At 59.3% G+C, this 115,343-nt stretch carries 97 protein-coding genes, 2 tRNA genes and 1 pseudogene (2 of these 100 only partly in view); 71 read left to right on the top strand and 29 right to left on the bottom strand.

The genetic code is table 11. The features are described from left to right. The 6 genes in view from dacB to ACUIAI_RS05735 are tightly spaced (at most 55 nt apart) and all read left to right on the top strand, a layout consistent with a single transcriptional unit that may run on beyond the window. Positions 1 to 171, top strand: partial view of a D-alanyl-D-alanine carboxypeptidase/D-alanyl-D-alanine endopeptidase gene (gene dacB, locus ACUIAI_RS05760; RefSeq protein WP_445341834.1) — the 3' portion only. 1,335 nt of this gene lie to the left of the window's left edge; 171 of the gene's 1,506 nt are visible here — the last part of the coding sequence; its start codon lies off the left edge, out of view; it ends in the stop codon at positions 169 to 171. Further along, positions 131 to 1,300: a tRNA lysidine(34) synthetase TilS gene (gene tilS / locus ACUIAI_RS05755; protein ID WP_445341833.1), complete on the top strand. Its 1,170-nt coding sequence runs from the start codon at positions 131 to 133 to the stop codon at positions 1,298 to 1,300. The genes dacB and tilS overlap by 41 nt, the downstream gene beginning before the upstream one ends. After that, positions 1,287 to 1,889, top strand: a complete 603-nt coding sequence (hpt, locus tag ACUIAI_RS05750) for a hypoxanthine phosphoribosyltransferase (RefSeq protein WP_445341832.1) — start codon at positions 1,287 to 1,289, stop codon at positions 1,887 to 1,889. Before tilS ends, hpt begins: the two co-directional genes overlap by 14 nt. After that, complete coding sequence (gene ftsH / locus ACUIAI_RS05745) at positions 1,886 to 4,000, top strand: ATP-dependent zinc metalloprotease FtsH (protein WP_445341831.1); 2,115 nt, start codon at positions 1,886 to 1,888, stop codon at positions 3,998 to 4,000. The genes hpt and ftsH overlap by 4 nt, the downstream gene beginning before the upstream one ends. A 55-nt stretch (positions 4,001 to 4,055) precedes the next feature. Beyond that, positions 4,056 to 5,138, top strand: coding sequence for a dihydroneopterin aldolase (locus ACUIAI_RS05740; RefSeq protein WP_445341830.1), 1,083 nt, complete (start codon positions 4,056 to 4,058; stop codon positions 5,136 to 5,138). Then, a complete protein-coding gene (locus tag ACUIAI_RS05735; protein ID WP_445341829.1) occupies positions 5,135 to 5,692 on the top strand; it encodes a DUF3180 domain-containing protein in 558 nt (185 codons plus the stop codon). The genes ACUIAI_RS05740 and ACUIAI_RS05735 overlap by 4 nt, the downstream gene beginning before the upstream one ends. A gap of 108 nt (positions 5,693 to 5,800) precedes the next feature. Here ACUIAI_RS05735 and ACUIAI_RS05730 read toward each other — a convergent pair whose 3' ends face one another. Then, positions 5,801 to 6,715, bottom strand: coding sequence for an acyl-CoA thioesterase (locus ACUIAI_RS05730; RefSeq protein ID WP_445341828.1), 915 nt, complete (start codon positions 6,713 to 6,715; stop codon positions 5,801 to 5,803). Positions 6,716 to 6,754: 39 nt separating this feature from the next. After that, a complete protein-coding gene (ettA, locus tag ACUIAI_RS05725) occupies positions 6,755 to 8,431 on the bottom strand; it encodes an energy-dependent translational throttle protein EttA (protein ID WP_198177384.1) in 1,677 nt (558 codons plus the stop codon). A gap of 304 nt (positions 8,432 to 8,735) precedes the next feature. On the opposite strand from ettA, the gene ACUIAI_RS05720 reads away from it, so the two are divergent. The 3 genes from ACUIAI_RS05720 (at position 8,736) to ACUIAI_RS05710 (ending at position 11,217) form a co-directional block, all read left to right on the top strand. After that, on the top strand, positions 8,736 to 9,362 hold the full coding sequence (locus ACUIAI_RS05720) for an ECF transporter S component (RefSeq protein ID WP_445341827.1): 627 nt from the start codon (positions 8,736 to 8,738) through the stop codon (positions 9,360 to 9,362). A 79-nt stretch (positions 9,363 to 9,441) separates the two neighbouring features. Continuing rightward, on the top strand, positions 9,442 to 11,070 hold the full coding sequence (locus ACUIAI_RS05715; protein WP_445341826.1) for a peptide ABC transporter substrate-binding protein: 1,629 nt from the start codon (positions 9,442 to 9,444) through the stop codon (positions 11,068 to 11,070). Between the two features lie 70 nt (positions 11,071 to 11,140). Beyond that, a tRNA-Ile gene (locus tag ACUIAI_RS05710) sits at positions 11,141 to 11,217 on the top strand. A gap of 165 nt (positions 11,218 to 11,382) precedes the next feature. Here ACUIAI_RS05710 and ACUIAI_RS05705 read toward each other — a convergent pair. The 3 genes from ACUIAI_RS05705 to ACUIAI_RS05695 form a co-directional block, all read right to left on the bottom strand. Continuing rightward, positions 11,383 to 11,583, bottom strand: coding sequence for a hypothetical protein (locus ACUIAI_RS05705; RefSeq protein ID WP_445341825.1), 201 nt, complete (start codon positions 11,581 to 11,583; stop codon positions 11,383 to 11,385). Between the two features lie 2 nt (positions 11,584 to 11,585). Beyond that, the gene (locus ACUIAI_RS05700; protein WP_154312708.1) at positions 11,586 to 11,936 is read right to left on the bottom strand and encodes a hypothetical protein; all 351 of its coding nucleotides are present in this window, start codon (positions 11,934 to 11,936) and stop codon (positions 11,586 to 11,588) included. Between the two features lie 1,119 nt (positions 11,937 to 13,055). Next, positions 13,056 to 13,832, bottom strand: a complete 777-nt coding sequence (locus tag ACUIAI_RS05695) for a helix-turn-helix transcriptional regulator (RefSeq protein WP_445341824.1) — start codon at positions 13,830 to 13,832, stop codon at positions 13,056 to 13,058. Between the two features lie 140 nt (positions 13,833 to 13,972). On the opposite strand from ACUIAI_RS05695, the gene ACUIAI_RS05690 reads away from it, so the two are divergent. Next, entirely contained in the window at positions 13,973 to 15,184 is a 1,212-nt protein-coding gene (locus tag ACUIAI_RS05690) for a MalY/PatB family protein (RefSeq protein WP_445341823.1), read from the top strand. Between the two features lie 88 nt (positions 15,185 to 15,272). Here ACUIAI_RS05690 and ACUIAI_RS05685 read toward each other — a convergent pair whose 3' ends face one another. Further along, on the bottom strand, positions 15,273 to 16,046 hold the full coding sequence (locus ACUIAI_RS05685; protein WP_445341822.1) for a (S)-acetoin forming diacetyl reductase: 774 nt from the start codon (positions 16,044 to 16,046) through the stop codon (positions 15,273 to 15,275). A 207-nt stretch (positions 16,047 to 16,253) separates the two neighbouring features. Here ACUIAI_RS05685 and rpmE point away from each other — a divergent pair, with 207 nt between their 5' ends. From rpmE to ACUIAI_RS05640, 9 genes are all read left to right on the top strand, one after another. Next, on the top strand, positions 16,254 to 16,466 hold the full coding sequence (rpmE, locus tag ACUIAI_RS05680) for a 50S ribosomal protein L31 (protein WP_015022244.1): 213 nt from the start codon (positions 16,254 to 16,256) through the stop codon (positions 16,464 to 16,466). A gap of 103 nt (positions 16,467 to 16,569) precedes the next feature. Then, a complete protein-coding gene (gene prfA, locus ACUIAI_RS05675) occupies positions 16,570 to 17,658 on the top strand; it encodes a peptide chain release factor 1 (protein WP_101432704.1) in 1,089 nt (362 codons plus the stop codon). After that, a complete protein-coding gene (prmC, locus tag ACUIAI_RS05670; protein ID WP_445341821.1) occupies positions 17,655 to 18,614 on the top strand; it encodes a peptide chain release factor N(5)-glutamine methyltransferase in 960 nt (319 codons plus the stop codon). The genes prfA and prmC overlap by 4 nt, the downstream gene beginning before the upstream one ends. A gap of 76 nt (positions 18,615 to 18,690) precedes the next feature. Further along, a complete protein-coding gene (locus ACUIAI_RS05665; RefSeq protein ID WP_445342825.1) occupies positions 18,691 to 19,350 on the top strand; it encodes an L-threonylcarbamoyladenylate synthase in 660 nt (219 codons plus the stop codon). Further along, positions 19,347 to 20,537, top strand: coding sequence for an MraY family glycosyltransferase (locus tag ACUIAI_RS05660; RefSeq protein WP_445341820.1), 1,191 nt, complete (start codon positions 19,347 to 19,349; stop codon positions 20,535 to 20,537). The genes ACUIAI_RS05665 and ACUIAI_RS05660 overlap by 4 nt, the downstream gene beginning before the upstream one ends. Before the next feature lie 66 nt (positions 20,538 to 20,603). Next, positions 20,604 to 22,151 carry an IMP dehydrogenase gene (guaB, locus tag ACUIAI_RS05655; protein ID WP_029678705.1) on the top strand — a complete coding sequence of 516 codons (1,548 nt, stop codon included), beginning with the start codon at positions 20,604 to 20,606 and terminating at the stop codon, positions 22,149 to 22,151. A 194-nt stretch (positions 22,152 to 22,345) separates the two neighbouring features. Next, positions 22,346 to 23,047 carry an oligoribonuclease gene (gene orn / locus ACUIAI_RS05650; RefSeq protein ID WP_045935639.1) on the top strand — a complete coding sequence of 234 codons (702 nt, stop codon included), beginning with the start codon at positions 22,346 to 22,348 and terminating at the stop codon, positions 23,045 to 23,047. A gap of 40 nt (positions 23,048 to 23,087) precedes the next feature. Beyond that, on the top strand, positions 23,088 to 24,494 hold the full coding sequence (locus ACUIAI_RS05645; RefSeq protein ID WP_445341819.1) for a PIF1 family DEAD/DEAH box helicase: 1,407 nt from the start codon (positions 23,088 to 23,090) through the stop codon (positions 24,492 to 24,494). A 266-nt stretch (positions 24,495 to 24,760) separates the two neighbouring features. Continuing rightward, on the top strand, positions 24,761 to 26,071 hold the full coding sequence (locus ACUIAI_RS05640; protein WP_445341818.1) for an IS4 family transposase: 1,311 nt from the start codon (positions 24,761 to 24,763) through the stop codon (positions 26,069 to 26,071). Positions 26,072 to 26,217: 146 nt separating this feature from the next. Here ACUIAI_RS05640 and ACUIAI_RS05635 read toward each other — a convergent pair whose 3' ends face one another. From ACUIAI_RS05635 to ACUIAI_RS05620, 4 genes are all read right to left on the bottom strand, one after another. Further along, on the bottom strand, positions 26,218 to 26,619 hold the full coding sequence (locus tag ACUIAI_RS05635) for a GNAT family N-acetyltransferase (RefSeq protein ID WP_445341817.1): 402 nt from the start codon (positions 26,617 to 26,619) through the stop codon (positions 26,218 to 26,220). 253 nt (positions 26,620 to 26,872) lie between these two features. Next, the gene (locus ACUIAI_RS05630; protein ID WP_445341816.1) at positions 26,873 to 27,571 is read right to left on the bottom strand and encodes a hypothetical protein; all 699 of its coding nucleotides are present in this window, start codon (positions 27,569 to 27,571) and stop codon (positions 26,873 to 26,875) included. Between the two features lie 80 nt (positions 27,572 to 27,651). Further along, positions 27,652 to 28,989 (bottom strand): hypothetical protein, encoded by a 1,338-nt coding sequence (locus ACUIAI_RS05625; protein WP_445341815.1) that lies wholly within the window; start codon positions 28,987 to 28,989, stop codon positions 27,652 to 27,654. A gap of 164 nt (positions 28,990 to 29,153) precedes the next feature. Next, positions 29,154 to 29,939, bottom strand: coding sequence for an ABC transporter ATP-binding protein (locus tag ACUIAI_RS05620; RefSeq protein WP_445341814.1), 786 nt, complete (start codon positions 29,937 to 29,939; stop codon positions 29,154 to 29,156). 314 nt (positions 29,940 to 30,253) lie between these two features. On the opposite strand from ACUIAI_RS05620, the gene ACUIAI_RS05615 reads away from it, so the two are divergent. After that, entirely contained in the window at positions 30,254 to 32,068 is a 1,815-nt protein-coding gene (locus tag ACUIAI_RS05615; RefSeq protein ID WP_445341813.1) for a proline--tRNA ligase, read from the top strand. Between the two features lie 125 nt (positions 32,069 to 32,193). Here ACUIAI_RS05615 and ACUIAI_RS05610 read toward each other — a convergent pair whose 3' ends face one another. Beyond that, positions 32,194 to 33,048 carry an exodeoxyribonuclease III gene (locus ACUIAI_RS05610; RefSeq protein ID WP_445341812.1) on the bottom strand — a complete coding sequence of 285 codons (855 nt, stop codon included), beginning with the start codon at positions 33,046 to 33,048 and terminating at the stop codon, positions 32,194 to 32,196. A 370-nt stretch (positions 33,049 to 33,418) separates the two neighbouring features. On the opposite strand from ACUIAI_RS05610, the gene ACUIAI_RS05605 reads away from it, so the two are divergent. Beyond that, the gene (locus tag ACUIAI_RS05605) at positions 33,419 to 33,928 is read left to right on the top strand and encodes a single-stranded DNA-binding protein (RefSeq protein ID WP_445341811.1); all 510 of its coding nucleotides are present in this window, start codon (positions 33,419 to 33,421) and stop codon (positions 33,926 to 33,928) included. Positions 33,929 to 34,047: 119 nt separating this feature from the next. On the opposite strand, the gene ACUIAI_RS05600 is transcribed toward ACUIAI_RS05605, so the two are convergent. Next, positions 34,048 to 36,141, bottom strand: coding sequence for a M13 family metallopeptidase (locus tag ACUIAI_RS05600; protein WP_445341810.1), 2,094 nt, complete (start codon positions 36,139 to 36,141; stop codon positions 34,048 to 34,050). A gap of 175 nt (positions 36,142 to 36,316) precedes the next feature. Between ACUIAI_RS05600 and ACUIAI_RS05595 the strand changes: the two genes are divergently transcribed. The 3 genes from ACUIAI_RS05595 to ACUIAI_RS05585 all read left to right on the top strand — a co-directional run bounded on the left by ACUIAI_RS05595 (position 36,317) and on the right by ACUIAI_RS05585 (position 39,534). Continuing rightward, positions 36,317 to 37,030 (top strand): DUF308 domain-containing protein, encoded by a 714-nt coding sequence (locus ACUIAI_RS05595; protein ID WP_445341809.1) that lies wholly within the window; start codon positions 36,317 to 36,319, stop codon positions 37,028 to 37,030. 103 nt (positions 37,031 to 37,133) lie between these two features. Then, complete coding sequence (map, locus tag ACUIAI_RS05590) at positions 37,134 to 37,910, top strand: type I methionyl aminopeptidase (protein WP_254477202.1); 777 nt, start codon at positions 37,134 to 37,136, stop codon at positions 37,908 to 37,910. Between the two features lie 334 nt (positions 37,911 to 38,244). Then, positions 38,245 to 39,534, top strand: a complete 1,290-nt coding sequence (locus ACUIAI_RS05585; protein WP_110413243.1) for a citrate synthase — start codon at positions 38,245 to 38,247, stop codon at positions 39,532 to 39,534. A 19-nt stretch (positions 39,535 to 39,553) separates the two neighbouring features. Here the strand turns inward: ACUIAI_RS05585 and dapD are convergent, their stop codons facing one another. Continuing rightward, positions 39,554 to 40,513 (bottom strand): 2,3,4,5-tetrahydropyridine-2,6-dicarboxylate N-succinyltransferase, encoded by a 960-nt coding sequence (gene dapD, locus ACUIAI_RS05580; RefSeq protein ID WP_445341808.1) that lies wholly within the window; start codon positions 40,511 to 40,513, stop codon positions 39,554 to 39,556. 147 nt (positions 40,514 to 40,660) lie between these two features. On the opposite strand from dapD, the gene ACUIAI_RS05575 reads away from it, so the two are divergent. From ACUIAI_RS05575 to ACUIAI_RS05520, 12 genes and pseudogenes are all read left to right on the top strand, one after another. Continuing rightward, positions 40,661 to 40,792 (top strand): hypothetical protein, encoded by a 132-nt coding sequence (locus ACUIAI_RS05575; RefSeq protein ID WP_445341807.1) that lies wholly within the window; start codon positions 40,661 to 40,663, stop codon positions 40,790 to 40,792. Positions 40,793 to 40,899: 107 nt separating this feature from the next. Then, a complete protein-coding gene (gene prfB / locus ACUIAI_RS05570; RefSeq protein WP_445341806.1) occupies positions 40,900 to 42,033 on the top strand; it encodes a peptide chain release factor 2 in 1,134 nt (377 codons plus the stop codon). A gap of 97 nt (positions 42,034 to 42,130) precedes the next feature. Next, positions 42,131 to 43,162 (top strand): annotated as a pseudogene (ftsE, locus tag ACUIAI_RS05565) (cell division ATP-binding protein FtsE); the annotation flags it as partial. 791 nt (positions 43,163 to 43,953) lie between these two features. Next, the gene (ftsX, locus tag ACUIAI_RS05560; RefSeq protein ID WP_110413240.1) at positions 43,954 to 44,877 is read left to right on the top strand and encodes a permease-like cell division protein FtsX; all 924 of its coding nucleotides are present in this window, start codon (positions 43,954 to 43,956) and stop codon (positions 44,875 to 44,877) included. Between the two features lie 84 nt (positions 44,878 to 44,961). Next, on the top strand, positions 44,962 to 46,383 hold the full coding sequence (locus ACUIAI_RS05555) for a CHAP domain-containing protein (RefSeq protein WP_110413239.1): 1,422 nt from the start codon (positions 44,962 to 44,964) through the stop codon (positions 46,381 to 46,383). 92 nt (positions 46,384 to 46,475) lie between these two features. Then, positions 46,476 to 46,952: an SsrA-binding protein SmpB gene (gene smpB / locus ACUIAI_RS05550; RefSeq protein WP_445341805.1), complete on the top strand. Its 477-nt coding sequence runs from the start codon at positions 46,476 to 46,478 to the stop codon at positions 46,950 to 46,952. A 289-nt stretch (positions 46,953 to 47,241) separates the two neighbouring features. Further along, on the top strand, positions 47,242 to 48,180 hold the full coding sequence (locus tag ACUIAI_RS05545) for an ABC transporter substrate-binding protein (RefSeq protein WP_445341804.1): 939 nt from the start codon (positions 47,242 to 47,244) through the stop codon (positions 48,178 to 48,180). A gap of 107 nt (positions 48,181 to 48,287) precedes the next feature. Further along, complete coding sequence (locus ACUIAI_RS05540; protein ID WP_445341803.1) at positions 48,288 to 49,262, top strand: amino acid ABC transporter permease; 975 nt, start codon at positions 48,288 to 48,290, stop codon at positions 49,260 to 49,262. A 16-nt stretch (positions 49,263 to 49,278) separates the two neighbouring features. Next, positions 49,279 to 50,091 (top strand): amino acid ABC transporter ATP-binding protein, encoded by an 813-nt coding sequence (locus tag ACUIAI_RS05535; protein WP_445341802.1) that lies wholly within the window; start codon positions 49,279 to 49,281, stop codon positions 50,089 to 50,091. Between the two features lie 87 nt (positions 50,092 to 50,178). Then, entirely contained in the window at positions 50,179 to 52,071 is a 1,893-nt protein-coding gene (gene glmS, locus ACUIAI_RS05530) for a glutamine--fructose-6-phosphate transaminase (isomerizing) (protein ID WP_445341801.1), read from the top strand. A 9-nt stretch (positions 52,072 to 52,080) separates the two neighbouring features. Beyond that, positions 52,081 to 52,833, top strand: a complete 753-nt coding sequence (locus tag ACUIAI_RS05525; RefSeq protein WP_445341800.1) for a pseudouridine synthase — start codon at positions 52,081 to 52,083, stop codon at positions 52,831 to 52,833. A 110-nt stretch (positions 52,834 to 52,943) separates the two neighbouring features. After that, positions 52,944 to 55,046 carry a beta-galactosidase gene (locus ACUIAI_RS05520; RefSeq protein WP_445341799.1) on the top strand — a complete coding sequence of 701 codons (2,103 nt, stop codon included), beginning with the start codon at positions 52,944 to 52,946 and terminating at the stop codon, positions 55,044 to 55,046. Here the strand turns inward: ACUIAI_RS05520 and ACUIAI_RS05515 are convergent. After that, positions 55,003 to 55,800, bottom strand: a complete 798-nt coding sequence (locus ACUIAI_RS05515; RefSeq protein WP_445341798.1) for a type III pantothenate kinase — start codon at positions 55,798 to 55,800, stop codon at positions 55,003 to 55,005. The genes ACUIAI_RS05520 and ACUIAI_RS05515 overlap by 44 nt on opposite strands. A gap of 145 nt (positions 55,801 to 55,945) precedes the next feature. Here ACUIAI_RS05515 and ACUIAI_RS05510 point away from each other — a divergent pair, with 145 nt between their 5' ends. From ACUIAI_RS05510 to dnaG, 15 genes are all read left to right on the top strand, one after another. Further along, positions 55,946 to 57,592: an ABC transporter substrate-binding protein gene (locus ACUIAI_RS05510; protein ID WP_445341797.1), complete on the top strand. Its 1,647-nt coding sequence runs from the start codon at positions 55,946 to 55,948 to the stop codon at positions 57,590 to 57,592. A gap of 2 nt (positions 57,593 to 57,594) precedes the next feature. Beyond that, on the top strand, positions 57,595 to 58,575 hold the full coding sequence (locus ACUIAI_RS05505; protein WP_445342824.1) for an ABC transporter permease: 981 nt from the start codon (positions 57,595 to 57,597) through the stop codon (positions 58,573 to 58,575). Between the two features lie 74 nt (positions 58,576 to 58,649). Further along, complete coding sequence (locus tag ACUIAI_RS05500) at positions 58,650 to 59,612, top strand: ABC transporter permease (RefSeq protein ID WP_445342823.1); 963 nt, start codon at positions 58,650 to 58,652, stop codon at positions 59,610 to 59,612. Then, positions 59,612 to 60,406, top strand: coding sequence for an ABC transporter ATP-binding protein (locus ACUIAI_RS05495; RefSeq protein WP_445342822.1), 795 nt, complete (start codon positions 59,612 to 59,614; stop codon positions 60,404 to 60,406). The genes ACUIAI_RS05500 and ACUIAI_RS05495 overlap by 1 nt, the downstream gene beginning before the upstream one ends. Continuing rightward, positions 60,393 to 61,241 (top strand): ABC transporter ATP-binding protein, encoded by an 849-nt coding sequence (locus tag ACUIAI_RS05490; RefSeq protein ID WP_445341796.1) that lies wholly within the window; start codon positions 60,393 to 60,395, stop codon positions 61,239 to 61,241. The genes ACUIAI_RS05495 and ACUIAI_RS05490 overlap by 14 nt, the downstream gene beginning before the upstream one ends. Positions 61,242 to 61,488: 247 nt before the next feature. Continuing rightward, positions 61,489 to 61,854 carry a GntR family transcriptional regulator gene (locus tag ACUIAI_RS05485; protein ID WP_045935617.1) on the top strand — a complete coding sequence of 122 codons (366 nt, stop codon included), beginning with the start codon at positions 61,489 to 61,491 and terminating at the stop codon, positions 61,852 to 61,854. Further along, positions 61,851 to 62,711, top strand: a complete 861-nt coding sequence (locus ACUIAI_RS05480) for an ATP-binding cassette domain-containing protein (RefSeq protein ID WP_445341795.1) — start codon at positions 61,851 to 61,853, stop codon at positions 62,709 to 62,711. Before ACUIAI_RS05485 ends, ACUIAI_RS05480 begins: the two co-directional genes overlap by 4 nt. Continuing rightward, on the top strand, positions 62,708 to 63,670 hold the full coding sequence (locus tag ACUIAI_RS05475) for a hypothetical protein (protein ID WP_445341794.1): 963 nt from the start codon (positions 62,708 to 62,710) through the stop codon (positions 63,668 to 63,670). The genes ACUIAI_RS05480 and ACUIAI_RS05475 overlap by 4 nt, the downstream gene beginning before the upstream one ends. A 90-nt stretch (positions 63,671 to 63,760) precedes the next feature. Then, positions 63,761 to 65,779: a RecQ family ATP-dependent DNA helicase gene (locus tag ACUIAI_RS05470; RefSeq protein WP_445341793.1), complete on the top strand. Its 2,019-nt coding sequence runs from the start codon at positions 63,761 to 63,763 to the stop codon at positions 65,777 to 65,779. A 64-nt stretch (positions 65,780 to 65,843) separates the two neighbouring features. Next, positions 65,844 to 66,326 (top strand): S-ribosylhomocysteine lyase, encoded by a 483-nt coding sequence (locus tag ACUIAI_RS05465; protein ID WP_029678668.1) that lies wholly within the window; start codon positions 65,844 to 65,846, stop codon positions 66,324 to 66,326. A gap of 370 nt (positions 66,327 to 66,696) precedes the next feature. Next, positions 66,697 to 67,347, top strand: a complete 651-nt coding sequence (locus ACUIAI_RS05460; RefSeq protein ID WP_445341792.1) for an N-acetyltransferase — start codon at positions 66,697 to 66,699, stop codon at positions 67,345 to 67,347. Positions 67,348 to 67,389: 42 nt separating this feature from the next. Beyond that, positions 67,390 to 68,748 carry an alanine racemase gene (gene alr, locus ACUIAI_RS05455; RefSeq protein ID WP_445341791.1) on the top strand — a complete coding sequence of 453 codons (1,359 nt, stop codon included), beginning with the start codon at positions 67,390 to 67,392 and terminating at the stop codon, positions 68,746 to 68,748. A 70-nt stretch (positions 68,749 to 68,818) separates the two neighbouring features. Beyond that, positions 68,819 to 69,277 carry an Ohr family peroxiredoxin gene (locus tag ACUIAI_RS05450; protein ID WP_024626651.1) on the top strand — a complete coding sequence of 153 codons (459 nt, stop codon included), beginning with the start codon at positions 68,819 to 68,821 and terminating at the stop codon, positions 69,275 to 69,277. 18 nt (positions 69,278 to 69,295) lie between these two features. Next, positions 69,296 to 70,579 carry a deoxyguanosinetriphosphate triphosphohydrolase gene (locus ACUIAI_RS05445; RefSeq protein ID WP_445341790.1) on the top strand — a complete coding sequence of 428 codons (1,284 nt, stop codon included), beginning with the start codon at positions 69,296 to 69,298 and terminating at the stop codon, positions 70,577 to 70,579. A gap of 57 nt (positions 70,580 to 70,636) precedes the next feature. After that, on the top strand, positions 70,637 to 72,703 hold the full coding sequence (gene dnaG / locus ACUIAI_RS05440) for a DNA primase (RefSeq protein WP_445341789.1): 2,067 nt from the start codon (positions 70,637 to 70,639) through the stop codon (positions 72,701 to 72,703). A 93-nt stretch (positions 72,704 to 72,796) separates the two neighbouring features. On the opposite strand, the gene ACUIAI_RS05435 is transcribed toward dnaG, so the two are convergent. Beyond that, a complete protein-coding gene (locus ACUIAI_RS05435; RefSeq protein ID WP_313841097.1) occupies positions 72,797 to 73,048 on the bottom strand; it encodes a hypothetical protein in 252 nt (83 codons plus the stop codon). Between the two features lie 312 nt (positions 73,049 to 73,360). Here ACUIAI_RS05435 and ACUIAI_RS05430 point away from each other — a divergent pair, with 312 nt between their 5' ends. Together ACUIAI_RS05430 and ACUIAI_RS05425 are read left to right on the top strand one after the other, a co-directional pair. Then, a complete protein-coding gene (locus tag ACUIAI_RS05430; protein WP_110417844.1) occupies positions 73,361 to 73,585 on the top strand; it encodes a helix-turn-helix domain-containing protein in 225 nt (74 codons plus the stop codon). Between the two features lie 49 nt (positions 73,586 to 73,634). Beyond that, entirely contained in the window at positions 73,635 to 74,408 is a 774-nt protein-coding gene (locus ACUIAI_RS05425) for an HAD family hydrolase (protein WP_445341788.1), read from the top strand. A gap of 10 nt (positions 74,409 to 74,418) precedes the next feature. Here the strand turns inward: ACUIAI_RS05425 and ACUIAI_RS05420 are convergent, their stop codons facing one another. Next, a complete protein-coding gene (locus tag ACUIAI_RS05420; protein WP_121913168.1) occupies positions 74,419 to 74,751 on the bottom strand; it encodes a nucleotide pyrophosphohydrolase in 333 nt (110 codons plus the stop codon). Positions 74,752 to 75,192: 441 nt separating this feature from the next. On the opposite strand from ACUIAI_RS05420, the gene ACUIAI_RS05415 reads away from it, so the two are divergent. The 8 genes from ACUIAI_RS05415 to ACUIAI_RS05380 all read left to right on the top strand — a co-directional run bounded on the left by ACUIAI_RS05415 (position 75,193) and on the right by ACUIAI_RS05380 (position 84,662). Further along, on the top strand, positions 75,193 to 76,290 hold the full coding sequence (locus ACUIAI_RS05415; RefSeq protein ID WP_445341787.1) for a PfkB family carbohydrate kinase: 1,098 nt from the start codon (positions 75,193 to 75,195) through the stop codon (positions 76,288 to 76,290). Between the two features lie 208 nt (positions 76,291 to 76,498). Next, on the top strand, positions 76,499 to 77,473 hold the full coding sequence (locus tag ACUIAI_RS05410; protein WP_445341786.1) for a carbohydrate kinase family protein: 975 nt from the start codon (positions 76,499 to 76,501) through the stop codon (positions 77,471 to 77,473). 45 nt (positions 77,474 to 77,518) lie between these two features. After that, the gene (locus ACUIAI_RS05405) at positions 77,519 to 78,214 is read left to right on the top strand and encodes a phosphoribosylanthranilate isomerase (protein WP_445341785.1); all 696 of its coding nucleotides are present in this window, start codon (positions 77,519 to 77,521) and stop codon (positions 78,212 to 78,214) included. Positions 78,215 to 78,228: 14 nt separating this feature from the next. After that, complete coding sequence (locus ACUIAI_RS05400) at positions 78,229 to 79,374, top strand: iron-containing alcohol dehydrogenase (protein WP_445341784.1); 1,146 nt, start codon at positions 78,229 to 78,231, stop codon at positions 79,372 to 79,374. Positions 79,375 to 79,412: 38 nt separating this feature from the next. After that, the gene (uriH, locus tag ACUIAI_RS05395; protein ID WP_254477231.1) at positions 79,413 to 80,354 is read left to right on the top strand and encodes a uridine-preferring nucleoside hydrolase UriH; all 942 of its coding nucleotides are present in this window, start codon (positions 79,413 to 79,415) and stop codon (positions 80,352 to 80,354) included. Positions 80,355 to 80,357: 3 nt separating this feature from the next. Then, the gene (gene uriT / locus ACUIAI_RS05390) at positions 80,358 to 81,770 is read left to right on the top strand and encodes a uridine transporter UriT (RefSeq protein ID WP_110413214.1); all 1,413 of its coding nucleotides are present in this window, start codon (positions 80,358 to 80,360) and stop codon (positions 81,768 to 81,770) included. A 406-nt stretch (positions 81,771 to 82,176) separates the two neighbouring features. Then, positions 82,177 to 83,358: an SLC13 family permease gene (locus ACUIAI_RS05385; RefSeq protein WP_445341783.1), complete on the top strand. Its 1,182-nt coding sequence runs from the start codon at positions 82,177 to 82,179 to the stop codon at positions 83,356 to 83,358. A 101-nt stretch (positions 83,359 to 83,459) separates the two neighbouring features. After that, positions 83,460 to 84,662: an MFS transporter gene (locus ACUIAI_RS05380; RefSeq protein ID WP_445341782.1), complete on the top strand. Its 1,203-nt coding sequence runs from the start codon at positions 83,460 to 83,462 to the stop codon at positions 84,660 to 84,662. Positions 84,663 to 84,708: 46 nt separating this feature from the next. Here the strand turns inward: ACUIAI_RS05380 and ACUIAI_RS05375 are convergent, their stop codons facing one another. From ACUIAI_RS05375 to ACUIAI_RS05365, 3 genes are read right to left on the bottom strand one after another with little or no spacing between them, the layout of a single operon-like run. After that, positions 84,709 to 85,314, bottom strand: a complete 606-nt coding sequence (locus ACUIAI_RS05375; RefSeq protein WP_445341781.1) for a DNA-3-methyladenine glycosylase — start codon at positions 85,312 to 85,314, stop codon at positions 84,709 to 84,711. After that, positions 85,311 to 85,697 (bottom strand): ferredoxin, encoded by a 387-nt coding sequence (gene fdxA, locus ACUIAI_RS05370; RefSeq protein ID WP_445341780.1) that lies wholly within the window; start codon positions 85,695 to 85,697, stop codon positions 85,311 to 85,313. The genes ACUIAI_RS05375 and fdxA overlap by 4 nt, the downstream gene beginning before the upstream one ends. Beyond that, positions 85,694 to 86,446 carry a helix-turn-helix transcriptional regulator gene (locus ACUIAI_RS05365; protein WP_445341779.1) on the bottom strand — a complete coding sequence of 251 codons (753 nt, stop codon included), beginning with the start codon at positions 86,444 to 86,446 and terminating at the stop codon, positions 85,694 to 85,696. The genes fdxA and ACUIAI_RS05365 overlap by 4 nt, the downstream gene beginning before the upstream one ends. A gap of 58 nt (positions 86,447 to 86,504) precedes the next feature. Here ACUIAI_RS05365 and ACUIAI_RS05360 point away from each other — a divergent pair, with 58 nt between their 5' ends. The 3 genes from ACUIAI_RS05360 to ACUIAI_RS05350 all read left to right on the top strand — a co-directional run bounded on the left by ACUIAI_RS05360 (position 86,505) and on the right by ACUIAI_RS05350 (position 91,862). Beyond that, the gene (locus ACUIAI_RS05360; RefSeq protein WP_445341778.1) at positions 86,505 to 89,162 is read left to right on the top strand and encodes a multicopper oxidase domain-containing protein; all 2,658 of its coding nucleotides are present in this window, start codon (positions 86,505 to 86,507) and stop codon (positions 89,160 to 89,162) included. Between the two features lie 507 nt (positions 89,163 to 89,669). Continuing rightward, positions 89,670 to 91,220 carry a hypothetical protein gene (locus ACUIAI_RS05355; RefSeq protein WP_445341777.1) on the top strand — a complete coding sequence of 517 codons (1,551 nt, stop codon included), beginning with the start codon at positions 89,670 to 89,672 and terminating at the stop codon, positions 91,218 to 91,220. Positions 91,221 to 91,241: 21 nt separating this feature from the next. Further along, entirely contained in the window at positions 91,242 to 91,862 is a 621-nt protein-coding gene (locus ACUIAI_RS05350; protein WP_445341776.1) for an NUDIX hydrolase, read from the top strand. Between the two features lie 196 nt (positions 91,863 to 92,058). Here ACUIAI_RS05350 and ACUIAI_RS05345 read toward each other — a convergent pair. Then, positions 92,059 to 92,135, bottom strand: a tRNA-Arg gene (locus ACUIAI_RS05345). 44 nt (positions 92,136 to 92,179) lie between these two features. Then, positions 92,180 to 94,057 (bottom strand): 1-deoxy-D-xylulose-5-phosphate synthase, encoded by a 1,878-nt coding sequence (locus ACUIAI_RS05340; protein ID WP_445341775.1) that lies wholly within the window; start codon positions 94,055 to 94,057, stop codon positions 92,180 to 92,182. A gap of 179 nt (positions 94,058 to 94,236) precedes the next feature. On the opposite strand from ACUIAI_RS05340, the gene purE reads away from it, so the two are divergent. The 3 genes from purE to ACUIAI_RS05325 all read left to right on the top strand — a co-directional run bounded on the left by purE (position 94,237) and on the right by ACUIAI_RS05325 (position 96,406). Beyond that, complete coding sequence (gene purE, locus ACUIAI_RS05335) at positions 94,237 to 94,743, top strand: 5-(carboxyamino)imidazole ribonucleotide mutase (protein ID WP_110413205.1); 507 nt, start codon at positions 94,237 to 94,239, stop codon at positions 94,741 to 94,743. Beyond that, positions 94,727 to 95,893, top strand: coding sequence for a 5-(carboxyamino)imidazole ribonucleotide synthase (purK, locus tag ACUIAI_RS05330; protein WP_445341774.1), 1,167 nt, complete (start codon positions 94,727 to 94,729; stop codon positions 95,891 to 95,893). Before purE ends, purK begins: the two co-directional genes overlap by 17 nt. A gap of 69 nt (positions 95,894 to 95,962) precedes the next feature. After that, positions 95,963 to 96,406, top strand: coding sequence for a Fur family transcriptional regulator (locus ACUIAI_RS05325; RefSeq protein WP_445341773.1), 444 nt, complete (start codon positions 95,963 to 95,965; stop codon positions 96,404 to 96,406). Here the strand turns inward: ACUIAI_RS05325 and ACUIAI_RS05320 are convergent. Continuing rightward, complete coding sequence (locus ACUIAI_RS05320) at positions 96,378 to 98,987, bottom strand: bifunctional lysylphosphatidylglycerol flippase/synthetase MprF (protein WP_445341772.1); 2,610 nt, start codon at positions 98,985 to 98,987, stop codon at positions 96,378 to 96,380. The genes ACUIAI_RS05325 and ACUIAI_RS05320 overlap by 29 nt on opposite strands. Before the next feature lie 54 nt (positions 98,988 to 99,041). Next, positions 99,042 to 100,406 carry an alpha/beta hydrolase-fold protein gene (locus ACUIAI_RS05315; RefSeq protein ID WP_445341771.1) on the bottom strand — a complete coding sequence of 455 codons (1,365 nt, stop codon included), beginning with the start codon at positions 100,404 to 100,406 and terminating at the stop codon, positions 99,042 to 99,044. Between the two features lie 219 nt (positions 100,407 to 100,625). On the opposite strand from ACUIAI_RS05315, the gene ACUIAI_RS05310 reads away from it, so the two are divergent. Next, positions 100,626 to 101,546 (top strand): metal ABC transporter solute-binding protein, Zn/Mn family, encoded by a 921-nt coding sequence (locus tag ACUIAI_RS05310; RefSeq protein ID WP_445341770.1) that lies wholly within the window; start codon positions 100,626 to 100,628, stop codon positions 101,544 to 101,546. 126 nt (positions 101,547 to 101,672) lie between these two features. After that, positions 101,673 to 103,820, top strand: coding sequence for an LTA synthase family protein (locus ACUIAI_RS05305; RefSeq protein WP_445341769.1), 2,148 nt, complete (start codon positions 101,673 to 101,675; stop codon positions 103,818 to 103,820). On the opposite strand, the gene purD is transcribed toward ACUIAI_RS05305, so the two are convergent. The 6 genes from purD to purT all read right to left on the bottom strand — a co-directional run bounded on the left by purD (position 103,817) and on the right by purT (position 113,717). Beyond that, entirely contained in the window at positions 103,817 to 105,088 is a 1,272-nt protein-coding gene (gene purD, locus ACUIAI_RS05300; RefSeq protein WP_445341768.1) for a phosphoribosylamine--glycine ligase, read from the bottom strand. The genes ACUIAI_RS05305 and purD overlap by 4 nt on opposite strands. Before the next feature lie 18 nt (positions 105,089 to 105,106). Beyond that, positions 105,107 to 106,156: a phosphoribosylformylglycinamidine cyclo-ligase gene (gene purM, locus ACUIAI_RS05295; RefSeq protein WP_445341767.1), complete on the bottom strand. Its 1,050-nt coding sequence runs from the start codon at positions 106,154 to 106,156 to the stop codon at positions 105,107 to 105,109. Between the two features lie 38 nt (positions 106,157 to 106,194). Further along, positions 106,195 to 107,703, bottom strand: coding sequence for an amidophosphoribosyltransferase (gene purF, locus ACUIAI_RS05290; RefSeq protein ID WP_445341766.1), 1,509 nt, complete (start codon positions 107,701 to 107,703; stop codon positions 106,195 to 106,197). Positions 107,704 to 107,720: 17 nt separating this feature from the next. Next, complete coding sequence (locus ACUIAI_RS05285; protein WP_445341765.1) at positions 107,721 to 111,500, bottom strand: phosphoribosylformylglycinamidine synthase; 3,780 nt, start codon at positions 111,498 to 111,500, stop codon at positions 107,721 to 107,723. A gap of 79 nt (positions 111,501 to 111,579) precedes the next feature. After that, positions 111,580 to 112,332, bottom strand: a complete 753-nt coding sequence (gene purC / locus ACUIAI_RS05280) for a phosphoribosylaminoimidazolesuccinocarboxamide synthase (protein WP_445341764.1) — start codon at positions 112,330 to 112,332, stop codon at positions 111,580 to 111,582. Between the two features lie 77 nt (positions 112,333 to 112,409). Next, positions 112,410 to 113,717, bottom strand: a complete 1,308-nt coding sequence (gene purT / locus ACUIAI_RS05275; protein ID WP_445341763.1) for a formate-dependent phosphoribosylglycinamide formyltransferase — start codon at positions 113,715 to 113,717, stop codon at positions 112,410 to 112,412. A 135-nt stretch (positions 113,718 to 113,852) separates the two neighbouring features. Here purT and ACUIAI_RS05270 point away from each other — a divergent pair, with 135 nt between their 5' ends. Further along, positions 113,853 to 114,905, top strand: coding sequence for a methionine ABC transporter ATP-binding protein (locus ACUIAI_RS05270; RefSeq protein ID WP_445341762.1), 1,053 nt, complete (start codon positions 113,853 to 113,855; stop codon positions 114,903 to 114,905). Further along, positions 114,902 to 115,343: the 5' portion of a methionine ABC transporter permease gene (locus tag ACUIAI_RS05265; protein WP_445341761.1), read on the top strand. The gene runs 239 nt beyond the window's last position; the window shows 442 of its 681 coding nt (coding positions 1-442); its start codon is at positions 114,902 to 114,904; its stop codon lies off the right edge, out of view. The genes ACUIAI_RS05270 and ACUIAI_RS05265 overlap by 4 nt, the downstream gene beginning before the upstream one ends.

The following is a 115,343-nucleotide window of genomic DNA, read 5'->3' as shown; positions in this document are numbered from 1 at the left end:
CTGATCCGGGTCAAGACCGGTACCTTGGACCATGTGACTTCATTGGCAGGCAATGTGATTCGACGCTCAGGCGGTGTTCTTGTCTTTGCCGTAGTCGTCAACGATCCCGAGGATGTGGCTGCTGCCCGGCATGCTGTGGACACCCTGGTCGGATCCCTGGATCGGCTCTGAGCAGGAAGCGGCCTGGATCATGGTCTATTCAGCGGAGATGAAAAAGGCGGTGGGGCTCCTGCGTTCAGCCCTGGACCAGGAGGGCCTGGGCCTGCAGGATAGGCGGTTCACCCATCACGGGGTTCACCGGCCCGATTCGGATGCCCCATTGATCCTGGTGGCCTGCTCTGGAGGCCGTGATTCGCTGGCTCTGGCCTGCGTGGCCCACCTGGTGGCCGATATGACCGGGCTGCGGTGTGGGGCACTGCTGATCGATCATGGTCTGGTGCCTGATTCGGATCGTATCGCCGAACGTGCGGCTGTAACCTGCCGGGAGCTGGGAATGGATCCTGTCCGCGTCACCAGAGTGAAGGTACCCGTCACTTCGGCCGGCCCTGAGGCCGATGCCCGTGCGGCCCGCTACCAGGCCCTCTCCGAGCAGGCCCTCGGGTTGGGTGCCAGGGCCGTTCTCCTGGCGCACACCCGTGACGATCAGGCCGAGACGGTGCTGATCGGCCTGATCCGCTCCCAGGGGCTGGAGGCCATCACCGGCATGGCCCGGCGTGTGGAACGTGGAGGAATGTGCTATCTGCGTCCATTCCTGGACCTGGACCGGAAGGATACCACGGCCATCTGCCGCCAACAGGGGATCGGTTGGTGGGACGACCCCACCAACGGCGATGATCAGCCGGCTGGTTCCAAGCTTCCCGAGACGCTGCCGCTGCGCTCGCGAATCCGTCATGACCTGCTGCCCGCCTTGAATCGCTTCGCAGGCCGGGACATGGTCCGCCGACTGGCCCTGGGCGCGGATATGGCCCGTCTGGATCAGGATTACCTGGATTCCCAGGTGGATGGGTTGTTCCAGCGACTGGTGGCCTGCCCTGACACGGATCAAAAGGCCGAAGGGGTGCTGGCCTGCTTGGATGCCCACGGATTGGCCGACTGTCACCCGGCTCTGCGCACCCGCCTGCTGGCCCAGGTGCTGACCAAGCTGGGTATTCGGTTCACGGCCGTGCAGGTCCGGGCTCTGGACGATTTGGTCTGCCGATGGCACGGCCAGCAAGGGCCCCGTTTTCCCAGCTCCCATACAGCAATCCGTAAGGGTCAAGTCATTCTCATATGCAATGATGGAGACCATGCGCATCGCTGATATTCAATCCCATATCGACCATGAACTGGTGTCCAAGGAACGGATAGAGGAGCTTATCAATCGGACGGCTGAGCAGATCAGCCTGGATTACCGGGGCAAGAATCCGATCATGCTGGCCGTTCTCAAGGGGGCTTTCAACACGCTTGCCGCCCTCTCACAGGCCGTCACCATACCGGTTCAGATCGAGTTCATGAGCATTTCCAGCTATCCGGCCGGCAAAACCAGCGTTTCCAAGGGGGACCTGGACATCAGGATGGATCTGGATTGCGATGTGCGCGGACGGCATATTCTGATTGTTGAGGATATTATCGATTCCGGCTACACCTTGCACTGGCTGGTCGAGCATCTCAAGGAGCGAGGAGCCGCATCGGTGGAGATCTTCACCCTGCTGGACAAGACCTCGCGACACGAGGTCGAGGTGGATGTCAAGTATCCAGGGTTCGCCATACCCGACGAATTCGTTGTGGGCTTCGGGTTGGATTACGACGAGCAGTACCGTAATCTCGACTCGATAGCCGTACTCAGGTCCGAGGAATACATGGACCCGACCCAGGAACAGGATCATCAGGATCAGGGGGAGCAGTCATGAGCTACTCGCAGGGACCGCAGCAGGGTCCGCCCAATGGGGGCAGGGACAACGGGGACAAGGGCAACAACCCCTTCAACTTCAACCTTGGCAACAACGGCTCCGGCCCCAACGGGGGCAACCGCTCATTCTGGCGTTCCCCTTGGCTCTGGGGGATTCTGGCCGTGGTCATCATCCTGGCCATCTTCGGCTTCTTCAGCAGCCAGAACGGCGCTCAGACCATCAATACCCAGGATGGCCTGGAGCTGCTGAACGACCGCAGCAGCATGGTCAAGAAGGCCGAGATTACCGAGAAGATGCAGGTCGTCGAGCTCAAGCTCAATAGCGACTTCGTCAAGGATGTACCCGGCTTCCGCGGCAACCGCACCTCCAAGAACTTCGGCAAGGATGTGCAGTTCTACTACGTGGAGGCCCAGGGGGAGCAGGTTGTCAAGGCCGTCGAAAAGGCCAAGCCCTCCGAGGGGTACAACTCGGTGGTGCCGCAGACCAGCATGATGAGCTACCTGATCTCCTCCATCCTGCCCATGCTGATCATTCTGGGGGTCTTCTGGTTCCTGCTCTCGCGCATGTCTTCGGCGGCCGGCGGCGGCATGTTCGGCATGGGGGGCAAAAAGAACTCCGCCAAGCTCAGCGACGGACAGACCCCCAAGACCAAGTTCTCGGACGTGGCCGGCGAGGAGGCCGCAGTCCAGGAGGTGGAGGAGATCAAGGAGTTCCTCAAGGATCCCTCCAAGTACAAGGCCCTGGGCGCCCGCATACCCCGTGGCGTCCTGCTCTATGGTCCCCCCGGAACGGGCAAGACCCTGCTGGCCCGGGCCATCGCCGGTGAGGCCAGCGTGCCCTTCTACTCCATGGCAGGATCAGACTTCGTCGAGATGTTTGTCGGTCTGGGCGCCTCCCGGGTGCGTGACCTGTTCGACGAGGCCAAGAAGAATGCGCCGGCCATCATCTTCATCGACGAGATCGATGCAGTGGGCGGCAAGCGCGGCTCCGGCATGAGCGGCGGCCACGATGAGCGCGAGCAGACCCTGAACCAGCTGCTGGTCGAGATGGACGGATTCGACAACGACACCAACCTGATCATCATTGCAGCCACCAACCGCCCGGACATCCTGGACCCGGCCCTGCTCAGGCCCGGCCGGTTCGACCGGCAGGTGGCCGTGGAGGCCCCGGACCTGGAGGGCCGCGAGGCCATCCTCAAGGTCCACGCCAAGGGCAAGCCCTTCGTGCCGGATGTGGATCTGCACACTGTGGCCGTGCGTACGCCTGGCTTCACCGGCGCCGACCTGGCCAATGTGCTCAACGAGGCGGCTCTGTTGACCGCTCGCTCGGATGCCCAGCTGATCGACAACCGGGCCATCGACGAGGCCATCGACCGTGTGCTGAGCGGACCTCGGCGGCGGACCAAGGGCATGGCCCTGGCCGAGATGCGCAACACCGCCTACCACGAGGGCGGCCACGCCATGGTTGCTGCGGCCCTGCACCACACCGACCCGGTCACCAAGGTGACCATTCTGCCGCGTGGGCGGGCCCTGGGCTACACCGCGGTCATGCCCACCACAGACCGCTACTCGCAGTCCCGCAACGAACTGCTGGACCAGATGGCCTACGCCATGGGCGGTCGCGTGGCGGAAGAGGTGGTCTTCCACGACCCGACCACCGGCGCCTCCAACGACATCGAGAAGGCCACCAACATCGCACGGCAGATGGTCCTGCAGTATGGATTCTCATCCAAGCTGGGGGCCATCAAGTGGGCTGATGAGAACGACCAGGATGCCGGACTCGATGCCCTGAAGCCCCACAACTATTCGGAGAAGACCGCCGAGGCCATCGATGAGGAAGTCCACAATCTCATCGAGACGGCCCACCAGGAGGCCTGGCGGATCATCACCGAAAACCGTGACGTGCTGGACGAGCTCGTTCGGCAGCTGCTGGTCAAGGAGACCCTGAACAAGGACGAGCTGGCTGCGGTCTTCGCTGGTCTGCGCAAGGCTCCCGAGCGCCAGCTCTGGCTGTCTGCGCCGGATCGGCCGGACTCCGAGCAGCCCCCGGTGGAGATCCCCGAGGAGCTCAGGCGCAGCGTGAACGGGTCGTCCACAGAGGACCAGCGCTGAATTCCGGATTGGCCCGGTGAAGTGAATGGTCCAAGGCGAGGGAGGAGCGTACATCATGGATTCCATCCGTTTGAGTTCCATCAAGGTCGCACCCCTGCACGCCCAGCAGAAGCCTGGGTTGGGCTACCAGGTCGATGCCGTCCTTTACCTGGATTTGAGTGAGGCAGGCAGGCTCAACGACGGCACCCAGACCGTGGACTATGTGCAGATTGTCCGTCGGATCGTCAACCTGATCCGGAACGAGCCGGCTGATGAGATTCTGGAATCCCTGACCGCCAAGGTGGCTGATGCCATCCTGCTCTCCCACCAGATCCGCCGCACACGGGTCACGGTCACCCGTCTGGGTGCTGACCAGGGAACTGGGGTCGATTTTCAGGTGGGCGTCACCCTTGAGCGTGCAGCCGACGATCAGGTGGAAGGCAACCCTGCCAGCATGGAATCCGGGCGGGTTAGCGGCGGCGGGAATGCATCTTTAGGACATCCCTCCTTCCTGCTGTCTGGTCAGGCTGATTCTGGCCATGCGGCACAGGCCCGGCTGCGTCACCCCCTGACCTCCTCCACGCAGAGCGGCCTGTCCTCGGATCCGGATAGTGATAACGAAGCGTCCACTCAGCCGTCTGTTGGAGGAGCCAAGCCACAGGGCCTTCTGATGCGTGATGTGATTGCGCTGGAAGGAGCATCGGGAACCGACCGGTTGACCATGCTCCGTGCTCTTGCAGCCCTGGACGGAATTCCCGGCAGTCAGCTGGTCGGCATCTCGCCCCTATATGCCTACCGGGATGATCAGGGGGATCAGCGTCTATCGGCTGTGGTTATTCTGCAGACGCCGCTGAATCTTGGTGAGCTGCGGTCGGCCCTGGACATGGTGGCCGCTCCTATCAGACAGATGGGCGGGCTGGATGCCGATGTGGTTGAGGTGGAGACCTCGGACGGTTCGGTTCTGTCTTCCCGGGACCGCCCCCCTCTGCTGACCGCCGATGCTCCATCGCGCATTCTGATTCCCTGGGCTTATTTGGAGCCTGAACACTGCCTGCCTGGGGCTGGCGGATCCTGTCTGGCCAGCCTGGCCAACCGTGCTCCTGACCGTGACCGTATCAGCCTGGTCTCGGAGGACTGGATTCTGGACGGTCTGTCATGAGGGCCCGCCGCACCCCGCTCGCGCACTATCTGGTCGCCCTGGTCCTGGGCCTGATGGGAGGCGCCGGCATCTCGGAACTGGGCATGTCCACCAGGACGGACCTGATGGGGGTTCCCTGGCTGGTCAGCGTATTGCTCTTCCTGCTGGGGGTGGCCATCCTGATCATGGCCTTCCAGGTGCATCGCTACGCCAAGGGGGACCGCAAGCAGATGGATTTGCGCTTCGCGGTCAACGTGCTGATCATGAGCAAGGCCCTTGGCATTGCCTGTGCCGCCCTGTTGGGCTGGTACGGCAGTCAGGCCCTGATCAGCATGGGCCATGCAGGCGCGCCCTATTACACACGGGTCATGCAGGAGTGCCTGGTCGCCTCCCTGGTCTGTCTGCTCGATGTGGTGGCCGGGGCCGTGGGGGAGTGGCTCTGCCAGTTGCCCCCGGATGACGGGCCTGAGAACCCCGACCGTCGCAAGAAGTCCTCGCGAAGACCGATGGCCGATGCGGCCAATACCGCCGATAGGGCGCAGATAAAGGCCGATTCAAGCAAAAAGCACAGCTGAACAGCGTTCAAGGCCCTAACTGGGGACGTTTCTGAAGATAGCCGGCCTGCTGTCGACCAAGCTATTGATCCCTTGCTGGGGAAGAATATGCGATGATGTAGTGGACGTTCAGTCCCTGGGCACCCTGATCATGGCCTCCTGAACCATGTAGGCGGCCAGGTCACCCTGGCGGTTGTAGACCTTGGCCATACACAGGCTGCGGCCGTGGTCGGCTACAGGGGACTCCTGGATGAAGCAGTGCCAGTCGCAGGGGTCCAGATCCTGATACCACCACATGGCATGGTCGATGGACGCGAAGGAGATCCCTGGGGTGGTCATGCTCAGTCCGGCACGGCGCAGGGCGGGCTCCATCATGATCTGATCGCATTCCATGGCCAACAGGGCCCGGCGCATCAGCGGGTCCAGTTCGGCTCTCCCCTGGGTACGGCTCCAAACGGCCTGACGACTCCTGCTGTCATCCTTGGAATCCCCATGTTCTGCATCATCTGCATCGTCCAGCAGTACCGTGCCGCCGACATGACGCATATCGAAGGGACTCTGATGGGCGTAGTAGTCAGCGAAGGGGGACTTGTCGGCATAGGGTTCCATCAGCTCCCGGGAGCCAGGCAGATCCTCCGGATCGGGCAGCCCCGTCGGCATGGGGTCGGCATAGCGGACGCCCTCCTGGCCGACCTGCTGATAGGAGAGCAGGGCGTTCAGGATGGTCCGTTCCCCCTGGTGCAGATCAACCCGTCGGGAGGAGAAGGAACGCCCGTCACGGATGGTCTCCACATCCGCCTGAACGTCCTGATCAAGCAGTCCAGTGCGCAGGTAATAGGCGTGCATCGAGTGGGGTAGTCGGCCTTCGGGCACGGTCCGCCCGCCGGCCATGATGGCCTGGCCCAACATCTGGCCCCCGTAGAGGCGGCCGGTGGGGAAGTCCAGCGATTTGCCCAGGAAACGGGAACGGCCATCGGCAGACTGCTGCTCCTGCAGGTTCAGCCCGGCGATGGCCTGGGCCAGTGATTCATCCTCGACGCTCATGCTTCTCCTTGGCCCTCGATCCCTTGTGATCTACTTTGTTCAGCGGGTCAGCTTGCGATGGATGCGGTGGGGCCTGGAGGCCTCCTCGCCCAGACGCTTGACCTTGTTCTCCTGGTAGGCCTGGAAGTTGCCTTCGAACCAGTACCAGGAGGCCGGATTTTCGTCCGTGCCCTCCCAGGCCAGAATGTGGGTGGCGATACGGTCCAGGAACCAGCGGTCGTGGGAGATGACCACAGCGCAGCCGGGGAAGGCCAGAAGGGCATTCTCCAGACTTTCCAGGGTCTCCACGTCCAGATCGTTGGTGGGCTCGTCCAAGAGGAGGAGGTTGCCGCCCTGCTTGAGGGTGAGTGCCAGGTTCAGCCTGTTGCGCTCGCCTCCGGAAAGGACGCCGGCCGGCTTCTGCTGATCCGAGCCCTTGAAGCCGAAGGATGCCACGTAGGCGCGGGTGGGCACCTCGACGCCGCCGACCTCGATGAAGTCCAGCCCTCCGGAGACCACCTCCCAGAGGTTCTTATCGGGGTCGATGCCCTCGCGGTTCTGATCCACGTAGGAGATCTTGACCGTGTCACCGACCTCCAGGGTGCCCGAGGTCAGCGGCTCCAGGCCCACAATGGTTTTGAAGAGCGTGGACTTGCCCACACCATTGGGTCCGATGACACCCACAATGCCGTTTCGAGGCAGGGTGAAGCTCAGGTCGTCGATCAGGACGCGGTCGCCGAAGGCCTTGTGGATGTGCTCGGCCTCCAGCACCTTGGAGCCCAGGCGGGGTCCCGGCGGAATCTGGATCTCGGAAAAGTCCAGCTTCTTGTTGTTCCGAGCCTCGTTCTCCATCTGTTCGTAGCGCTCCAGGCGGGCCTTGTTCTTGGCCTGCCGGGCCTTGGGGGAGGAGCGGACCCATTCCAGTTCGTTGTTGAGACGCTTGGCCAGCTTGGCATCCTTCTGGCCCTGGACCTCAAGACGCTTGGCCTTGGTCTCCAGGTATGTGGAGTAGTTGCCCTGGTAGGGGTAGAGGTGGCCACGGTCCACCTCGCAGATCCATTCGGCCACGTTGTCCAGGAAGTACCGGTCGTGGGTCACGGCCAGGACCGCACCCTTGTAGGTGTGCAGGTACTGCTCCAGCCAGAGGATGGACTCGGCGTCCAGGTGGTTGGTGGGCTCGTCCAGGAGCAGCAGGTCGGGTGCCTCCAGCAGTAGACGGCATAGGGCCACCCGGCGGCGCTCGCCTCCCGAGATGACCGAGACCGGGGTGTCCGGATCGGGGCACTGCAGGGCATCCATGGCCTGGTCAAGCTGGGAGTCAAGGTCCCAGCCATTGGCGGCATCGATCTGCTCCTGAAGCTGGCCCATCTCGGTCATCAGGGCATCGTAATCGGCATTGGGATCGGCCATCTGCTCGCCGATTTGGTTGAAGCGGTCGACCTTGCTCATGATGTCGCCGAAGGCCATGCGGATGTTCTCGCCCACGGTCTTGTCCTCGTCCAGCGGCGGCTCCTGCTGGAGGATGCCTACCGTATAGCCGGGGGTGAGCTGTGCCTCGCCGTTGCTGACCGTGTCCAGGCCGGCCATGATCCGTAGCAGGGTGGACTTGCCCATGCCGTTGGGGCCCACCACGCCGATCTTGGCACCGGGCAGGAAACTCAGGGTCACATCGTCCAGGATGACGCGGTCGCCGAAGGACTTGCGCGCCTTGATCATCTGATAAATGAATTCGGCCAAGAAGCTACCTCACAGAACCATAGAAAGACAGTGCAAACTGCATTCATCGTAGTGGGAACTTCTGACTTATGCGCCGGGCTGATAAGCAAGGTCAGTCAGGCGGATGGCCGCCCATAAACAAGACCTATGACCAGACCCTGGTCCTGCCGCCTTGGTCGGGGTAGCCTTGAGTCGGCGTTCCCGCCCGGCATGCGCAGGTCAAGGAACGCCGGACGGGCCTTTGCCGGCTTGGGCGGGTTCCTTCCTATCGCTGTGCGCATGAGGAACGGACCGTCTGTTCTATGGCGGTCGTAAGGGAGTATCAATGACGGTGAAACAGCAACAGGGTCGGATTTCCGCTTCTCATCGGTTGCGCTGGAGGCCGCTTGACATTGCGGTCGGCGCCGGCCTGGGCGCGGTGTCGGGGTTGATCTACTGGTTGGCCAGCCTGCTCGCCTCGTGGATATTCCCGCTGATGACGGCCTTGCTTCCGGGGATGGCGGCCCTTTTGCATGGGGTCTTCTACTTTCCCTGTACCCTGTCCCTGTTGATACTGCGCAAGCCCGGTGCGGCCGTCTACGTCGGCATCATCAGCGTCCTGGTCGAGATTCTGCCTGGCAACGCCTATAACGTGCCGATGATTATGGTGGAGGCCATCGTCGAGGCCCTCTGCGCGGAACTGGCCTTCGGAATATTCCGCTACCGCCGCTGGACCCTGGGAACGACCGTTCTGGGGGGTATCCTGATAGCCTTGGTCTATAACGCTTTTCTCCTGGCCTTCTACTATCAGGGGGTCTCCCTCCTCAGCCCGAGGGGGATCATCGGCACCATCTGCGAGCTGATCAGTGGAGTGGTCCTGGCTGGACTGGTCAGCTGGTTCCTCTTCCGGGCCATCGGCAGCACCGGTGCCCTGGATCGGCTGGCATCCGGGCAGGATGTCAGGCAGGTCTGAATATCGGCATCCTCGCCCAATCGACTGATTGACTATATCTTTCGTGACAAGGCCCATACCGGGCAGGAAGGGTCCTATCATGACCAAGCTTCGTTCCTACATCGCAGCAGTGGTGCTTCCGCTCGTCCTGGCAGCGGGCGCCTGCGGCACTTCCCAGGCTTCCCAAGAAGACCGGATCGATCCACAGGCCGCCATCAGCGTCAACAATGCCGAGCCTACGGCTCCCCTGATTCCCTCCAGCACCAACGACACCGCAGGCTGGAAGGTGGTGACCCAGCTCTTCGATGGTTTGGTCACCTTCGATGCCAAGGGCGGGATGACCCTGCTTCAGGCCGACTCTATTACTCCCAATGAGGATGCCAGCCGGTACACGATTGTCCTCAAACCGGGGCTCACCTTCAGCGATGGGGAGAAGATCACAGCCAAGACCTATGCGGATTCCTGGTCCTTCGCGGCGAATGCGGCCAATGGACAGCTGGGGGCCTCGGCGTTTTCGACCATCGCCGGGTACGAGCAGGTGCAGGATGAGCATGGCGACCCCAAGGCTCCTCTGTCTGGTCTCCGGGTGGTTGACGACCTGACCCTGGAGGTGACCATGGACAAGCCGGATTCCTCCTTCCCCTACAAGGTGGGAGATGTGGCCTTCCTGCCGCTGCCGGCATCCGCCTACAAGGACATCAAGGCCTTCGGCAAGAAGCCGGTCGGGAACGGGCCATACCGCTTCAAATCATGGGTGCCCAATCAGGGGATCAAGCTGGAGAAGGATCCTGCATACAAGGGACCTCGCAAGGCTCGGAACGGAAGCCTGGAGTTCAGGGACTACCAGAGCCTCGATGCCGCCTATGCCGATATCCAAGCCGGTCACCTGGATGTGCTCGATACGGTTCCGGTCTCCCGCCTGAAAACCTTCCACACCGATTCGGGCCTGCAGCCTTTGATTAAGCCGGGTCCGGCCTTCCGCTCCCTGACCATCCCGCAAGGCCTGCAGCATTTCCAAGGGCAGGAAGGCGCCCTTCGCCGGGCGGCCCTGTCATATGCCCTGGATCGTGCGAAAATAGCAGACAAGGTCTTCGCTGGTTCGGTTACGCCTGCCACTGATTTCCTTGCCCCGACCATCGGGGGGCATGCCTCCGACATCAAAGGCCGGGAGGTGCTGGACCATGATCCGGACCAGGCCCGCAAACTCTGGAAGAAGGCTGACGCCATCGCACCCTGGGAGGGCACGCTTCGCATCGCTTACAGCGCCGACGGGACCGACAAGGACTGGGTTGATGCGGTTCTGCATGAGTACGCCCAGGTCCTGGGCATCAGGACGGCACCTAATATCTTCCCGACGGGCAAGGAATTCAATACGGCGGTTCATAACCGTCAGGTCGACAGTATTTTCAATTCGGGCATCACCTCGGACTATCCCCATCCCGAAGGCTACCTGGTTCAGGGATATGCCTCCAGCCAGGCCGATGGCAAGGGGCTGAACAATGGGGACTACAAGAGCGCGGAATATGATGCCATCCTTTCCCGCGCCGCCTCCAAGACCGACCAGGACGAAGCCATGCAGGATTACCGCCAGGCCGAGGCCGTGCTCTTCAAGGACCTTCCGGTGCTGCCGCTCTGGTATAGGAAAGTCTCCGCAGTGGCCGGCAAGCAGGTTCGCCAGGCTCCTTTCGGATACATGGGTCTGCCTGTCTACAACCAGATCACCAAGTAGGTTCGACAACCCGGATCTGGCTGATGACGAGTCGTTTTGATACCATGACTCTGGCCGGTACGATCGGCGTGGGGCCTTAGCTCAGTCGGTTAGAGCAAACGACTCATAATCGTTCGGTCCAGGGTTCAAGCCCCTGAGGCCCCACCAGACGAAACCCCTACAGGCACAAAGCCTGCGGGGGTTTTCTCATGCCTACGGGGATGGGGTTCGAGCTCAAAATGTATACTAAATGTATACTATGTTGCACGGGAAAACCGGTACGGTCGGGCGGGCATAGAAAAAGCCCCGCCGGAGTTGGGTCCATATTTTGCCTTACTTGAACAGGTCCCAGATGCTGAACGTCGTCTTCCGGTAGATCTTGTTGTAGGCGGCTTTCCTGGGGTTCCGTATCCACCCCATGCACTTCCTCCCGTATCCGGGGATGAGGGCCTCTCTCGCCTGCCGCTTCCACTTGCCCGTGGTTCGCGCCTTGAATGAGCGTCTGGGGCTTGGGGCGCGCATGTCGATCTTCATGGCTACTTTCCCATATGGGACTGCAAGTACTCGGAAAGGCTATCAAAGAAGGTCGTGAGGTTCTTCGCATTCTTGGAACCCTGCCATACGGTGTTGCCACCAATCTTCGCCGCCACAGTGACGTTGACTTTCGCTCCGTCTCCGCTGGGGGAGACGACTGCTGTCATCTTCTCGCCCCATGTGGTCATGCTGATGCCGGTGTTGAAAGTGCAGGTGCAGGACAGATCGTCGGCGTGCTTAAGGGCGAAGCGTCTTGACTTTTCTAGCATCCCTTTCATCCCGTTGTACACAGTGCTGACCGGGAGATTATAATAACGCTCCTGCGCATCCTGATTTCCGCCGAATAGTCCCATTTCATTCGTCCTCTCCTTGCGTCTTCAGTGATTATCAGCAGATTATCAGGAGCGGCCGAATTGCATAGTTCTCTGGATGTTTCCTGAATTGTTCAGGTGTAGCGAACACGAGGTATGACTAGACTGCGAATACGACGATCCGTGCTATATTCGGCAATCGTTTGACGGTAGCCAGCAGAAGGCTTCTCAAAGATTGTTTGAGGGCTAGAAGTCTCAATAATACCAGTTGATGTATCGTTTTGTCATCTCCTGCGGGTCGGGTGCAGTGGGGCATGTCACCGACAAGAGCCGCCTCGCAGACGGCATGACTTAGGAGCCAGATCTCGGTGCACTACCGCAGACCCAACAAAATGCGAATTGCCACTCAGGCAATATGGACCAAATTGACACTTATTGTGTCCCGTCGTATCTTTAAAGCGTTCGCACAGATGCTCGAGTGAAGCCCAGAGAAGGGCTCTACAGGACATAAAAAAGGGAAGCCACTCACGGCCTCATAATCGTTCGGTCCAGGGTTCAAGCCCCTGAGGCCCCACACAAGCAAGCCCCGGAACCCTGAAAGTTCCGGGGCTTTATTAGTGGATTGAATTAAGAGCTCAAGGTTTTTGCCTGAACACTGGTTCACGTCTTCAATGACTGCCAGTGCAATAGCTAGGGTTTTGAGCTCCGAACTTTCTTGATAGTCTTAGTAGAAGGACAGCCCCGGCTATTGTCGGGGCCATCCTCTCGTCGCCTAGCTCTAGCATCCATGATTCACCGATGCAAAATGTACGGCTTCACATGTAAGCCGGGGGAAAAGAGCTAGGCGCGTTTTTTATGTCGGATCATAGGGCATCCTCGGTGTATATCCCCTCTTCGGTGCCCCAAGCGTGCATACGTAGACAGCCATAAGATCTACGCATGTCGCAATAATCCGGAAGCGTTTCCGTAGAACCGCTAAGTATGAGAATTTATCAGGGAAAAGAATAAGGGACGAGCTCGAGTAGGAGCCGTCGGCATATGCCGGGAAACTATACGCATGTACATCTCCTCTGGAGCTGAAAATAGTTCAACCCCTGTAGGTCCATCGTGTATACGTCCCCCGTATATCTGTTCTCAATCATACACCCTGGAGGGGGTGTGTCAAAGCTGAGCAGGGCGAGCCGAAGTGCTCTGATTAGGGCCCGCAGCAGCATTGCGTATCGTATGCAAATAGCGGTAGACGCTGGGGGAGGAGATCCCCAGAGCTCGAGCAACCGTGTCCACTGAGCCCTTGACCAGAAAGACCCCTGACCCATCCAGTCGCGTAATCAGCTGCATTCGCTCCTGCCGGTTCATCCTTGCCGGAGGAATACCAAGCTCTGCGGCGAACTTGGCAATATTATGCGTCACCACTTCGCCTGTGTTGACGGAGAGTATTTCACGGGTCGATTGGTCGGTCCCGGTCTCGGCATCTGATTCTTCTGGGGCGGTCGCATGGTCGTTCAGCTCCGCACTAGGATCGGAAAGTCCCAGAGCATCCAGATAAGCACTGGCCCGCCTGAGCTCTTGGCTGGCCTGTCGGAGGGCGGAATTGTCGAAATTGATGCAGAGAAAGCCGATCACCCGTCCTCTGGAATTCCGCACGAACAGGGTGGAGGAGACCACGGGATGCCCCTGGATGGTGTAGCCAGCGTAATGGGTCAGATAGTCATGCCGGTCGTATTCGTGGTTCTGCCAGATATGCAGGACCAGATCGGTGGCGGGGCTGCCTATGGTGCGTCCGCTCAAATTGCCGTTGGCGATGGCAACCACCGAATGCGAGAAATCCTTGACGTTCTGAAGCACCACTTCCGTCTTGGGCCCGAGGATTTTACCTAGGAAGTCCACTAGCGGGACGAAAAGCTGTAGAGAAGATGAAACGGGCTTTGATGCACTCATTTTGTCACCCCATCCACTGACTAAAGCCAGATAGTAGCATCGCTGCTCTGGTATTGGACGCAGACACTCGGGCGGAGCCCACGGCTGTAGACTGGCGGAAGGTCGCTGCGAGCGCATCTGCACGGGATGAGAGGTTGACTATGACATACGATTTCACCAGCATCATGGATAGGCACGGTAAGGACGCCATTGCGGTTGACGGCCTGGGTGCCGAGCCTGGATTCGCCCCCGACCCTCCCAAGGAGGGCTTCGATATCATCCCCATGTGGGTGGCCGATATGAACTTTCCTACGGTGCCGACCATACCCGAGGCCATCATCGAGCGTGCCAAGCATCCTGCCTTCGGCTATTTCAATCCCACTGATGAGTACTACGACGCCATCATCAACTGGCAGCGCACCCGCAATGGCGTGGAGGGCCTGACGGCCGAGGACATCGGCTATGAGAACGGAGTCCTGGGCGGTGTCGTCTCGACTTTGACCGCCTTTGCTGCTCCGGGCGATGCGGTATTGCTCCACAGCCCTACCTATGTCGGCTTCACGTCCTGCATCGAGAACAACGGCTACCACATTGTGCACAGCCCCTTGAAGAAGGACGAGCAGGGCGTCTGGCGTATGGACTTCGATGACATGGACCGCAAGCTCAAGGAGAACAACATCCATGTGGCGGTCTTCTGCAGCCCGCACAACCCCTGCGGCCGCGTCTGGGAGAAGTGGGAGATCGAAAAGGCCATGGAGGTATATAAGGAGAACGACTGCGTGGTCATCTCCGACGAGATCTGGTCGGATCTGATCCTTTCGGGCCACAAGCACATCCCCACCCAGTCGGTCAGCGAGGATGCCCGCAACAGGACGGCTGCCTTCTATGCACCCAGCAAGACCTTCAACCTGGCCGGGCTGGTCGGCTCCTACCACATCATCTACAACAAGTACCTGCGCGACAGGATTGTGGCCAAGGGATCCAAGGCCCACTACAACGACATGAACGTGCTGTCCATGCATGCCCTGATCGGAGCTTACAAGCCCCAGGGCCAGGAGTGGGTGGATGAACTCCGGCAGGTCCTGACCGGGAATGTGGACTACGCCTACGATTACATCCGCCAGCATTTCGGGGGAGTCGAGCTTTCCAAGCCCCAGGGCACCTACATGCTCTTCCTTGATTGCACGCAATGGTGCAAGGACCACGATCTCAACCTGGATCAGCTGCTCAAGCGTGCCTGGGATGTGGGCGTCGCCGTCCAGGACGGGCGGCAGTTCAAGGCTCCCTGCGCCATCCGTATGAACCTGGCCCTGCCTTTGAGCCGTGTCCAGGAGGCCATGGATCGCCTGGACAAGTACGTCTTCAACGCCTGAATGATCCCTTGATGATCATGGACCCTCGCTGTCGGGCGGAACCGATCGGCGGGGGTCCATCATATGCGGGCGAATCCTTGCTACAGAATCACTGGAATTGCATGCCGCCGTCTACGATCAGGGTCTGTCCGGTTACGTAGTCAGAGTCATGCCCGGCCAGGAAGGCCACGGCATTGGCCACGTCCTCCGGCTCGGAAAGCCGACCCAGGGCGATGCCGTCCGAGAAGGTGGACATGCCCCACTCGTCATCCTTGCCGGCGTTGACCCCGACCTGATGAGCGATGTCCATCATCATGGGCGTCTTGACAATGCCGGGGGCATAGGCGTTGGCGGTGATGTCCTCCTTGGCCAGATCGCGGGCTGCCACCTGGGTCAGGCCGCGGATGGCGAACTTGGTGGAGGAATAGAGCATCAGGTTGGGGTTGCCCACCACGCCTGCCTGGCTGGTGGCGTTGATGATCTTGCCCCCGTGGCCCCTATCGCGGAAGGCCTGAACGGCGGCCTGCATGCCCCAGATGGTTCCTGCCACGTTGACGTGGTAGACCTTGTCGAACAGCTCCGGGGTGATGGACTCGATGGGGGTGGTCGGTCCCAGGCCGGCGTTGTTGACAATCACGTTGAAGTCCCCCAGCTTGGTGGCGGTCTTCTCGACGGCCGAGCGCACCTGGACACGGTCGGTCACATCCAGGGTGACGGCCACGGCCCGTCCGCCTGATTGATTGATGGAGTCGGCCACTGCCTGGGCCTTGTCTGTATTCATGTCCGCCACGGCCACGGCGAACCCGTCCTTGGCCAGACGGCGGGCAATGGCCTCGCCAATTCCCTGAGCCGCCCCTGTAACGAACGCCACTTCCTGCTGCATTGCTGCCCTCCTTTGTCGCCTCGCCGGGCCGGTCGGTCCGACTGTTTGATTCTAGAGGACGCTCGACCGGCCACCTCGGTTGATTGATTCGGCGTGTGGCGCAAGGGTGCCGTAATCTCTTCGGGTTGCGCTAGAATATTACGCGGTTGCCGGTTCACGTCCGCCACAGGGGCGGTCGACCCGGGGCCCTTGGATCTAGGAGTAACCATGAAGCAGGGAATTCATCCCGATTATCATCCCGTTGAGGTCACGTGCTCGTGCGGCAATACCTTCATCACCCGTTCGACCGCTCCCGGCGATCATATGACGGTTGATGTCTGCTCGCACTGCCACCCCTTCTACACCGGCAAGCAGAAGATTCTGGACACCGGTGGTCGCGTGGCTCGGTTCGAAGCCCGTTACGGCAAGAGGACCAAGTAGCACTTCCAACGCCAGTCCCTTCCGGGTCGCTCTGCTATGCCCGGTGGGGACTGGCGTTTTTTATGACTTGAACCATGCGGATAAGCGGACGGGAAGGGTGCAGATGAGCGAGGAGCAGTTTCCGGCGGCGGTGGCTGCCGTCGAGGAGTACGGTCGCCTGGAAAAGCAGATGAGTCAACCCGAAACGGCTTCAGATCCGGCGCAGATCCGCAAGTTGGGTCGCAGACATGCTGAGCTCGCTCCCATCGTTGAAGCCTATAAGGCCTACCAGAGCGCCTTGGAAGACAGCCAGGCGGCCGAGCAGATGGCACGGGAGGATCCTGACTTCGCGCAAGAGGCCAAGGCCATGGCTGACCGGATACCGGACCTGGAGCAGACCCTGCGCACCGCTCTTATTCCGCGCGACCCCGATGACGGCCGCGACACGATCATGGAGATCAAGGCCGGCAGCGGCGGCGAGGAGGCGGCCCTCTTCGCCGGCGATCTGATGCGCATGTACGTGCGGTATGCCGAAAAGCGTGGCTGGACCACCGAAATCATGAGTGAGAACCGTACTCAGCTGGGCGGTGTCAAGGATGCCCAGCTGGCCATTCGCGCTCGCGGCCAGGTGGCTCCTGCCGACGGCGTCTGGGCTTCACTCAAGTACGAGGGTGGCGTCCATCGGGTCCAGCGTATTCCCGTCACCGAGTCCCAGGGCCGCATTCAGACTTCAGCCGCCGGAGTCATCGTCTTTCCTGAGGCCGACGAGGACGACGACGAGATCGAGATTGACCCCAAGGACCTCAAGGTTGACATCTTCATGAGTTCCGGCCCGGGAGGACAGTCCGTCAATACCACCTACTCGGCTGTGCGCATGACCCACATTCCCACCGGCATCGTGGTCTCCATGCAGGATGAGAAATCCCAGATACAGAATCGCCAGGCTGCCCTGCGGGTGCTCAAGTCCCGTCTGCTGGCCATGAAGCACGAGGAGGAGGCCGCCCAGGCCGCCGATATGCGCCATTCCCAGGTCCGTTCCCTGGATCGGTCCGAGCGTATCAGGACCTACAACTTCCCCGAGAGCCGGATTGTGGACCACCGCACCGGTTACAAGGCATACAACCTGGAACAGGTGCTGGACGGCGACCTGCAGGCTGTCATCGACTCCGATATTCAGGCCGACGAGGCCCGCAGAATGGCTTCACAGGGGTGAATCAGCCGGAGCAGGGGACCAGTCTGGCTGGACTGGTCGATAGGGGCCATCGCCTGTTGGCCCAGGCCGGTGTGTCTACGCCGCTCAATGATGCCAGGTTGCTGCTGGCTGATGCCCTTGGGTGCGATCTTCATCAGCTGGATCAGGCCCTGCTCTTGGACCGGACAGCTGAGGAACTGCTGACGAATGAAGGTGGTCGCAGACAGGCTGATGGTTTTCAGTCGGCGGCCCTGGACCGTTATCGGTCCCATCTGCAACGGCGGGCCGGACGCGAACCCCTGCAGTACATTCTTGGCCATACCTACTTCCGTTATTTGGATCTCCGCCTAGGACAGGGGGTCTTTATTCCCCGTCCTGAGACCGAAACGGTGGTCCAGGCGGGAGTGGATGCCTTGACCAGGGTGGATCATCCACTGGCAGTGGATCTGTGCTCGGGCAGTGGGGCCATCGGCCTGTCCCTGGCCACAGAGGTTCCAGGAGCGCGGGTCCGGGCCGTGGAGGTCGACAAGGAGGCATATCGGTGGGGCGCGTTGAACGCCGCCGCTCAGGAGGCCGCCATCCGGGAGGTTGGATCCGATTATCGGCTGATGCTGGCCGATGCCGCAAATGCCGCCACCCTGTCTGATCTGGATGGCCGGGTGGATCTGGTCATCAGCAACCCTCCCTACGTCCCCATGGATGCGATTCCCAGCCAGCCTGAGGTGCGTGACTGGGATCCGGACCTGGCCCTCTACGGTGGTTCGCCTGACGGATGCCTTTTGCCCTGCCGCATTCTGGACAGGGCCAAAATCCTGCTGGCTCCCGGCGGTCTGCTGGTCATGGAGCATGACGCCTCCCAGGGACCGGCCATGGTCGCTGCTGCACAGGCCAGGGGGTACCTTGAGGCACGCACCCATCAGGACCTGACTGGTCGAGACCGTTACCTGACAGCCCGGCGGCCAGTCTTCGCGTCCTAGCGGCCTGCCGTGGTCCTGGGATAGATTGGTAGCTGGTCACATGAACATGTCGAGCCGAAAGGTCGTGATGCAGGGTATGAGCCGGGTGATGACCTATGACAGTCGCTCGCCGCAATTGCTGGCCCGGGTGGTGGCCGCCGGTGGGCTGGCGGTCATTCCTACCGACACGGTCTATGGCATCGTCTGTGATCCATGCAATGACGAGGCCATCGATAGGCTCTTCCAGGCCAAGCACCGTCCCAGGACCAAGTCCATCCAGGTGCTGCTGGAGGGGGTCGAGGTTATGAAGCGACTGGATCTTAGCCTGCCTGCTCCTCTTGATCACCTGGCCGACGCCCTGTTGCCGGGGCCTTTTTCACCTATTGCCCTTGTAGGGCAGTCCTGCCCTCTGCGCACCCCTCGGATGGAGCCCGATGGTCCCACCCAGGCCGTCAGAGTGCCTGACTCGCCCATCTGTCGGGCACTTTTGCAGGTGACCGGACCTTTGGCCGCTTCCAGTGCCAATAGATCGGGTAATCCCAGCGTGGAGACCGTCCAGCAGGCCAGAGCCGAGCTGGGTGACAGCGTCGACCTTTACCTGGACGGGGGGCCGACCCCGGGTTCAGTGGCCAGTACGGTGGTGGAAGCCGACAAGACTGATCCTGATGGGATACATGTGCTGCGGCAGGGCGTAATCGGCGAGGCCCGGGTCCGTGCCCTTCTGCCGGGCCGGTCCAGCGGAGGGGAGGGCCAGTGAGGGTATACCTGTTCATTGCTGCCATCGCTGGCGGGGCCACCTGGCTGGTCATGCCTATGGTTCGTCACCTCGCCATCCGTGTCGGCGCTGTAGGCGTGGTCCGCGCTCGCGACGTGCATAAGGTGCCCACCCCTCGGATGGGCGGCCTGGGCATGCTGATTGGTTTTGCCGTGGCCATGTGCTTCGCCTCCCGCATTCCTTTTATTACAGGCCTCTTCCAGTCCGGCCATCAGGCCTGGGTCATCCTGGCCGGGGCAGTCGCCATCTGCCTGCTGGGCATAGCGGACGACCTTTGGGACTTGGATTGGATGCTCAAGCTGGCCGGCCAGCTGCTGATTTCGGTCTTCGTCTCCTGGGGTGGTATCCAGATCATCTCCCTGCCCCTGGGATCTCTTGTGGCGGCCTCGCCCAGCCTGTCCATGGCCATCACGGCGTTTTTGATCGTGGCCTCCATCAACGCGGTCAACTTCGTGGATGGGCTGGACGGCCTGGCTGCAGGCATCGTGGCAATAGGAGGCATCGCCTTCGCCATCTACTCCTATATCATCGCCCGCATCTCGCCCGACTACGCCTCCCTGGCCACGCTGATCGACGTGGCTATGGTGGGCATTTGTGTGGGATTCCTCCTGCACAACTGGCATCCGGCCAAGCTCTTCATGGGCGACTCGGGATCCATGCTGCTGGGATACCTGATTACTTGTGCATCCATTGTGGTCACCGGCCGGCTGGATCCGGCCACCATTCATGCCAGCATCTATCTGCCGGCCTTCATGCCTATTCTTCTGCCCATCCTGGTGCTTTTCCTGCCTGTTCTGGACATGTGCCTGGCCATCATCCGAAGGCTCAGCCACGGGCAATCACCCATGCACCCCGACCGCATGCACCTGCACCACCGTATGCTGCGCATCGGTCACACGGTTCGTTCCGCTGTCCTTATTCTCTGGGGCTGGGCCGCTCTGATCGCCTTCGGTTCGCTCTTTATTCTTTTCTTCCGCCTGCGATATGTCCTGATTGGTCTGGCTCTGGCCGCCATATTGCTGACCTTCGCCACCCTCTACCCCTACTACCGTCGTCGACTTCCTGAAATCAGGCGGGAGAACGCCCTTCTCGCCGCTCAAGGCTCACAGCATGCGGCCAGACCGCCCTGGCATCGTAAGAGTCGCCACAATAAAGATGAGGATGACTGATTCACTTGATGAAATTGTACGGACACGGTACCGCTAACGGTCAAGAAGCACTTGTAGCATAGTGCTATGGCTATGGAAAACCCACAAAGCGAACCCTCCTCCTACACTCAACTCCCCGACGCCTTCCAGAAAATCGGTCTGGCCTATGACGACGTCCTCCTGTTGCCCAACGAATCCGATGTCATCCCCTCTGAAGTAGACACCACCACCCGGCTGACTCGGAACATCACCATGAAGTCCCCGGTGCTTTCCGCCGCCATGGATACCGTCACCGAAGCCACCATGGCTGTTGCCATGGCCCGCAACGGCGGCATCGGCGTCCTCCACCGCAACCTCAGCATCGAAGATCAGGCCAATCAGGTCGACATCGTCAAGCGGTCCGAGTCCGGCATGATCTCCGACCCCCTGACCGTCACCCCGGATGCCACGCTGACCGACCTGGACAAGCTCTGCTCCACCTATAAGGTTTCCGGTCTGCCCGTGGTGGACCGTCGGCAACGGCTGGTGGGCATCATCACCAACCGTGACATGCGCTTCGTCAACCCAGCCGACTTCGACCGGCTCAAGGTCAGCGACATCATGACCAAGGACCACCTGATCACTGGTCCGTCCAACATCACCAAGGAGGACGCCCACCAGCTTCTGGCCAAGTACAAGGTGGAGAAGCTTCCCCTGGTCGATGACGAGGGCAAGCTGACCGGGCTGATCACCGTCAAGGATTTCGTCAAGACCGAGCAGTACCCCGAGGCAACCAAGGATGAGCGCGGCCGTCTGCGCGTGGCTGCTGCAGTCGGTTTCTTCGGTGATGCCTGGCAGCGCATCACCGCCCTGGCCGATGCCGGGGTCGACATTCTGGTCGTGGACACCGCCCATGGTCACGCCAAGCTCATGCTGGACATGATCCGTCGGATCAAGGCTGATCATGCTTTCGACCACGTGGATGTAATCGGCGGCAACGTGGCCACCCGCGAGGGTGCTCAGGCGCTGATTGATGCCGGCGTTGACGCGGTCAAGGTCGGCGTGGGCCCCGGCTCCATCTGCACCACCCGCGTGGTGGCTGGCGTGGGTGTGCCCCAGCTGACTGCCGTCTACGATGCCGCCCTGGCCTGCCGCCCTGCTGGTATCCCTCTGGTGGCCGACGGTGGAATTCATTACTCGGGTGACATCGCCAAGGCCATCGTAGCCGGAGCTGATTCGGTCATGCTGGGCGGTCTGCTGGCAGGCACTGAGGAGGCCCCTGGCGAGAAGGTCCTCCTGCATGGCAAGCAGTACAAGGTCTATCGGGGCATGGGCTCGCTGGGCGCCATGGCCCCGCGCGGCAAGAAGAGCTACTCCAAGGACCGCTACTTCCAGGCCGACGTCACCAGCTCCGACAAGGTGGTACCTGAGGGAGTCGAGGGCGAGGTGCCCTACCGCGGTCCGCTCAACTACGTGCTCTACGAGCTGGTTGGCGGCCTGCATCAGACCATGTTCTACACCGGTGCCCGCACCATTCCCGAGCTGCAGCGCAAGGGCCGGTTCATTCGGATCACCGATGCCGGTCTGCGTGAATCGCATCCACATGACATCGTCATGACCAAGGAAGCTCCGAACTACTCAGGCTTCCACAACTGAGCCTACATAGGCAGGTGATCGGTGCAGGATCTCATCAGGACCTGCGCCGATTGCATATCTCATGTCAGTTACGGTCCGGACGGCCGGGCTGACGACCCCTCCGCCGGTCACGTGCTGGCGATATCTTGTAATGTTCCGTCCAAGGCGGCGGAAGGAGCAATCCGGGAGGCAACCCGGATCTGAAAGGCGTACAGATGAGTGATAAGAATGATCTGACTTTCTCGGCGGAGGAATCCCGCATGATCTGGATAGACTGTGAGATGACCGGTCTGGATATCTTCCATGACGAGCTGTGCGAGGTCTCTGTGGTACCCACCGACTTCAACATGAAGGTTCTGGACAAGGGCATCGACCTGGTCATCAAGCCCTCCCAGGCGGCCCTGGATCATATGGGGGATTTCGTCAGGAAGATGCACACCTCCTCCGGCCTGATCGAAGAGATGAAAACCGGCCTGGACCTTGAGGAGGCCCAGCGTCAGGTGATCGAGTATGTCAAGCCCTTCCTGCCCAAGAACGGCAAGGCCCATCTGGCAGGCAACTCGGTGGGCTCCGACAAGAAGTTCCTCGACAGGTACATGCCCGATCTGATGGCTCTTCTTCATTACCGGGTCATTGACGTGAGCACCCTCAAGGAGCTGTCCCGCCGCTGGTACCCGGACGTCTACAAGAACAAGCCGGCCAAGCACGGCGGCCACAGGGCCCTGGCCGACATCATTGAGTCCATGGACGAATTGCGCTACTACCGCTCCATGTTCTTCCTTCCGGCTCCCGGACCCGACCAGGCCCAGTCAAAGGCCGGGGCGGAACAGATCGAGCAGACCAGTCTTCTGCGCCATTACGAAGAGTCCGGCAATCCTGTCGAGGATGCCAACAAGCCCGAGAAGACCGATTACTGACAGGCGTGGCCATGTACCTCTGACGTGGCACCATGGAGGCATGCAGCAATCCGAAGCCTTGACCATATTGAGTGCTGGGGCCAATGCCTTCATCACAGGTGCCCCCGGGTCAGGCAAGACCTTTGTGCTCAATGAGTTCGTCGCCCAGGCTCGTCAGGCCGGGGCGGTTGTGGCAGTGACAGCCTCGACCGGCATCGCCGCCACGCACATCAACGGCCAGACCATCCACTCCTGGAGCGGGGTGGGAATCGCCACCTGCATGACCGAATCGCTCTTGAAGCGGATCAAGACCCGCCGTCGCAGGCAGATCGAGGGCACCGACATCCTGGTCATTGATGAGGTCTCCATGATGCATGCCTGGCTCTTCGACATGGTGGACCAGGCCTGCCGGGCCGTCCGTCACAGCCCCGAACCCTTCGGAGGGATCCAGGTGGTCCTTTCCGGGGACTTCTTCCAGCTGCCGCCGGTGACTCGGTCCAACCGGGCTGCAGGAATACTACCCAGCCCTGAATTCCAGGCTGCCCGGGAACGCTACGCCCGGGCAGGCAAGGACCCGGACGGGTTCGTCACCGAATCCCTGGTCTGGCAGGACCTGGACCCGGTCATCTGTTACCTGACCGAGCAGCACCGCCAGGACGATGGACAGCTGTTGACCGTCCTGACTGACATCAGGGAGGGCGGCGTCACCCAGGAGGACCATGATGTCCTGGCCGCCCGTGTGGGCGCAGTGCCCGCTCCCGGCCAGGTGGCGGTCCACCTCTTCCCGGTCAACAAACAGGCCGACACGCTCAACGACCAGCGCCTGGCCTCCATCGACGAAGAGGCCCACCATTACCAGGCCACATCCCGGGGCGAGGCCAGACTTGTGGAGCGTCTGAAGAAGAACATGCTGGCCCCCGAGGATCTGGCCCTGAAGACCGGAGCCGCAGTCATGGCCCTGCGCAACGACCAGGATCATCAATATGTCAACGGCTCCATAGGTACAGTCAGCGGATTCACCAGCTCGGCCAAGGGGGGATGGCCGATTGTCTCCTTCCAAAACGGCAACGTGGTCACTATGAAGCCGGCCGCCTGGGAGACCATGGATGGTGACACGGTCTTGGCCGCGGTCAACCAGGTGCCTCTTCGCTGTGCCTGGGGGATCACCATCCACAAATCCCAGGGGATGACCCTGGATAGGGCGGTCATGGACCTGAGACGGACCTTTGCGCCAGGAATGGGCTACGTGGCTCTCTCCCGTGTGGAAAGTCTGGATGGGCTCTACCTGACGGGCATCAATGAGCACGCCTTCCTGGTTTCTCCCGATGCCGTCGTTCTGGATGCGGGTTTGAGGGCCGAGTCCAAGACGGCCTGCGCCCGTCTGAAGGATGAAGGTCCTGAGTCCTTCACCAAGCGCGCCGTTGGTCAGGAACCAGAAGACGAGTTCAGCCAGGACGGGCTTTTCTGAAGGGTCGCCTCTATCGGTCTTGGTCCGGTGCGCTCATTCGGGCTGCTGGAGACACCATGACAGACGGACCATGTCTTTAAGGGTGATTCCGTTCTCTACAATGGGCCGCTGGTAACGATTTACAAACTTAAACTTCCCACTTGCAAAAGTGGGCTTGTACCTTGAAAATTCAATAGTTTAGCCAATAAAAAAGCACAAGGCCTTTGTTCGCTTGATATAATTTAGTCAACCACAACATCATCAATATCAAACGAAAGGCTTGTGCTATGTCTAGTTTACCATCATTCGATACTGAAAATGAACCTAAAATCGCCCGTTCTGTTGAAAAGTTCTTCAAGGACTACAAAGTTATGGAGCTTCTCCGTAGATGTGGGCTCCGCAAGTCAAAAGGAATCCCTCTTTGGTCGATCCTTTCATACATCTTCAGTAATGTGTTTCGAGACAGAAGCATGTACATGCAACAGAAGTCTGGCAAGTGTACTGCTGGCTTCTCCAAAAACACCTACTATCGATTCATGCAGAACCCACATATCAACTGGCTCCGCTTCACTATTCTGCTAGCTGAGAAGATCGTCAATGGGCATCTGAAAGATCTGACCTCTGACCAACGTGCGGATTGCTTCGTCTTTGACGATTCGCTCTACTCCAGAACTGGATACAAGAAGACTGAGCTGGCTGCCAAAGTATTCGACCACGTTTCGATGACCTACAAGAAGGGCTTTCGGATGATGACCATGGGTTGGACTGATGGATCCTCCTTCGTCCCAATCGCTTCATCTCTCTTGTCCTCAAAGAATGATCAGAATGTCATCGGGACAACCAAGAAGATCGACAAGCGCACAATCGCGGCCAAAAGACGAATTATGGCCCAATCAAAGGGGACCGATGTAGTTATCCAGCTACTCGATCAAGCTTTGAAAGCAGGGCTTACTGCTAAGTACGTCATGTTTGACACTTGGTTCTCCAATCCTCATCAGATCGTCCAGATCAAGCAACGTGACCTAAACGTAATTGCCATGGTGAAGAAGAGTTCCAAGATCACATACGAGTTCGATGGTAAGCGGATGAACGTCAAGCAGATCTTCAGCGCATGCAAGAAGCGGCGAGGTCGTTCAAGATATCTCTTGTCCGTCCCTGTAAAGGTTGGAGATCCTGCCAAGGATGGTGCCCAGGTTGATGCCAGAATAGTCTGCGTAAGAAATCGCTCCAACCGCAAAGATTGGATCGCTCTTATTTGCACGGACATGATGATCGATGAAAATGAGATCATCAGAATTTACGGCAAAAGATGGGACATCGAAGTCTTCTTCAAGACCTGCAAGAGTTTCTTGAAACTTGGTACTGAATACCACGGCCTCTCATATGATGCATTGACTGCCCATACGGCTTTCGTCTTTCTGCGCTACATGTTCATGTCAGTTGAGAAGCGAGATGATGAAGATGATAGGACAATAGGCGAGCTCTTTTACTGCATGATAGACGAGCTTGCGGACATTACTTTCCATCACTCCCTTCAGATCCTGGTGGAAGCCATGTTCGAGAGCGTGAAAGAGATCTTCCAACTGACAGAAGAGTAGATGGAAAGGTTCACCAAAGCTTTCATTTCCCGCCTCCCGAAGTACATGCAAGAGGCTATATCGCCATCACTAGCAGCATAATTGAATATTTACTGGTTAAACTATTGAGTTTTCAAGGCTTCATAGTTCTTTTTGGTGTGGGAAGTTTAAGTTACAAAATAATCCCGTTCAATGCAGTCCATGCGAAATCCGCAAGTCTGGTAGAAGCAAAGGGCGCCAAAACTGGTGGATCCGGTGCCGACTTCCAGTCTGCTCAGACCCAGCCCGACAGTTTCCATCTTGGCTCGTTCTATTAATCTGCTTCCAAGTCCCTGTCTGCGAAAAGCGCGGTTCACGCTGATATCGGCGATTTCCAAGGCGTCTGTAACCGGTCTGATAAGCAGCATGACGCCGGCCAGGGCTTGTTCCACTCGGATTTCATAAGCGCGGGAATTGGTGAAAACGTCATGGATTATCCGTTCCGAAGGATCTGCCTCCAGGAGAAGCGTCATGTGCTCTGCATCGAGGTCGGTGAAGGTCTGGATGGTCACACCCGGCTCTGATGACATAGGTGCCCGCCTTGTCCTTGTAAATCAGAAAACCTGTTTGATATACAACCATCATATCTTGGCCCTCTTTATAGGAGAGGGTAATACTGGAGAGATGCCGGATGTCAGGATGTTAGGTTGAGGATTTGCCGACCTTTTCCGGTATGCGCCGTTTGGTTTGGGTTCGGTTGACGGCCAGGTGGACTCGGACAAACTCCTGCGCTGCTAAGGCCGGCAGGGTCTAACACCTCTCACAAGCAGCTATGCTGGCTCTTTATTTCTTGTCCATGATCATTCCCCGGCCTCCGGTGACCGTCCAGAGTATGACGGCGAAGACCGTCAAGACTGTGGCAATCGCCGGCCAGATTCCCTGTCCAGGAACTGGCGGTTTGATGTCCTCGGGGTATAGACGAAGCGTCAGCCCCATGCCTACCTGCATACCCTGGCTGGCGATATTGATCACTGCCAGCCCTACGCCCAGCCCAAGCCCGTAGAAACGACCCAGTAATGCGATGCCGAGCATGACCAAGGCTGTGTCGACCAGGCCGTTGCAGGCAGCCAGTCTGAGCAGCGACTGTGCGGTTGTCGGGTCACCGTGGGAGCTAGGTATGGTAAGGAGGAGGCTGAAAAGAAACGGCAGCATCAGCACGCCTGTCCCGGCAGCCAGGGCTCGCCAACGGACGCGCGCCAGATTCAGGCGCTCCCAGGTGGGCATAAGCGGGGCGAGCATGACCAAGGCACATGCGCTGAACGCCGCGTAGGCCAGCTCGGCCATGGGCACGACACTTGGCACGGCGCTTTTGCCTTGTGGGCATTGGGTGTGCACAGCGTCGTTGAATACCACTGCATGTGGATCAGGAAGGCAGACGTACCCGTAATAGGCTGGTCGAGCATAGATCTCTCCGCCGGTAGCGGAAGCGGAGACGGAGGCGAGCAGGAAGGGCACGGCCGCAGCCAGCGCAACGAATGCCAAGGCTGCCCATGGGTGGCGCCCAGCCAACCATCCGACCGAGATTCCGCCTCTCATGGAACCACGTCGATGCCGACCGCCCATCAGTGGTTCTTCCCAAGATCATCAATGACATCGGACGGCGTGACGGCGCAGCGTTCGATCTCAGAGAGGTTGCGACGCACGTAGGCATGGAACTCTTCATCAGTGGCATCGTTAAGCAGATCAGCGGCAGGGCCTCGGGCGCTTCCCATCCCGGATGCCCCGCTTCCTCTGCCACCCATCGACTCGTAGGCGGTCTCGCTCATGCGCACGGGCAACTGCTCCAGCACGAAGGCGGACACACTGGCACCGTCATCCAACGTCCCTTGTTTATAAACGTTTTCAAGTGCCGTAGCCGCGCAGTCGGCATGGACGAATTCCTTCACAATGGTCTCTGTGACGTTTTCTAGGCCGCTGTATCGTCCAGTGCGTTCGGTGACTGTGTCGGTCATTACCTGTATCTTTTTGCCGCCCAAGTGTTGCAGTTCGGTCATGCCTTGGCCGGTGAGATTCCATGCCTGGCCATGGGTTGTGGGCGTAAATGCGTTACCCAGCAAAAGCACAAGGCCCGAGCTGTCCTCCACACTGTCCTTGGGGAACCATGAGGCGGCCGACCGCATATATCGCATATAGCGTCTCAGGTGGGCATCATCATCCGGGTGGGCACACACTGATAGCGGCACGCCGTCTATGCTTTTGCAGACAGGGGTGAACGGAGCGGACCGGCGCCATTCTGCCGGACCGGACATGGCGACTAGGCCCCCGGCAGCAGTCGGAACAAGCAGAAGCACCGCCAAGGGGGCGACTATCCATGACAGGCCAGGCCGCCACCGGTGCGCAGTCAGAATGCATGCCGCTGTGGACGCGGCCAGCACTACTACGACCAAGACCCAGCGTGCTGTCACCGCTGAAGGGTTAATGCTGAGTCCCGGCTCGGCACCGATGCCCGTGTTCATCACGGGCATCGCCACCGCAAGCGGCGACCCCCAAGATTGGGGAAACACATCTCCCCTGGGGGTGCGTGGCATCAGCAGCATCACGCTGACCCAACACAGTGCGGCAGGCAGGAGCGTGGCCGGAGCCAGGGACCAGCGGCTACCCATGATAGTGCCGAATGAGTAACCTAGGGCGAACATAGCTGCTGGCGCTGCCATGCCCATGAGCAAGGCTCCCACGGGAACCGACCCGCCAGTGAACCGCAGTGTCTGGACGATGGCAGGAAGACATCCTGCCGCATAGGCTAGGGCACACAATGCAGCACCCTTGAGGACAGGAACGCCGTATCTTCGGACAGCCGAGCCTCCAATCCAGGGTGGCGCCACCATAGATCGAGGGGAGCATGCCTTCCAGGCGCCCCATGCCCCGAACATGCAGGCGATTACATCAGTTACCAGATGCATGAAGGTCAGATCAAGCTGTAATTGGGCATTTGTCAACGCGAACAAAGACACGTCTGATCGTCCAATTCCGTAGTTGCTCACCGAGCTTACGGCCGGATACGACATCATTGCAAGAAAGAACACCAGCGAGCTCACCGGTGACAAGGGATTAAGCAACCGGGCCATCATGAAATCCATTCCTGGTCGGATGGCAGAGGCTCGGTCCCTGTCAGCAGTCGTCGATAACCGGATTCCCAAGGAGATGCCATAGAGTCCTCAGGAGCGGCCAAGGCGGCGAGATCATCCATGCCCCCGTTCAGGAGCAGATGCCCGTGATCGAGCACCAGTACACGGTCGGCAATTGCGGCCAGGTCCTCGACCAAATGTGTGCTCACCAGCACTGTGTGGCTGTCGGCATAGGCATCGAGGAATTTACGCACCTCAATGCGCTGCACTGGATCGAGGCCAACGGTCGGCTCATCCAAGACAAGCACGTCGGGACGGGCGACAATTGCACACGCGATGCCCGCACGTTGACGCATGCCACCGGACAGGCTGCGCACCGGGCGGCGGGATTCCCCAGACAATCCCACCTGCTCCATGGCCCACACCGTTGCATCGCAGGAAGCTTTCCAGGACAGACCGCGCGCCCAGGCGGCGTACCGCACGTTGCGCATCAGGCTTGAAGTATTCATCAGCTCGAACGATTGCGGCAAATATCCGATCCGACTCCTGGCCCGACGTCGTCCAGCGCCAGTCAGCACATTCGCTCTGGCAACCCTTACACTGCCCGAGGAAGGACGCGACAAGGTGGTCACAATATTCATCAGGGTAGTCTTGCCGGCACCGTTGGGACCCAGGAGCCCGAATACGCCGTTGCCGAAGCTCAAGGACACATCCGACAGTGCCTGTTTACGTCCGTAGGAGAAGGACACGTGCGAGAGAGAAACGTCTACTTTATAAGTCACCATTGAACCAAGCTAATAAAAAGATTGAACTAATTTTACTTCAAAATTCATTTAATTGTACATTACACAACTGCTCGAGTCAAATCGGTGTGCTTGACAAAGCGCATGAACGGTATTCGGAATTGTTCTAAGAAGTTGCAGTCTCTGTATTCCGCAGCGTCTCGATTGATCCCAAGAGATGATCCGAGGCGTGGCCGCCAGAACTATGTATGATGGGCGCGATCAATAATTTCCAGATTTCAGGCTCTCCTGCAGCAAATTGTCACAGGTCATCTTTTATGGCTGCTTGTCCCTTTGCGCGCATATCTTTGGGAGGTATGAGAACCAAAGCCATGCGCATGTCAACCCTCTTTCTGCGGACCCTCAGGGAGGACCCGGCCGACGCCGATGTGGACTCGGCCAAACTCCTTCAGCGTGCCGGATACGTCCGCAAGGTGGCCCCGGGCATCTTCACCTGGCTGCCGCTGGGTCTGAAGGTCCTTGACAAGGTCCAGGCCGTGGTCCGGGAGGAGATTAATGGCATTGGTGCCCAAGAGGTCCACTTCCCGGCCCTGCTGCCTCGCGAACCCTACGAGGCCACCCACCGCTGGGAGGAATACGGCGAGAATCTCTTCCGCCTCCAGGACAGGCACGGCGCTGATTACCTGCTGGCTCCCACCCATGAGGAGATGTTCACCCTTTTGGTCAAGGACATGTACTCCTCATACAAGGACCTGCCGGTGGTTCTTTACCAGATCCAGACCAAGTACCGCGACGAGTTCCGTCCCCGTGCCGGGCTGATCAGGGGCCGTGAGTTCATCATGAAGGACGCTTACTCATTCACCGTGGACGAGGAGGGGCTGAAGAAGGCCTACCAGGATGAGCGTGGCGCCTATGAGCGAATCTTCAAGCGTCTGGGTGTCAACTACGTAATCGTCCATGCGGTCTCTGGACCCATGGGGGGATCCGAGTCCGAGGAGTTCCTGGCTCCGTTGCCCATAGGCGAGGACACCTTTGCCCTGGCACCCTCGGGGAAGGCATGGAATGTGGAGGCGCTGACCACCCCGCGTCCCGATTCCGTCGACTACGCTGAGACCCCGGCCATGCAGGAGCTGGACACCCCCGACTCGACCACCATCGACACTCTGGTGGAGCGGTTCAACCAGCTGCATCCTCGTGAGGATGGCCGGGACTGGACCGCTGCCGATACTCTGAAGAACCTGATTGTGGCCGTCAAGCACCCTGCGGATGATGACCATCCCGAGGGCTGGCGAGAGCTGGTGGCCGTCGGCCTTCCGGGCGACCGTCAGGTGGACATGAAGCGGTTGGAGGCCCAGTTCGCTCCGGCCGAGATCGAGGAGGCCAGTGAGGCTGACCTTGCGGCGCATCCCGAGCTGGTCAAGGGGTACATTGGTCCTCGTGTGCTGGGTCCTCAGCGTTCGGATACCGAGTCTGCCGCCCATATCCGCTACTTCCTCGATGCCCATGTGGCGCCTGGATCTGCCTGGGTGACCGGGGCTGATTCTGAAGGCGTGCACCTGGCCAATGCGGTTTATGGGCGTGATTTCCAAGCCGACGGAGCAGTGGAAGCCGCCGAGGTGCGTCACGGGGATATGAGTCCTGATGGTTCCGGGCCGCTCAGCTTCGAGCGTGGCGTGGAGATCGGGCAGGTCTTCCAGCTTGGGCTGAAATACTCTGACGCATTGGGGCTGAAGGTTCTGGACCGCAACGGCAAGGCTGTTCCGGTCTGGATGGGCTGCTATGGCATCGGCATTTCCCGTGTGCTGGCCTGCATCGCTGAGATGCATCACGATGATAAAGGTCTGGCTTGGCCCAAGGCTGTCGCTCCTGCCGCGGTCCATGTGGTGGCCACCGGCAAGAAGCAGGAGGCCTTCGATGCCGCTGAGAAGCTGGTCACCGACCTGGAGGACCGCGGCGTGGAGGTCATCTACGACGACCGGCCCAAGGTATCTCCCGGGGTCAAGTTCAAGGATGCCGAGCTGATTGGGGTCCCCCTGGTCGCTATTGCTGGTCGCGACACCATCGCCAACGGCACTATTGAGATTCGCAACCGCGATGGCTCGGATGTGCAAGCTGTTCCTGCTGATCAGGCTGCTCAGGTGATCGTGGATCGGATTACAGCCTTGCAGTAGGTTATGCCACGCTCATAGTTGCTTATTCGCAACCAATAGGGGTGGGGCCTTGGTCGCGTCATAATCTACGCGACCAAGGCCCCACCCCTTCGGTTGTATCGGTTTGGTTTCAGGAGTCTATCCGGTCAGATGCGCAGCAGTATGGGCAGATGGTCCTGGCGCTCGCCTGTGTCCACGGGTTCGCTGGTGCTAACCTGGTCAGCAATCCGGTTGGAGGTCAGCCAGTAGTCGATGCGCCAGCCGGAGTTGTTGATCTTGCTCTTTGGGGCACGCTGTGCGAACCAGGTGTAGACGCTGCGGTGATCGTCGTAGAAGCCGGCGGCATCGCCATGAATTTTCCGGAAGGTGTCGGTGAAGCCTGCATCCAGCAGAAGGCCGAACTTCTCGCGTTCCTGATCGGTGAAGCCGGCGGAATGGTGGTTGGAGGCCGGGTTGGCAATGTCGATCTCCTCGTGGGCCACGTTGAAGTCGCCACAGGCCAGGACCGGCTTACGGGCATCCAGTTCCTGCAAGTAGTGACGGTAGCGATCGTCCCAGACGCCGCGCGGCTTGAGCCTGACCAGTCCCGATCCTGAATTGGGGGTGTAGACCGTGGTGACGAAGCAGTCCGGGAACTCCAGAGTGAGCATGCGGCCCTCGTCATCCATGGTGTCCGGAGCGCCGATGCGGGGTTGCGTCACGGTAGGTTCCGGCAGGCTCTTGCGGTAGAGCATGAGCGTGCCTGCGTAGCCTGTGCGGGCCGGGGGCTCGGAGCGGCGGTCCACCTCCTGGTAATCGGGGAAGTATCGCATGAGTGCCTTAAGGATGCCTGCGGATTTCTTCTGATCTCCGTTGAGTTTGGTTTCCTGGATGGCTACGACATCAGGATCCAGATTCCGTATGGTCTCCACCACTTTCAGGGAGAGGGCGCTGCGGCTGCTCTTGCCCAGCAGGGCGGCGTTGAGCGAATCGATATTCCAACTGACCAGCGTGTGAACCATGACTGCGGGTCCTTCCAAACCGTACCGATGTATCTGCTCTCACAGTTTAGCCCAGGACCAATGCTCGATTGCCCTGGGTGCTGAAAGGGACATTGCCAAACCAGCCATGGGCAGGGTTGTCCACCTCGCAAAACAAGCCGGGCTCGTTCGACCACAATGGTCTGCGGGTCAGGTGCGGAGACGTGGGTGGAGGCACGATAGATTCACCGTTCGATGGAGGGTTTCTGGCCGGGGCCAGTACCTTCCCCCGCTCCGATTATCCGCGTTCCGGTCCGGGATCCTCCGTCGAACGGCCTCATTGCCGCGCGAGCAGGAATCGGCCGGCAGATTTACAGCATCGGATTCATAACATCGACAGAGAGGTGCCGGTATGTCTATCAACGAAATAAAAACGACCGTCTTCGGCTTTATGGGGACTCAGCCAACTCGTCTGGGACAGCCGGGGTCTACGCCGGTCTGCTCCTTCAGGTTGGGCTCTACGCCGGCCTATTACGATGCTGCGGCTGGGGTGTGGAAACGAAAATCCACCACCTGGCTGACGGTCAAGGCCTTCAGGACTTTGGCGGTCAATGCCTTGGCTTGTCTGCACAAGGGTGATCCAGTCATGGTGACGGGATCCTTGGTGACGGAGGAGTGGACCACTGACGGCCAGCCGCATAGCAGTCTGGTTTTGATTGCGGATGGCATTGGTCACGACTTAGCACGTGGACAGGATACCTTCACTAGGATCCGATCGAGTTCTGCGTCTATTGATGAGGGGGCTGCCGGTCCGGATCCTTGGACCACACCGCTGGCATCTTCACCGTCCGAAACAGCCTCTGCATCACCTGCCTCATCTGCGCCGGAGGAAGTATCCGTGGAGGCTGCCAATGCTGGATAAACAAAGGTTGCTCCGGCCAAGCAAAACGAAAGCGGGAGACCGACTGATTCTCGTCGGCCTCCCGCCTTGATCATTAGGCTGATTAAAACCGTCAACCAACGGTTTTAATCAGAACAGGTTTACCAGATCTTGACCCGTGCTTCGGGTTCCAGCCACATGCCGTCGTCGGCTGTGACTCCGAAGGCCTGATAGAAGCGATCCACGTTCCTAACGATGCCGTTGGTACGGAATTCAGCAGGGGAGTGAGGATCGATCTGCAGATACTGTTCGGCCAGCTGATCCCTGTTCTTGGTCCTCCAGATGGAGGCGTAGGACAGGAAGAACCGCTGCAGGCCGGTGTAGCCGTCCATGACCGGAGCCGAGGCCAGTGCCTGGTCCAAAGCCGCATCGTCTGTCCCGACCGGGGCGCCCTCCTTCTTCTGCAAGGAGATGGCATAGGCCTTGATGGCGATGTTGACGCCTCCCAGGTCCCCAATGTTCTCGCCAATGGTCAACGCTCCATTGACATGAGGTGCTTGCTCGGGCTTGTCGGCATACTTCTCGGCAAGTTGCTGGGGGACAAATCCGTTGTACTGCTTAATAAGTGCTTTGGTCCGTTGTTCGAAGTTTTCACGGTCCTGCGGGGTCCACCAGTCCTGCAGACGTCCGTCACCGTCGTACTTGGAGCCCTGGTCGTCGAATCCGTGGCCGATTTCGTGACCGATGACCGATCCAATGCCTCCGTAGTTGACGGCATCGTCGGCGTCTGGATCGAAGAAGGGCGGCTGCAGGATGGCTGCGGGGAAGACGATGACATTCAGGGTGGGCTCGTAGTAGGCGTTGACCGTCTGAGGGTTCATCAGCCACTCTTCCTTGTCCACGGGCTGACCGGCCTTGCAGAACTGGTAGCCGGACTCGTAGATGTTGGCCCGCCGCACGTTGTCGACCAGACCCAGCTTTTCGTCCACAGCTAGGGCCGTATAGTCGCGCCAGTGCTCGGTGTAGCCGATCTTGGGCGAGAATTTGTCCAGCTTGGCCAGAGCCTTGACCTTGGTCTGTTCTCCCAGCCAGTCGCTGGAGGTGATGGAGACCCGGTAGGCGTCGATCAGGTCTGAGACCAGGGCCTCCATGCGGGCCTTGCTGGAGGCAGGGAAGTGCCGGCGTACATATTCGCGTCCGACCTCCTCGCCGCAAATGCCATTGACCAGGGAGACAGCCCGCTTCCAGCGGTCACGCATCTTGGTCGTGCCTGAAAGAACCTTGCCATAGAAGTCGAACCTGGCCTGATCGAAGTCGCTGCTGAGCAGGCCTGCCCACTCGATCAGGGTGTGCACGCGGGCCCAGAGTTTGAGATCCTCCAGATCACTGGTTTTCCAAAGCTCGTTCAAACCCTGCAGGAAGGAGGGTTCGTGCACAATGGTCCTGGACAGGGCTGAACTCAGATCGACCGGTTGCAGATTGGCGGCAGGGCTGGCTGCATATGCATTCTGCCAGGACTCGATCCAGGTGTGCAGATCGAAATCGGCGAGTGTAGACTCCAGGTCGACCAGGGTGGTGGGATTGTAGGTGCGATCTTCGTCTCGGGTCGACACGTTGTCCCAGTGGCGTGCCGCTATGCGTGTCTCGACATCAAGGAAAGACTCCGCCTGTCTGTGGGCAGCCTCCTGGTCATCGGCGTAGCAGGAGAGCCTGAGCAGGGAGGCCACCATGTCGGTGTAGGCCTGTCGGACCGGAGCGTAGCTCTTCTCACGGTAGTAGGCTTCGTCGGGAAGTCCCAACCCGGCCTGTTCCATATGAGCCACGTTGACGCCGGCGTTGCCCGGATCACCGTAGATGGCAATGCCGAACAGATCGGGACCGCCGGTGGGATTGAGTTGGCCCAGCAGGCTGGTCAGTGCCTTCTTGTCGGGCACGGCATCAATGGCCTGCAGGTCGGAGCGGATTGGTTCCATCCCTGCGGCTTCGATGGCATCGGTGTCCAGGAAACTGCGATAGAGCAGGGCTGACTTGACAGCTGGGGACTCCGGGTCCTCAAGGATTTCATGGATCTGTGCTTCGGCATCCTCGGCAAGCTTGTCGAAGGAGCCGAACCGGGAGCGGTCCTCGGGCAGGCTGTAGGTGTCGATCCAGGGGCCGTTGACGAAGCGGAAGAGGTCGTCCTGCGGCCGAATGACCGAAGAGAAGGAGGCCGGATCAAGTCCGGAGGAGGTCTTGGATTCAGTTGATTGTGCCATGCCACAAGCCTAGCCATCTTTGGTGACATGCCATGCCCTGGGTCGCAGGGAATCAGTGGACCGGCGCACCGTCCGCCGAAGGGAAAAAGCCACGATTGCCCCCTTGGTGATTTAAACTTGGAAGACGGTAACAGGACGGCTGCTCGGCTGCCCTGAGCGAGCGAAAGAGGACGGTATGACGGATCCCATGCAGGGCGGTCAGACCAATCAGTACGGTGGTCGGGATTCTTCGCAGGATAACGGCCAATATCAGAATAATTATGGCCAGAATAATTATGGTCAGTATGGGCAATACCCCGGCTACCAAGGGCGCCCGCCACGGATGGATCCATTCTCCATGATCGCCGAGGATCTGGGATTCAGAACCCTGCGAGCCATCCGCATCATTATGGGCGTCATGGGCGTGATTGGAGTCATACTGGGCCTGGCCCTTCTGCTCAGGCCAGACAAGACCCTGATCGCCGTGACCGTGGTGCTGGGTATCTACTTCATCATCTCCGGCGTGGTCCGTCTGGCCACCTCCATCGTAACCAAGGGACTTCCGGGTGGTTGGCGTGTGCTGGGCGTCCTCTTTGGCGCTCTGATCGCCGTCGGCGGTATTGTCATCGTCAGGAACACGGCCCTGTCCGCTTCTGCGCTGACCCTACTGGTCACCATCATTGTGGGCATCAGCTGGATCATGGAGGGCGTGATGAGTCTGGCAGCCTCCTGGGGGCTCCCGCATTCAGGCTGGGCCATCTTCTCGGGCATCGTATCCATCATCGCCGGAATTATCGTCATGATCTACCCGCTGAGCTCCGTCATCTTCCTGGTCATCTTCAGCGGGTGTGCACTTCTGGTGCTGGGAGTCGTCTCCATCATCAGGGCCTTCACCTTCGGCCGGAACTGAGAGCCGGACTCGTCCGACTGACCCGATAATACTGAGAGGTAGTACTTGGGCAGGATCCTGAGGGGCGGCACCCGCGGGCACCAATCATGAAAGGATGCAGAGGATGATCGAGCTCAAAACCAAGCAGGAGATCGAACAGATGAAGCCGGCGGGCAGGTTCGTCGGCAGCATCCTCAAGGAGCTCAAGGCCATGAGCAAACCCGGGGTCAACCTGCTGGAGCTGGATGACTATGTCAAGGACAGGATCAACTCCCGTAAGGGAGCCACCTCCTGCTACGTGGATTATGCGCCTGATTTTGGCACCGGCCCCTTCGCCCACTACATCTGCCTGTCCGTCAACGATGCCGTCCTGCACGGGGTGCCGTATGACTACAACCTCAAGGACGGCGACCTACTCTCCTTGGATTTAGCCATCAACGTGGACGGCTGGGTGGGTGACTCGGCTATCAGCTTCGTGGTGGGCGAGCATGCCGATCCAGAGGATCTGCGACTGATTCGGACCACTGAAGAGGCCTTGAAGGCGGGCATCGCTCAGGCTCAGCCTGGTAACCGTCTGGGTGACATCTCCGCCGCAGTCGGTGAGGTTGCCCATGAAAACGGATACAGTGTCAACCTGGAGTTCGGAGGCCACGGGGTAGGGCGGATCATGCATGGTGATCCCCATGTGCCCAACGACGGCACTCCTCATCACGGCTACAAGTTGCGCCCGGGGCTGGTCATCGCCATTGAGCCTTGGTTCCTGGCGACCACCGATCAGATTTACCAGGATCCCAAGGACGGTTGGACACTGCGGTCGGCGGACGGATCGCGCGGCGCCCACAGCGAGCACACCATCGCCATCACCGAGCAGGGGCCTATCATCCTAACGACCAGGGACTGAGTCGGAGGCTGTTCGCGGCCGAAATAGGACTATAAGAGACCCAGGAATGTCCACAATGTGGATGCTCCTGGGTCCCTGTTTGATGCTGGTCCCTCTTTCCTTGGCGTTGTTATCTGCAGGCTTGCGTAGGAAGGAAGACGGCCCTGCCTTGGGCCCGCAGGCCGTGGTCGCGGGCGACGGATTCCTGATGGCGGTTACAAGCTGGTAATCGAAGTCGTGGTTGTTTCTGCTAGCATGTCGGCAATTCCACGCCGGTACAGGTGCCGGTAGCCTGATCTGGCATGGCCATCGACTCTCACTGGCACCTCACTGGTTGATTAACAGGAGGTGCGTGGTGTCTACAGCACGGTTGTCCATCGATTCCGAACAGGTTGATCTTCCCCTGGTTCGCGCCACCGAAGGGCCCGATGGCATTCTGGTCTCCTCCCTGCGCAACGACGGGTGGGTCACACTGGATCCTGGCTTCCAGACCACAGCCCAGTGCGTCTCGGGAATCACTTTCATTGACGGCAAGCGATCCATACTTCGCTACAGGGGCTATGCCATAGAGGACCTGTGTGCCCAGTCCAATTTTCTTGAAGTGGCCTGGCTATTGTCCCACGGTGAGTTGCCTGATGCCGAGCAGTACAAGCGGTTCCGCAGCCATGTCCTGGGTTATACGGTCGTAGGGGAGGACTTCCGTCATCTGCTATCGTCGTTCCCCCGCCAGGCTCATCCCATGAGTGTGCTGGCTGCGGCGGTCAATGCTCTGGCTGGCTTCCACCCGGACACATGTGATGTTGACGATCCCGACCAATTGGATGAGGCCAGCGCCATCATTATGGCCAAGGTGCGCACCATCGTTTCTCTGATCCACCGTCGTCGCCGCGACCAGCCCCTGCTCTACCCGGACAGGAACTGGGGCTATGTGGAGGACTTCCTGCGGATGAGCTTCGCCATGCCCTACCAGCCCTATCAGGTCGACCCTCTCAAGGTGCAGGCCCTGGATAAGCTCCTGATCATCCATGCCGACCATGAACAGAACTGCTCTACTTCAGTAGTGCGGATTGCCGGATCTGCCCGGGCCAACCTGTATTCGGCAGTGGCTGCCGGCATCAATACCCTGTCAGGTCCCCTGCACGGCGGCGCAAACGAGGCCGTGTTGCGTCAGTTGAAGAGCATACGTGATTCCGGTCTTGGTGTGCGGGGCTATGTGGACCAGGCCAAGAGCGAGGGGCGGAAAATAGCGGGTCTGGGCCACCGGGTCTATAAATCTTATGATCCGCGCGCGGCCATCGCCAAGCAGTGGCTCTACAAGCTCATGGACGAACCCGACCAGGACAAAAATGCCAAGGATGCGGAACTTTTCGACGTGGCTCTGGAGCTGGAGGAGCTGGCACTGCACGACGACTACTTCGTCGAACGCCACCTCTATCCCAATGTGGACTTCTACACCGGGCTCATCTACCGCGACATCGGCTTCGACCCGGAGATGTTCACCACGCTCTTTGCATTGGGTCGCATCCCCGGATGGATCGCCCAGTACAGGGAGATGCTGGACGATCCTGACACGAAAATCGGTCGTCCCAGGCAGGTCTATACCGGGCAGGGCCCGCGCGACTATCTGCCCATGGAGCAGCGCTGAGTCCGAAGATCGTCTGGGCTCAGTTGGCGTGCAGCCGCTCGTTCAGCTCGATGCCCTTCTTGCGGGGCAGGGCTCTGACCTGGCCGGTGCGGGAGTCGCGGATGAAGAGCAGATGATCCCGTCCGCTCAGTTCCGCCCCTTTGACCACTTGGTCGCCCAGACCGATCTTGGTGCCGGCGGTGACGTAAAGCCCGGCTTCGACCACGCAGTCGTCGCCTAGGGAGATGCCGATGCCGGCATTGGCTCCCAGCAACGAGTGTTGGCCGATGGAGACCCGATGGCGGCCTCCGCCGGACAAGGTGCCCATGATGGAGGCTCCGCCGCCGATGTCCGAACCGTCGCCGACCACAACCCCCTGGGAGATCCGGCCTTCGACCATGGAGTGGCCTAGGGTCCCGGCGTTGAAGTTGACGAAGCCCTCATGCATGACTGTCGTTCCCGGAGCAAGATGGGCGCCGAGCCGAATCCGGTCAGCGTTGCCGATGCGTACCCCCTCGGGAACCACGTAATCCACCATGCGGGGGAACTTGTCCACGCTCAGCACCGTTACCTGCGTAACAGGCATGCCCGGCATGGACCGGCTGGCTGCAGCCATAACATCTGACCTGCGCAGGGCGAAGTCTTTCACAGCAAAGGGTCCGTAGTTGGTCCAGACCACCGTGGTCAGCTGTTCGAAGATTCCATCAAGGTTCATGCTGTTGGGCGGGGTCAGACGCATGCTGAGCAGATGAAGCCGCAGATAGGCATCGGCGGCATCCGCTATTGTGTCATCCAGATCGGCAACGGTGAAGACTGGCACCCGGCGGATGCCGCGTGCGTCGGGCTGGTTGTGTACCTGGTCGCTGAAGTCGTGGTTGGGGCGGTTCGCCGGGGTCGGCGGTGTGGAGATCTCGGCCTTGGGGTACCAGACGTCCAGGATCCGGCCCTGCTCGTCCTGGCTGGCCAGGCCCCAACCCCATGCGGTGCGTGCTGTGCTCATCGTTCCTCCTTCAGGCGGTGCAGTCGTGTTGACATCAAGTTGTCTTACAGGATAAACCGGTCGACGCTCAAATACAGGCGGTCCGTCCGGCAGTCGGGTCCGGATCGACACCAGCCAGGTCCCAGCCGATAGGTAAAATTACCTACTATGAGTGCCTACAGTCATGAGCGGGAGCGCCGGGAGCGTCGGCGCCGCAATACGGCCAGGGTGATCTGCCTGGTCATCGCCGTGGCTCTGCTGGCCAGTCTTGTCATCCCGGCCATCTTCAGCGGCCTTTGACCCGGTCCGTCCGGTCGGCGGGAATCCGGCCGTCACAGGCAAAGGCACACAGGAATGAAGACGGTGGTCGGCTCGTGCGGAGCCGGTCCGGAAAGCGGTGAGACGGTATGGCAGAGATGGATTTTGCTCAAGCATTGGAGCAGGCCAAGGCCAAGTACGAGATGATTTCCAAGGCGCTGGACCCGGATGGTCTGCGCTCGCGGATTGCGGATCTGGAGCGTCAGGCCAGCGCGCCCGGACTCTGGGACAATCAGGAGAATGCTCAGAAGGTGACCAGCAGGCTCTCGGCCTTGCAATCCCAGCTCAAACACCTGGAGTCCGCATCCTCCCGGCTGGATGATGTGCAGGCCTTGGAGGAGCTGGGCCAGGAGGAGCACGATCAGGACACCCTGGTGGAGGCCCGCAAGGAGATCGACTCTTTGAGATCCGACCTGGATGACATGGAGATTCAGACCCTGCTGGACGGCGAGTATGACGAGCGCGCTGCCGTGGTCACCATCCGCTCGGGCGCCGGCGGGGTGGACGCGGCCGACTGGGCGCAGATGCTCCTGCGCATGTACATGCGTTGGGCTGAGCGGCATGGCTTCTCCACCAAGGTCATGGACACCTCCTACGCGGAGGAGGCCGGTATCAAGTCGGCCACCTTCCAGGTGGACGCCCCCTATGCCTACGGCCGTCTGTCGGTGGAGGGCGGCACCCATCGTCTGGTGCGGATCTCGCCCTTTGACAACCAGGGCAGGCGGCAGACCTCCTTCGCTGCCGTCGAAGTCATCCCTCTGGTAGAGCCCACCGACCACATCGACATTCCCGACTCGGACATCCGAGTGGACACCTACTGCTCCTCCGGCCCCGGCGGCCAGGGAGTCAACACCACCTATTCGGCCGTGCGCATCACTCACCTGCCAACCAACATCGTGGTCACCATGCAGGATGAGCGTAGCCAGATCCAGAACCGCGCGGCCGCCATGGCTGTTTTGCAGTCCCGGCTGCTGGTTCTGCGACACGAGGAGGAGGCCAAGAAGAAGAAGGAGCTGGCTGGCGACATCAAGGCAAGCTGGGGGGACCAGATGCGTTCCTACGTGCTGCATCCCTACCAGATGGTCAAGGATCTGCGCACCGGATACGAGACCTCCGACACCCAGGGGGTCTTCGACGGTGACATTGATGCCTTCATCGAAGCCGGTATCCGTTGGCGGCACCAGCAGCGGGTCCAGGCTCGCGAGGAGGAAGCCAGCAAGTAGAGCTTCATCCGGCCGCTGCTTGGTCGGTGTTTCATGAGTGAGTAGTGTCAGTCTTCTTGATAGCCTCTGTAGGTGAATACCGAGGAACGGAGTGTCAATGGCGTTGATTTCGCTCAAGGACGTGACCAAGATTTACCCCAAGGGGTCCCGTCCAGCCTTGGATGACATCAGTCTGGATGTTAATCGTGGGGATTTCGTCTTTCTGGTGGGCGCCAGCGGATCGGGCAAGACCACACTGCTGCGTCTGCTCCTGCGCGAGGAGGAGGCCACCGAGGGGGAGATCCGTGTGGCTGGCAACGACCTAAGACGTCTGCGTAATCGCGAGATCCCAGGGTATCGGCGTTCCATCGGTTTCGTTTTTCAGGATTACAAACTGCTCAATAACAAGACCGTATGGCAGAATGTAGCCTTCACACTGGAGGTTATCGGCGCCCGTCGCTCCACTATCAAGACTCTGGTGCCTCAGGTGCTCAAGACTGTGGGTTTGACTGGCAAGGAGCACAACTACCCCCATGAGCTTTCCGGCGGCGAGGCCCAGCGAGTGGCTCTGGCCCGGGCTTACGTAAACAACCCGGAAATTCTGCTGGCGGATGAGCCTACCGGCAATCTTGATCCCACCACCTCCCTGGGCATCATGGAGGTCTTGGACGCCATCAACAGGACCGGCACTACCGTGGTCATGGCCACCCACAACGAGGAAATCGTCAATTCTATGCGTAAGAGGGTGGTGGAGTTGCATACGGGTCGGATTGTGCGCGACGAAGCCCATGGCTCCTACGATTCTTCGCGATTCTTCCCAGATGCTGAGGTTGCGGCGCGTTCTCATCACGCCATCGGGGATCCCAACGACGGCGATGCCCTGGACCGTGCACGCGAGGCTGGAGTTGCAGGGCGCCGTCCGGTGCAGATCGTCGGGCAGGATGGGAACAGCTCGGCTACCGGGCCCATCGGGGATGGAACCAAGGGGGCCAAGCAGGTGGTCCAAGCGGTGGCACAGGCCGTCAACCAGGGTCAGTACGGCGACGAGGGAATCGCGCGTCTAGCCAAGTCCATGCATTCGGGGAGAACCGGACGCTATGGAAAGGTCTTCACCTCGGTGGAGGACACCCTGACCTGGGGCAAGGGTCTGGGCAGTCTTGAGTCCACGCAGGAAGATTCCAATCAGCATGAAGATGCGGCTGCAGGACAGTACGATCGAGGGAAAAACTCTGAGTCGGATGAGCGATTCCGCAGGCCTATGGCTCAAGGCAGCCAGAATCGATCAGATCAATCGACTGACGGTTCCAGTGGCAGAGGTCACGACAAGGCAGGAACTGATCGTGATGAGTCTGACAATCACTCCCGGACAGAGCATACAGCTTCTCGCAAATCCTGGAAGCCAGCCCCGGGTTCGGAGGATGCCGAGCCTAAGTCGACCGCTGAAAGCAGACCCCAGGATCGGCAGGCCGAGGATTCGGATCGTCGGAGGCATGACAGGAAACGAGGCAGTGATCGCAATCGGAACCGTGGACAGGAGGATAAACGAGACGGTCATGGTCAGCCTAAGAAGGATGATACGGCCAAGGACCGCCAGTCGATAAAGAACTCCTCCGCCAAGACTTCTGATCCTGAACAACGGCTCAAGAGGCCCGATCAGCCCTCGAAGTCTTATCGTTCCAGTCCAGCCGAGCAGACCGGCAAATCCAATCAGGATAGAGGTCAGATAAAGCAGGACGGAACGAAATCCTCAAAACGAGCATCCAACAAGCGCGGGACCAATAAAAAGGTCTCGACGAGCGAAAACCGTCATGGCGTCGAGTCCATGGAGGCTCCCCCGGCCCCTCCTGCTCCACCTGAAGCTTCCAAGGATGCTGGGAAGTCCCAAGCAAAGAATGGCGCACAGGCTCGGGATGAGCATGATGACGAGAAGAAGGCGGCACGATGAGACTGCGGTTCATTCTTTCCAGCACCTGGGACAACCTGCGCCGCAACGGGTCCATGATCCTCTCGGTCATGCTGGTCACCTTCATCTCCTTCCTGTTCATAGGTGCCTCGGGCCTCATGCAGGCTCAGATCAGCAAGGCCAAGGGAGACTGGTACGACCAGGTGGAGGTGGTGGTCTGGCTCTGCCCGGACGGCACCAGCCAGGCGGCCTCATGCGCGACCGGCAAGGCGCCCACCAATGACGAAATCGTCAAGCTGGAGAACACAATCAATACCGAGCTGAGCGACTCCGTGGCCAAGATCACCTATCAGAGCCGTGAGGACTTCTTCAAGAACACCTTCCTCAAGCAGTACCCTGACGGCACCTACGAGGGAAGGACCATGACCGCGGCAGACATGCAGGCCTCCCTGCGGCTCAAGCTCAAGGATCCGACTAAGTACCAGGTGGTCTCCGAGGTGTTGTCCGGACGCGATGGGGTGGAAGAGGTCTCCGACCAGCGTCAGATATTCGACCCGGTCTTCAAAATTCTCAACAGAGCTACAGCGGTTACCTTGGTCCTGGCCGTGGTCATGGTGATTGTGGCCATTCTGCTAACCGGCACCACCATCAGAATGAGCGCCGCCTCCCGTCGGAACGAGACGGAGATCATGAGACTGGTGGGAGCCTCCAACTGGACCATCCGGCTGCCCTTCATTTTGGAGGGCGTGGTGGCCTCCCTGCTGGGTTCGCTTCTGGCTGTCGGAGCACTGAGCGCCATCGTCAAGCTCTTCATTACCGACTGGCTGGCTCGCACGGTTCAATGGATGCCCTACGTGGATCAGTCCACGGTCTTGTTCATAGCCCCTATGTTGATCCTGGGAGCCATGCTCTTGTCCGCACTGGCCTCCTCCATCTCCTTGCGACGGTATTTGCGTACATGATCCGCGGCGACTGGCCAATCAATCGGGGGTGCAATCTCTGTCATAATGATGACTAGCATGGAATTGATAGTGAGGAACTTGACCATGAATCGTACCAAACGGTGGGAGGCTATCTGCGGCCTCGTGGGGTCATTGGCCATGATGCTAGGTGGCGGGATCCTCGGGCTGACCGTAGCGCCCGAACCGGCGCGGGCCGACTGGAGCAGCTACCAGCAGAAAGTCCAGAACCACGCGGCCCTGAAGAGCAAGCTGGCTGGTGTTAGCGCCCAACTCGCTAACCAGATACTGAGTCTTGATGACCTGACTTCTAATCAGATTCCGGCTGCACAGCAGAGTGCCATCGATGCTCAGCAAAAGGCCGAGCAGGCGGACAGCCTGGTCCAGGCCACCAATGACCGCCTGGATGCTGCCCGCAAGGATCGTGCCGACCTGGAAGCCAAAATACGCCAGACAGGCCTTGATTATGATGATGCCAAGGCTGGCGTGGCTCAGATGGCAAGAAAGAGCTTTCACGGGTCCGAGACTTCTCAGATCATGGATGTGGTGACCAAGTCTTCAAGCGCCCAGGACTTCGTAGACAAGATGCAGTCCGATGCGGCTGTAACCAGGTCCGAAGCCAATACGGCCAACGATGCAGCCAATACCCTCAACTCCTCCATGAACCGTAAGCAGCGTCTGCAGGCCATCGAGGAGCAGATCAGCACGCTGAAAGCCAAGGCTGATCAGCAGCAGGCGATAGCCCAGCAGGCTGTAGCGGCGGCGCAGGCCAAGCAGGATCACCTGCAGGCCTTGCGTGACCAGGGGACCGCAGCACGCAAGCAGTTGGAAAGTCAAAAGGCTGCCCTGACCACACAGTCGGCCCGAGAGGCTGCAGATATCGTGGCGACTGAATCCATGATCGACTCTTTGAACACCGGCAATCCAGGCGGCAGCGCCGACCCGCACGCTGGCGGAGCCCAGCAGATAAGCAGTGGTGGTGGCTCCCGTCCATCACCCGCTCCACGGCCTACCCCGCCTAGCAACAATGGCGGCGGTGGCAATAGCGGTAAAGGCAACGGTGGTGGTGGCGCCTCCGGCATGAATTATGCAGTGCCTGGCAGCTGCCCTTCAGGTTCCGGATTTTGCTATGGCCACAACACTGGCAACTCAGTGGGCGGTAGCGCCTATCCTGCTCGGCAATGCACACTTTGGGCTTATATACGCCGTTCGCAGCTGGCTCTGCCTGTGGGTTCCTATATGGGCAACGGTGCGGAGTGGGCCGGTACAGCTCGCGGCCTGGGCTATCTGGTCAATAACACCCCCCACGTTGGTGCTGTCATGGTCTTCGCCCGAGGCCAGCGGGTCACTAATTGGAACGCCGACTGGTCCTATGGTCACGTGGCTGTGGTCGAGCGGGTCAATGCGGATGGATCGGTGCTCATCTCCGAAGGGGGTACTGGCTTCGCCTCCTTCCCTACCTATGAGACGGTCTATGGGGCGGGCAACTACCAATACATTCACTACTGATGCCGATGCGGGCCAAGTCCGCCGCTTGGAACGGTGTTATCGCTGTCTGGAGTGCCAAGTAGCCTCCTTGGCGCGATCGAGAGGAGGATATTATGGCTAAGGAAACCGGCACGTCGATGATCGCCCAGAATCGCAGGGCCCGTCATGACTACCAGATTGAGGATCGGTATGAGGCCGGCATCGCGCTGACGGGGACTGAGGTCAAGTCTCTGCGCGAGGGGCGTGCTTCTCTGGCCGAGTCGTTCGTCAGCATTGACCGGCGGCACGAGGTCTGGTTGGAGAACGCCAATATTCCTGAATACCTCAATGGCACCTGGAACAACCACGCTCCCAGGCGCAAGCGTAAGCTGCTCCTTCACGCCAAGCAGATCGTTCGCTTGGAGCGGCAGATTCAGGCCAAAGGTTATACCATCGTCCCCCTGAGCCTGTACTTCAAGGACGGCAGGGTCAAGGTAGAGATCGCTGTGGCCCGAGGCAAGCGCGAGTACGACAAGCGCCAGTCTCTGCGGGAGGAGCAGGATCGCCGCGAGGCCCAAAGGGCCATGCGTTACCGCAACCGGCGCGGCTGAGCTCTCAGATAAACATCCCAAAACTCCTAAAGACTAAGAGTCGCCCGCTGATCGCTCTCTGCTCTATGCAGATTCGACACGCCCGGGGCGGGTGGCATCAGACAATCCCCGATAGCGCCTTTGGCTAGCTATAGAGCCAAAAAACACCAGAATATGCAGTTCGCAATATAGAGTTAACCTAATTCTGTGTGCATAAAAATACAAATATGTGCATAATAGTGCATGTCAACCAAGAGAAAATCAAGAGCAATGAGGGGTCGCTTCTGGGCGGTCCGGAAGAGGAGAAGACATGGGCAAGATCAAGGCGGTGTTGGCGACGGCTCTGAGTATCACCCTGCTGGCCTCCATCGGAGCCTGCGGAACCACAGACGAGGCGGACACCGGCAGTGCATCGGGCAAGGCCACCACAAGCTCCCACCCAGCGGCTTTTGACGTCAGTGGCATCAAGAAGGATCCGGCCATCGCGGCCAAGGTGCCCGAGTCGGTTTCCAAGGACGGCAAGCTGACCGTGGGTATGGAGACCTCATATGCGCCTGGCGAGTTCATGAGTGAGGATGGAAAGACCCCGATTGGCTTTGACGTGGACCTGTCGAACGCCATTGCCAAGGTCATGGGGCTCGATGGGCAGATGGTCAGCGCCTCCTTCGATACCATCATCCCGGCCATCGGCAGCAAGTATGACGCGGGCATCTCCAGCTTCACCATCACCAAGGAGCGGATGCAGTCGGTCGACTTCGTCACCACATTCAAGGCGGGCACGGCCTTTGCCGTCAAGAAGGGGAACCCCTCCAAGATCAATCCTGACGACATCTGCGGCGTCAAGGTCGGCGTGCAGACCGGGACCATCGAAGAGCAGCAGGCAGCCGACAAGATTTCGGCCGAGTGCAAGGCCAAGGGCAAGAAGCCGGTGGATGTGCAGTCCTACAAGCAGCAGACCGATGCCGCCACAGCAGTGGTCAATGGCAAGATCGACGTGTTCTACGCCGATTCCCAGGTGACCGGGTATGCCATCAAGCAGACCGATGGACAGCTGGAGAAGCTGGGCAAGGATACCGACATTGTTCTGCAAGGTGCCGCTCTGAAGAAGGGCAGCGGCATGGCCGAGGCCACCCAGGCGGCTCTTCAGAAGCTGATTGACGACGGCGTCTACGCCAAGATTCTCAAGAACTGGGGCGTTCAGAGCGGCGCGGTCGAAAAGGCTGAAATCAACCCTGCGGTTTCTGATTGAGGCAAGGCCAGGCGCGGGTCATCACATCGGGCGACCCGCGCCTAAGAAGGTAGTTCAGCTAATAGGATAGGCCTGAGTAAGTTCAGCGGTGCGGAAGGAAGCAGGAGATGCATACCAAGAAAGGGACGGACGAGATTCAGATCCCCGGCAGAATACATGCCAGGCCGGTGCGTAAGCCGGGGCCGATCGTCGCTGCCGTCATCGTGGCCATCTTCGTGGCCATGCTGATCCACGGCATGGTGACTAATCCTAACTTTGATTGGCCTACGGTCTGGAAGTATCTCTTCAATGAGCACGTCTTGGACGGCATCAAGTGGACCCTTCTGCTGACCGTCTATGCCATGGTCCTGGCTACAATCCTGGCCATCATCCTGGCGGTCATGCGCAAGTCATCCAATCCGGTGCTGCGCTGGGTCAGCTGGTTCTTCATCTGGTTCTTCCGTGGCACTCCTGTGTACACCCAGCTGGTCTTTTGGGGCCTGCTTTCCGTGTTGATTCCTAAGCTGGCCATCGGTATCCCCTTCGGGCCTGAATTCTGGAGCATCGACACTAAAACCGTGTTGAACGCCACCGTGGCTACGGTTCTGGGCTTGGGACTGAACGAGGCTGCCTATCTTTCCGAAATCGTTCGTGCCGGCATCGAGGCTGTGGATCCCGGCCAGGAGGAGGCCGCCAAGGCTCTGGGCATGCCCCCGTCCATGATCATGCGACGGATCGTCCTGCCTCAGGCCATGCGCATCATTGTGCCGCCTACCGGCAATGAGACCATTGGCATGCTTAAGACCACATCCCTGGCTCTTGCCGTGCCCTTCACCCTGGAGCTCCAGTTCGCCACCAACGCTATTGCCAATCGCATCTACAAGACCATCCCGCTGCTGATTGTGGCCTGTATCTGGTACCTGGTCATCACCTCCGTTCTGATGGTCATCCAGGCCCAGCTGGAGAAGCACTTCGGCAAGGGCTTCGACTCGCGCCCCCTGGCTGGGTCAGGGGCCAAGGACGGCAAGGATGGCGATGATCCGCAGGCCCGTCAGGAGACTGATAAGGTCAACAAGGTCATGATGGCCGGGCTGAACGCCTGAGTGCAGGAGGAGAATCATGGACGAGGACAGGCAGACCGAGCACGATGGCAAGGGCGGCAAGGATCCGGCCATCGTCATCAGGAATGTGCACAAGGTATTCGGCGATCAGCATGTGCTTCGGGGGATCGACCTGGAGGTCATGCCTGGCACGGTAACGGCTGTTCTAGGACCTTCCGGCTCAGGCAAGTCAACCTTGCTGCGGCTGATCAACCAGTTGGAGACCCGTACAGCCGGCGAAATCTACGTGGACGGCGAACTGACCGGTTACCGGAAGGTCGACACCGGCAAGGGTCCCGTGCTGCAGACACTGGATGATAAGGCCATTGCCAGGCAGCGCTCCAAGATCGGCATGGTCTTCCAGCGTTTCAACCTCTTCCCCCACATGACTGCCTTGGAGAACGTCATGGAGGCCCCGGTCCATGTGGGTAGGGTTCCCAAGACCGATGCCCGCAAGGAGGCTCAGGCCCAGCTGGAACGTGTAGGGCTTGAGGACAGGATGGACTACTATCCCGCTCAGCTCTCCGGCGGCCAGCAGCAGCGTGTGGCCATCGCGCGAGCCTTGGCCATGCACCCTGACATCATGCTCTTTGACGAGCCCACCTCAGCCCTGGATCCAGAGCTGGTGGGGGAGGTTCTAGGGGTCATGCGGCAGGTTGCTCAACAGGGCATGACCATGGTGGTGGTCACCCATGAGATGGGCTTCGCCCGCGAGGTGGCCGAGCAGATCATCTTCATGGACCAGGGTGTCGTGGTGGAGCAGGGAGGCCCTGACATCATCGATCACCCTCGCACCGAGCGGTTCACTGAGTTCCTGCATACCGTGCTCTAGAAACAGGCGCTGTTCAGGTTGTAGAAATTCCGGCAAGAAGCCTTCTGGATGGTCGGCGGCCGAGCTCCCATGGCTAGACTGGGGCCCATGTGCGGAATTGTCGGTTATGCGGGATCAGTACGGACGGCCTGCGGTAGGCCCTTGGAGGTCTGTCTCAAGGGCCTGGAACGCTTGGAGTACCGGGGCTATGATTCCGCCGGAGTTGCCCTGGCAGCTCCGGGGATGGCACGGGTGGCCGTGCGTAAGAAGGCCGGGCGCCTGGGCAATCTGGTTGCAGATCTGAAGGCCAAGTCCATGCCCGAGGCCACCGTGGGCATCGGCCACACCCGTTGGGCCACTAATGGCGAACCCACTGATGTCAACGCTCATCCCCACATCAGCTGTGACGGCAAGGTCGCACTGATCCACAACGGGATCATCGAGAACGCATCCAGACTGCGGCTGGACCTGGAAACCGAGGGGTACACCTTCGTCTCCTCCACGGACACCGAGGTGGCTGCCAAGCTTCTGGGCAAGATCGCACAGGAGATTATCGAAGCCACCGGCCAACCAGACATCTTCGAGGCCATCAGGCGGCTGGCCCGTATGCTTAAAGGAGCTTTCACCATCCTGGCCGTGGATTCACGGCAGCCCGATCTGGTGGTAGGCATCCGACATGATTCGCCGCTGGTGGTCGGACTGGGAGATGGAGAGAACTACCTGGGTTCCGATGTGGCGGCTTTCGTGGCCTATACGCGCCAGGCCATGGAGCTTGGACAGGACCAGGCTGTCTGCATCAGCGCAGACCAGGTCAAGGTCACTGATTTTCAGGGGCATCCAGTGGAGCATCCCCGCCGTTACACCATCGATTGGGATGCCTCGGCCGCTGAAAAGGGCGGATGGGACTCCTTCATGGACAAGGAGATCCATGAGGATCCTGCGGCGGTCTCCAATACTCTGCTGGGCCGGTACGACGAGTCAGGCGACCTGGATCTGGACGAGGTCCACATCGATGAGGAGGTCTTCCGCCAGATCGACAAGATCATCGTTGTGGCTTGCGGGACGGCCTCCTATGCAGGGTTGGTGGCCAAGTACGCTATCGAGCATTGGGTCCGCATCCCGGTGGAGGTCGAGCTGGCCCACGAGTTCCGCTACCGTGATCCCATTCTGACCCCGCGCACCCTGGTCGTGGCCATATCCCAGTCCGGAGAGACCATGGACACGCTGATGGCGCTTCGGCACGCACGAGAGCAGGGTTCACGGGTCCTGGCCATCTGCAACACCCAGGGGTCCACCATCCCCAGGGAGTCCGATGCCGTGCTCTACACGCACGCTGGTCCCGAGGTGGCTGTGGCCTCCACCAAGGCTTTCCTGGCCCAGATCGTAGCGGCTTACCTGCTGGGGCTCTACCTGGCCCAGGTCAAGGGAACCATGTATCGAGACGAGATCCACCAGACCATCGACAGCCTCAAGGCCATGCCTGCCAAGATCCAGAAAGTGCTGGATGGGCAGGCCGAGGTCATCGAGCAGACGGCTCAGCGCATGTCCAAGGCCCGTTCCTTCCTCTTCCTGGGGCGGCATGTGGGCTATCCGGTGGCTCTGGAAGGGGCGCTCAAGCTCAAGGAGATCGCCTACATCTTCACCGAGGGGTTTGCCGCCGGCGAGCTCAAGCACGGGCCCATCGCCCTGGTGGAGCCGGGGGAGCCTGTGGTGGTCGTCGTCCCCAGCGCCCGGGGCCGCAACGTGCTGCATGACAAGGTCATCTCGGCCATCGAAGAGGTCAAGGCCCGCGGTGCCTTCACCATCGTCGTGGCTGAGGAGGGCGACCCGGACGCCGACCGCTATGCCGACGTGGTCTTTTGGCGGCCGCCCTGCCCGACCCTGATCAGCCCGCTGGTGGATGTGGTCCCCCTGCAGCTGTTCGCTCTGGACATGGCCCGGCTCAAGGGCCTGGATGTGGACAAGCCCCGCAATCTGGCCAAGTCGGTCACTGTGGAATAGAGGCTGTCCGTGGTCGTCGGGTCCGAGCAGCGGGGGCATCGGATCGTTCTGGAGGAGCCGCAGATCCCCTTCGAGCCCAAAGTCATCTATGAGGACCGTCGCATCATTGTGGTCGACAAGCCCCACTTCCTGGCTACTATGCCTAGGGGGATGTGGCACGCGGAAACCGTGTTGATCAAAATACGAAAGCTTTACGGGGAGCCCGACATCATACCCGCCCACAGGCTTGACAGGGCCACTGCGGGAGTGCTGGTTCTGGTGCGCGATCCGGCTGCCAGGCGGGCCTACCAGATGCTCTTCCAGGAGCATCGCGTGCGCAAGGTCTACCAGTGTCTGGCGCCGGTGCGACCCATGGTTCGTCCGCGGACCGGCACTGTGCGACACCTGGCTCCGCCCCGGGTCTTCCCATTAGAGCGCCGCTCCTGGGTGATCAAACGCCGAGGGGTTCTCCAGGCCTGGGAGGAGCGCGGGCCCGTCAATGCCATTACCGGGATCGAACTGACTACGGGCCAGGGATGTCTGGCCACCTACACGCTCTATCCGCAGACAGGCAAGACCCATCAGCTTCGGGTGCATATGAGCTCTTTGGGCCTGCCCATAGTGGGCGACGATCTCTACCCCCGGATTCAGACTCGTGCCTATGACGACTTCTCCCGGCCTCTGCAATTGGTGGCCCGTCGTCTGGAATTCACTGACCCCTTCACGGGGGTTAAGCGCACCTTCACCTCCTCTGTTCCCTTGGATTCTCAAGAAAAAGCCTGAACAGTCAGCCTGGCGGGACATAATGGTCAGGGGATCCCGGAGCTGCGGGGCGACGTGGACGCGGCAGGCATCCCCGTCCGAGGATCAAGACGGACCAGGAGGTTCTACCCATGAGCAAACCGACACGGCGGGCCTATCGATGGCCCAAGCATCTCAAGGGTCAGCAGTCCCTCTGGTACGGATGCGACTACAACCCCGACCAGTGGCCCGAGGATGTCTGGGATGAAGATATCAGGCTGATGACTAAGGCAGGGGTCAACGTGGTGGCCCTGGCAGTCTTCTCCTGGTCGCGCATTGAGCCCAGCGAGGGCGTTTTCGACTTTGATTGGCTGGACCGAATCATTGACAGGCTCGGTCGGGCGGACATCGGGGTCAACCTGGCCTCGGCCACGGCCTCCCCGCCGCTCTGGCTGACCCAGGCACATCCCGAAGTTCTGCTCAGGGACGAGCGAGGTGACACGGTCTGGCCCGGGGCCCGGCAGCACTGGCGGCCCACTTCGCCGATCTTCCGCTCCTATGCCTTGAAGCTCTGCCGGGCCATGGCCGAGCACTACCGGGATAACCCTTACCTGGTGGCCTGGCATGTGGGCAACGAATATGGCTGCCACAATCGTTTCGACTATTCCGACGATGCCATGAGGGCCTTCCAGCGTTGGTGCCGCCACCGTTACAAGGACATCGAGGCCGTCAACCGTGCCTGGGGCACGGATTTCTGGTCGCAGAGGCTGAGTGACTTCTCACAGATTCTGCCGCCGCGTTTCATCGGTCAGGGGAATTTCCAGAATCCGGGACGCATGCTGGACTTCGAGCGGTTCAGCTCCGACGCCCTCAAGGATTTCTACATGGCTGAGCGTGACACCCTGGCTGAGATTACCCCGGATATACCTTTGACCACCAACTTCATGGTCAGCGCCGGCGGATTTACCCTGGACTACGACGACTGGGGCGACCAGGTGGACTTTGTGGCCAATGACCACTACGCGACGCCAGGCAGGGATCACCTGGAGGAGCTGGCCTATTCCTCCAGCCTGGTGGATGCCATCGCCCGCCGACGTCCCTGGTGGCTTATGGAACAGGCCACATCGGCGGTCAACTGGCGGCCGGTCAATCCCCGCAAGGAGCCCGGACAGCTGGAGCGCGATTCCCTGGCTCACCTGGCACTCGGTGCTGATGCCATCTGCTACTTCCAGTGGAGACAGTCCCGTGCTGGCGCGGAAAAGTTCCACTCGGCCATGCTGCCTCACGCCGGCGAGGACACGGCCGTCTTCCGTGATGTCTGCCAATTGGGAGAGGACCTGCAGGGGCTCTCGCAGGCCGGTCTGGCGGGTAGCACGCTGGCCAGGGCCCCATTGGCCCTGGTCTTCGACTACGCAAGCCAGTGGGCCAGCTCCCACGCGTCCTCGCCCAGCAATCGGGTCGAGCATGGTCAGGAGCCGCCGGTCTGGTACCGAGCCTTTCTGGACAACGCCATCCGGCCTGATGTCCTGCCGGTCAGGGCTGCCTGGGAGGAGTACCCGCTAGTGGTCCTGCCATCCCTCTACCTGATCGACGCTGATCTCTCCAAACGGCTCCACAAGTATGTACATAGTGGAGGGCGGCTGATCGTCACCTGGGGCAGCGGTATCGCCGACGAACAGGACCGCGTCTGGACCGGTGGGTATCCGGGGCCGCTCCGGGACCTGCTAGGGCTGTCGATCGAGGAGTTCGCACCCATGGTCCCCGGCACGCCTGGTCTGCTGGACCATCTGGACCTGACCAACGGGGTTACGGCCCACGATTGGGCCGATGTCATCGGCCACTTGGACAAGGGTACCAAGGTCCTGGCAAGCTACCGGGCTGATCCCTGGACGGGGATGGATGGCATGCCGGCCATGACCGTCCATGACTGGGGTCATGGCAAGGCTGCCTACCTGGGTTGCCGTCTGGACGCCCAGGGTCTGGCCAAGGTCCTTCCTGCCCTTTTGGAGGCCCTGGATGTTGCCGATATGAGGTCGGCTCAGGGCGACCCCGATCTGTTGAGAGTTGAGCGAGTCAGCCAGGATGATCGGACGCGCTTTGTCTTTCTGTTCAATCGCACCAGGCATCCGGTGCAGGTTCAGGTGGAGGGCCAGGTCCTGGTGGGCTCGCTGACCGGCATCGACAAAGACGGCAAACAGGCCATTCTGCAGGTCAATGGTGCGCTGGTGCAGCGTGTGGTCGGCCATCGGCATTGAGCTGGTGAATCCTGTACATGCCGGTGAAGATCAGCTCGGGATCGTAGACCTCGATCAGGTCAGTGTCCTGTGAGAAGGTGCGACCCATGCCGCCCGTGGCCACCACGTGGAAGTTTCGGCCTATCTCGCTGCGGTACTGACGGATGATCCGCTCCAGGCCGCCCAGGAAGTTGTAGTAGAGCCCGGCCTGCATGGCCGTTTTGGTACCCGTGGCCATGATGGTCTGAGGACGGGTGATTTCCACTTGGGGCAGCTGGGCGGTCTGGCCGGCAAGGGCCTGGGCCCCCGAGCGGATACCCGGCACGATCAGGCCGGAGCGGATGGCGCCCTTGGCATCCACATAGTTGAAGGTGGTGGCAGTGCCAAAGTCGATGACCAAGACCGGCCCTCCGTAGCGGTTGAATGCGCCTACGCAGTCGGCCAAGCAGTCGGCGCCCAGGGAACGCGGGTCGTCCAAACGGATGTTCATGCCCGTCTTCACGCCGGGGCCTACCACCATGGGGTCGATGGAAAAGAAACGGATCAGGCAGGACCTGACGGCGTGCATGACCGCAGGAGCCACCGAGGAGATGATGGCGTCCTGCACATCCGCAGTCTTGTAGCCGGCCAGGGCCATGAGCTGTCCCAGCAGAAGCCCGAACTCGTCAGCTGTGTGGTCGATTCTTGTGGTCAGTCTGTAGGAGGCGGCGACCCGGTCGCCCTCCATGAATCCGACCTCGATGTTGGTATTGCCGATGTCGATGGCCAGCAGCATGTCTCTTCCTCCCTGCCGTCGTCCGGGCGCGTGGCGCTTTTCGAATCCATCCTAGGCGCATAAGCCTGGGTGATGGCTTCGGGGAGTATGCTTGTGGGCGGTGATCGACCAGAATGGCGGTCAACCACAGCATAAGGATTCGTCAATGAACGCAGATCGACACGGCACGCATGCGCATGGCAGCGTGACCGCAACAGATACAGATGCGGCCCAGGAGTCAGGCCCCAGCACTGACCCCGAACTCAACGCCAGGATCAGGCCCATGAGGTCGGGCGGTAACACCCTGCCCTGGAAGCTGCTCAGTCTCCTGCTGGCCCTGGCCTTGGCATTCTCCCTGTGGACCGGGCATCGTGGAGCCGCTGGGCAAGCCGGGGGCGGAACCGTGGCGGACACGGTCACGGTGGGACTCAAGCTGGCTCCCACCAATCTGGACATCCGCAACCAGTCGGGCACAGCGCTGGATCAGCTTCTGATCGGCAATGTCTATCAGGGCCTGGTGTCACGGGATTCCCGGAACCGGGTGCGTCCGGGCCTGGCCAGGACCTGGGATGTCTCCGAGGACGGCCTGGTCTACACCTTCCACCTGCATGAGGGCATCCGCTTCTCCAACGGTCATGCTCTTCGGGCCCAGGACGTGGTTGACTCCATTCGTGGGCTCATGGCAGGCCATTATCAGGGCAGCGAGATGCTGGAGGGCTTCCAGGGCGTTCAGGCCACAGATCCTCTGACGGTGCGCCTGGCGCTGTCCAGACCATACCAGGATCTGCTCTGGCAGCTGAGCGGCCGGGCTGGTCTGGTCTTTGACCGGCGGGCCGATTATGACATGAAGACCCAGGCCGTGGGATCCGGCCCATACCTGCTGGAAAGCTTCCGACCAAACGATTCGGTCACACTCAAGGCCGATCCTCACTATTGGGGCAGCGACAAGCCTAAGACGCCAACCATCGTCATCCGCTACCTCAATGACGACAACGCCGCCGTCAACGCCCTGCGCAGCGGGGATGTGCAGGTGCTGGCTCCGGTCACCGAGAACCTGGCCAGCCCATTCCGCAACAGCCCCGACTTCCAGGTCAAGGCGGGCGACGACACCGACAAGTACGTCCTAGCCATGAATGGCAAGGGTGCCGCTACATCCGACCCGCGGGTACGTCAGGCCATCCGCCATGCCATTGACCATCGGCAGCTGATTGCCTCCCGAGGCGGATCGGACAGGGCCTTGGGCGGACCCATACCCTCTCTGGATCCCGGCTATCAGGATTTGACCGGTCTCTACCCCCACGATCCGGAGCAGGCACGGAGGCTCCTGGCACAGGCCGGGTATGGTCCCGACCACCCTCTCAAGCTGCGGTTGACCTACGCCAACACCTACGGCAGCGAGTTGGGTGATCAGCTGCGCTCGCAGCTGCGTCAGGTGGGCATCGACCTGGATGTGAGGGTGGTGGAGTTTTCGGTATGGCTGCAGGACGTACATGCCAACAAGGACTATGACCTGTCTCTGGTGGATCATGGCGAGAGCCACGACTTCCATCAGTGGGCCAACCCGGGCTACTACTACAACTATGACAATCGTCAGGTCCAGGAGCTCTATCAGAAGGCCATGGCCACGACCTCTGCCGATGACTCCGACAGGCTCCTGGCCCGGGCCGCCCGAATCGTCAGCAACGACGCGGCGGCGGACTGGCTCTTCAATTACCGGGTGACCACGGCCTGGCGGACAGGATTGGAGGGCTTCCCGGTCGATTTGAACCAGTCTCTCATGCCCTTGTCTGACGTGGCCTACAGGCGGGCATGACCATGGCCAGATTCCTGATGCGGCGCGTGTTGCTCTTCATCTTGGCACTGATGGGCATCTCCCTGCTGATCTTCCTGGCCCTGCGTATCCTGCCCGGGGATGTTGCCGCAGTCATGGCCGGACTGGATGCCCCGCCTGGGCGCGTCGACCGGCTGCGTCGGCAGATGGGGCTGGACCGCTCCTACCCGCGGCAGTATCTGGATTGGATCAGCGACTTTCTTGAAGGGGACCTGGGCAGATCCATTCTGACCAACCGTTCCATTGCCTCCCAGGTGGGCATCCGGGCCCAGATCACCTTCCCGCTGATTCTTTTGGGATTGGGCGTGGCCCTGTTGCTGGGTATTCCCCTGGGCTGTGCGGCGGCTCTGGCACGCTCGCCACGGATGCAGTCTCTCAGCCACATGGCAGCCATCGTGGGCGGATCAGTGCCGGCCCTCTGGTCAGGGCTGCTTCTGATCATGCTCTTTGCCAAGGGAAGTGGCCTAATCGGTCTGCTGTCCTCCCAGGGCTTTCCTGCTCTCGGCTGGGCTCAGCCGGGGCAGGCCCTGTCGTCCTTGATTCTGCCTGCTCTGTCCACCGGCATCATCGTGGGTGCCGGCATCATGCGGTACACCCGATCCCTCCTTACTGACATGCTCTCTTCGGGGTATGTGGACATGGGCATGGCCTGCGGGATGACCCGAACCCAGGCCGCCCTGCGCATCGGTCTGCGGCTGGCTTCCCCCCAGCTGGTCTCCGTGGTCGGGCTGACCATGGCCGAGATGATCACGGGGGTCATGGTCAGCGAGAATCTGTTTGCTCTGCCAGGACTGGGCTCCATGCTGATCACCGACGTGGGCAACCGGGATCTTCCGGCCGTTCAGTCCGAGCTGCTTCTTCTGGCGGCCTTCTTCCTTTTCCTGGGACTGCTGGTGGACGTTATCCATAGACTGATCGATCCGCGTTTTCGAGGTACGGCCAGGCGGGAGGTGGCGGACCGATGAGCTGTGAACACGCAGACGGGCCACGCCTGGGGTCGAGTGCCGCATTCCCGGGCCGACTGGGATTCTTCGGGCGGATGCGGGTGGTGCTGGTCAGCATGTGGCGCAAGGCCTCGGGTCGATACTCGCTGATTGTTCTGGCCATTTGGATCCTTGTCTCCCTGGTCTCCAGGTTCTGGACCCCGGTCCCTATTTGGGCCACTGATGGGTATCGGATCTGGCAGGCCCCCAGCCGCGACCACCTGTTGGGTACAGACGGCACTGGAGCAGACATCCTCTCCTGGCTGATGGCGGGGTCGGCAACCAACCTGGCCATCAGCCTTCTGGCTGTCATCCTGTCGGGCGTATTGGGACTTCTTCTGGTCATGGCCATGGTCTCGCGCCGTTCAGGAGTATCGCAGACGGTCGTAGTCCTGGTCGACGCTCTGATTTCCCTGCCCACAGTTCTGCTGGCCCTGATCCTGGCTGTTCCCCTGGGACCCAGCATTGCCGTGGTCGTCTTGGCCTGTGGGTTCGGCTACGGACTCAACCTGGCCCGGATCGTACGGCCCCAGGCGCTTCTGGTGGCAGAGTCTGACTACGTGCAATCCGCCCGGCACAGCGGGATCGGGTCCTTCAGAATCTTCTGCACCCACCTGGTGCCCAATGTCATTCCTGTCCTGTGCGTGCAGCTTTCCATGTCAGCAGGGACCTCCGTTCTGGCCGAGGCAGGGTTGACCTACCTAGGGGTGGGTGTCCCCTCTGGCCTACCCTCTTGGGGGCACTCACTGACCACCTCTGTTAAGTTCATCAACGTCTTCCCACTGACTGTGCTCTGGCCCGGCTTGGTGGTCACCATGGTGGTGGTAGCGCTGAACCTGTTCGGGGATGCCCTGCGTGATGCCATCGATCCAGTTACCAACCCCAGCCTCAGGGCGGCCGTGACTGCCGCTGGACGGTCCGCTCTCCCCTCTGAGGAGCGCCAGGAAACGTCTGCGCAATTAGATGACTCTGGTCATCATGTCAAGAATGCGGTCCATGCAGAAGAGGGAGGTCAATGATGTCCCTGAGTATTGACGGCCTGAACCTGTCCATCAATGGCCACACCATTCTTGACCAGGTGGACCTCAAAGTGGCAGACGGCCAACGGGTCGGCCTGATCGGCTCCTCTGGCTCTGGAAAGTCGATGATAGCCCGTAGCGTTCTGGGCGCTGCACCGCTGACGGCCTCCCTGTCGGGATCCATTCTGGTGGACGGGTTTCAGATTCTCGGTTCGGATGACCGGTCTCTGGCGGACCTTCGCGGTTCCCGGATGGGCATGATCTTTCAGAATCCTTCCACGGCCCTGAACCCGGTCAAGAAAATTTACAGCCAGGTCGAGCTGCCTCTCCGTCGCCACTACCGTCTGAGTGCCCAGGAAAGGCGTAGACGAGTCATGGAGATATTGTCCCAGGTCGAGTTGGATGCGGATCTGGCTGGCTCCTATCCACATGAGCTGTCGGGGGGCCAGCAGCAGCGGGCGGCTATAGCTACAGCCCTGGTCACCAAGCCCAGACTGATCCTGGCGGACGAGCCGACCACGGCCCTGGATGCCATCACCCAGCGGCAGATCGTAGACCTATTGGTTTCCTTGGTTGACCAGAGCGGGGCCTCTCTGCTGTTCATCACCCATGATTTCTCCGTCCTGGCTCGGGTTGCTGATTACTGCTACATCCTTGACGCGGGTCGAGTGGTGGAAAGCGGACAAACGCAGAGCATTCTGCGCAACCCATCCAGTTCACAGGGCAGGACTTTGGTGAGAGCCGCCAAGGAGTTGACACTGAGCGCAGTTGGAGGCAAGCATGAGGGCGACTGACGGTGCACATGCCGATCCGATCCTGACCGGGAAAGGCCTGACCAAGGTCTATGCCTCCACTGGCAGCGGCACGGCTAGAAAGGCCGCGGTTGACGGGATCGATGTCTCCCTCCTGCCGGGGGAGTGCTTGGCGATCATAGGGGAGTCCGGTTCAGGGAAGACCACGCTTTCCCGTATGCTCCTTGGTCAGTTGAGGCCTGATGCCGGGCAGGTGGCATATGAGGGCAGACCAGTTCTGCATGGTTCCCCGGCCGCCAAGGAGCTTGCCCGGGACTCTGCTCTGGTCTTTCAGAACCCTTTTGCCTCCCTCGACCCGCGCTGGACCATTGGTCGATCGGTCGCTGAACCTCTTCTGGCTGTCAGGCGCAGGGGAAGCGGGCACCTATGGCATCGTCGTCAGGGTGGGACGGGCTCTGCTGATCAGGTGGCCAAGGTCTTGTCAGAGGTTCAGCTTGATCCGGGCAGGATCATGACGGCTTATCCCTCCGATCTGTCCGGAGGCCAGGCCCAGCGGGCGGCCATAGCCCGGGCCCTGGTCGTCAAGCCCCGGATACTCCTGGCCGATGAGCCCATGAGCGCCATCGATGTATCAGCACGCGTAGGTATTCTCCATACCCTTCAATCCATCATGGCCCAGTCCAGACAGCAGAGTGATCCGTCAAATGGCATGTCCATGATCATCATCTCCCATGATCTGGGCGTGGTCCAGCACATCGCGGACAGGGTCATGGTGCTCAGCCAGGGGAGGGTGGTTGAGGAGGGGCCGGTGCAGACCATCCTCGATCACCCCAGTCAGTCCTATACCCGTCAGCTGCTGGCAGCTGCAACCCTGTAGGCGTCCGTGCTTATACGGCATCCTGGCTAAGCAGAATTACATGAGGGCATGTCCGTTCTTGCTGGGATGAAGTAGGGCAGCGGAAGTATCTGCGCAGAGCAACCGGGCGGATTACGACTGCATTTGATTTGACGGTTGGAAGAACAAATCGTAGACTGTTGGTTAGTTACTCAAGTAACTAAGTAATAAACAGTTGTAAAGGTCCTAATTCGGCACTCCGAATCAAGGCAGACAAGGCGGTCAAACGATGGCGATCGAAATACCGGATGGTCGGCCCGTTTTCATGAAGGTGGCGGACCGGCTGACCGAAGCCATAGCCGAGGGTCTGGTCGCCGATGGTGAGAGGATTCCCAGCACCACGGAAATCTCGACCGCCTACCAGATCAACCCGGCCACCGTCCTCAAGGGGATGAACCTGTTGGTCGACCGGGGCCTTCTGGAGAAACGGCGGGGGCTGGGCATGTTTGTCACTGCCGGTGCGGGCCGGAGTGTTCGTGAGCGTCGGAGGAACGAGCTCCTGAACGGAAGGTTCCAGGATCTGGTCAAAGAAGCCAAGTCTCTGGACGTATCTCGTGAGGACCTGGACGCCATCATAGAAAGGGTCTACCAATGAGTCTGACAGTTTCCAAGGTGGACAAATCGTACGGAAAGCTGAAGGCCCTGGATGAGATCTCACTCTGCTTTGAGCCCGGTAATATATACGGACTCTTCGGGCGGAACGGGGCCGGCAAGTCCACCCTGTGCAATCTGATGACGGGCAGGACACTTCCTGACCAGGGGCTGATCCACCTGGATGGAAGCGATCTGGTCAGCGACTCAAGAATCGTTCGCCGCGTGGCCCTGGTCAATGAAACCTGGCCCTATCCATCCCGACGACACATTAGACAAGCATTCGCCATGGCCGAGGGGTTTTACGGTGATTTCGACTGGCACTTGGCTGAGCGTATTCTTAAGAGCTTCGCATTGAGGCTGACTGACACTTTTGCTTCCCTCTCCATGGGGCAGCGTCAGGTGGTCAAGGACGTCATCGGACTCTGCCTGCCTGTGGAATACCTCATTCTGGATGAACCGACGACAGGAATGGATGCGGCGGCCAGGGAGAGGATCTACTCCTTCGTTCTGGAGGCCTATCAGCACCGCGGACCGACCATGATCATCGCCACCCATATCATCAACGAGGTCAGCCAGCTCATCTCCCGCGCCACGATCATCGACCAGGGGCGGGTCCTGCGATCTTTCAGCGTGGATGATCTGTCTGCCCTGGGGACCACTGTCACTGGCCGTCCGCGTGACGTGGAGGGCTACCTTGCCCAGGGCGACCCACAGCTGCTGAGCAGGCAGCGCATCGGCGACCTGCTGCGCGTCAGCTTCGAGGGGCCAGTGTCCGACGAGCAGCCCAAGGGGCTTATTGTCGCCCCAATGGATCTGCAGACCTACTTCGTCCAGATAACGGAAGGAGCGGCACAATGAATAACACGCAAGTTGCGGGGGCAGTGCGGACGAAGACCAAGCTGGGGCCAGAAAGCCCCGACCTGGGTGCTGGACCAGCTGAAGGGTGGGCCCGAATCAAGAGTTTCCTGTCGCCTGCGGTGCAGACCCGGATGGCTCTGCGCGTACAGGTGATGCCGAGGCTGATCGTCTTTTCGATTTGGGCTCTCGTCCTCACTCTGGGTGTTATGGGGTTCATCCCCTTGAGCTCCGGGTTCACCGGTCTGTTCACCGAAATGGTGCTCATGGCCACCGCCTTCGTCTGCTCACTGACGACTTTCCGGCCCCTGATCTCCAACGCTGTGACTCGTTCTACAATCGCATGGACCCAGATCATCTCCAATGTGGTCATGGCCCTGGCGACAACCACTTTCATGATCGTGGTCGCGATTATCAGCAGCCTAGGCCAAATCGGATGGATGCCCTTTACGGAAAGTTACCAAAGGTTTCTCGTGCAGGGCTGTTCGCCTTGGAGGCTAACTCTTGATCCCTGGAGTGTGTCATGTTTTAACCAGTCGTATGCTCAGCAGCCGTCCCGTTGGCTGGCTCTGGCGTTGCATGTCTTTATGGTGCAGATAGCCTTCGTTCTGCTTGGCCAGGTGCTGGGTGACCTCGCCGCCCATCTTGATCGAAAAGGCAGATGCCTGCTGCTGGTGGGGCTGTTGATCTGTATCGGTTTCTGGCATTCGATTTCCGGCTGGAATTTCTGGGGGTGGCAGCAAACGGCGGTTCAGATAATCAACCTTATGCGCGGCCATTGGATGTACAAGACCTTAAGCCCCTTCATGAATGTTGATTTATGGGGGTACGTCACCGTATATTTACTCTGGCCCCAAGTGGTCTTCACGTTAGTCTTCTCCGCCATATGCATCCTGTTCAGCTACTGGCTCACCAGCCGTCGGCAGCTACCAGCTATCCAAGGGTTCAACATTCTGGGTTAGTGGCAGGATGGCTAAGCGTTCCGGCAACGATTGACCACATGGTCGTTCGCCCACTGCTTGACTCCTGCCGGGGCAATAGACTGGGGAATCATGGTGGACATCCAGGATGCAGGGCAGGCGCTGAAACGGTATTTCGGATATGAGTCCTTTCGTCCGGGTCAGGAGGATCTGGTCAAGGCCATTCTGAATGGGCGAGACTGCCTGGGTGTTATGCCGACCGGGGCTGGCAAGTCCATCTGCTATCAGATCCCTGCCACCCTTCTGGACGGTCTGACCATCGTCATCTCTCCCTTGGTTTCCCTGATGAAGGACCAGGTGGACGGGTTGGAGGATGCCGGCATCCCGGCTTCGTTCGTCAATTCCACCCAGGATATGAATGAGCAGTCCCTAGCCCTGGCTCAGGCTGCCCAGGGACGAAGCAAAATCCTCTACGTGGCTCCCGAACGGCTGGATGCCCCCAGATTCAGAGAATTTGCCCAGCGTACGAGAATCTCCCTGCTGGCCGTGGATGAAGCCCACTGCGTATCCCAGTGGGGTCAGGACTTCCGCCCTGCCTACTTGGGAATCGGCGACTTCATCAGATCCCTGCCTAGTCGACCCACGGTGGCAGCCTTCACTGCTACAGCGACCGAAAAGGTTCGGCGCGACATTGTATACATGCTGGGCTTGGACGATCCTTACGTAGCGGTGACGGGATTCGACAGGCCCAACCTCTTCTTCGATGTGATCAAGCTGGAGAGCAAATACAAGAATCGCTGGGTGGTCCAGTATGCCCTGAAGCATGGAGATGACTCAGGCATCGTCTACTGCGCCACCCGCAAGGAGACCGAAGCCCTGGCGGATGATCTGGCCAAGGCTGGTGTCAGCGCTGTCAGCTACCACGCGGGCATGGATGCCCAGGACAGGGAGCAGGCGCAACGGGACTTCGTCAACGACAAGGTGCAGGTGGTCGTGGCCACCAATGCCTTCGGCATGGGCATTGACAAGTCCAACGTGCGCTATGTCATCCATCACAACATGCCCGAGAGCATCGAGGCCTACTACCAGGAAGCAGGCAGGGCGGGACGTGACGGTGAGCCCGCCCGATGCTCATTGCTGTGGAACGAGAGCGACATCGTCACCCGCAGACGTTTGCTGGACATGGACAACGGCAACGACAGACTGACCGGTGAGCAGGCTGAAGCGGTCAGGGCCGAACACCGGCGTCTGCTCAACGTCATGATCGGCTACTGTCGAACTACCGGCTGCCTTCACCAGTACATGTTGCGCTACTTCGGCGAGGAAGTGGACCAGGCTGCCGCGGGCCTTTCGCCTGCCGAGGCCGACAAGGGCAAATCCGTCCCGGTCGGGCATCCCGACACGGGCAGCGGCGGCTGCCGAAACTGTTCCAACTGTCTGAGCACCTTTACGACTATCGATGTCAGCGATGTGGCCCGTGCCATCAGCAGGTGCGTGCATGATGTGAATCAGGGGTTCGGCTCCGGCAAGATCGCCCAGATCCTCCGGGGTTCGCGCTCGCAGGACCTTCTTCGACGAGGGCTGGATCGGTGCCCCAGCTATGGCGCTCTGGCCCAGGTTCCAGAGGCGCGAATCCGCGACGTGCTCAACCAGATGGCCTCGGACGGGTATCTGTACATCACCGAAGGACGGCTGCCCATGGTCCATTTCGGGCCCAAGGCCGCGCAGACGGTCAGTCCGGACTTTCATTATGAGATCAAACGGACGGAACGACCGAGTGCCTCAGGCAAGGTCTTCGGCGGCGGATCTTCTTCGACGCTTGACGATGACGATCTCGATCAGGTCGATGCAAGTGATGCCAACCCAGAGGACGAGGAACTTTTCCAGAAGCTGCGCGATCTGCGGACCAGCATAGCCCGTGAGATCGGCAAGCCCCCCTACATCGTCTTCTCCGACAAGGCGCTGCGCGATATGTGTCGTCTGCGTCCAGTCGATGATGCGACCTTCCTGGCTGTCAACGGGGTGGGACAGCACAAACTGGATCAATATGGACCCCAGTTCATGGGGGTCATCTCCAAGTTCTCGGCCAGAAAAGGAGTGAATGTGGTCATGGGCGCGGCCGAATCTGATAGGCGGGTCGGCCTACCATGAGATATACATGACTTCATCGTGGCTGCCCTTGCAGATTAGGCGCCCGAGAGGAAAGGAAATAATAATGGCTGACAAACCAATCGTAGAGAGCTTCCAGCTGGATCACACCAAGGTCAAGGCGCCCTACGTTCGTCTGATCGACGAGGAGAAGGGCCCCCAGGGAGACATCATCTCCAACTATGATCTGCGCCTGGTCCAGCCCAATCAGAACGCCATTCCTACTGCCGGGCTGCACACCATCGAGCACACCATCGCCGTGCTCCTGCGCGAGCGCATCCCCGGCTACATCGACTGCTCGCCCTTCGGCTGCCGGACGGGCTTCCACCTGCTTGCCTGGGGCCGTCATTCGACCGAGGATGTGGCCAAGGCCCTGAAGGAGTCGCTGGAGTTCATCGCCGAAAAGGCCACCTGGGACGACGTGCCAGGCACTGAGATCACCTCTTGCGGCAACTACCGCGACCATTCGCTCTTCTCGGCCAAGCAATGGAGCCGTGACATCGTCGCTGCGGGCATCAGCTCCGATCCTTACGAACGCAAGCTGGTCTGAGTTTCAAAAACGTGGAAACTGGGCAAGGGCTGAGCCCTGCCCAGTTTTTTGAAGGGTGCTCATCTAACACTCGTGGGACGAATCGGTCACTTGTGCCTGTTCTTTGGTGTTCGTCTGGGCGAAGAGGCTCAGCGACATGTGGTCATGCCAATCCGTCTGGTCAGCAGGCTTTCGTAGTCAACCTGACCCGTGCCCGTTATTTGCACTCGGAAAACCGGGTTCTGAAGAGTGCAGAATAGCCCAAACTATTCCCCGATTCGCTCAATGCGTACTCACTTCGTGACAGCCTGCTGATGGATACACTCGTACTTCGGCAATCGCAGGGGCAGGTTTCATCCCTGCCGCACCGGTCGAGAAAGAGGTAGCCACAGTGAGCAAGTACGCGATGGAGACCGCACGTTGGATCCGTCATGCCACCATGGACGACTTTGAGGCGATCATGCCTGTCTACGCCTACGCCAGAAAGCGGATGGCCGAGACCGGCAACCCCCGTCAGTGGGGGGACAAGTACCCCCTGCCTGAACGCATCCGCGAGGACATCGCGGGTGGCCACACCATGCTCTTGGTTGACGATGCAGCTGGTATGGACCAAATTCCTGAGGATCCCGTCTACCCTGAACCTGAGCTGGACGACCACAAGGGCAGCCACGAGCGCATCATAGGCGTCTTTGCTCTCTTCCATGATCCAGAACCGGATTATAAGGTCATTGATGGCAGCTGGCTGGACGACCGGCCCTATACCACCATCCACCGGGTTGCTGCCTCGGGACTGGGGCGTCACGCGGCCGGGGACCTGCTTGATTGGAGCATGCGCCGGTTCGAGAACATACGCGCCGATACGGGACTGAAGAACTATGCCATGCAGCATATCCTGGAGACCCACGGCTTCACCCGATGCGGCAACATCATCATGCCTGAGAACAAGGAAATCGAGAACGTGCGGGTGGCCTATCAGCGGCATGATCGTCCCCTTGACCTGGCTGAGCGCGAAAGGAAGGCCAAGCGCTTGGTCACTGTCTGAGAGCGGGGGCAGACCGTCGCAGCGCCGTCGCACAATGGAGCCATGACATTGAGCGCAGCACCGGCATGGCAGTTTTCCGGGCCCGAAGGCCAGAAGCATTACGAACAAGCTCTTCGGGCCTATCCTGGGCAGATCATCGTGGACTTGCGGACCTTGAAGGCCAATATGGCCACCTTGGTTAAGCTGGTTCATTCCACGAACCCCGGTGCTGCGGTCATGGGTGTGGTCAAGGCCGATGCTTACGGCCATGGGCTCATCCCTGCTGCTCTGGCGGCGCTGGCTGGCGGGGCCACCTGGCTTGGCACAGCCCAGTCCAGCGAGGCCCTGCGTCTGCGTCGTGCAGGCATCGGCCCCGAACATTGTCGGATTCTGTCTTGGATGTTCAATGGGGACCGCGCCCCCTTCAACCAGCTGATTCAGGCTGATATCGACCTAGGCGTCGGTTCTCTGAAGACCATGGACATGGCAGCCCAGGCGGCAGATCAGGTCGGCAGGCCTGCACGCGTCCACATCAAGGTGGACACCGGCTTCGGACGCAACGGTTTTACTCCCGAAACCTTCGGGGATGCCCTACGCGAGCTCTCCCGCCTGGCCGCACAGGGTCTGTTGGAGCCTGTGGGGCTTTTCAGCCATCTGGCAGTGGCCGACATGCCTAATGTGGACGAGTTCGTGTCGTCCACTGACGAGCAAATCGCCCTCTTCGAGGAGTTTTCTGACAGGATGACGGCCGTCGGCATGAAGCCTGAAATCCGGCATCTTGCCAACACTGCTGCCACGCTCAGCCGTCCTGGAATACGTTACGACCTGACCCGTCCTGGCATCGGTCTGTACGGATACGAGCCGGATCCCTCCATGGGGGTTTCGGCCGATTATGGTCTGCGTCCGGCAATGACACTCCAGGCCCAGCTGGGCACTGTCAAGGATATGCCGGCCGGTCACGGCATCTCCTACGGGCGCACTTATCTGACGAAGAACCCGACAAGCACGGCCATCATGCCCTTGGGATATGCCGACGGGATCCATCGGTCCGCCTCTGGCTTTGACCGCGAGGGCGCTATGGGCCGAGAGCATCTGGGAGGTCCCGTCCGTCTGATGACTCGTCAAGGGCCCAGGTTGGTTCGTGTCGCTGGAAGAGTCTGCATGGACCAGTGTGTACTTGATCTGGAGGGCATGGCTTCCGACTTGGGAGTGGACGAGGGCGATACCGTTGTTCTCTTTGGGCCAGGCCAGGGGGAGGACCAGGCTGAGCCAACCGCTGATGACTGGGCACGGGCCGCTGACACCATCAGCTATGAGATCTTCACCTGCCTACGTAATAGGATTCCACGGCTCTACCTGGGTGTGCATGAGGTGGTCGAACCCTCCGACCTGCACCTGATTGCCCCTGAATCCATTCTTTGAGACCACTATCACAGGTAGAACCTGGGCTTGGGGCCTTGTCAAGGGGCAATATAAGTGGTGAGATGAGGTTATGACTACATATACAGGAAATGAACCCAGCAATATCTCATACACAGCCGTAGCTGACATCACCGGTGGCCGCGAGGGCCATGCGGACAGCCACGAGCCCGATCTTTCCCTGGACTTGGATACACCCAAGGCTATGGGAGGCAAGGGCCAGGGCACCAACCCCGAGCAACTCTTCGCCATCGGCTGGGGTGCCTGCTTCCAGGGAGCCATGGGACTGGCCGGAAAGGAGCTGCGCGTGCCAGCCACCAAGCTGGCCCAGAGCAAGGTGCGCACTCACATCTCCCTTGGCGACCAGGGCGAGTCCTTTGGCATCAAGGCTCTGATCGAGGTCTGCCTGCCCGGCGTCGATCGTGATCTGGCCACCCGTCTGGTGGAGCGGACCCAGGAGCTTTGCCCCTATTCCAAGGCCACAGCGGGCAATGTGCCCACTGAAGTGGTGGTCGTGGATAATCTGGACTGAACGGAGCGGGCGCGCCTGATGGGCACTGATGAGGAGGGCGGATTCCGCCTGCTGGCCGAGGGCTACTCCGCCCAGGATCAGGAACGGTGGGCGCCAGAGCCTCCAAAGACCAGCAGCAGGACCGCCTTTGAACGTGACCGGGCGCGTCTGGTCCATTCTTCGGCGTTGCGTCGACTGGGGGCCAAGACGCAGATCCTGGTCGCCGGCACTGACGACTTTGCCCGTACGCGCCTGACCCACACCTTGGAGGTGGCCCAGATCGGCCGGCAGATCGGTACCATGTTGGGTTGCGACCCCGACGTGGTGGACTGTGCCTGTCTGGCCCATGACCTGGGTCATCCGCCCTTCGGCCACAACGGCGAACGTGCCCTGTCCTCGCTGGCCTCAGACATAGGGGGATTCGAGGGCAATGCGCAGACCTTTCGACTGCTGACCAGGCTGGAGCCCAAGGTTTTCCAACCGGACGGACGTTCGGCAGGGGTCAACCTGACAAGGGCCGCCCTGGACGCTGCGGTCAAATATCCTTGGACCTTGGCTGAGGCCTCGGCTCATCCCAAGGGGGAGAGGACTGCCAAGTTCTGCGTCTATCCAGATGATCAAGAGGTCTTCCGCTGGCTCAAGCAGGGGGCGCCGCAGGCTAGCACGCCTATGGAGTGCCAGGTCATGGACCTGGCTGATGACATCGCCTACAGTGTCCACGACGTGGAGGATGCCATCGTGGTCGGCTCATTCGTGCCTGAACGACTGGCTGAGCCTCGAATCGTCGATGGCGTGGTCCAGGCTGCCCGATCCTGGTATGGCGACCGCTGGGATGCCGACCAGCTGGTCCGAGCCTTGGAGGACGTCCGTGGCATGTTGCCGACGGGCTTCGACGGTTCACGCCGGGCTCTGGCCACGTTGAAGAACACCACCAGTTATCTGATAGGCCGCTTCGCTGACTCCGTGGAGGCAGCCACCCGAAGCCGCCATGGCCAAGGTCCGCTGACCAGGTACTCGGCAGGGCTGGTCATCCCTCCCCGGACCTCCTATGAGATCGTGGCCTTGAAGGGGATTGCCGTCTACTTCGTCATGGCTCCACGTGAGAAGGAGCCCTTCCATGCAGAGCAGCTGAAAATCGTGGCCGACCTGGTTGAGGTGATGATGGCCGACTCGCCAGCCCCCTCTGATGCCTTGGAGGATGTCTTCCTGGAGGATTGGCGCCAAGCAGGTTCGGACGGGGAGCGCCTGCGGGTGGCCATCGACCAGGTGGCCTCCCTGACCGACGGCTCGGCGTTGGCCCTGCATTCCTTGGTCTGCCCATAGGCCTGCCGCATTTATGCAGGGCGCAACACATCCCCCTGGGTCGGTAGGCTGGGTGTCATGTCCGGAATGATCAAGAAGGAAGACATCGAGAAGGTCAGAGCCAAGGCCGATCTGTATGAGATCGTATCTGAAAGCGTGACTCTGAAGCCTTCAGGTTCCGGCACCTACATGGGCTTGTGCCCCTTCCACGACGAAAAGTCTCCTTCTTTTTCGGTGCGTCCATCCATGGGGGTCTGGCACTGTTTCGGCTGCGGTCTGGGCGGTGATGTCTTCACCTACGTGGAGCAGGAGGAGAACGTCGAGTTCGGCGATGCCGTCGAGATCTTGGCAGACAAGTATCAGATCGAGCTGCATTACGAAAACTCCCGTCAGGACAAGCGTCGCGGGTCCAAACGTTCCCGGCTGCTGGAGGCCAACGAAGAGGCCCAGCGTTTCTTCGTCTCGCAGATCATGAGCAAGGAGGCGCTGGCGGCGCGCAAACTCTTGGCGGGCAGGACCTTTTCCCAGGCCGATAGCGCGCATTTCGGATGCGGATACGCCCCACGCGGATGGGATAACCTGGTTCGCCACCTGTCCACCAAGGGTTTCACCCAGCAGGAGATGCTGGATGCCGGATTGGCCAGGCAGGGGCAGCGGGGGGTCTACGACTACTTCCGGGGCAGGGTCACCTGGCCTATCAGGGATTCCACGGGCCGTACCCTGGGCTTCGGCGCTCGCAAGCTCTACGAGGACGATGGCATCAACGCCAAGTACATCAATACGCCGGACACCCAGCTCTACCGCAAGAACCAGGTGCTCTACGGCATCGACCTGGCCAAGGATGCCATTGTCAAAAAGCGGCAGGTGGTCATCGTGGAAGGCTATACCGACGTCATGGCCTGCCATCTTGCTGGTGTCGATACGGCTGTAGCCACCTGTGGCACTGCATTCGGTGAGGACCATGCCAAGATCGTCCGTCGACTTATTTCCGACGATGCCTTAGGGGCCATCCAGCTGGTGGGGCCGGTCCAGGGCTCCCGGGTGGTCTTCACCTTCGACGGGGATGCCGCCGGCCAGAAGGCTGCCCTGCACGCTTTTGGCCTTGATGGGAGCTTTTTGACGCAGACCTTCGTGGCGGTGGCCCGGGAGAATCTGGATCCCTGTGATCTGCGCATCCAGTATGGCGATGAGGCTGTGCGTTCTCTGGTCGAGCATGCCCGGCCGCTGTACGACTTCGTCATCGACACGGCCGTAGCCATGTTCGACACCCAGTACACCACCGGGCAGATGGGGGCGGTCAAGGCTGTGGCGCCCATCCTGGCCCAGATCAGGGATCGCTCCCTGGTGGGGGCCTATACCCGCAAGACCGCCAGGAAAATCGGCGTGGATCTGGATCTGCTGCGCCAGGAGGTCAACAGGGCCCGCCGCAAGCTGCATGTGAAAGACCAGGATGCCTATGCGGTCCGCACTCCTCACCGCGGTGCGGGTGAATCGGAGGGTCGCGCGGGCCATGGCAGTGACGATGCCATGCAACGTCGTAGGATACAGCGTGAGGATGCTCTCCGGCAGGGTTATCATCACATCGATGATTCTGTTTTCATTTGCGAGCAGCAGTTCATGGGCGTGCTTATACAGATTCCCAGAGCGATCGGTTCAGATGCCTTCGCTCAGCTGAGTCCGGACAGTTTCGAAGTTCCCATTTTCCGCTCGCTCTATCGGGCTGTGCAGGCCGCCGGAGGGCTGCCCGACAGGAAGACGCCCCAGGGTCTGTGGATGCATAATTTGACCAAGGCGGGCGGGCCCATGCTGGAGTCGGCCATCAACGAGCTGGCTGTCATGCCTTTGCCGCTGAATTTGGATAAGCAGGAGGATAGGCGACCGGGCAATAAGGAAGGCGATCAGGGCGCAGACTCCGATGACGCGGATGTTCAGCTGAAGCAGCCTAGCCCGGAGGAGCGTCAGTATGCCTCCGAGCTGCTGGCAAGGTTGCTGGATGCCACTTACATGCGACTGATTGCCTCGACCAGGCACCGGATGAATCAGTTGCCAGACGGTCAGGAGAAGTTCGACCTTCTTGGTCAGCTCACCCAGTACGAGACCCAGCGTAGCGAATTGCGCACCCAGGTCTTCGGCAACACCGAGTGAACTGGTGGTCAGATAGGTTGGTACTCCCTGTCCTTGTCGAAGTTTCAGTTGTAGACAGGGATGAGGAGGACTTGGGGTAGGTGTGGCTCCCTGTTAGGCGGGGAAGGAGATCTGGGAGTTGATGCAGGTCATCACAGTGACAATGATCGCGGTAATGATGCCACCCAGATATGGATTTCTGGTGTGTCGGTAGATCGCCCGTGTCACCAGAGGCATGACGGCTAGTGGAACCAAGGGTGTCAGCATCCAGTCGGGTATCTGCGTGTTGTTACCGAACAGGCCGTTGACCCCAGTGATGAAGAAATACCCATATCCAACTACTGCTATCAGTAGTGCTGGCAGCATGTTGAAGAACGCCAGCAGACCTATGTTGGCTGCTGAGTTCCTCCCGAACGAGGTGGAGTAATTCAGGCTATTGATGAAGACCGATGTGGTTCCGTAAGCTACAAGGAAGAATGGCAGTAGCTAGAACTATGACGAACTCATTTTTGGCGTGAGGCAGAGCTAGGAAATCGTCTCCCGTTCAAATAACCGGTAATGCCTTACTGATATAGTATTACTGGTAAGGCATGACAATTTGTTTCTTGTATTTACCTTGGCTCTGTGGCACATTCTCAAGTACCGAGTGGATGGGCGGAATACGCCGTAGTATTAGGCATGAACATACAACGTCGAAGGACGGCTTTGCATTACAGCCAAGAGTTCGTCGCCTATAATGCCAACCTTTCCCGGTTCGCATATCAACAGTTGGAGCATGGCCAGTCGCGACCCGGGAGTCCAGCCAATCCCAGCTTGATCAACATAATGGCAGTTGCTCAAGTACTTAATGTGAGCCTGGATGAGCTGCTGCCTGATCCATGGCCGGATCTTCACGCCAAGTAGTGTGGGGTGACGCCATTTTCAAGACAAGCCCTGTCGATAGGGTGAATGCATGAACATGGAGCATCAAAAGGAAGAAAGTCGTGTCGGGTCGACTGACAAAGCCCGGTTCGCTGTGGGTCGTCGTCCGCATGCGGTCTTCTGGGACATGGACGGAACTCTGATCGACTCAGAGCCCTACTGGCATCAGGCGGAGGTCGATTTAGCGCGCAAGCATGGAGGAGACTGGAATGCCGACATGGGTTGGCAGGTTTCCGGCAAACCTCTGCCCACAGTGGCAAGGTTGATGCGGGAGCGTGGTCTTGACCTTCCTGAGGATCAGATTCCAAATTTGTTGATCGATGGGGTCATTGCCATGGAGGAGCGTCACATGCCTTGGATTGAAGGTGTTCGCACTATCCTGACAGACCTGGTTGGGGCCGGCATTCCCTCGATTCTGGTCACTACTTCGCCACGCCGTATGGCCCAGGCAGTGGTTGCCAAGGCGCCCGAGGGGGCTTTTGCCGACTATGTTTGCGGGGACGATGGGCTGGCGCAGAAGCCCGACCCTGCGCCCTATCTGCATGCGGCCAGTCTGGTTGGCATCAACAGCCCTGATTTGATGACCTCCTGCTTGGCTTTCGAGGATACCTTGACCGGCATCACTTCGGCTGTGGCATCAGGAGTCACCACTGTGGCCTATACCGGCACCAACCCGGTCGACACCTCATCAGGCCCTCAGTTCGCTTCCATGAAGAGCTATGTTGGAGTCACCCTGGATGATCTGTCTGCACTAATCGCCAAGCGACTCGGACGATTGGGGTCGTCGGCTGCGCAGACCTGCTGACTCGATCTGACTACTGCAGGGGGCGGTATTTTCGGCTGGAGCCGCGTGAAGTGGCCACCGGATACCTTTCGGCCGTCCTCTGCAGTTTATCCATGATAATTTGATCCATGTCCAGATTCAGCCGATCCGCCAGCTGGATGCAATAGGTGAGCACGTCAGCCAGCTCGTCGGTTACGTGGCCTTCATCTCCGTCCCTGGGATCGTCCCCCCACTGATAGCATTCCAAGAGCTCGGCAGCTTCGATGCAAATTGATTTGGCCAGGTTGGCGGGCGTGTGGAATTGATCCCAGTCGCGCTCGTGTACAAAATTCATTACCGCTGTTTCCGTTTCCTTACTGATCATGATTTCGAGCCTATCAGCCGGCTCTCTTGCCATCAGATTGGTATGGTTTCGTGGCATAAATCAAGAAACTGTATTCGATTGGCTATGTTTGTTGCATCGCAATGACCCGTTTGGCTTTGGATGCGGATAGATATTCTTCGATCAGGATGATCGCCAACAGTTGCAGTTGTGGTGAATTCTTGTCTGCAAGAAAGTTCGGCAGCCTTGGCTTCTGACTGCAATGGCCGTTGTCCCTATGGCATGAGTTGAAACCTTTGGGAATTGTTTGAGCAGACATGCTCAAGACCTCATATAAGGGCTGACCGTTCTCGTCTTGTACTGTGGATTACTTCGATTTGGCAAACAAATACGCCTTATCAGGTCGAGAAGTAAACCGGTTGTGGTTCAAAATGATGCTAGATTGTGAATCGGATTTGTCTGAGCAGGTGAGGTGAGGCATCTATGGCGGTGACCAATCGCGAAGAACAAATATTGGGATTGATCAGACAGAATCCGATGATTAGCCAGAACGAACTGGCGCATCTTTGCGGCATCACTCGTTCCGGTGTTGCTGCGCACATATCCAACCTCGTGAAGAAAGGATACTTACTTGGCAAAGGGTATATAGTTTCACCGCCTATCTATGTTGCAGTGATAGGCGGGATCAACTTGGATATTTATGGCATGTCAGTAAATCCCGTAGTAAGCCATTCCTCGAATGTTGGAAAAATCACGTTCAGTCCTGGTGGCATAGGTCGTAATATATCGTATGATTTAGGCTGTTTGGGCGTCAAGAATTATCTCTTGTCGGTCTATGGAGACGATCACAACGGAGCGTTCTTCAAGAAAGATGCCATGACCAATGGTCTTGACATAACATACTGTCAGCAATTGAGCAATACTCCGACTTCCACCTATCTTTCAGTAAGTGGTCCTGACGGAGATCCGCTGGTGGGGTTGGATGATATGGCCAGCAGCGAACTCATCAGCCCGACTTTTTTGCGCGATCGTGCGCATGTCATTGCCAATGCAAAAGCAGTTGTTATCGATTCCAGCTTAACTGCTGCTTCGATTGCCTGGGTATGTGACCATTATTCGGGTCCGATTTATGCTCGAGTTGTTTCTGTCAATAAAGCTTCGCGTCTGCTAACCGTGCTGAACAGAATAGATACTTTGGTGCTTAGCCGTGCTGAGACACAGTTGCTGACAGGCACTGATGCTTCCGATAAACAGAGCGGCCTGGCCTGCGCTCGTCGCCTGCACAAAGCGGGAGTTCACCGTGTGTATCTGCTTATGGATGGAGTCGGCAATCTATACAGCGAGGGAAGTAACTACGTATTTTGTCCTGATGGCCAAACGACCAAGGGCAGACATAATAACGGTGCAGCTTCGGCTGCCTTGTCCGCTCTTCTTTGGTCTCATAGCAAGAAAATGGACTACCGGGATTGCGCGGAAACCGCATATGCCGCGGCTTCTATGGCCATGGACTGCATTCAGTCAGTTAATCCGCGTTTTAGTTCAGCAACGTTGAGAGCTCGTCGTCATTCTCTTTTTGCATGAGTCTGATTAGCCACTCTTGAATTGATGACCGCATTTCTTTCGAAGCAGCAAGCTTAGACTGCTCTCTTGGTAGCAAATCAATACCAGACTTTGAACTATTTGACAGCGCAATAAGTCTTCTTTATGATGAAACTAACAATTGTTTATGAGATAAAACAGTTGTTAGTTGTGTTGAACGGCACAACTGCTGGCAAGGAGGCTGGTTCCAATGGTGGATTTCTCAGAGCCCTCATGCGATACCGAGCGATATGTTGTCGTTATAGGTGGCATGAATATGGACATTTGTGGACGTCCGAACACCGCCATCGTAGATCGTGATTCCAATCCAGGTAAGGTTAGTTTATCGGTTGGCGGGGTCGGGCAGAATATGGCGCAATCACTAGCCCATCTTGGGGTGCCCACATACTTAGTGACCGTTTATGGCAATGATGCCAATGGACGTGTTATGGAGCGGAACTGTCAAGAGAACGGCATTCATCTAGAATACTCAAAGCGTCTGGATGATTTCAGATCATCGACATACATGTTTATTACTGATGAAACGGGTGACATGCTCGTAGCGGTCAATGACATGGATATCTGCAAACAGATTACGCCTTCATTCTTGAAGGTCCGTCTGGATTTTATCAATGGGGCTGCGATTTGTCTTTTGGATGCGAATCTAGCGCCTGAAACCATGGAGTGGATCGGAGATAACGTAACTGCGCCGCTTTTCGGTGATACGGTTTCGACAATTAAAGCGAATCATTTTCTACCTATTCTTAATAAGATGAGTGTGCTTAAGCCCAACGCAATTGAGGCAGGCAAGTTAAGCGGAATCGATATACACGACAGCGCTTCAGCCGAAGATGGGGCTGCCTGGCTTATGGACAAAGGAGTCAAAACCGTTTACATATCTCTTGGGGTAGAGGGCATTTTGTGTGCTTCTCGGACTTCCGGGGCAGAAGAAATGGTTCATGTTCCTCCTTACCCCACGACCATAGCTACTGCCAATGGTGCTGGTGACACGGGAATGGCTGCCATCACATGGAGCTACTTCGACGATCCGAATCGTCCTATATGCGAGGTGGGTCGTATAGCTCAGGCCGCCTCCAGCATTGCATTGGAATGCACCAGGGCAGTTCCAGATATCGATGTGCAAAAGATACGTAAGAAGATGTCTGCACCTTTGATGGTTGCATGAATAAGGAATTTGACCACACTGCGAGTTTGTCAGTAAAGGAGAACAATGGTAGTCAAGCAACTCTATTCCATCATTCACTATGACGAGAGCATTAAAACCATGGAGGCAGGTGCCGATCATATTGGATTGGTGCCGATGCAGAATGGTGGCGTACCTGCTCAAAGAGTTCCATTGGATCGAGTGCATAAGATTTTTGATGAATGCAGGAACCGCGGAGTAAAAGCTGTGGCTATTATGCTGACCAATGATCCAGATGAGATGATCGAACTCGCTAAAGAAATTCAACCGGACATCCTTCATATCGCTGGTGATGGGTATGAAGCGGATAAGACCTTTGCCGAACGGCTGAAAAATGCTGCGCCCGAAACCAAGCTTATGCAGGCGGTTCTGGTGGACGACGAATCAGCTGTTGAGCGGGCCAAGCGTCTCGCGGCTTTCTGTGATTTCATACTCACCGATTCCGGTCTGGCCCCAGATACGGGCATAGGTGCCAGCGGGCAGACTCATGACTGGAACATCGATGCACGAATTGTCAAGGAATGCGGGAAGCCAGTCATCATGGCCGGAGGACTTGGTCCAGACAATGTGGCGGAGGCTATAAAGAAATGTAGACCCTATGGTGTGGATTCGCTCACTAAGACAAGTATCAAGTATCCGGATGGATACATGCAGAAAGATATTGACAAGGTACGTGAATTTTGCATGAAGGCCGACCAGGCGGCTGCGGAGGTAGGTTGCTGATTATGCAGTATAAGATGTTACAGCATGTAAAGGTTGTTTCCACTCATGATTTGGGCGAAACCCTAAAAGAGATACTACAGACCGAATCTTATAAACGGCCTTTGGTGGTAACTGACCATTTTGTATCGACGATGCCTTTGGTGGTCAAGGCTCTTGATTTGCTCCGCTCATCAGGGATCGCGGTTTCAGTCTTTAACAGCGTTGGTCCTGATCCTGCTGCCGGAATAGTCAACGATGCTTTTCTGGCTTTCAAACAGCACAATGCAGATAGTTTGATTGCCATTGGCGGAGGCAGCTCGATGGATGTGGCTCGAGGAGTCAACATCGTCAGAACAAATGGAGGAGACATTCTGGATTACACTGATCCATCCAAGTCGATCTCGCCTTGCCGCGGACAGATCAGTGTTCCTACCACTGCAGGGACTGGCAGCGAAATGTCTAATGCCCTTGTCGTTACTGATGAATCGTCGAAGACGAAAATGACTATTTTGGCTGATCCTGCTGTCAGTGAATATGCCGTGCTCAATCCTGAGCTAACTCAGACTTTGCCTCCCGCAATGACCATCGCCTGCGGCCTTGATGCTTTTGGTCATGCAGCAGAAGGGTATCTGTCCCGTCTATCAAGTCCAATGACTGATGCTATTTGCGAAAAAGTTATGTATCTTCTGTACCAATACCTGCCACGGGCTGTGCATGACGGCAATGACATAGAGGCTAGAGGAAGGGTTATGGTTGCCGCGAACCTGGCAGGTTGGATGCTGAATAATACAGGTACGATCGTCGGTCATTCCATCGCCCATGTGCTCGGTTCCCGCTATCATATCGTCCATGGCGAAGCAGTGGCTTACGCCCTCCCTTCAGTCTTGGAGTTTGTGGGTCCGGTTCGCCCTAAGAAAGTACGTGAGATCGGTCAGATTCTAGGGGCTGTATATCCGGAATCCGCACCTCAGGAGCAGACGACGGTCCTGGCTGTGCGAGCTTTCAAAGACTTTCGGGATAACATACTTGGAATGCATCCATTCGATACCTACCAAATTGATCATTCTGAACTGCTGGGCAATGCCTCGGCAGTTGCCAATGAGCGATTTGCCGATAATACCCCCCGTGCGGTTGATGAGGCAGCAGCCCACGATCTCTTGGAAGGTTTTGGAACTCGGTAAATGATCATTATGAAGTAAACAAAGAACGGAGAACGCTTATGAAGCGGAAAGTTATTTTGGATTCTGACCCGGGTCATGACGATGCCGTGGCCATTCTCTTGGCTGTTGGCAGTCAGGCCATTGATCTTCTGGGCGTCACCACGGTAGGTGGCAATCAAAGCCTTGATAAGGTGACATATAATGCCAGGGCTGTGCTTGAAATGGCTCATGCAAACGATGTGCCTGTGCATGCTGGTTGTGACAGACCCCTGGTTCGCCCGCAGGAAGTTGCTGCCTCCATTCATGGTGAAACAGGCCTGGATGGTGTCACACTGCCAGAACCGACCCGTCCGCTGGATGCCGGTCATGCAGTTGACTGGATCATCGACACGATCATGAAGAACGAACCAGGCACTATAACTTTGGTCCCTACTGGCCCGCTGACCAACATAGCAATGGCTGCTCGTAAGGAGCCGCGAATTGTCGAACGGGTCAAGGAAGTCGTCCTTATGGGCGGTGGCTATCATGTCGGTAACTGGAGTGCTGTTGCCGAGTTCAATATTAAAGTGGATCCGGAGGCTGCACATATCGTTTTCAATGAACCTTGGCCGGTCACTATGGTCGGTTTGGATTTGACCCATCAGGCGCTTTGCACACCAGAGGTTCAGAAGCGCATAGAAGGTGTTGGAACCGACCTGGCCCATTTCGTCAGTGGACTCATGGATTTCTTCAGGAAGACATACAAAGACAACCAAGCGTTCGTCGACCCTCCTGTCCATGACCCCTGCACCATTGCGTATTTGATTGATCCAAATATCGTCAAGACTCGTCGGTGCCCTGTTGATATCGAGCTGAGGGGTGAGTTGACCACGGGAATGACCGTGGCGGATCTGCGTGGTCCGGAGCCCAGCCCTGAGGATTGCCATACTCAGGTTGCCGTGAAACTGGACTTCGATGGTTTCTGGAACCTGATTATTGATGCCATCGAAAAGATTGGATGAACGATGACTAAAGAATCATCCAAGACTCTCGACGAGGGTGGCAAATCGATTGTTGCCCTGATGACCGCTCTTATGGCCGCTATCTTTGCTTTCCAGCTCAACGCTTCCATGCTTTCTCCCGCGTTGACGACTATGGAGCATGAGCTGCATACTACAAGCTCTCAAATCGGGCTTTCTCAGACGGTTTTCTTCACCTCTTGCGCTGTCTTTTCGCTCTTCCTTCCTAGGCTGGGTGACTTGGTCGGTCGTAAGAAAGTGCTTTTGGGCATTCTGGTTCTGACTGCCATTGGTTGTGTTGTGTCGGCTTTTGCGCCCAACGTGCTCGTGCTCATGATTGGGCGAGTCATTCAGGGGGTTGCAGGTCCCGTTGTCCCCATGACTTTGATTATGCTGCACGCGCAGGTAACAGAAGATGCAAGGTATGCCAGGCTCATGTCAATTCTTACCGCCGTAAATGGCGGTATCGGGGGCGTTGATGCCATACTGGGCGGGTGGCTGGCAGGGACTTTTGGCTTCCGTTCAGTATTCTGGTTCATGGTTGCTGTTGCCGTGCTGGCTATCATACTGGTTGCCGCTTTTGCCCAGGAAAGTCATGCCGCACAGACACCCCGCATGGATTGGGCTGGTGTGGTATTCCTCTGCATTGCATTCGTTTGCGCCTATCTCGCCATCAACGAGGCCGAGAAGCTCGCTGCGGCCAACTGGCTTATGGTGCTTATTGAATTGGTAGTGGCTGCGCTGTTCTTCGTGGTCTTCTGGAATACGGAGAAGAGGAGCAAAGCTCCGATGGTGACGACAACTTATCTGAAGCAGCGGCGGACTTGGGGGCTTTTGCTCACCACTCTGACCACCATGGTTGGTGTATTTGCAATCATGAATGGAGTTGTACCCGCCCTGGCCCAGGATTCCAAAGCTGGTGCCGGAATGAGTGCCAGTGTGGTTTCGTTTGCAACTCTGACTCCCTATGCGCTCATCGGTCTGGCTTTTGGACCTGTTGCTGGAATACTGGCATCAAAATATGGATACCACAAGGTACTCCGTGCGGGTCAGCTAGTGAGCATAGTAGGTGTGATTTTCGGCATTTACGTCTGTCTGTCACCAAGCGTCTGGTCTCTAGTGGTGATGTCTCTGGTCCTAGGTGTTTCATATGCGGGAACGGTTAATATCATGCTAAACGGACTTGGCGTGGTGCTTTCGCCAGCTGACAACACCGGGTATCTTCCGGGACTGAATTCCGGCGGATTCAATCTAGGAGCCGGACTGAGCTACGCAGCTCTGTACGCCATAATGAACCTTGTGGCTGGTTCATCCGGCGCGCAGGCGGGCTATGTCTCCTCCATGATTGGTTCTGCTGTTCTTCTCGTTCTTGCATTCCTTTGCTCGTTCCTCATTCCCAAGCAGGATGAGGTCCAATAGTAATTGGATGAGCTGGTTGCAGTTTTCTGACTATGTTCAGCATGGGATTAAGGACGGTAAATCAGAACGGCAAGATGACTCGCTTGTGATTTGTTCTGAACATCCGAAAGTTATCGATGAGCAATGAAGGATGTCGGATATCATCCTGAGTCTCGACCAGGAACGAATGGATGGCAAGTAACATTGCAGTCTAATAAGGGTCCTGCGAATGCACTGATTCGCAGGACCCTTCCATATTTTATGCCTATCCGACAAGAGTCGAAAGTCGGGGCCAGGCAGGCTAGCAGCCAGTAAGTCACGAGTGCCCCGACATAGGCTCAGGAGCGGAAAATAGCGCATGGGAAGGTCCAGTAAGCCGGGGGCGGGCGCGTAAACTAAGTGAGGAATTCGTTCGCCGGAGGTGACCATGCAACATCGGGTGATCGGACTGCTGAAAAACGAAACCGTCCTGGTCGTCGCTGCAGTCGTCGCTCTCGTATCCTGCATCCTCATTCCTCCAGACCGACAGTATTTGGGCTACATCCACGTCAATACCCTTACCCAGCTGGGTTCCCTGATGATGGTGGTCTGCGGATTTCAGCGGATTGGGGTCTTCCATGCCATTGGTGCCGGTCTGCTGAGTCGCGTCCGCTCGGTGCGAGGCCTGGCCTTGGTCCTGGTTTCGCTGCCTTTCTTCTCCAGTATGTTCATCACGAACGATGTAGCCCTGGTTACTTTCGTGCCCTTCGCCATTGCTGTGCTCATCATGGCCGGTCTGGAAAGCCATGCTCTGCTGATCGTCACCCTGATGACCCTGGGTGCCAATGTGGGCAGCATGCTGACGCCGATTGGCAATGCTCACAACTTATACCTCAAGGCCCGCTCCGAGATGCCTACTGGGGAGTTCCTCCTCCTTATGGCGCCCTACGCTCTGGTGGCGGCCCTGATGCTCTTCCTGTGCTGCTGGTTCGCCTTCAGGAATCAGCATTTGGATAAGTTCGAGGGCATGGATGCACAAGAGATTCGTCACAGCATTCTAGCGCCCAGGGAGGAGGGGATACAGCCTCAGGTCAAGGAGATGCAACGGTCCAGCGGATGGCGCATCGCCATCTACCTTCTTCTCTTTCTTGTCTGCCTGCTTGGTGTGGCCAAGCTGATTCCCCAGTGGACCATGGTCCTGGTGGTGGTTGTGACCTTTCTGATCTGCGACAGGCGGGTCTTTCTGCATGTGGACTGGGGACTGCTGCTGACCTTCGTGGCCTTCTTCATTTTCATAGGCAATGCCAGGCGGATCCCCGAGTTTTACAACCTGGTCAGCGGTCTGGTTAATATCCACCCTTTGATTACTTCGGTCCTGTGTAGCCAGGTCATCAGCAATGTGCCCACAGCACTCCTGGTCTCAGGTTTTTCGACAGCCTGGCGCTCAATTATTCTGGGCACCAACCTGGGCGGGCTCGGAACCCTGGTCGCTTCAATGGCGTCGCTGATCTCCTACAAGGCTGTAGTCAAGCAGTATCCGAGCAAGAAAGGTGAGTACCTGAAAATCTATACTGCTTTTAATCTGCTCTTCCTCGTCGTGTTGGTTGGCATGGCCCTGCTGCTGGAGTAGACTACCCACCATCAACCAGGAATGGTGCCGCTGACATTGAGAGGGAGGCAGCAACGGTGGAACCGGACCCGTGCGCGTCTAAGTCCAAGGACACAGGGATATTGACCAGACGGAACCTTGGGGTTCTGGTCGGAATCATGGCCTTGGCTATCATGTCGCGGTTTGACTCCATCATCTCTCCTTCCGTGGCGGCCATTCAGGCATCTTTTCCTCGCGCTGATCCCTCCACCGTTGAATCGGTGGTCTCCATTGGCTCTTCGGCGGCCATAGTTTCGGCCCTTTTATTTGGTCAGCTCTTGACCAGAATGAGTTTCAGAACCGCTGCCTGTATCAGTTGTCTGTGTGTCGCCCTGGGCGGCTTGATGCCCCTTTTGGTGCATAGCAGTGTAAGCCAGCTGCTCTTGTTTGCCTTGGTTGTCGGATTCGGCGTGGGCATCGCCACTACAGTTCTTCCGAGCCTGTCGGCCAGGTTCTTCCGCGGGAAGCAGTTGGCGGCGCTGATGGGGCTGGTCCTGGCTGTTCAGGACGGCTCTTCCATGCTGGTCCTTCCCTTGGGCGGTGTCCTGGCCAAGGGAGGGTGGCTGCACAACTATTGGCTCTATTTCCTGGCCTTGCCTGCCTTGGTTTTGGTCGTCTTCATGGTCCCCGGAGTCGGTGCCGTCGAGGAGGAGTCGGAAAAGGCCACAGAGCCTCAAACAGCCCCCTCGCAGAAGGGCAGACAATGCTGGTGGGCTACCATTTCTTGCATTCTCATCGGTTTTCTGAGCATTTTCCTGGTCGCGGTCCTGTACAACAAGCTCGCAGTCTACATAGCCAAGTACGGTTTGGGCGGCACCAGTGCAGCAGGGGTGGCCTTGATGTTCAACACGGGTTCCTCGGTCGTGATCGGGCTTAGTATCAACGGCATCAAGCGGGTCTGCCGGCAATGGACGATTCCGGTCGCCTTCCTGCTGATGGCCCTGGGCGCCCTGCTCTTCCTGACCACCCGCTCCTTCACGCTGGTCTGCCTATCGGCCTTCTTGGTTGGTTCGGGCAGTGCCATCAACATGGCCACCTGCCCCTTCCTCCTGTCCAACCTGACTCCACACAGACGCTATCCCTTGATCATGGGGGTCTTCTCGGCCACCACCAGCCTTGGTTTTACGGCATCCACCTGGGCTTTCAAGGCTTTCTCATCAGCGTTTGGACTGGATCCGGTAACCGGCAGTTTCATAGGCATGCTGATCATTGCTCTGCTGGCCGCTGTCATTCTCTCGCTTGTTCGCTTCCAGAGCTGTGTCGAATCCCGCTTCATTGAGCAATAAGTCACCCCTAAGCTGTACAAGCCAGGAGAGCCGGTTTTTCGCCTAATCATCGCGACAGGTAGGGGTTGCCGGTGATGATGAACCTACGTAGGGTCTCCTTGGCGTGGGATATGCCAATTCGGGGGGTTGCCGTGATGGTCTCGTCCTGGTCCAGACTGGCGGCTGCCAGGCGGATGGGCGGTTTTCTGAGGTCATGGCCGTAGTTTCGCTTGTCGATGTCCAAGGCCTGACAGAGCTTGGCAGGACCGTTGGTCAGTTCCCGGTCCGGGTGATGGCCGTGCCTGTGGCTGCGCAGAAGGTCCAGACCCTGCACTGGCTGGCAGGCTCGAATCAGCACGCCGGCACCGAATCCGTCCTCCTGGCAGGAGATGTTCATGCAGTAGTGCATTCCATAAGTGAAGTAGACATACATGTGTCCGCTGGGACCGAAAAGGGCATCGTTGCGGGCCGACCGTCCATGGTAGGCATGGCTGGCCGGATCATTTTGATCGTAGGCTTCGGTCTCCACGATCCGAACCCTGGCCTGTTCACCTTCCGACTCGTAGTCCCGGATGATCAGGCAACCCAGAAGCATCCGGGCGGCCTCATCCACAGGGCGGCCCAAAAAGTCAGGGAAGTTCAGGTGATCGTCCTGGCTCGAACCGGCCTTCATTCTGTTTGGTCCTTACGGACCCAGACCGCGCGCTGACCGCGTGATTCTGGCTGAATGCAGACGAAATTGTCCTGGTGGGGCAGGGCGGCGACCTGTGGATGGTCGTGATCGTAGGGACCCTGGGCCTGGGCGCCGCCGGCATCACCGACCTGGGCAAAGAAGTCTTCGGAGGCATCCTTGAACCAGGTCCATTCCTCCGGCAGGTCCTCCTCGTAGAAGATTGCCTCTACAGGGCAGACAGGCTCGCAGGCACCACAATCGATGCATTCATTGGGGTTGATGTACAGGTTCCTGGGGCCCTCGTAGATGCAGTCCACCGGGCACTCGTCCACGCAGGCCTTGTCCTTGATGTCCACACAAGGCTGGGCAATTACGTAGGTCATTGCTTGACTCTCCTTTTTGATTGGTTGTGCGCTTTCGATACTTTCAGGAAGCATCCTTTTGGCGAGGACAGAGGCTTCAGCAATACACGGGCCTTTCTATCTCTGGTCTCCTTGTTGCTGCTCTCCACGAATCCCTGGACCATGCCCCGATGGATTGTGCAGATAATTGGATGGCTGCTGACGCTGTCCAGGAAGGGGCATGAGGTCAGATACAGACTTGCTGAATCCGACCCCGTCCTCACCGGTGCAAAACCCAAGGTATTCAGAACATCCAACAGCGTCTGAGTCATGCTCGACGGCGCACTCTTTTCTGCATGCTCCCGCCTCTGCTGGGCCAGGGTCCGACCCCAGGCCAGACCTGCTTTCAGAGCAGCCGCATTCCTGCTCCGAGTATCGGGGCAGGCAGTCTCGAGAGCAGTGCAAAGCGAGGAGATCATATCCTCCCTGGCGTGGTTCATGGATGTGGGGGAGTAGATGACAGCCGGTCTGCCTCGACCGACTGATTGACCATCACCGTCTCTTGTTTGGCGGACTGCCTCGCCCTGTTTGACCAGATGCTCAAGATGGAAACGGGCAGTCGTCGGATGGATGCCGAAGGCTGCTCCGATTTGCTGGGCGGTTAGACCTGTACCGGTCCGTTCGGCTGACGTATGCAGGTAATCTAAGATTGCGGAGCGAATCTCTTCCCCGCTTCTTCGCCTGGAGGGGGTTTGGTCCCGTCGCTTGCGGGCTTGAATTTCCTGACTCATCGATTAAATTGTATAACTATCAAATCAATTATCAACCCAGGGCAAGGCGGACAGATCCATGCAGAGCGACCAGAAGATGCGCAAGTCCGGAGGCAAAACAGCCTTACCCAGGTCCAGGATGGCCCTTCTCATAGGCGCAGGTCTGGCTGCACTGCTTGGCCTTATAGCGGCGCTGATTCGTGCGGATCTGATCCACCCTTCAGACAGGGTGCCCTTGGCTGATCTGCATGGTGGGCTCATGGTCTATGGGTTTTTGGGCGCTGCCATCGGTCTTGAGAGGGCAGTGGCTTATCGCAGTGGCGGATCCAAGAAACCCTCCTGGGGATTTCTTGCTCCCGCTTTGGGCTTGCTGGGGTCCCTGCTCTGCCTGCTTTCGCTGATGGTTTCAAGCCGCGCTGCTGCCCCGGCATGGGTCAGAGTGGAGCTTTTTGGCGGTATTCCGTGGACTTTGTCCATGTTGGTTTTGACAGCCATGTATCTGGCTATCTGGCGGCGGCAACCTTCTGCAGAGGTGCTCATACAGGTCCTCGGATCCCTGGTGGGTCTGGTCGGAGCTTTTGGATGGGTTGCAGGATTGGATGCTTCGGTTCTGGCTCCAACCTGGCTCTTTTTTCTGATTCTGACCATCGTCGGGGAGCGGGTGGAGCTGGCCAGGGCGGTCTTCTCGGATGTCCGCCTCGAATCGGGAATTCTGGGTCTGAGCCTCCTGACCGTCCTGATGCTGCCTGTTCAAGCCATGGCACCTTCGGTCGGTTATCCGCTTCTGGGATTGTCCTTGGGCCTGCTCCTCCTGGTCATGGCCAGTCACGACGTAGCCAAGGGCACCTTCCGTCACGGCGGTCTGCCAGGATTCATGGGCACCTGCATGCTGTCGGCCTATGCCTGGGGACTTCTGGCCGCCCTCATCTGGATGGTGGCACCCTTGGATTCCAGCACCTACTGGGGCGATATGGCGCTGCATGCCTTGGCTGTGGGATTCATCATGACCATGGTCATCGCCCATGTCTGCATGATCGTCCCCTCAGTCATTCGCAGGCCTCTGCCTTTTCACCCCCTCCTCTGGGGTGCCTGGGCGCTTATGCAGGTTGGTTTGCTGATCAGGCTTCTTGGAGCCATCCGGCTCTACACGCCCTTATGGAAGGCGGGGAACCTGCTGAATGTCCTGGGAATCCTTTCCATGATGCTGACCGTGGTGTATCTGGCTGCTCGCGGCAAGCAGGTTCTGGCATCCAAACGCTACCGTCGGCGCCAGCCCCAGGATTCGCAAACCGAACATGTTGGGACTCTGGCCCTGCGGACGGATCTTGTTGCCACCTTGGCTACTGTGCTGATCTTGGTGGCAGCGGTGGTCTTGATGGCTCTGCGGCCGGCGCTGGCTGTTTCCGTCGGGGCAGCGCCCAATCCTCGAGGAGTTCAGGACGTATCGTCGAAGAGCATCCAGCCGACTGGGCACACCAGCAGAGCTTCCATCAAGGTAAATGGGATGGCCTTTGTGCCGGATACCATCACCATTGATGCAGGCGACCGGTTGGTTGTAGATTTTCAGAACACCGGAGATCAGCGGCATGACTTGGTTTTTGCCAATGGCAAGAGCACAGGATCCGTGCCCGTAGGCCAGAGCGTCTCGATCGACGTGGGTGTCCTGGGCGGCGACACCTTGGGATGGTGCTCGCTGGCGGGACACCGTCAGATGGGTATGGAGCTCAAGGTCAAGACCAAGGGTGGAACAACTACCGAGCAAGTGCAGTCCTCCGCTGGGAAGATGACCATGAACCAGGCCCCTTCGGCAGCCAAGCTCAAGTCGCAGGCGGAGAAGAGCGATCCTGCCGAGGCCACTCTTCCACCCCTGGATGACCAAGGGAGGGTTGGAACCAGAAAGTACACCCTGGATGTCAAGGAACGTAAGGAGCAGGTGACAGCAGGGCTTGAGCGCACGGTCTGGAGCTTCGATGACGCAAGTGATCCACGAGATAAGGGATCGAGGCCCTTGGCTCAGGGCCCGGTGCTCAGAGGTCGGGTGGGAGACACCTTTGAAGTAACCATCAGAAACAAGGGAAGCATGAGCCATTCCATTGACTTTCATGCCGGACCGGCTGTTCCCCAGACCATGATGCGCAACATAGACCCTGGCAAGGAGCTCCTGTACACCTTCACCGCTGATCGGGCCGGCATTTGGATGTACCACTGCAGCAGTGACCCCATGTCAAACCATATAGCCAACGGCATGTATGGAGCTGTGGTCGTGGATGATGGCACCCTCCCGCCAGTGGCTGCGGAATATGTTCTGGTCCAGTCTGAAATTTATCTGGGGTCCAATGGGGGGACTGCCGATGCTGAAAAAGTGGCGGCCATGACCCCGGATATCATGACCTTCAACGGACGGGCCTTTCAATATGATACACACCCTCTCAAGCTGGAGAAGGGGCAAAGGGTCCGCATCTGGGTTCTGGATGCCGGCCCCAACCAGCCGTTGTCCTTCCATATCGTGGGAACGCAGTTCGATACTGTCTGGACTGAAGGCCGTTATCTGATAGGCGGAGGTTCAGGAGCGAATTCCGCCGGTGCTTCATCAGCCGGAGCGCAGGTACTGCCTCTGCTGCCTGCCCAAGGCGGATTTGTCGAGCTCAAGGTCGATCAGCCTGGCGACTATTCCATAGTCAACCACGTTATGAGCCTGGCCGAGAAGGGGGCGCATGGCATCCTCCGGGTGTCGTGACGTAATTAAGCGACATGTGTTGCTCTGAGCCAAATGTTTGCCAAGTTTCGGAGCAGATACGATTCCGACCGCGCGGAATGGTGGTTCTTGCCTGTCGCCTCCAAGCAGGAAAGCTGGGATGCAATGGCATCCAGGGGAACCTTATACGGACAAGAAAGCTATGGGCTGGGTCAGGGCGACTTCAATCCTGCAGTTGGAGTCCCTTGCTGGGAGTGTATCCCTTGTAGTCATAGTAATTCTGGCTTGCCTGAGCCCCTTGATCTTAGTTGTCGCATGTTTGCTGATCTGCTGGTCGGTGCCAATCGTTCATGGCTGCAGGCGTATTCGAGTTTCTGTCTATATGCAGATATCTCCCAAGGGAAGCGGCAACCGCGGTGTGGAACATTCACAGTCTCAATGACCAGCAATCGGTCTTTTGGCATTTTCTTTCATGTCTCAGTTGCTTGTACCGATTTTATGGGCGAATGTGCTGAACGAGCAGGCAAACACGAGGTCTAGCATATAGACATGATTCAGAGCGTATGTTCATATGCCATCATGCTGACCAATTTCGATTCAGAGGAACAGCTGAACGATTGGAATCAGGTCAGGCATCTATGCAACCGCAATCAAAAGTGCGATCAAGATCGGATTCCAGAGGTGAATTCGAAGTTCTGGTCAGATTGTCCTGACGGGGTGAGCATCTGCGAGAGAACCATTCAGCAGCATTCGGAGTTTCTTGAACGATTTGCCGGCATTCTCAGAACTGCATTTCTGTATAGTCCCCATGTTCTTGTGACTGATGCAGAGCTCTTCGATGGCATCTATTTTCTGGCATTCGGTCCTGATATCGTTCTTGGTCTTCTGGGGCAGAGCGGTTATGAGAAGCCCTTTCTCACCGTATCCGGCAGACAACCGACCTTGGAGCAGTGCTTGTTGCGGTTCACTACAGTGCCGCCTGATAATCAGCATAAACTTTCAACCGAAGAAGAGACGGTTACCCTACCGGGTATAGGTACGCTGCGTCCGCTAGAGTATCAAGTTTTACAGAAGACCGTTACTTCTGAAGAAAGTCAACGATTTGCTCCACAGACCAGAGCCGTCTTGAATGAGCATGCAGGCGATCATTGGTCGATAGCTCAAAGGATCGCTCACTTGTACGCTGCATATTGCCAGCAAGACCCGTCTGATGGTACCTGCCAATTCCTAGCTCAACGTTGGCAGGAATGGATAGATGCTGAACGGAAGGGTCTCATCAGGTATGAGCAACAAGATTCTCAAACCGGGTCGAATTCCAGCACCGCCCGCAGCTTCAATGAGGCCTTTCTTCCTGTTGTCAGTGAAAACGCCAATTGTCTGCGTTCCTGGTGTTCTGCCTCCAAGGCGGACGAGGCAGAAAAGACCGAATTTAGGGATGTTTTGGACAAGATAAGCCATGAGCCGAGACGGTCCAAGGCCTTTGCGCTTATCAGGCATTCAACTTTGCCTGTAGGTAGATCTGATTGCAATAGGACCATGGAATGCGACCAGCAAACGCTGGTGGACTGGTACCAGTTCGTGTACCGCTTAGCAATGGCGGATTACCTCGGCTGTTGCCTTATGGCCGTAGAGAGCAAACCGAATTCGTATGAGCGTTATGCAGGTCGGACAGGCGGGCGCTCATTAATGCTGTCGGGCAAGGTCACAGAATTGTTGGGGCAGATGCCTTCTTCTTGTTTTGTGCAGTTCTGTTATCAGTCAAGGGACGCGATACAACAGTGGCGTAATTGTCGACCGAACGCCCCGGATTCTGACCAGCAGCGGCATATTCGCAACATTGCCTATTGTGTGCAGAAGTCTGCATCGCAGCTTGACCGAAAGCAAGATAATTCAAAAATTATCAAACAGTTTGTTGCGACCCTAATTATCGCATCCATATCTGTTTTTTGCGACAAGATCATTTTTTCAAGTTCAATATCCATTATCGTGATATTGGCTGGAGCTTGGTTCATTGAAGTATTTCCCGAGTTGCTGACAATGATGGAGTGGTTGCACGACCAGCATACGGCAACACAAACTATGGTATTTGCTCAACGGTAATCATCGATCAGGAAGGTGACTGTGAAAAACGCTGATGAGCTAAGGTCCAAGTATCCTTTGCAGGAAATAAGGCGTAGAAAAGTCTTCGAGGAAGCCGGGGGAGCCGACTTTACCGTGACTGCTGTGGATGTCAAGGTAAAGGACACGGGTGCCGACATGACTTTGCACGTGGCGTCTGTCAAGCAGGGTCAACCAGGCGTGATCTGCGTGACAGTCGCAGAACGAGAAGGAGAGGACTTCTATCTGATAGCGCGGCACTGGCGGGTTGCTGTGGAAGACTGGCAGTGGGAATTTCCGCGAGGCATGGGAGAGCAAGGCGAGAATCCTCAAACCACAGCCATTCGTGAATTGCATGAAGAGACCGGATTGCGGGCTCAGCCTGACGCCGTCCGTCAGTTGCATAGGCTTCATGCCGATGCCGGGGTACTTCAAGACGACGTGCGGGTGATGGAAATACGGCTTGATGACATTTCATCTATTCCTGTAGTCGATAGCGTCAATCAAGGCGGTGATTGGGAACTAGAGGATCTCCAATGGCTGCGGTCAGCTGATATTACCAATATGATCAGTGATGGACGACTGATTGATGGGCTTACCATAGCTGCGTTCTCAATACGAGAGATTGATAAGCACAGGCTGTGAGTTCGTAGCGCGATTTGTGTATGTGTGGTCTGCTGAGCGAAGTTGGACTGCTTGTGTGCTTGATATGACAAATCGCCAACAATGAACGAACCCTTGTCAGCAGTCGTCAACTACTGCGAATCGTCTTACTCATTCATTTATGAGATATGAGCTCAAATCGACTTCCTGCTTCTCGTGCACAAGCAAGAAGCACTATTGGTGACCCCGGAGAGATTCGAACTCTCGACCTACAGATTAGAAGTCAGTTGCTCTATCCAGCTGAGCTACGGGGCCAAACCCTTTTATTATACCCGTTTGGGTCCACCGGCGGGTCAAATTTATGAAGCCTGGTCGGCAAGGGCATCCGAGATGGCTTGAGTCATTGCAGGAACGGTCATGCCATACTTTTCCAGCAGGGTAGCTTGGGGAACCCGGTCGTTGAACTCCTTGGCTGCTCCGAAGGCCAGGGTGCGAACCTGTGCAGGTCCGTAGTAGGCAGCCACGGCCTGTCCCCAGCCGCCGTCCAGCTGGCCGTCCTCGATGGTGGCCACCAGGGAGTGGGTGCTGGCCAGGGCATCCAGGGTCTGCTCATCCAGGCGGTCATAGCGATGTGGGTCCACCAGCGTGGGCTTCAGCCCCATGGACGCCTCCAAGGAATCAGCTAGGTCACGGCCCAGGGGCAGGGCATCGCCGAGAGCCAGCAGGGCCACTGTCCTGCCTTCCTGCAGGATACGATAACGATCCCAAGGCTGGCTTTCGGCCGCGGGATTGGAGGTTGCTGGCGCTATCTGCTTGCCGGCCCTTTCTGTAGCCAGCGTGCGCTCGCCGGGCACTCTGATGACCACCGGCTGCCGAGCCGGGCCAGTGGCCCAGGCCAGCATGTCCAGAAACTCGGCCCCACTGGTCGGAGCCAGGCAGGTCAATCCGGGGATGCCCCGCATCATGACCATGTCGGCCGTACCTGAATGCGTGGCATCGGTTTTGGCTACCCCAGTGGAGAAAACCAGCAGGGTCACCGCGCTGCCGTTCAAGGCCATCTCCTGCTCGATCTGGTCGTAGGCCCTCTGGAAGAAGGTGGCCGAGGTGGCGACCACGGGCGTGCCTCCAGCCTTGGCGATGCCCGCGGCATAGGCTATCGCATGGGATTCGGCGATGCCGACGTCCCGATAGTGGTTTCCGGCCCGCTGGCGGAAGTCGGGGTCGATGCCATTTGACAGCGGCGTGGCGGGGGAGATGACCATGAGGCCCGGCTCTTGCGGGAACCTCGCCTCCAAGGCCTGCATGGCCATTCTTCCATAGGTCTTTCGTGAGTTGGGCAAGCGGTTAAAAGAGTCCAAGCCGTCCTGCCAGTGGTTGGCTTCTACCGGACCTTCGGCGGGCAAATCTGGCAGGGAAGTCATATGATCTGTGTTCACATCGCTTAGGCCCATGGAAGCCGGCCCGATCTGCCCATGGCTGCCCTGGCCCAGCCCCAGGCCCTTGCGGGTGTGGATATGGACCACCACCGGATGATCGGTGTCCTTGACCCGACGGAAGGCCTCGATTAGGTCCTCAATACGGTTGCCCTCCTCCACGTAGCAGTATTCCAGTCCAAGGGAGCGGAAGGGATTGTCTGAGCTGCGTCCCCCACTGGCACGCAGGGCCGCCAGGCTCTTGTAGAGTCCTCCGTGGTTCTCTGCAATGGACATTTCGTTGTCATTGACCACGATAATCAGGTTGCCGCCCTGTTCGGCAGCCCAGTCCAGCCCTTCGAAGGCCGGTCCGCTGCTCAGGGAGCCGTCCCCGATGAAAGCGATTATGTTGGACTTGCCGCCGGTCGCATCCCGCTGGGCGGCCATCCCGCAGGCCAGGCCGATCGAGGTGCCGGTGTGCCCCAGCATGAAGTCGTCGTAGGGGCTCTCCTTAGGCGAGGTGAATCCGGACAAATCCTCCTGAGACTCAGGGTCCGTGTAGGCCTGGCGTCGACCGGTCAGGATCTTGTGGGTATAAGCCTGGTGAGAGACATCGAAGATCAGATGATCATGAGGCATATCAAAGACGTAGTGCAGGGCGATGATGGGCTCGATGGTGGCCAGGTTGGAACCCAGGTGGCCGCTGTGGCGTCGACAGAAGCGGATCAGCAGCTGACGGATCTCGTCGGCGAGTCGATTCAGCTCTTCCAAGGAGAGAACCTTCAGATCCTGTGGGGAGTCGATGCTGTCCAGAAGCTTGCCCATAACCCTCCTGTCTCTTTCTGTAATGCAATCCAATGATTCTAGGTCTGTAGCGGCGGCTTGAAGCTGCTGAAAGCCTGATGTTCACCAGGCCCGGCCTTTACATCCATAGGACCGTCACGATTGGTCGGCTTCTCCCCGGCCTTGCGTAGTATCAAATGTGCATGAACATTGGAGGGCCGATGGCTGACAATACACATGAAGGGGCACGCGTCGCAGTGATCATGGGATCATCAAGCGACTGGGAGACGATGAAGGAAGCCTGCCGGATGCTGGACCGGTTCGCTATCGTCTACACCAAGGAGGTAATCTCCGCCCATCGCACACCTGGGCGTATGGCGGAGTTCGCACATCAGGCCCGGAGCCAGGGTATAGGAGTCATCATTGCAGGGGCCGGCGGAGCAGCCCATCTGCCTGGTATGGTGGCGGCCCAGACCACGCTGCCGGTCATTGGGGTGCCAGTGAAGTCCCATGCACTGAGCGGGGTTGATTCACTCTTGTCCATCGTGCAGATGCCCGCCGGTATCCCTGTGGCGACCACGGCAATAGGGGCATCCGGGGCTACCAATGCCGGCCTGCTGGCGGCTTCAATTCTCTCCATTAATGATTCAAGACTGGCTCAGGCTCTGGATGATTACCGTGCCGAGCTGGCTCGATCCGTGGAGGCGTCCAATGCCAAGCTTGTCTGAGGAGACCGAGGGGAGGATTGATCACCTGGAGCCGGGGTCCGTCATCGGGATCGTGGGCGGCGGTCAGTTGGGACGGATGATGGCCCTGAGCGCCCGCTACCATGGATTCCGCATCGGTGTGCTGGATCCCACGTCCGATGCGCCCGCGGCTCAGGTGGCTGACTTCCAAGAGACTGCCGACTATGGCGATCTCGACGCTATCAAAAGGCTTGCTGAACGCAGCGATGTGCTCACCTACGAATTCGAGAATGTGGATGCCGACGCATTGGATCAGGTGAGGGACCGAGTGGCCATCCCCCAAGGAACTGATCTGCTCAGGGTCACTCAGGACCGGGTCCACGAGAAGACCTTTATCAACCGTCATGGCATTGATACTGCCCCTTGGAGGCAGGTTGACAGTCTTGATCAGCTGGATACGGCTCTGAAAGAGCTGGGAATGCCCGCCGTGCTCAAGACGCGAACCGGCGGCTATGACGGCCACGGCCAGGCGATCCTGCGCACTAATGAGGATCTTCAGGCCCTGAAAGCGCGGATCAAGGGCCAGGACTTCCCGCCCTCCGTGCTGGAGGGGTTCGTGGACTTCGCCTTCGAGGCCTCCATACTGGTCTCAGGCAACGGGAAGGACTATGTCACCTTCCCAATGGTGCGCAACGAGCACCGTCACAACATACTGCACATGACTCTGGCGCCGGCCCAAGTCGAGCCTGAAATGGCCGACCGCGCGCGTGACATGGCCCTGACTTTGGCTGACGGCTTCAAGTTGGCCGGAACCTTGGCCCTTGAGCTTTTTGTCATGCCTGATGGCGGTTTGGTGGTCAACGAGTTGGCCCCGCGCCCCCATAACTCCGGTCATTACACTATCGAGGCCTGCTCCATGGACCAGTTCGATGCCCACGTTCGGGGCATCGCTGGGTGGCCCCTGCCCAATCCTCGTCTGCTCAGCCCGGCGGTCATGGTCAACGTTCTGGGCCAGCATGTGGCCCCGGTCAGAAGGTTGCTTGGTGAACACCCCGAATGGTTCCTGCATGATTATGGTAAGGCTGAAGTGCGCACCGACCGCAAAATGGGGCATCTGACGGTGCTGACTGACGATCTGGAGAAGACGGCCAAGGATTTGGAGGCCACAGGCTGCTGGTCCGACCTGGACTGAACTGAATCCTCACATCTGTTCTGGCAATCCGGATGTAGGCTTGGTGGAGCCCAAGGAGTGTGTCTAATCATGAACGCTGGCTCATCGGTCGGCCGCCGGACGCGGCAGAAGAACGCTATCTGGAGGATTCTTCAGTCCCAGAACGACTTCGTCTCAGCCAAGGAGCTGCACAAGCTTCTTCGCGATTCGGGCCAGCGAATCGGCTTGGCCACGGTTTATCGACAGTTGGGTTCCCTGCATATGTCCGGCAGCCTGGACTGCATTGAGCATGGGGGCATTCGCCTTTACCGGGTCTGCCTGGCCCAGCGAAAGCATCATCACCATTTGGTCTGCGAACGCTGCGGAAGAACCGTGGAGATCAGCCCGCCGGACGATGGCTGGTTGAAGGCCGTGGCGGCTGAGCATGGCTTTACGGTCTCCTCGCACACCTTGGAGGTCTACGGCCTGTGCAGCAGCTGTCGGGACCGCTTCGGTCAGGCGGACGTCAGCGATCCTCCCGGCCCTTGGGCATGATGGTTTTGATGGCATCCCAGGCCTGCGAAGCCTTGAGATTAGGCAGGTAGGCCTGGACTACAGCCAGTCCGATCTGGGCTAGCTGAGCCGGGTCGGGATAACAGATATAGACCGGGTGCTCGCTGGGCTGGAACTTCTTCTTGAAGAAGAAGAGGGAGCGGAAACCATAGGCCGGTTCCATCAGGTCGGCCACCATATGCAGGGCATGCTGCAGGAAGGCAGTCCGATCTTCGCTTTGATCCTCTTCGTCATCTTCGCTGCTGTCCATGCCGGCCAGGGGAGCGGCCGACAGGCTCATGAATTCCGCCGTGCCCTGGTCGCGTAGCCGTTCGGCCATCCGTGCGATCAGGAACTCCATGATTCCATTGGGGCTGTCGGTTCTGTGCCTCATGAAGTCCAGGGTCCAGCCGATCACCTGGCCCTGGCGATAGGTAGGCATCCAGCTAGTCACGGCCAGCACCTTGCCTTGGTCGTCCACGGCGTAGAGGATGGCCATGCGCGGGTCCCTCAGCTCATCCAGGCCACCCAGGGTGAACTTCATCTCAGGAAGCGCCTTGAGCTCGGCCCACTGCTCCGAGATGTCCACAATCTGCGACTGGACGTCCCAGGAGGCGTCGTTGAATGTGGTCAGCACGTCGGTGATCTTGTCGCGCTTGGCCTTGTTGATGGCTGTGCGAATGTCCTGCCATTTCTTGCCCTTGGTCTGCCAAAGGCTGGGGGTGACCATCATCTCCGAGCCGACTGTCAGGGTGGACCAGCCCCTGGCTGCCAGCAGATCACGCTGGGGCTTGTGGACGCTGTAGAAGACCGGTGACCAGGAATGGGCGTTGCAGAAACGGGTGAATTCGTCCAGATCATCCGCATATTCCTCAGGATCGCCGAAGGGACCAGTGGTGGTCAGGGCTATGCTGTGCAGGAGCCGGTAAGCGATGGCTGAACGGCCGCTCTGGGAGAACCAGTAGCTGTTGCCCTCCCAAGTGGTCATGAAGGACATGCTCTCGCCTCCGTACTCGACCAGTCGATCGGCCTCCTGGCGTTCGCTGCCGTTCTGGATGACCGAGCTGCGCATCCAGGAGAGCAGGACTACCAGGACCACCAGCCAGAAGATCAGCCCGACTCCGTGGCTAACGATTATCCCCGTCGGAGTACGTGGTGCCAGAGCCGGCCGGAAGCGCGAGGCCACACCATTAGGCAGGTAAAGCTCGGGCAGTTGGGAGAGCGCTCTGCTGGTGGTGGGCCAGGGATGGAAGGAGCCGGGACTGACTGCGGTGAAGGCCAGATAGCCCACGGCTGTGGCCAGGAAGGCCAGACCGATGGCTGCCCAGCCTACCTGCAGGCGTGAGGCCTTGGTCCGTACCAGGAAGATGCGCAGGTTGCGCGCCAAGAAACAGTTGAGAATCAGCGGAGGAAGAGTGATGATCAGCAGGGAGGGAATAGCACCGTGACGGATGGCCTGGGGCAGGCCGTCGCCGATGGTCAGCGGGAAAACCAGGTAATAGAGCACGGCCAGGACGATAGTCAGGCCGTTCAGGACCAGACTGGTGACAGCGGCAACCCGGCGGCCATGGTAGATGCCCCAGGCCACCACCAGCAGGACCAGGGTGGGCATGATCAAGGACGAGACGCTGGTAGGTGCTCGACCGGCGACCAGGCCATACTGTGCATAGCAGCTGGCCTGGTTGTTCTTGGCCAGGCAGCGGGACAGGGCGGCGCTACCGCCAGGGTCCGAACCCAGGAACATGCCCAGCGGGGTGAAGAATCCTGCACGGATTTTGGAGGAGACGGTGACCAGTGGGCCAAGAGCCAGAACCGTGGAGACGGCTCCCAGCAGATGGCGGGTCTCGTATGAGCCGCTATGGCCATGCGGATTGGCGTCCTTTACCGGTCCGTGCCAGAGGTGGCCGGTCAGGTGGCCGATGAGCGCTGCCGCCAGGGCGCAGTAGTAGCCGGGGTTGCCGGTATACAAAACCATCAAGATCAAGGCCGTGTAGCCTATGGTGGCGATTCTGCGCCGCCAGAGGAAGTCGCTGAAGGGGATGGATGCCATCAGGGATCCGACCACCAGGATGATGGGGCTGAGTGTCATGGGCACCCGGATGAACCAGGCCCAATGGTCCTGAAGGGCATTGATCAGGGTGCAGATGACCAGCCCAATAGCCGCGCCGCCTACCGCGCTGATGACTGAGGTGATCACGGTGCGCCTGCGACCCAGTCGGGTCTCGGCGATGCATAGCATAACCAGGACCAGGGCCACATCTATAACCAGTTGCAGAGGACCGGGGGTGATGACTAGGGATACCAGCAGCCGTGCGAACTGGACCAGGAGCGAGGGGCGCCCCTGGCCATGAACGGGATGTGGCGCCTGGTGAATGATCAGGTCGGACAAGGGCAGGCCCAGCCGTGTCCTGCCGGGGATGCGCAACAGCCAGATCAGCAGCCAGCTGATCAGGTTGAGCAGGACCAGTCCGAGGCTGAAAGCCAGAGCAAAGGCGTGACGTCTTATCCATCGGGTCAGGTCCCGCAAAAGTACGGTCTTGGCCGAAGGCTCCATAAGTCCGGATCCCTTATTCGTTGTCTCCATGATTACGGCGGCTCTTTCTGCTTATCTGCTTGAACGCTTTGGCCTGTCGGCGGTTCAGTTGAGGCTGGTTTCGATAATGTTCGGAAAATCTGCAATTGGCCGGGACATTGGCCCTAGTCCCATGGCTTCGCCCATCCACTCCAGCCCGGGTTCCCAGGCGGTCTTGACTGTGTGCCAGTCATGGCCCGAGCCCTGGGTGACGACGGCCTGCACCTTCATGCCTGCCTGGGTGGCGGCCTTGGCAATGACCATCATATTGTGCTGGGACTCCTTATCGTTGGATCCGGCTGCTGTGAACAGGCGCTGGCGTGAGGGTGCCCGCTCCAGCATGGCCCTGGCTGGGACCTGGGCCAGGAAGCGTCTTTTGTCGCCGCCGAAGTAGTCGCGGATCATCTGCTCTTGCCGACCCTGGGTCGGTTCCAGCTCTCCGTCGGCTGGGAGCATGTTCCCGTAGATGTCGGGATGCCGTGCCCCAAGCTGGGTAGAGCAGGTCCCGCCCTGGGAGAATCCGCCTATGGTCCATTGTTGGGGCTGGTCGGCGACGGGCAGCTCTGTGCGGATCCAGGTGGGCACGTCCTTACTTAAATAGGTTTCCGCCTTCCCGTAGACCGGGGAGTCCACGCACAGGCTGTTGTGGGAGGAGGACCCGTTCTGGTCGGGGGAAACCACCACTGGCGCCAGGCCCTCGTGCCGGGCAGCATAGGCATCCATCATGGCCGGAATGGCTCCAGCCGTGAAGAGCCGGTCGGGGCTGCCGGGCTGGCCGGCCAGAAGAACGAATACTGGCAGTGCAGGCGGTCTGTCGCTCAAGGCGGCGGGCGGCAGGTAGACATCAGCTGGCCGGGCCGCGAACCGGGAGCGCCCGTTGGGGATGAGCATGCTGTAGGAGCGGCCGGCACTCGGATGCGAGGGCAGTTCGCCCTTAGATGCCAGGGATCGCCACTGGGCCACGCTCATGGCCGGTCTGGCTGCCTTGTGGTCTCGGTAATCAGGGTAGAGGGAGACGCTGAACAGGGACCCCAAGGTGGTGAATTCGCCGTAGATGATATCCACGCGAAGCCCGGTGGAAAGCAGACAAAGCAGGACGGTTAGTGCGGCCAGGATCCGGCGCCACCCCCGGGCGGTGATCAGGATGCAGACGGCGAACCCCACAGCAAGAAAGCCCAAGGCCACGCTGATGATAACCATCCAGCCCAGGGAGACACCGAAGAGCATGAAGACATCGGAGACCAGCCAGGTGGCCAACAGTCCCAAGGCTCCTATGCCCAGGGCAATGGCCGCCTGCCGCAGCAGGGTCCGCCAGCGTCCGTGTGTCAGTCCGGTCAGCGTCAGCACGATCAGGGCCAAGGCCGTCAATGCAAACAGTGACGCAGGCAGCCACCCCTGGGTCAGATGGACCTTTGCCAGCCATGCACCCATGCCATTCCTTCCAAGGAAAATACATCCGCAGTTCAGTATAGGGAATGTTCGGGCTCACGGAGACTATTTAGGCAGGCATTCATTCTTGACAGGCCCGAATCCCCGGATCCCGGTCACGGGTTCGTCTATGGTAGATTTATTGATAATCAATCTCAGTAACGTTCGGCAGGTACGGCAACAGGCCCATATAGCGCCGCCGCCAGGAAGGAATCCCCATCCATGCACTCCAGCAGTACACGCTTCCGTCGGACCCGAGCCTTGGCCGCAGGCCTGCTGGCCGGACTGACCCTGCTGACATGTCTGACTGGCTGCGGGAAGAGCGAATCATCCTCGTCAGCTGCAAAGTCCAGCACTCTGCAAGTGGTGACCAGCATCAATCAGTGGCAGTCCCTGGCCGTGGACCTGGGAGGCGACCAGGCTCGGGTGGATACTATTCTGAGCAACACCTCCACTGATGCCCATGACTATGAGCCGACAACGGCAGACATCGCCCGGATCAGCCGCGCAGATCTGGTCATAGTCAACGGCGCCGGAATTGACGACTGGGCAGCTAAGGCCGCTGAAACCGGGCAGGCCCGGCTGGTGGACATATCCAAGGCATCAGGGCACAAGGCCGGAGACAACCCCCATCTCTGGTTTTCCTCCCAGAGCAGGAGAGCGGCTGCCAAGGCTGTGCATGAGGCCTACCGGCAGCTGCGCCCAGGTCGCGGGACCGACTTTGACAAGGCCTACCAGGACTGGCAGGGTCGACAGGCCCGGCTGGACGATCTGATTGCCAAAGCGCGCAAGCAGACCCAAGGTCGGCACTACGCGGCTACGGAATCAGCAGCATACTATCTCTGTCATGATCTGGGCATGAAGGATCTGACCCCAGAGGGGTATCTGCGGGCGGCCGCCAACGAGAGCGAGCCCTCGCCCGAGGACCTGGTGGCCTTCCGCCATTTGCTGGCATCCGGCCAGTTGGACATGCTGGTGCTCAACACCCAGGAGGTCAATCGAACCTCCAAGGATTTGGCCACTGAAGCCCGTAAGGCCCATGTGCCGGTGTTTGAGGTCAGTGAGCAGCGCCCCGATAAGTACCGAAACCTGGAGGATTGGATCAGCGCCCTGGTCCAGCGGGTGCCGGGCGCCAAGGCCTGATAGGCCCACTCGCTCACCGTGTTCGCTAAGGGGTGTTTTCACTGGGCTTGTCGTCCTTGATAGGAACAATGGCACAGGTATCGGTAAAGGCCCTTGGGGCCCAGTCGCCAAAGTCAGGAGTAAGCGGTGAAGGATCGTAAGCGTCAGCCCGGCCGGTGGACATCCTGGATGCAGAACATGACCGGACGTCTTCGGGTACGTGGGTGGGTCTACCTGCTCGCCTTCATCCTGATTGACTTCCTGTCGGTAGGCATCCTTCAGTGGGGGGTCTCCCTGAACAGTTCCCGCGTAGAGCTGTCCAACCCGCTGATCGGCTTCTGGGGCTTCATCTCGGCCATGTGGACCCAACGTCGGTTCGTCCTGGTGCTCAATATGCTGGCTGTAGGCCTGGTCTACCTGGCCCTGGCCTACCTAACCAATCGTTTTTGGGCGGCATCAGGGCTGATCCTGGCCATCTGCGCGGTCATTGCGGTCATCGAGCGCTTCAAGGTGCGTGCACGGTATGAAGCTATTCTGCCCTCGGATTTGGATTTCCTCCATGCCGATGCGGCCAATCTGGTCTCCTTCCTGCCGGCTCGGTCCCTGCTCATGATCGGGCTGGGAGTCGTGGCTCTGGTCGTTCTCGGATTAATCTGCTGGGTGGTGTCACGGATGGATGCCCGTCGCGGTCGTCCGGTGGCCACTGGCAACAAGCCTCTGGGTGCGGGACTGCGTACGGTAGGGGTCCTGGTCCCGGTTCTGGTGGTGGCACTGTTCATGTCCACTGTGGGCACCTACGGCAGCCCCTCCTACCGCTTCTCGCAGTTTATGGGCGACATACCCTCCATGTGGGACTCGGTCTATGATGCCCAGCGTAACGGGGTCTTCGTATCCTTCTCGCGGCAGCTGCGGCCCAAGGTTATGGACCAGCCTGCAGGCTACAGCCGTGCCACCATGAAGTCTCTAGCCCACCGCTACCAGCTTTCTGCTGATCGCATCAATCATGACCGCAAGTCCTACATGAACGAGTCGACCCTGGTCTACATCCTCTCCGAGTCGTTCTCGGATCCCACGCGGGTGCCGGGCGTCGCACTCAATCAGGACCCTATGCCCCATATCAGATCCATCAAGGAGGGCACCACCAGCGGACTCATGCTCTCCTCCGGCTACGGCGGCGGCACGGCCAATCTGGAGTTCCAAGCCATGACCGGCCTGTCCATGGCCAACTTCGATCCCTCGCTGACATCCCCCTATCAGCAGGTCATCCCTCACCTGAACTGGATACCCACGGTCAACCAGGCCTGGGGGTCGCCATCCAGGTCTCTGGCCTTCCATCCCTATGAATCCTCCATGTATTCCAGGGCCGAAAACTACAAGAAGTTCGGCTTCTCGCACTTCTACTCGCTTACTGGCCCTGACCAGATAGCCCACCAGGACCGCATCGACCGCAGCCAGTATGTGGGGGATCGCTCCGCCTACGATTCCGCCCTGGAGCAGATGGGTGACGACAAGGGCAACCAGTTCGTCGAGGTCATCACCATGCAGAACCACATGCCCTACAACGACTGGTATGACGATAACAACTTCTCGGTCAACTCCTCCGACCCCAACAGGCCTCTAGGCGACGATGAGATGCAATCCATCCGCACCTACGCCAAGGGGGTCAGTCTGACCGATCAAGCCACTGCCGATTTCCTGAACAGCCTGGACTCCCAGAGCAAGCCGGTCACTGTGGTCTTCTACGGGGATCACCTGCCCGGCATCTATGGCACGGCCAGCTGGGACGAGCACAACTCCCTGGCCCTGCATCTGACCGACTACTTCATCTGGTCCAACAAGGCCTCGGATTCCTCAGGAGCACAGGTCAGCAACAGCGCCTATTCATCGCCCAACTTCTTCCAGGCCCAGGCGGCCGAGCACATAGGTGCCAAGGTCTCGCCCTTCACGGCCTTCCTGACCGAGTTGCACGACAAAATCAGCGCCATTGAGCCTCCGGTGGCCAACCAGATTCAGGACTGGAACAGGATCCCGGCAGGGCAGACCAACTATCTGGATGCCCAGGGCCAGCCCATGAATGCCCGTGACTTCGACCGGGCCACCCGGCGGCTCCTGAATGACTACAAGCTGATCCAGTACGACATTATGGCAGGCAAGCACTATCTGCAGGGAACCGGCTTCACCACCACGCCCACCCGCCGTTCGGATGCCGCCCGGCAAAAGGCCAAGGAGCAAGCTCGTCAGGAGGAGCAAAACCAGGATAAGGACAGCGAGAGCTCGACCAGCTCGGCCAATTAGGATTCCAGACCGTGGTGGCCGATGTCGTGCCGATAGAAGAGGCCGGGCATCGACAATCCATCCAGCCGGTCATAGACTCGGCGGGCTGCCTGGGCCAGGTTGTCGCCTTGGGCAACAACCAAGGCGGTCCTTCCCAAAGAGGATGTCAGACCAGTTGAAGCTGAGCCGGACACTCCGGCGTAGTAGGCTCTCAGGTCCTTCTCCGGAGCGATCAAGGGCACGGGCACCCCGGTCTTGGGATTGCCGGGGTATCCCTGGGCTGCCAGGACCACACCCAGGCGGCTGTGGGAGTCGTCCCAGGTGAATTGAGGCTCTCCGTCCTCCATCAGGGTGCGGATGGCCGTGCCCAAATCGCTGGTCAGGGCAGGCAGGACTACCTCGGTTTCCGGGTCTCCCAGTCGTGCGTTGAATTCGATGACCTGAGGGCCCTGGTCGGTGACCATCAGCCCCGTGTAGAGAACCCCGGTGAAAGGACTGCCTTCCTGGGCCAGGGCACGGACGGTGGGGGCGACGATGGCATCCAAAGCCTTTTGGGTCAGTTCCGGTCCGAACTGGGGCAGAGGGGAGTAGGCTCCCATGCCGCCGGTGTTGGGGCCCTGATCCCCGTCATAGGCGGGCTTGTGGTCCTGGGACAGTGGCATGGGCCAGAACCGCTCGCCCCGGACGAAGCACATGAGCGAGCACTCCTGACCCACCAGCTGATCCTCGATGACCACCTGGGCTCCGGCCTGCCCGAATTTATGATCGATGAAGATGGCATCCAGGGCCTGCATGGCCTGGTCAAGGTCGGCGGCCACCGTCACGCCCTTGCCGGCTGCCAGCCCGTCAGCTTTGATGACCACCGGCGCGCCGTGCGAGCGCACATAGGCCTTGGCTGTTTCCAGGTCATGGAAGACCCCATAGTCGGCGGTGGGGATCCCATGCCTGCGCATCAAGTCCTTGGCAAAGCCCTTGGATCCCTCGATGCGGGCCGCAGCCTTGGTGGGTCCAAAGGCAGGGATGCCGGCAGCTTGCAGTTCGTCGACCAACCCAGCCGTCAAAGGAGCCTCGGGTCCGACGAAGACCCAGTCGATTCCCAGTTCGCGTATTGCGGCGATCAGTTTTTCAGGCTGCGAGGAATCCTCTTGCAGCAGGCTGATGCCGTCCGGCTCCATGCCCGGGTTGCCCGGGGCGCACCAGACCCGATCCACTCCTGGCCCAGCCAGCAGGGTGGTGGCGATAACGTGCTCCCTGGCTCCCGACCCGATGACCAGTACCTTGTCCACCATGATGGGCTCCTCTCGCTATTACTGACGACCGTCTTCGTTAAGAATGACCTGCTGGCCGTTTTGAGCACGCGTCACCTGTCCGATCAGGGTATAGGACTCCTGCTCCTCATCCAGGACTGCGCGTGCCTGGTCCAGCTGATCAGGGGAGATGACCAGAACCATTCCAATGCCCATGTTGAAGATGTTGTACATCTCCAGATGGTCGACCCTGCTCATCTCCTCGATCATCGTAAAGATGGGCGGCACCTTCCAGGCATTCAGGTTGAAGCTGGCTGCCAGCCCCTCGGGCAGAATCCGGGGCACCTTCTCCACGAAGCCGCCTCCGGTGATGTGTGCAGCGCCCCTGAGCAGGCCGGAGGCGAAGAGCGGACGCAGGGCCTTGACATAGATGCGGGTGGGTGTCAGCAGTTCCTCTCCCAGGGTCCGTCCGCCAAGCTGGTAGGGCCGATCCTCCAGCTTCATGCCTCCCTGGTCCAGCAGGGCCTGGCGAATCAGGGAGAATCCGTTGGAGTGGACTCCTGAGGAGGGCAGACCGATCAGCTGGTCGCCCTCTTTGATGGCCGAACCGTCCACCAGGGACTCCCGTTCGACCACACCCACGGTGAATCCGGCCAGGTCGTACTCGTCAGGCTGGTACATGTCAGGCATCTCTGCGGTCTCGCCGCCTACCAGGGCGGCCCCGGCCTGGACGCAGCCGTCGGCCACACCCTTGACCACCTGCTCCAGCAGAGCCGGGTCATTGTGTCCGCAGGCGATGTAGTCCAGGAAGATCAGCGGCTCGGCCCCCTGGGCGATGATGTCATTGACACACATGGCCACGCAGTCCTGACCGATGGTGTCATGGCGGCCGGCTTCCCGGGCCACCATCAGCTTGGTACCCACGCCGTCAGTGCCCGAGACCAGAACCGGATGGCGATAATTGAGCGCAGACAGGTCGAAGTCGCCGCCGAAGCCGCCAATGTCTCCGGCGCCCGGCCTATGGGTTCTGGCCGTGTGGGAACGGATCCTGTCAATCAGTTCATATCCGGCCTCCACCGATACCCCAGCCTGCTCATATGCCTTCGGCATGGTTGCTCCTTTCTCTGCGCCGTCTGTTCTGTTTTTCGTTAGCGCTCATTGGTCTTCTGTCCCGATCCTGCAGGCATATCAAGCCCGTAGGATCCCTTGGATGCCTCCAGCCGGGCCCGGTCCTCTGGGGTCAGCGAGGCCAGGAAGCCCTGCTCATAGTCGTCAAGTCGCGTGGGATAATCACCGTTGAAGTAGGCTACGCAGAGCCCTTGGTAAGGTGCATCACGGCCCAGACCGATGGAATCCACCAGGCCGTCCAGACTCAGGTAGGCCAGGGAGTCGGCCTCGATGGCTTCTCTGATTTGCTCTACGGACTTCTTGGCGGCGATCAGTTCGGAGGTCCGTTGGATGTCGATGCCGTAGTAGCAGGGATACCGCAGGGGTGGGGAGGCGATACGCATGTGCACCTCGCTCGCCCCGGCCTCCCGGAGCAGACGGACGATTCTGCGCGAGGTGGTGCCTCGAACTATGGAATCGTCGATGACCACCACTCGTTTGCCGGCTACGACGCCTCGTACAGCGGCCAGTTTCATCCTGACACCTTGTTCGCGCATGGCCTGGCTGGGCTGGATGAAGGTGCGTGCCACATACTGGTTCTTGATCAGCCCCATTTCGTTGGGCAGTCCGGCCGCCTCGGCATAGCCTGAGGCTGCCGACAGGGAGGAGTTGGGCACGCCGATGACCATGTCGGCGTCCACCGGGGCCTCGCGGGCGAGCCTGGCCCCCATCCTCTTGCGGGCCGAGTGGACGTTGACCCCGTAAATATTGGAGTCCGGCCTGGCGAAGTAGATGAACTCCATGGAGCAGATGGACAGGCAGGTCTGATCGGTATAGCGTTCGATGCTGTAGCCCGAGTCGTCCACCCGGACGATTTCGCCGGGGCCGATGTCACGCACCAGCGTGGCGCCGACCAAATCCAGTGCGCAGGTCTCCGAAGCCAGGACGTAGGCCCCTCCTGGCAGCTGGCCCAACGAGAGAGGACGGAAACCGTTGGGATCCATGGCTCCGATCATGGCATCCTCGGTCATGAGCAGGTAGGCGAAGCCGCCATGGACCTGACGCAGAGCCTGTTTGAGCGCTGCCATGAAGTCCTTTTCAGGACTGCGCCGGATCAGGTGCATGAGCACCTCGGTGTCGGAGTTGGAGTGGAAGATGGCCCCTTGATCCTCCAACTCCGCCTTGAGGCTGTCGCAGTTGGTCAGGTTCCCGTTGTGCGCCAGGGCTATGTCCCCGTCATGAAAGCGGAAGACGAAGGGCTGGATGTTCTCGATGGACCCTGAGCCGGTCGTGGCGTAGCGGACATGGCCGATGGCCCGGTCTCCGGTCAGCGGCGTCAGGCTGGACTCGTCCGGGAAAACCTGAGTCAGCAGGCCCAGGCCCCGTCGTCCGATCAGATGCCCCTGGTCGTTGGAAACGATGCCGGCACCCTCCTGGCCGCGGTGCTGCAGGGCGTGCAGGCCGAAGTAGGTCAGCCGGGCGGCATCGGGGTGGCCCCAGACTCCGAAGATACCGCACTCCTCGTGGATGCCTTCAAGCTCCAACGACATGGTCTATGTCCTTTCCCCTAGGCGGCAAAGTAGTCCACTCCCGACTGGAAGAGCGGCTGCGGGCGGCTTCCGGGCACGTTGAGATACAGGTCGGGACCGCTGCGTTCCGTGTGGCCCATCTTGCCCAGCACCCGGCCGTCCGGACTGGTGATGGCCTCGACGGCCATGTCGGATCCATTGGGGTTGACCAGCGGATCCATGGAGGGACGGCCCTGCTCGTCTACATACTGGGCGGCCACCTGCCCCCGGTCGATCAGGGTACGCAGGAGGCCAGGCTCGGCCACGAACCGCCCTTCGCCATGGCTGATGGGCATGGTGTGGATGTCGCCCACCCGGCAGGCGCTCAGCCATGGGGAGCGTGTGGAACTGATCCGAGTATGGACCAGACGGCTCTGATGGCGGCCTATGGTGTTGACGGCCAGGGTGGGATCCTCGGGCGAGCCGGTGACGATTTTTCCGTAGGGGACCAGGCCCAGTTTGATCAGCGCTTGGAAGCCGTTGCAGACGCCCAGAACCAGCCCGTCCCGGTCCTGCAAAAGCTCCTGGAGGGCATCGGCGACCTGGTTCGAGCGCAGGAAGGATGCCACCAGTTTGGCCGAACCGTCGGGTTCATCGCCGCCGGAGAAGCCTCCGGGCAGCATGAGTATCTGGCTACTGCGGATGGCCTGGGCCAGGTGGCGGGAACTTTCGGTTACGTCCTCGGCGTTCAGGTTGCGGATGACCACAGTATCCACCTGGGCTCCAGCGTCCCGGAAGGCCCGTGCAGAGTCGAACTCGCAGTTGGTGCCGGGGAAGACGGGCATAACCACCTTGGGTCGGGCGGTCTTGGCAGTCCCTTTGGTTCTACGCGTTACTGGCCTGCCATGCTCACGGTCGGTGCGGCCGATGGTCGGCACCGGGTCGCCTTGGCCTCGGTATGGGAAGATGGATTCCAGACCCCTGGCACGGATTTCCTCAAGCTCAGCCAGGTCCAGATCCTCACTGCCACAGCGGAGGCGGTAATCCTCCCGTGTGCGCCCCAGCAGCTGCAAATGCAGACCGGAATCCTGAATGAACAGGGGCTCTGGGCCTGAGGTCTCCAGGATGAAGCTCCCATAGGCCGGACGGAAGAGCGCAGATATAGCAGTGTTTGATGCCAGATTCAGCCCGATTCTGTTGCCCAGGCACATCTCCATCAATGACTGGGCGATGCATCCGTAGCCCGGAGTGGCTGCAGCATCCACCAGGCCCTGGCTGGTCAGCGCCTCCACTTGGTCCATGACGGCCCTCAGGCTCTCCGGATCGGGTAGCAATCCGTCCTCCTGATATTCGGGCGTCAAGAGATAGACCTGACGGTCAGCCGCCTTGAATTCGGGGGAGACCGCATCCTTGGCTCGCCCCAGGGCCACGGCAAAGCTGATCAGGGTGGGAGGCACGTCCAGGTCCTCGAAGCTGCCGGACATGGAGTCCTTGCCGCCTATGGCCCCCACCGCCAGGTCCAGTTGGGCCTGGAGGGCGCCAAGGACGCCGGCCACTGGCAGGCCCCATCGCCGGGGGTCGCCGCCGGGCTTGGGGTAGTACTCCTGCAGGCTCAGGTGGGCATGGGAACGGCTGAAGCCAGAGGCCACCAGCTTGGCCAGGCTCTCGACCACGGCCAGGTAGGCGCCGGTGTATGGGTCCTGGCTGCTGATCGAGGGGTTGAATCCCCAGGCCATGGCCGAGGCGGTGGTAGTGTGCCCATCCACGGGCAGCTTGGCCACCATGGCCTGGGCCGGTGTCAGTTGTCGAGCTCCGCCGAAGGGCATGAGGACGGTGCCTGCGCCGATGGTGGAGTCGAACTGTTCGGCCAGACCCTGCTGGGAGCAGACGTTGATATCTGCAAGCAGGGCCTTCATGCGCGCGTCCAGGTTGCCTTGGACCTCGAAGGGGGCATGGTAGGGAGCAGGGACCGCCACCTGGGCATCGGCCTTATGAGGGGCGCCGTTGGAGGCCAGGAAGGATCGGGGGATGTCCACGATGGTCTCTGATCGCCAGGTCATCCGCAGCCGGGGTTCTTCGGTGACCTCGGCGATGACGGTGGCCTCGAGGTCCTCCTGCTGGGCGTACTCGATGAAGGCGGGCGCATCTTCGGCAGCCAGGGCCACGGCCATGCGCTCCTGGCTCTCGGAAATGGCGATTTCGGTACCGTCCAGCCCCTGGTACTTGAGCGGCACCCGGTCCAGGTCCACGTTCAGCCCGTCCGCCAGTTCGCCCACGGCCACGGCAACGCCGCCGGCTCCGAAGTCATTGCAGCGCTCAATCAGCCTGGCCGCCTCCTGACGGCGGAAGAGGCGCTGGAGCTTGCGCTCCTCAGGGGCATCGCCCTTCTGCACCTCGGCTCCGCAACGTTCCAGACTTTCTTCATTCTGGGACTTGGAAGCCCCGGTGGCGCCGCCGATTCCGTCGCGGCCGGTTCTGCCGCCCACCAGGATGATCAGATCGCCGGGTGCGGGCCGGCGGCGGATCACATGGTCGGCCGGTGTGGCGGCCACCACAGCGCCCACCTCCATCCGCTTGGCCGCATAGCCTGGGTGGTAGATTTCCCGGACCTGCCCGGTGGCCAGCCCGATCTGGTTGCCATAGGAGGAGTAGCCATCGGCCGCCTGACGGACGATCCGGCTCTGGGGCAGCTTGCCGGGCAGGGTCTGATCCAGCGGTTGACGGGGATCTGCTGCCCCGCTGACCCTCATGGCCTGGTAGACGTAGCCCCTTCCGGACAGGGGATCACGGATGGCTCCGCCGATGCAGGTGGCTGCACCACCGAAGGGCTCGATCTCGGTGGGATGGTTATGGGTCTCGTTTTTGAACAGGAAGAGCCAGTCCTGATCCTGGCCGTCCACGTCGACCTTGGTCCGGATAGTGCAGGCGTTGACCTCCTCGGACTGGTCCACGTCGTTCAGGATGCCGCGCTTCTGCAGGTACTTGGCTCCGATGGTGGCCATGTCCATCAGGCATTCAGGTCGGTCCTGACGGCCCAGCTCTCCTCGGATTGCCCGATACCGTTCCAGCGTGTTCCGTACTCGGGGGTTGCCCGCCTCGATCCGCTCCAGCCTGGTATTGAAGGTGGTGTGCCGGCAGTGGTCCGACCAATAGGTGTCGATCACCTTGAGCTCGGTCAGGGTCGGGTCGCGCTTTTCCTGGCGGTAGTGATCCCGGCAGAAGCGGGCATCCGGCAGATCCATGGCCAGGTCCAGCTTGTCGATCAATGCTTCCAGTCCAGGATCATCCAGATCGCGGAACCCGTCCAATACGGGCACTGGATCCGGATCGTCGTCAGGCATGGCCAGGGTCTTGGGCTGCTCCAGCCCTACCACCCGTGAGTCGACCGGATTGACCAGGTAATTGCGGATGACCTCTATTTGCTCGGCATCAAGGTCGCCCTGGAGCAGGTAGACAGTGGCTGTGGCCACCAAGGGGCGGGCGCCCTGGCCGACCAGCTGAACACATTGGGCTGCGGAATCGGCTCGCTGATCGAACTGACCAGGCAGGGGGGCCACGGCGAAAAGCATGGGGGAGTCCAGTGGCGGCAGGTCCTCGTCACCCTTCATGCGCAGGGCCTGCTCCAGTCGGGTGGCCACCAGGTCGGTCTGGGGCTGGGCGAAGACCGTGGGCAGGCAACGTTTGAAGAGGTCTTCGTCGATTCCCTCCAGATCGTAACGATTGATTATGCGCAGGCCGGTCAGCCCTTGCACGCCCGGCAGGGTGCGAAGCTGTTCGGCAAGCCTATCAGCGGCCTGGTCAAAGCCCCGCTTTTTCTCGGTATAGACACGGAAGAGCACAATAGATCCTTTCGCGATGGACTGTTTGGGGACCAATGAAAAACCCGGAGGCGATATGCTCGCTTCCGGGTCGACCGATTCAGCTATTCGATTGGCTTTCGCGCTCCTCCAATTCGGTAAGCCCATCCAGAATGGTTTGATAAGCCGGAATGATGCTGCCCAGGTCCCTGCGGAAAATGTCCTTGTCCAGGTGGGTGACCTGGCCGTCATGATTGTTGCTGATAGCCCAAAGCCGGCAGGTGTCGGGGGTGATCTCGTCGCCGAGAAGGATGATGCCCGATCCGGTCTTGCCCATTTCGATCTTGAAGTCCACCAGCTCCACGTTTATGGCGCGGAAGATGCCAGTCAGCGCCCCGTTGATCTCCCGGGTCTTAGCGGCGATGATGTCCAGATCCTGCTCAGTGGCCAGTCCCAGGGCCAGAATGTCGTCCCGGTTGATGAACGGATCATCCAGGGGATCGGACTTGTAGAAGAACTCCAGCACCGGCTGCTTCAAGGTGGTGCCTTCCGCAACCCCGTACCGTTGGGCGAAGGAGCCAGCGGCCCGGTTGCGCATGACAATCTCCAGGGGGAACATGTCCAGCCGACGGTTGAGCTGTTCGGTGTCCGAGATGCTGCGTACGAAGTGGCTGGGTATGCCCCGGCGGGCCAGCAGGGAGAATATCACTGTGGTGATCCTGTTGTTCAGTCTGGCCTTGCCTTCAATATTGGCCTTTTTGGCCCCGTTCCCCGCGGTGGCCTGGTCAGTGTACTCAACCCAGAGTATGTCTGGATCATCCGTCTCGTACAGTTTCTTGGCTTTGCCTTGATAGCGCATTCCCAACTTTTCCACTGTTCGCCTTCCTCGAGTTTGTTGCGAATTGGAAACTTCTGCACTGCTTGGGACACGACCACCATAGCAAGCCGGGGTTACATCCCCGCGCCCACCCGGGGTTTCAGATCTTTGACCACGGCTTCGGCACGTTCGGTGGCGGTCTGCAGGTCAGGACCCAGGGCCAGGACTACGCCCATGCGACGCTGACCATGTACTTCCGGCTTGGAGAAGATGCGCAGATCAGTGCCTGGGTGATCCAGGGCCTGCGGCAAACCTTGGAAGCTGACCGGTCCCTGGCCCTTGACCAGGATGGGACGGCTGACCGCGCATGTCCCCTCCGGCAGACTCAGGGCCATATCCTCCTGGTGGACTGGAACGCCCAGAATGGCCCTGGCGTGAAGATCGAACTCGGTCAGCCGCTGGGAGATCATGGTCACCATGCCAGTGTCATGGGGGCGCGGCGCTACCTCGTTGAAGAGCAGCGAACCGTCGCGCAGAACAAAGATCTCCACTCCGTAAATACCCCAACCGGTCTCGCCACTCTGGCGGGCCAGGGAGGTCATGGCCTCAACCAGCCGGGTGGCCATGTTCCGGGCCTGCTGCAAGATGTCGGGATTGAGCTCCGCCGGTTGCCAGGAGAGGCGGTAGTCCCCGTCCTCCTGCCGTTGGCCGATGGGCGTGCAGGTGGCAACACCGGCAGAGGAAGCCACGGTCAGAACGGTCAGTTCATGGGCCAGGGGGGCCAGAGCCTCCACGATGACCTCGGCTTTGCCCTGATGTTTGGTGGCTGCCCGGCCCTGGGTCAATGCAGAATTCCAGGCTTGCGACAGGCCCTCCTGACTCCGTACCAGGGTCTGTCCGTGGCCGGAGGAGCTCATCAGTGGTTTGACCATGCATGGGTAGCCAACCTGGTCCGCCGCGCTGGCCAGTTCTTCAGGGGAGTCGGCGAATCGGTAGGGGGTAGTAGGCAGGCCCACTTGCTCGTGAGCGAAGACGCGCAGAGCCCGGCGGTCCATGCACATGGCCGCCAGGGGGGCGGCAGGCACCACCTGGATGCCCCGGGCCGCGGCACCGACCAGGCGGTCTGTGGCAATGGCCTCCACTTCAGGCACGATCAAATCGGGCTGGACCTTGTCGATCAGGTCCTCCAGGGCCTGCGGATCGCTCATCTTCACCTGATAGCCGGCATGAGCCACCTGGGTGGCCGGTGCGCCGGGATATGAGTCCGCCGCACCCACCCAAGCCCCCAGCCGCATAAGGCTGATGGCAATTTCGCGGCCGAGTTCGCCGGCCCCTAAGAGAAGGACCCGTGTGGGTCTTGGACCCAGAGGAGAGCCGAACGGTCGCTCCCCGGGATTGATAGTGTTGATAATCCGCTGCTGACCGGATGCGCTCATACCCATATTCTGCCACTGACCCGTCGACCAATGAGGTGGGTCATCGATAGATGCCTATAAACGACATCTATAGAGGCCTGCTTGTCCACAGGCCGCCGGGACGATTACCATGTCATGCAGTCGACCAGGGAAGGCGGGAACGTGAGCGAGCGGACACCGGCGGTGCGGATGGTGCACCTGACCAAGACCTATCACAGCGACGACGACGAAGACAAGACGGCCCTGGCCGATATCGATCTGACCGTCGAGACTGGGGATATTTTTGGCATCATCGGACTGAGCGGGGCGGGCAAGTCCACCCTGGTCCGCTGCATCAACGGGCTGGAGGATTATGACTCGGGCAGCGTCAAGGTCCGTGGCCGCGAGGTCAAGGATCTGGCTCCGGCCGAGCTGAGGGACTTGAGACGTCGTACGGGCATGATCTTCCAGCACTTCAACCTTATGCCCTCCAGGACGGTGGCTGACAATGTGGGTCTTCCTCTGCGGGGGAGCGGCCGCGACCGTGCATCTCGACGGGCCCGCGTGTCCGAGCTTCTGGAATTGGTGGGACTGACCGAGCTGGCCGACCATTATCCCGCCGAGCTCTCCGGCGGCCAGCAGCAGCGGGTGGCCATTGCCCGAGCCCTGGCCAACGAGCCGGATATCCTGCTCAGCGACGAGGCCACAAGCGCACTGGACCCGACCACCACGCGCTCCATTCTTCAACTGCTGCGTGATCTGCATGACCAGCTGGGCATCACCGTGATCATGATCACCCACGAGATGTCGGTCATCAGACAGATCTGCAACCGGGTGGCGGTCATCGACCAGGGCGTCATCGTGGAGCAGGGCAGGGTCTTCGACGTTTTTGCAGACCCCAGGGCCCAGCTGACCAAATCCTTCGTGGCCACCACATCCAACCTGGACAAGGTCAAGGATCTGATGGCCGCCGATTCGCCTCTGGTGGCCCTTGAACCCGGACAGATTCTCATGCGCATGTCCTATGTCTCCAAGGAGGTCTCCGAGGCCCTGGTCTCCACCATCAGCCGTCGCTACAACCTGGACGTCAACATCATCTTCGGCGACATCGATGTGGTGGAGGGAGCGCCCCTGGGCGGACTGGTGGTCAGGATGGGCGGCGACCCTGAAAACATCCGCCATGCCATGGAATACCTGCGCTCTCGCAACATCGGAATCGAGGTTCTCAAGTCATGACGTCCCTGCTTACCACCTGGTTCCCCAACGTCATGAGCCGGCTGCCGGAGTTCTTCAGCAGCATGGTTCAGACCCTGGTCATGGTCGGCGTCTCCGGGGTGATTTCCTTCCTGTTTGCTCTGGTCATCGGAGTGGGGCTGATCATCAGCCGACGTGACGGCATCCACCACAACGGCCTGGTCTTCACCATCCTGGACAAACTGATCGACCTCTTCCGCTCCATCCCCTTCATCATTCTGGCGGCGGCCCTGGTGCCGGTGACCAGGATGCTCATGGGTACGGCCATCGGGCCCAAGGGGGCGATCTTCCCCCTGGTTGTAGGCATCACTCCCTTCTTCTCCCGGCAGATCGAGTCGGCCCTTGCCGGTCTGGACCCCGGCTATGTTGAGGCGGCGGAATCCATGGGCATGACCACCTGGCAGATTATCTGGCACGTCT

Source organism: Bifidobacterium sp. ESL0827 (assembly GCF_052606685.1).
This window is presented reverse-complemented; position numbering and strand designations above follow the sequence as displayed.

Coding starts and splice junctions, on each gene's coding strand:
- ACUIAI_RS05740 (WP_445341830.1), top strand. CDS start 4,056: ATGGATTCCATCCGTTTGAGTTCCATCAAGGTCGCACCCCTGCACGCC.
- ACUIAI_RS05365 (WP_445341779.1), bottom strand. CDS start 86,446: ATGAGTCAGGAAATTCAAGCCCGCAAGCGACGGGACCAAACCCCCTCC.
- purK (WP_445341774.1), top strand. CDS start 94,727: ATGCCAAGCTTGTCTGAGGAGACCGAGGGGAGGATTGATCACCTGGAG.
- ACUIAI_RS05715 (WP_445341826.1), top strand. CDS start 9,442: ATGACCAAGCTTCGTTCCTACATCGCAGCAGTGGTGCTTCCGCTCGTC.
- ACUIAI_RS05555 (WP_110413239.1), top strand. CDS start 44,962: ATGAATCGTACCAAACGGTGGGAGGCTATCTGCGGCCTCGTGGGGTCA.
- ACUIAI_RS05595 (WP_445341809.1), top strand. CDS start 36,317: ATGACGGATCCCATGCAGGGCGGTCAGACCAATCAGTACGGTGGTCGG.
- ACUIAI_RS05730 (WP_445341828.1), bottom strand. CDS start 6,715: ATGAGCGTCGAGGATGAATCACTGGCCCAGGCCATCGCCGGGCTGAAC.
- ACUIAI_RS05375 (WP_445341781.1), bottom strand. CDS start 85,314: ATGAAGGCCGGTTCGAGCCAGGACGATCACCTGAACTTCCCTGACTTT.
- ACUIAI_RS05515 (WP_445341798.1), bottom strand. CDS start 55,800: ATGCTGCTGGCCATCGACATCGGCAATACCAACATCGAGGTCGGATTC.
- ACUIAI_RS05495 (WP_445342822.1), top strand. CDS start 59,612: ATGTCCCTGAGTATTGACGGCCTGAACCTGTCCATCAATGGCCACACC.
- ACUIAI_RS05615 (WP_445341813.1), top strand. CDS start 30,254: ATGAGAACCAAAGCCATGCGCATGTCAACCCTCTTTCTGCGGACCCTC.
- map (WP_254477202.1), top strand. CDS start 37,134: ATGATCGAGCTCAAAACCAAGCAGGAGATCGAACAGATGAAGCCGGCG.
- ACUIAI_RS05645 (WP_445341819.1), top strand. CDS start 23,088: ATGCAGCAATCCGAAGCCTTGACCATATTGAGTGCTGGGGCCAATGCC.
- ACUIAI_RS05665 (WP_445342825.1), top strand. CDS start 18,691: ATGAGCCGGGTGATGACCTATGACAGTCGCTCGCCGCAATTGCTGGCC.
- ACUIAI_RS05490 (WP_445341796.1), top strand. CDS start 60,393: ATGAGGGCGACTGACGGTGCACATGCCGATCCGATCCTGACCGGGAAA.
- ACUIAI_RS05415 (WP_445341787.1), top strand. CDS start 75,193: ATGGCGGTGACCAATCGCGAAGAACAAATATTGGGATTGATCAGACAG.
- ACUIAI_RS05500 (WP_445342823.1), top strand. CDS start 58,650: ATGCGGGTGGTGCTGGTCAGCATGTGGCGCAAGGCCTCGGGTCGATAC.
- fdxA (WP_445341780.1), bottom strand. CDS start 85,697: ATGACCTACGTAATTGCCCAGCCTTGTGTGGACATCAAGGACAAGGCC.
- ACUIAI_RS05310 (WP_445341770.1), top strand. CDS start 100,626: ATGCACTCCAGCAGTACACGCTTCCGTCGGACCCGAGCCTTGGCCGCA.
- ACUIAI_RS05315 (WP_445341771.1), bottom strand. CDS start 100,406: ATGGGTGCATGGCTGGCAAAGGTCCATCTGACCCAGGGGTGGCTGCCT.
- ACUIAI_RS05510 (WP_445341797.1), top strand. CDS start 55,946: ATGAACGCAGATCGACACGGCACGCATGCGCATGGCAGCGTGACCGCA.
- ACUIAI_RS05420 (WP_121913168.1), bottom strand. CDS start 74,751: ATGATCAGTAAGGAAACGGAAACAGCGGTAATGAATTTTGTACACGAG.
- ACUIAI_RS05625 (WP_445341815.1), bottom strand. CDS start 28,989: ATGCATCTGGTAACTGATGTAATCGCCTGCATGTTCGGGGCATGGGGC.
- ACUIAI_RS05700 (WP_154312708.1), bottom strand. CDS start 11,936: ATGGGACTATTCGGCGGAAATCAGGATGCGCAGGAGCGTTATTATAAT.
- orn (WP_045935639.1), top strand. CDS start 22,346: ATGAGTGATAAGAATGATCTGACTTTCTCGGCGGAGGAATCCCGCATG.
- ACUIAI_RS05535 (WP_445341802.1), top strand. CDS start 49,279: ATGGACGAGGACAGGCAGACCGAGCACGATGGCAAGGGCGGCAAGGAT.
- glmS (WP_445341801.1), top strand. CDS start 50,179: ATGTGCGGAATTGTCGGTTATGCGGGATCAGTACGGACGGCCTGCGGT.
- ACUIAI_RS05640 (WP_445341818.1), top strand. CDS start 24,761: ATGTCTAGTTTACCATCATTCGATACTGAAAATGAACCTAAAATCGCC.
- ACUIAI_RS05600 (WP_445341810.1), bottom strand. CDS start 36,141: ATGGCACAATCAACTGAATCCAAGACCTCCTCCGGACTTGATCCGGCC.
- ACUIAI_RS05735 (WP_445341829.1), top strand. CDS start 5,135: ATGAGGGCCCGCCGCACCCCGCTCGCGCACTATCTGGTCGCCCTGGTC.
- ACUIAI_RS05505 (WP_445342824.1), top strand. CDS start 57,595: ATGGCCAGATTCCTGATGCGGCGCGTGTTGCTCTTCATCTTGGCACTG.
- ACUIAI_RS05720 (WP_445341827.1), top strand. CDS start 8,736: ATGACGGTGAAACAGCAACAGGGTCGGATTTCCGCTTCTCATCGGTTG.
- rpmE (WP_015022244.1), top strand. CDS start 16,254: ATGAAGCAGGGAATTCATCCCGATTATCATCCCGTTGAGGTCACGTGC.
- ACUIAI_RS05340 (WP_445341775.1), bottom strand. CDS start 94,057: ATGGGCAAGCTTCTGGACAGCATCGACTCCCCACAGGATCTGAAGGTT.
- ACUIAI_RS05435 (WP_313841097.1), bottom strand. CDS start 73,048: ATGCTGCCAGCACTACTGATAGCAGTAGTTGGATATGGGTATTTCTTC.
- alr (WP_445341791.1), top strand. CDS start 67,390: ATGACATTGAGCGCAGCACCGGCATGGCAGTTTTCCGGGCCCGAAGGC.
- ACUIAI_RS05635 (WP_445341817.1), bottom strand. CDS start 26,619: ATGTCATCAGAGCCGGGTGTGACCATCCAGACCTTCACCGACCTCGAT.
- prfA (WP_101432704.1), top strand. CDS start 16,570: ATGAGCGAGGAGCAGTTTCCGGCGGCGGTGGCTGCCGTCGAGGAGTAC.
- ACUIAI_RS05400 (WP_445341784.1), top strand. CDS start 78,229: ATGTTACAGCATGTAAAGGTTGTTTCCACTCATGATTTGGGCGAAACC.
- uriT (WP_110413214.1), top strand. CDS start 80,358: ATGACTAAAGAATCATCCAAGACTCTCGACGAGGGTGGCAAATCGATT.
- ACUIAI_RS05620 (WP_445341814.1), bottom strand. CDS start 29,939: ATGGTGACTTATAAAGTAGACGTTTCTCTCTCGCACGTGTCCTTCTCC.
- uriH (WP_254477231.1), top strand. CDS start 79,413: ATGAAGCGGAAAGTTATTTTGGATTCTGACCCGGGTCATGACGATGCC.
- ACUIAI_RS05690 (WP_445341823.1), top strand. CDS start 13,973: ATGACATACGATTTCACCAGCATCATGGATAGGCACGGTAAGGACGCC.
- purM (WP_445341767.1), bottom strand. CDS start 106,156: ATGCCGAAGGCATATGAGCAGGCTGGGGTATCGGTGGAGGCCGGATAT.
- purF (WP_445341766.1), bottom strand. CDS start 107,703: ATGTCGTTGGAGCTTGAAGGCATCCACGAGGAGTGCGGTATCTTCGGA.
- purE (WP_110413205.1), top strand. CDS start 94,237: ATGGCTGACAATACACATGAAGGGGCACGCGTCGCAGTGATCATGGGA.
- ACUIAI_RS05575 (WP_445341807.1), top strand. CDS start 40,661: ATGAGTGCCTACAGTCATGAGCGGGAGCGCCGGGAGCGTCGGCGCCGC.
- ACUIAI_RS05470 (WP_445341793.1), top strand. CDS start 63,761: ATGGTGGACATCCAGGATGCAGGGCAGGCGCTGAAACGGTATTTCGGA.
- ACUIAI_RS05605 (WP_445341811.1), top strand. CDS start 33,419: ATGTCTATCAACGAAATAAAAACGACCGTCTTCGGCTTTATGGGGACT.
- ACUIAI_RS05695 (WP_445341824.1), bottom strand. CDS start 13,832: ATGAGTGCATCAAAGCCCGTTTCATCTTCTCTACAGCTTTTCGTCCCG.
- ACUIAI_RS05520 (WP_445341799.1), top strand. CDS start 52,944: ATGAGCAAACCGACACGGCGGGCCTATCGATGGCCCAAGCATCTCAAG.
- ACUIAI_RS05545 (WP_445341804.1), top strand. CDS start 47,242: ATGGGCAAGATCAAGGCGGTGTTGGCGACGGCTCTGAGTATCACCCTG.
- ACUIAI_RS05445 (WP_445341790.1), top strand. CDS start 69,296: ATGGGCACTGATGAGGAGGGCGGATTCCGCCTGCTGGCCGAGGGCTAC.
- ACUIAI_RS05325 (WP_445341773.1), top strand. CDS start 95,963: ATGAACGCTGGCTCATCGGTCGGCCGCCGGACGCGGCAGAAGAACGCT.
- ACUIAI_RS05430 (WP_110417844.1), top strand. CDS start 73,361: ATGAACATACAACGTCGAAGGACGGCTTTGCATTACAGCCAAGAGTTC.
- hpt (WP_445341832.1), top strand. CDS start 1,287: ATGCGCATCGCTGATATTCAATCCCATATCGACCATGAACTGGTGTCC.
- purT (WP_445341763.1), bottom strand. CDS start 113,717: ATGGGTATGAGCGCATCCGGTCAGCAGCGGATTATCAACACTATCAAT.
- ACUIAI_RS05385 (WP_445341783.1), top strand. CDS start 82,177: ATGCAACATCGGGTGATCGGACTGCTGAAAAACGAAACCGTCCTGGTC.
- ACUIAI_RS05450 (WP_024626651.1), top strand. CDS start 68,819: ATGACTACATATACAGGAAATGAACCCAGCAATATCTCATACACAGCC.
- guaB (WP_029678705.1), top strand. CDS start 20,604: ATGGCTATGGAAAACCCACAAAGCGAACCCTCCTCCTACACTCAACTC.
- purD (WP_445341768.1), bottom strand. CDS start 105,088: ATGGTGGACAAGGTACTGGTCATCGGGTCGGGAGCCAGGGAGCACGTT.
- prfB (WP_445341806.1), top strand. CDS start 40,900: ATGGCAGAGATGGATTTTGCTCAAGCATTGGAGCAGGCCAAGGCCAAG.
- ACUIAI_RS05610 (WP_445341812.1), bottom strand. CDS start 33,048: ATGGTTCACACGCTGGTCAGTTGGAATATCGATTCGCTCAACGCCGCC.
- ACUIAI_RS05360 (WP_445341778.1), top strand. CDS start 86,505: ATGCAGAGCGACCAGAAGATGCGCAAGTCCGGAGGCAAAACAGCCTTA.
- smpB (WP_445341805.1), top strand. CDS start 46,476: ATGGCTAAGGAAACCGGCACGTCGATGATCGCCCAGAATCGCAGGGCC.
- ftsX (WP_110413240.1), top strand. CDS start 43,954: ATGAGACTGCGGTTCATTCTTTCCAGCACCTGGGACAACCTGCGCCGC.
- ACUIAI_RS05685 (WP_445341822.1), bottom strand. CDS start 16,046: ATGCAGCAGGAAGTGGCGTTCGTTACAGGGGCGGCTCAGGGAATTGGC.
- dnaG (WP_445341789.1), top strand. CDS start 70,637: ATGTCCGGAATGATCAAGAAGGAAGACATCGAGAAGGTCAGAGCCAAG.
- ACUIAI_RS05320 (WP_445341772.1), bottom strand. CDS start 98,987: ATGGAGACAACGAATAAGGGATCCGGACTTATGGAGCCTTCGGCCAAG.
- tilS (WP_445341833.1), top strand. CDS start 131: ATGCTGTGGACACCCTGGTCGGATCCCTGGATCGGCTCTGAGCAGGAA.
- ACUIAI_RS05705 (WP_445341825.1), bottom strand. CDS start 11,583: ATGAAGATCGACATGCGCGCCCCAAGCCCCAGACGCTCATTCAAGGCG.
- ACUIAI_RS05540 (WP_445341803.1), top strand. CDS start 48,288: ATGCATACCAAGAAAGGGACGGACGAGATTCAGATCCCCGGCAGAATA.
- ACUIAI_RS05410 (WP_445341786.1), top strand. CDS start 76,499: ATGGTGGATTTCTCAGAGCCCTCATGCGATACCGAGCGATATGTTGTC.
- ACUIAI_RS05480 (WP_445341795.1), top strand. CDS start 61,851: ATGAGTCTGACAGTTTCCAAGGTGGACAAATCGTACGGAAAGCTGAAG.
- dapD (WP_445341808.1), bottom strand. CDS start 40,513: ATGAGCACAGCACGCACCGCATGGGGTTGGGGCCTGGCCAGCCAGGAC.
- ACUIAI_RS05485 (WP_045935617.1), top strand. CDS start 61,489: ATGGCGATCGAAATACCGGATGGTCGGCCCGTTTTCATGAAGGTGGCG.
- ftsH (WP_445341831.1), top strand. CDS start 1,886: ATGAGCTACTCGCAGGGACCGCAGCAGGGTCCGCCCAATGGGGGCAGG.
- ACUIAI_RS05475 (WP_445341794.1), top strand. CDS start 62,708: ATGAATAACACGCAAGTTGCGGGGGCAGTGCGGACGAAGACCAAGCTG.
- ACUIAI_RS05405 (WP_445341785.1), top strand. CDS start 77,519: ATGGTAGTCAAGCAACTCTATTCCATCATTCACTATGACGAGAGCATT.
- ACUIAI_RS05425 (WP_445341788.1), top strand. CDS start 73,635: ATGAACATGGAGCATCAAAAGGAAGAAAGTCGTGTCGGGTCGACTGAC.
- ACUIAI_RS05355 (WP_445341777.1), top strand. CDS start 89,670: ATGATTCAGAGCGTATGTTCATATGCCATCATGCTGACCAATTTCGAT.
- ACUIAI_RS05465 (WP_029678668.1), top strand. CDS start 65,844: ATGGCTGACAAACCAATCGTAGAGAGCTTCCAGCTGGATCACACCAAG.